The 110,448-nt window shown below is 62.4% G+C and carries 117 protein-coding genes and 2 pseudogenes (2 of these 119 only partly in view); 23 read left to right on the forward strand and 96 right to left on the reverse strand.

Annotated elements, in window-relative coordinates; translation table 11 throughout:
* The 6 genes and pseudogenes from ACWGS8_RS14015 to ACWGS8_RS14040 all read right to left on the reverse strand — a co-directional run.
* Positions 1-290: the 5' portion of a hypothetical protein gene (locus ACWGS8_RS14015; RefSeq protein ID WP_454581509.1), read on the reverse strand. The gene continues 277 nt to the left of window position 1, outside the view; 290 of the gene's 567 nt are visible here — the first part of the coding sequence; the start codon lies at positions 288-290; its stop codon lies beyond the left edge, outside the window.
* A 319-nt stretch (positions 291-609) separates the two neighbouring features.
* On the reverse strand, positions 610-1,485 hold the full coding sequence (locus ACWGS8_RS14020; RefSeq protein WP_454581510.1) for an aldose 1-epimerase family protein: 876 nt from the start codon (positions 1,483-1,485) through the stop codon (positions 610-612).
* A 163-nt stretch (positions 1,486-1,648) separates the two neighbouring features.
* Entirely contained in the window at positions 1,649-2,365 is a 717-nt protein-coding gene (locus ACWGS8_RS14025) for a Bax inhibitor-1/YccA family protein (RefSeq protein ID WP_454581511.1), read from the reverse strand.
* Between the two features lie 41 nt (positions 2,366-2,406).
* Positions 2,407-3,180 carry an anti-sigma factor family protein gene (locus tag ACWGS8_RS14030; protein ID WP_454581512.1) on the reverse strand — a complete coding sequence of 258 codons (774 nt, stop codon included), beginning with the start codon at positions 3,178-3,180 and terminating at the stop codon, positions 2,407-2,409.
* Complete coding sequence (locus tag ACWGS8_RS14035; RefSeq protein WP_454581513.1) at positions 3,177-3,728, reverse strand: sigma-70 family RNA polymerase sigma factor; 552 nt, start codon at positions 3,726-3,728, stop codon at positions 3,177-3,179. Before ACWGS8_RS14035 ends, ACWGS8_RS14030 begins: the two co-directional genes overlap by 4 nt.
* 132 nt (positions 3,729-3,860) lie before the next feature.
* Positions 3,861-4,406: pseudogene (locus ACWGS8_RS14040) on the reverse strand (histidine phosphatase family protein); the annotation flags it as partial.
* Positions 4,407-4,586: 180 nt separating this feature from the next.
* On the opposite strand from ACWGS8_RS14040, the gene ACWGS8_RS14045 reads away from it, so the two are divergent.
* Together ACWGS8_RS14045 and mazG are read left to right on the forward strand one after the other, a co-directional pair.
* The gene (locus tag ACWGS8_RS14045; RefSeq protein WP_454581514.1) at positions 4,587-5,771 is read left to right on the forward strand and encodes an amino acid aminotransferase; all 1,185 of its coding nucleotides are present in this window, start codon (positions 4,587-4,589) and stop codon (positions 5,769-5,771) included.
* 79 nt (positions 5,772-5,850) lie between these two features.
* Positions 5,851-6,675: a nucleoside triphosphate pyrophosphohydrolase gene (gene mazG, locus ACWGS8_RS14050; RefSeq protein ID WP_454581515.1), complete on the forward strand. Its 825-nt coding sequence runs from the start codon at positions 5,851-5,853 to the stop codon at positions 6,673-6,675.
* Between the two features lie 60 nt (positions 6,676-6,735).
* On the opposite strand, the gene hflX is transcribed toward mazG, so the two are convergent.
* The 8 genes from hflX to dusB all read right to left on the reverse strand — a co-directional run bounded on the left by hflX (position 6,736) and on the right by dusB (position 16,869).
* Entirely contained in the window at positions 6,736-8,127 is a 1,392-nt protein-coding gene (gene hflX / locus ACWGS8_RS14055) for a GTPase HflX (RefSeq protein ID WP_454581516.1), read from the reverse strand.
* Positions 8,128-8,373 carry an RNA chaperone Hfq gene (hfq, locus tag ACWGS8_RS14060; protein ID WP_006202172.1) on the reverse strand — a complete coding sequence of 82 codons (246 nt, stop codon included), beginning with the start codon at positions 8,371-8,373 and terminating at the stop codon, positions 8,128-8,130.
* Positions 8,374-8,518: 145 nt separating this feature from the next.
* Positions 8,519-9,382 (reverse strand): D-amino-acid transaminase, encoded by an 864-nt coding sequence (locus ACWGS8_RS14065; RefSeq protein WP_454581517.1) that lies wholly within the window; start codon positions 9,380-9,382, stop codon positions 8,519-8,521.
* Between the two features lie 97 nt (positions 9,383-9,479).
* Entirely contained in the window at positions 9,480-10,841 is a 1,362-nt protein-coding gene (gene ntrX, locus ACWGS8_RS14070; protein ID WP_010909346.1) for a nitrogen assimilation response regulator NtrX, read from the reverse strand.
* Complete coding sequence (locus ACWGS8_RS14075) at positions 10,831-13,116, reverse strand: ATP-binding protein (protein ID WP_454581518.1); 2,286 nt, start codon at positions 13,114-13,116, stop codon at positions 10,831-10,833. The genes ntrX and ACWGS8_RS14075 overlap by 11 nt, the downstream gene beginning before the upstream one ends.
* Positions 13,117-13,244: 128 nt before the next feature.
* Positions 13,245-14,705 carry a nitrogen regulation protein NR(I) gene (gene ntrC, locus ACWGS8_RS14080; protein ID WP_454581519.1) on the reverse strand — a complete coding sequence of 487 codons (1,461 nt, stop codon included), beginning with the start codon at positions 14,703-14,705 and terminating at the stop codon, positions 13,245-13,247.
* Positions 14,702-15,844: a two-component system sensor histidine kinase NtrB gene (locus ACWGS8_RS14085; RefSeq protein WP_454581520.1), complete on the reverse strand. Its 1,143-nt coding sequence runs from the start codon at positions 15,842-15,844 to the stop codon at positions 14,702-14,704. Before ACWGS8_RS14085 ends, ntrC begins: the two co-directional genes overlap by 4 nt.
* Positions 15,841-16,869 (reverse strand): tRNA dihydrouridine synthase DusB, encoded by a 1,029-nt coding sequence (dusB, locus tag ACWGS8_RS14090; protein WP_454581521.1) that lies wholly within the window; start codon positions 16,867-16,869, stop codon positions 15,841-15,843. The genes ACWGS8_RS14085 and dusB overlap by 4 nt, the downstream gene beginning before the upstream one ends.
* Positions 16,870-17,112: 243 nt before the next feature.
* Here dusB and ACWGS8_RS14095 point away from each other — a divergent pair, with 243 nt between their 5' ends.
* Entirely contained in the window at positions 17,113-18,336 is a 1,224-nt protein-coding gene (locus ACWGS8_RS14095; RefSeq protein ID WP_454581522.1) for a bifunctional 2-C-methyl-D-erythritol 4-phosphate cytidylyltransferase/2-C-methyl-D-erythritol 2,4-cyclodiphosphate synthase, read from the forward strand.
* On the forward strand, positions 18,333-18,815 hold the full coding sequence (locus tag ACWGS8_RS14100) for a CinA family protein (protein WP_454581523.1): 483 nt from the start codon (positions 18,333-18,335) through the stop codon (positions 18,813-18,815). Before ACWGS8_RS14095 ends, ACWGS8_RS14100 begins: the two co-directional genes overlap by 4 nt.
* A gap of 23 nt (positions 18,816-18,838) precedes the next feature.
* Here the strand turns inward: ACWGS8_RS14100 and ACWGS8_RS14105 are convergent, their stop codons facing one another.
* The 10 genes from ACWGS8_RS14105 to ACWGS8_RS14150 all read right to left on the reverse strand — a co-directional run bounded on the left by ACWGS8_RS14105 (position 18,839) and on the right by ACWGS8_RS14150 (position 27,645).
* Positions 18,839-19,294, reverse strand: a complete 456-nt coding sequence (locus ACWGS8_RS14105; RefSeq protein ID WP_454581524.1) for a type II toxin-antitoxin system RatA family toxin — start codon at positions 19,292-19,294, stop codon at positions 18,839-18,841.
* A gap of 10 nt (positions 19,295-19,304) precedes the next feature.
* Positions 19,305-20,270 carry a lipoyl synthase gene (gene lipA / locus ACWGS8_RS14110; protein ID WP_454581525.1) on the reverse strand — a complete coding sequence of 322 codons (966 nt, stop codon included), beginning with the start codon at positions 20,268-20,270 and terminating at the stop codon, positions 19,305-19,307.
* Positions 20,271-20,406: 136 nt separating this feature from the next.
* Complete coding sequence (locus tag ACWGS8_RS14115) at positions 20,407-20,664, reverse strand: GlsB/YeaQ/YmgE family stress response membrane protein (protein ID WP_454581526.1); 258 nt, start codon at positions 20,662-20,664, stop codon at positions 20,407-20,409.
* 99 nt (positions 20,665-20,763) lie between these two features.
* On the reverse strand, positions 20,764-22,209 hold the full coding sequence (gene lpdA, locus ACWGS8_RS14120) for a dihydrolipoyl dehydrogenase (protein WP_454581527.1): 1,446 nt from the start codon (positions 22,207-22,209) through the stop codon (positions 20,764-20,766).
* Between the two features lie 16 nt (positions 22,210-22,225).
* Positions 22,226-22,861: an SGNH/GDSL hydrolase family protein gene (locus tag ACWGS8_RS14125; RefSeq protein WP_454581528.1), complete on the reverse strand. Its 636-nt coding sequence runs from the start codon at positions 22,859-22,861 to the stop codon at positions 22,226-22,228.
* The gene (locus ACWGS8_RS14130; protein WP_454581529.1) at positions 22,858-23,274 is read right to left on the reverse strand and encodes a hypothetical protein; all 417 of its coding nucleotides are present in this window, start codon (positions 23,272-23,274) and stop codon (positions 22,858-22,860) included. Before ACWGS8_RS14130 ends, ACWGS8_RS14125 begins: the two co-directional genes overlap by 4 nt.
* Before the next feature lie 15 nt (positions 23,275-23,289).
* A complete protein-coding gene (locus tag ACWGS8_RS14135; protein WP_454581530.1) occupies positions 23,290-24,672 on the reverse strand; it encodes a pyruvate dehydrogenase complex dihydrolipoamide acetyltransferase in 1,383 nt (460 codons plus the stop codon).
* A gap of 18 nt (positions 24,673-24,690) precedes the next feature.
* Complete coding sequence (locus ACWGS8_RS14140; protein WP_454581531.1) at positions 24,691-26,076, reverse strand: pyruvate dehydrogenase complex E1 component subunit beta; 1,386 nt, start codon at positions 26,074-26,076, stop codon at positions 24,691-24,693.
* Between the two features lie 14 nt (positions 26,077-26,090).
* Positions 26,091-27,128, reverse strand: coding sequence for a pyruvate dehydrogenase (acetyl-transferring) E1 component subunit alpha (gene pdhA, locus ACWGS8_RS14145; RefSeq protein WP_454581532.1), 1,038 nt, complete (start codon positions 27,126-27,128; stop codon positions 26,091-26,093).
* A 193-nt stretch (positions 27,129-27,321) separates the two neighbouring features.
* Positions 27,322-27,645, reverse strand: coding sequence for an FtsB family cell division protein (locus tag ACWGS8_RS14150; RefSeq protein WP_044550389.1), 324 nt, complete (start codon positions 27,643-27,645; stop codon positions 27,322-27,324).
* A 218-nt stretch (positions 27,646-27,863) separates the two neighbouring features.
* Here ACWGS8_RS14150 and ACWGS8_RS14155 point away from each other — a divergent pair, with 218 nt between their 5' ends.
* Positions 27,864-28,382 (forward strand): MarR family winged helix-turn-helix transcriptional regulator, encoded by a 519-nt coding sequence (locus ACWGS8_RS14155; RefSeq protein WP_454581533.1) that lies wholly within the window; start codon positions 27,864-27,866, stop codon positions 28,380-28,382.
* Positions 28,379-28,975: a gamma carbonic anhydrase family protein gene (locus tag ACWGS8_RS14160; protein WP_454581534.1), complete on the forward strand. Its 597-nt coding sequence runs from the start codon at positions 28,379-28,381 to the stop codon at positions 28,973-28,975. Before ACWGS8_RS14155 ends, ACWGS8_RS14160 begins: the two co-directional genes overlap by 4 nt.
* Before the next feature lie 173 nt (positions 28,976-29,148).
* Here ACWGS8_RS14160 and eno read toward each other — a convergent pair whose 3' ends face one another.
* On the reverse strand, positions 29,149-30,423 hold the full coding sequence (gene eno / locus ACWGS8_RS14165; protein ID WP_454581535.1) for a phosphopyruvate hydratase: 1,275 nt from the start codon (positions 30,421-30,423) through the stop codon (positions 29,149-29,151).
* 199 nt (positions 30,424-30,622) lie between these two features.
* On the opposite strand from eno, the gene ACWGS8_RS14170 reads away from it, so the two are divergent.
* Positions 30,623-30,748: a hypothetical protein gene (locus ACWGS8_RS14170; RefSeq protein WP_454581536.1), complete on the forward strand. Its 126-nt coding sequence runs from the start codon at positions 30,623-30,625 to the stop codon at positions 30,746-30,748.
* A gap of 57 nt (positions 30,749-30,805) precedes the next feature.
* Here the strand turns inward: ACWGS8_RS14170 and ACWGS8_RS14175 are convergent, their stop codons facing one another.
* From ACWGS8_RS14175 to ACWGS8_RS14200, 6 genes are all read right to left on the reverse strand, one after another.
* Positions 30,806-31,171 carry a PRC-barrel domain-containing protein gene (locus tag ACWGS8_RS14175; protein ID WP_032933411.1) on the reverse strand — a complete coding sequence of 122 codons (366 nt, stop codon included), beginning with the start codon at positions 31,169-31,171 and terminating at the stop codon, positions 30,806-30,808.
* 83 nt (positions 31,172-31,254) lie between these two features.
* Positions 31,255-31,458 carry a dodecin family protein gene (locus tag ACWGS8_RS14180; RefSeq protein WP_032930211.1) on the reverse strand — a complete coding sequence of 68 codons (204 nt, stop codon included), beginning with the start codon at positions 31,456-31,458 and terminating at the stop codon, positions 31,255-31,257.
* Between the two features lie 84 nt (positions 31,459-31,542).
* The gene (kdsA, locus tag ACWGS8_RS14185; protein ID WP_454581537.1) at positions 31,543-32,388 is read right to left on the reverse strand and encodes a 3-deoxy-8-phosphooctulonate synthase; all 846 of its coding nucleotides are present in this window, start codon (positions 32,386-32,388) and stop codon (positions 31,543-31,545) included.
* Positions 32,385-33,272 carry a VOC family protein gene (locus tag ACWGS8_RS14190; protein ID WP_454581538.1) on the reverse strand — a complete coding sequence of 296 codons (888 nt, stop codon included), beginning with the start codon at positions 33,270-33,272 and terminating at the stop codon, positions 32,385-32,387. Before ACWGS8_RS14190 ends, kdsA begins: the two co-directional genes overlap by 4 nt.
* Before the next feature lie 82 nt (positions 33,273-33,354).
* The gene (locus ACWGS8_RS14195; RefSeq protein ID WP_454581539.1) at positions 33,355-33,645 is read right to left on the reverse strand and encodes a Dabb family protein; all 291 of its coding nucleotides are present in this window, start codon (positions 33,643-33,645) and stop codon (positions 33,355-33,357) included.
* Between the two features lie 169 nt (positions 33,646-33,814).
* Positions 33,815-33,949 carry a hypothetical protein gene (locus tag ACWGS8_RS14200; protein WP_257784390.1) on the reverse strand — a complete coding sequence of 45 codons (135 nt, stop codon included), beginning with the start codon at positions 33,947-33,949 and terminating at the stop codon, positions 33,815-33,817.
* Positions 33,950-34,230: 281 nt separating this feature from the next.
* On the opposite strand from ACWGS8_RS14200, the gene ACWGS8_RS14205 reads away from it, so the two are divergent.
* Positions 34,231-35,487 (forward strand): class I SAM-dependent methyltransferase, encoded by a 1,257-nt coding sequence (locus ACWGS8_RS14205; RefSeq protein ID WP_454581540.1) that lies wholly within the window; start codon positions 34,231-34,233, stop codon positions 35,485-35,487.
* A 138-nt stretch (positions 35,488-35,625) separates the two neighbouring features.
* Here the strand turns inward: ACWGS8_RS14205 and ACWGS8_RS14210 are convergent, their stop codons facing one another.
* A complete protein-coding gene (locus tag ACWGS8_RS14210; RefSeq protein ID WP_454581541.1) occupies positions 35,626-37,605 on the reverse strand; it encodes a bifunctional 2',3'-cyclic-nucleotide 2'-phosphodiesterase/3'-nucleotidase in 1,980 nt (659 codons plus the stop codon).
* 150 nt (positions 37,606-37,755) lie between these two features.
* On the reverse strand, positions 37,756-39,021 hold the full coding sequence (locus ACWGS8_RS14215; RefSeq protein WP_454581542.1) for an NAD(P)/FAD-dependent oxidoreductase: 1,266 nt from the start codon (positions 39,019-39,021) through the stop codon (positions 37,756-37,758).
* Positions 39,022-39,183: 162 nt separating this feature from the next.
* On the opposite strand from ACWGS8_RS14215, the gene ACWGS8_RS14220 reads away from it, so the two are divergent.
* Positions 39,184-39,834, forward strand: a complete 651-nt coding sequence (locus ACWGS8_RS14220) for a 5-formyltetrahydrofolate cyclo-ligase (protein ID WP_454581543.1) — start codon at positions 39,184-39,186, stop codon at positions 39,832-39,834.
* A 32-nt stretch (positions 39,835-39,866) separates the two neighbouring features.
* On the opposite strand, the gene ACWGS8_RS14225 is transcribed toward ACWGS8_RS14220, so the two are convergent.
* Positions 39,867-40,340, reverse strand: coding sequence for an Lrp/AsnC family transcriptional regulator (locus tag ACWGS8_RS14225; protein ID WP_010909317.1), 474 nt, complete (start codon positions 40,338-40,340; stop codon positions 39,867-39,869).
* A 158-nt stretch (positions 40,341-40,498) separates the two neighbouring features.
* On the opposite strand from ACWGS8_RS14225, the gene ald reads away from it, so the two are divergent.
* Positions 40,499-41,614, forward strand: coding sequence for an alanine dehydrogenase (gene ald, locus ACWGS8_RS14230; protein WP_454581544.1), 1,116 nt, complete (start codon positions 40,499-40,501; stop codon positions 41,612-41,614).
* A gap of 211 nt (positions 41,615-41,825) precedes the next feature.
* Positions 41,826-43,118, forward strand: a complete 1,293-nt coding sequence (locus ACWGS8_RS14235; RefSeq protein ID WP_454581545.1) for an outer membrane protein — start codon at positions 41,826-41,828, stop codon at positions 43,116-43,118.
* A gap of 233 nt (positions 43,119-43,351) precedes the next feature.
* Here the strand turns inward: ACWGS8_RS14235 and ACWGS8_RS14240 are convergent, their stop codons facing one another.
* The 6 genes and pseudogenes from ACWGS8_RS14240 to ACWGS8_RS14265 form a co-directional block, all read right to left on the reverse strand.
* On the reverse strand, positions 43,352-43,819 hold the full coding sequence (locus ACWGS8_RS14240; protein ID WP_454581546.1) for a DUF1203 domain-containing protein: 468 nt from the start codon (positions 43,817-43,819) through the stop codon (positions 43,352-43,354).
* A gap of 162 nt (positions 43,820-43,981) precedes the next feature.
* A pseudogene (locus ACWGS8_RS14245) lies at positions 43,982-44,238 on the reverse strand (OmpA family protein); the annotation flags it as partial.
* A 28-nt stretch (positions 44,239-44,266) separates the two neighbouring features.
* Entirely contained in the window at positions 44,267-44,830 is a 564-nt protein-coding gene (locus ACWGS8_RS14250) for a GNAT family N-acetyltransferase (protein ID WP_454581547.1), read from the reverse strand.
* Positions 44,831-44,835: 5 nt separating this feature from the next.
* The gene (gene sseA / locus ACWGS8_RS14255; protein ID WP_454581548.1) at positions 44,836-45,717 is read right to left on the reverse strand and encodes a 3-mercaptopyruvate sulfurtransferase; all 882 of its coding nucleotides are present in this window, start codon (positions 45,715-45,717) and stop codon (positions 44,836-44,838) included.
* A 39-nt stretch (positions 45,718-45,756) separates the two neighbouring features.
* Positions 45,757-46,500: an alanyl-tRNA editing protein gene (locus ACWGS8_RS14260; protein WP_454581762.1), complete on the reverse strand. Its 744-nt coding sequence runs from the start codon at positions 46,498-46,500 to the stop codon at positions 45,757-45,759.
* Entirely contained in the window at positions 46,500-47,534 is a 1,035-nt protein-coding gene (locus ACWGS8_RS14265) for a cysteine synthase A (protein ID WP_454581549.1), read from the reverse strand. The genes ACWGS8_RS14260 and ACWGS8_RS14265 overlap by 1 nt, the downstream gene beginning before the upstream one ends.
* Positions 47,535-47,758: 224 nt before the next feature.
* Here ACWGS8_RS14265 and ACWGS8_RS14270 point away from each other — a divergent pair, with 224 nt between their 5' ends.
* A complete protein-coding gene (locus ACWGS8_RS14270) occupies positions 47,759-48,580 on the forward strand; it encodes an SDR family oxidoreductase (protein ID WP_454581550.1) in 822 nt (273 codons plus the stop codon).
* A gap of 93 nt (positions 48,581-48,673) precedes the next feature.
* Positions 48,674-49,648, forward strand: a complete 975-nt coding sequence (locus ACWGS8_RS14275; RefSeq protein ID WP_454581551.1) for an alpha/beta hydrolase — start codon at positions 48,674-48,676, stop codon at positions 49,646-49,648.
* Between the two features lie 109 nt (positions 49,649-49,757).
* Here the strand turns inward: ACWGS8_RS14275 and ACWGS8_RS14280 are convergent, their stop codons facing one another.
* A complete protein-coding gene (locus ACWGS8_RS14280; protein ID WP_454581552.1) occupies positions 49,758-51,179 on the reverse strand; it encodes a DEAD/DEAH box helicase in 1,422 nt (473 codons plus the stop codon).
* A gap of 390 nt (positions 51,180-51,569) precedes the next feature.
* On the opposite strand from ACWGS8_RS14280, the gene ACWGS8_RS14285 reads away from it, so the two are divergent.
* On the forward strand, positions 51,570-53,102 hold the full coding sequence (locus ACWGS8_RS14285; protein ID WP_454581553.1) for an acyl-CoA carboxylase subunit beta: 1,533 nt from the start codon (positions 51,570-51,572) through the stop codon (positions 53,100-53,102).
* Between the two features lie 40 nt (positions 53,103-53,142).
* Here the strand turns inward: ACWGS8_RS14285 and ACWGS8_RS14290 are convergent, their stop codons facing one another.
* From ACWGS8_RS14290 to ACWGS8_RS14300, 3 genes are read right to left on the reverse strand one after another with little or no spacing between them, the layout of a single operon-like run.
* The gene (locus tag ACWGS8_RS14290) at positions 53,143-53,709 is read right to left on the reverse strand and encodes a hypothetical protein (protein WP_454581554.1); all 567 of its coding nucleotides are present in this window, start codon (positions 53,707-53,709) and stop codon (positions 53,143-53,145) included.
* The gene (locus ACWGS8_RS14295; RefSeq protein ID WP_454581555.1) at positions 53,693-54,526 is read right to left on the reverse strand and encodes a hypothetical protein; all 834 of its coding nucleotides are present in this window, start codon (positions 54,524-54,526) and stop codon (positions 53,693-53,695) included. Before ACWGS8_RS14295 ends, ACWGS8_RS14290 begins: the two co-directional genes overlap by 17 nt.
* Positions 54,523-56,061 carry an NAD(P)H-hydrate dehydratase gene (locus ACWGS8_RS14300; RefSeq protein ID WP_454581556.1) on the reverse strand — a complete coding sequence of 513 codons (1,539 nt, stop codon included), beginning with the start codon at positions 56,059-56,061 and terminating at the stop codon, positions 54,523-54,525. Before ACWGS8_RS14300 ends, ACWGS8_RS14295 begins: the two co-directional genes overlap by 4 nt.
* Positions 56,062-56,417: 356 nt before the next feature.
* Here ACWGS8_RS14300 and ACWGS8_RS14305 point away from each other — a divergent pair, with 356 nt between their 5' ends.
* The gene (locus ACWGS8_RS14305; RefSeq protein WP_006205430.1) at positions 56,418-56,756 is read left to right on the forward strand and encodes a P-II family nitrogen regulator; all 339 of its coding nucleotides are present in this window, start codon (positions 56,418-56,420) and stop codon (positions 56,754-56,756) included.
* 61 nt (positions 56,757-56,817) lie between these two features.
* Positions 56,818-58,227, forward strand: coding sequence for a type I glutamate--ammonia ligase (glnA, locus tag ACWGS8_RS14310; RefSeq protein ID WP_454581557.1), 1,410 nt, complete (start codon positions 56,818-56,820; stop codon positions 58,225-58,227).
* 690 nt (positions 58,228-58,917) lie between these two features.
* Here glnA and ACWGS8_RS14315 read toward each other — a convergent pair.
* Complete coding sequence (locus ACWGS8_RS14315) at positions 58,918-60,339, reverse strand: APC family permease (RefSeq protein WP_454581558.1); 1,422 nt, start codon at positions 60,337-60,339, stop codon at positions 58,918-58,920.
* A 147-nt stretch (positions 60,340-60,486) separates the two neighbouring features.
* Between ACWGS8_RS14315 and ACWGS8_RS14320 the strand changes: the two genes are divergently transcribed.
* Entirely contained in the window at positions 60,487-61,089 is a 603-nt protein-coding gene (locus tag ACWGS8_RS14320; RefSeq protein ID WP_454581559.1) for a TetR/AcrR family transcriptional regulator, read from the forward strand.
* Positions 61,090-61,121: 32 nt separating this feature from the next.
* Positions 61,122-62,288: a DmpA family aminopeptidase gene (locus ACWGS8_RS14325; RefSeq protein WP_454581560.1), complete on the forward strand. Its 1,167-nt coding sequence runs from the start codon at positions 61,122-61,124 to the stop codon at positions 62,286-62,288.
* 114 nt (positions 62,289-62,402) lie between these two features.
* Here ACWGS8_RS14325 and ACWGS8_RS14330 read toward each other — a convergent pair whose 3' ends face one another.
* Positions 62,403-63,443: a glutamine synthetase beta-grasp domain-containing protein gene (locus tag ACWGS8_RS14330; protein ID WP_095775794.1), complete on the reverse strand. Its 1,041-nt coding sequence runs from the start codon at positions 63,441-63,443 to the stop codon at positions 62,403-62,405.
* Between the two features lie 316 nt (positions 63,444-63,759).
* Here ACWGS8_RS14330 and ACWGS8_RS14335 point away from each other — a divergent pair, with 316 nt between their 5' ends.
* Complete coding sequence (locus ACWGS8_RS14335; protein ID WP_454581561.1) at positions 63,760-63,951, forward strand: DUF2735 domain-containing protein; 192 nt, start codon at positions 63,760-63,762, stop codon at positions 63,949-63,951.
* An 81-nt stretch (positions 63,952-64,032) separates the two neighbouring features.
* Here the strand turns inward: ACWGS8_RS14335 and ACWGS8_RS14340 are convergent, their stop codons facing one another.
* The 41 genes from ACWGS8_RS14340 to rpsL form a co-directional block, all read right to left on the reverse strand.
* Positions 64,033-65,922 carry an MFS transporter gene (locus tag ACWGS8_RS14340; RefSeq protein ID WP_454581562.1) on the reverse strand — a complete coding sequence of 630 codons (1,890 nt, stop codon included), beginning with the start codon at positions 65,920-65,922 and terminating at the stop codon, positions 64,033-64,035.
* Between the two features lie 183 nt (positions 65,923-66,105).
* Positions 66,106-66,897 (reverse strand): ATP12 family chaperone protein, encoded by a 792-nt coding sequence (locus ACWGS8_RS14345; RefSeq protein ID WP_454581563.1) that lies wholly within the window; start codon positions 66,895-66,897, stop codon positions 66,106-66,108.
* 12 nt (positions 66,898-66,909) lie between these two features.
* Positions 66,910-67,782, reverse strand: a complete 873-nt coding sequence (locus ACWGS8_RS14350) for a DMT family transporter (RefSeq protein ID WP_454581763.1) — start codon at positions 67,780-67,782, stop codon at positions 66,910-66,912.
* 47 nt (positions 67,783-67,829) lie between these two features.
* Complete coding sequence (locus tag ACWGS8_RS14355; protein WP_019857981.1) at positions 67,830-68,810, reverse strand: RluA family pseudouridine synthase; 981 nt, start codon at positions 68,808-68,810, stop codon at positions 67,830-67,832.
* Positions 68,811-68,871: 61 nt separating this feature from the next.
* Entirely contained in the window at positions 68,872-69,246 is a 375-nt protein-coding gene (gene crcB, locus ACWGS8_RS14360) for a fluoride efflux transporter CrcB (RefSeq protein ID WP_454581564.1), read from the reverse strand.
* A gap of 47 nt (positions 69,247-69,293) precedes the next feature.
* Complete coding sequence (locus ACWGS8_RS14365) at positions 69,294-70,949, reverse strand: hypothetical protein (RefSeq protein WP_454581565.1); 1,656 nt, start codon at positions 70,947-70,949, stop codon at positions 69,294-69,296.
* A gap of 246 nt (positions 70,950-71,195) precedes the next feature.
* Entirely contained in the window at positions 71,196-72,026 is an 831-nt protein-coding gene (locus ACWGS8_RS14370; RefSeq protein ID WP_454581566.1) for an aspartyl/asparaginyl beta-hydroxylase domain-containing protein, read from the reverse strand.
* Between the two features lie 159 nt (positions 72,027-72,185).
* The gene (locus ACWGS8_RS14375) at positions 72,186-72,854 is read right to left on the reverse strand and encodes a DUF930 domain-containing protein (protein ID WP_454581567.1); all 669 of its coding nucleotides are present in this window, start codon (positions 72,852-72,854) and stop codon (positions 72,186-72,188) included.
* 5 nt (positions 72,855-72,859) lie between these two features.
* The gene (locus ACWGS8_RS14380; protein WP_454581568.1) at positions 72,860-74,167 is read right to left on the reverse strand and encodes a replication-associated recombination protein A; all 1,308 of its coding nucleotides are present in this window, start codon (positions 74,165-74,167) and stop codon (positions 72,860-72,862) included.
* A 41-nt stretch (positions 74,168-74,208) separates the two neighbouring features.
* The gene (locus ACWGS8_RS14385; RefSeq protein ID WP_454581569.1) at positions 74,209-75,702 is read right to left on the reverse strand and encodes a DegQ family serine endoprotease; all 1,494 of its coding nucleotides are present in this window, start codon (positions 75,700-75,702) and stop codon (positions 74,209-74,211) included.
* Between the two features lie 178 nt (positions 75,703-75,880).
* Positions 75,881-76,312, reverse strand: a complete 432-nt coding sequence (gene rplQ / locus ACWGS8_RS14390) for a 50S ribosomal protein L17 (protein WP_095775804.1) — start codon at positions 76,310-76,312, stop codon at positions 75,881-75,883.
* A gap of 104 nt (positions 76,313-76,416) precedes the next feature.
* The gene (locus ACWGS8_RS14395) at positions 76,417-77,427 is read right to left on the reverse strand and encodes a DNA-directed RNA polymerase subunit alpha (RefSeq protein ID WP_006205443.1); all 1,011 of its coding nucleotides are present in this window, start codon (positions 77,425-77,427) and stop codon (positions 76,417-76,419) included.
* Positions 77,428-77,531: 104 nt separating this feature from the next.
* Positions 77,532-77,921 (reverse strand): 30S ribosomal protein S11, encoded by a 390-nt coding sequence (rpsK, locus tag ACWGS8_RS14400; RefSeq protein WP_006205444.1) that lies wholly within the window; start codon positions 77,919-77,921, stop codon positions 77,532-77,534.
* 126 nt (positions 77,922-78,047) lie between these two features.
* Complete coding sequence (rpsM, locus tag ACWGS8_RS14405; protein WP_006205445.1) at positions 78,048-78,416, reverse strand: 30S ribosomal protein S13; 369 nt, start codon at positions 78,414-78,416, stop codon at positions 78,048-78,050.
* 217 nt (positions 78,417-78,633) lie between these two features.
* Positions 78,634-79,230 (reverse strand): adenylate kinase, encoded by a 597-nt coding sequence (locus ACWGS8_RS14410; protein WP_454581570.1) that lies wholly within the window; start codon positions 79,228-79,230, stop codon positions 78,634-78,636.
* Positions 79,227-80,567, reverse strand: a complete 1,341-nt coding sequence (gene secY, locus ACWGS8_RS14415) for a preprotein translocase subunit SecY (RefSeq protein WP_454581571.1) — start codon at positions 80,565-80,567, stop codon at positions 79,227-79,229. Before secY ends, ACWGS8_RS14410 begins: the two co-directional genes overlap by 4 nt.
* A 192-nt stretch (positions 80,568-80,759) precedes the next feature.
* Positions 80,760-81,233: a 50S ribosomal protein L15 gene (rplO, locus tag ACWGS8_RS14420; RefSeq protein WP_027051778.1), complete on the reverse strand. Its 474-nt coding sequence runs from the start codon at positions 81,231-81,233 to the stop codon at positions 80,760-80,762.
* A gap of 22 nt (positions 81,234-81,255) precedes the next feature.
* The gene (gene rpmD / locus ACWGS8_RS14425) at positions 81,256-81,453 is read right to left on the reverse strand and encodes a 50S ribosomal protein L30 (protein ID WP_006205449.1); all 198 of its coding nucleotides are present in this window, start codon (positions 81,451-81,453) and stop codon (positions 81,256-81,258) included.
* 24 nt (positions 81,454-81,477) lie between these two features.
* Positions 81,478-82,047 carry a 30S ribosomal protein S5 gene (rpsE, locus tag ACWGS8_RS14430; protein WP_027046810.1) on the reverse strand — a complete coding sequence of 190 codons (570 nt, stop codon included), beginning with the start codon at positions 82,045-82,047 and terminating at the stop codon, positions 81,478-81,480.
* A 76-nt stretch (positions 82,048-82,123) separates the two neighbouring features.
* Complete coding sequence (gene rplR, locus ACWGS8_RS14435; protein WP_454581572.1) at positions 82,124-82,483, reverse strand: 50S ribosomal protein L18; 360 nt, start codon at positions 82,481-82,483, stop codon at positions 82,124-82,126.
* 141 nt (positions 82,484-82,624) lie between these two features.
* Complete coding sequence (gene rplF, locus ACWGS8_RS14440; RefSeq protein WP_010909283.1) at positions 82,625-83,158, reverse strand: 50S ribosomal protein L6; 534 nt, start codon at positions 83,156-83,158, stop codon at positions 82,625-82,627.
* A gap of 88 nt (positions 83,159-83,246) precedes the next feature.
* On the reverse strand, positions 83,247-83,645 hold the full coding sequence (gene rpsH, locus ACWGS8_RS14445; protein WP_006205453.1) for a 30S ribosomal protein S8: 399 nt from the start codon (positions 83,643-83,645) through the stop codon (positions 83,247-83,249).
* A gap of 12 nt (positions 83,646-83,657) precedes the next feature.
* Entirely contained in the window at positions 83,658-83,963 is a 306-nt protein-coding gene (gene rpsN, locus ACWGS8_RS14450; RefSeq protein ID WP_010909282.1) for a 30S ribosomal protein S14, read from the reverse strand.
* A 27-nt stretch (positions 83,964-83,990) separates the two neighbouring features.
* A complete protein-coding gene (rplE, locus tag ACWGS8_RS14455) occupies positions 83,991-84,569 on the reverse strand; it encodes a 50S ribosomal protein L5 (RefSeq protein ID WP_454581573.1) in 579 nt (192 codons plus the stop codon).
* The gene (gene rplX, locus ACWGS8_RS14460; protein WP_019857966.1) at positions 84,562-84,876 is read right to left on the reverse strand and encodes a 50S ribosomal protein L24; all 315 of its coding nucleotides are present in this window, start codon (positions 84,874-84,876) and stop codon (positions 84,562-84,564) included. The genes rplE and rplX overlap by 8 nt, the downstream gene beginning before the upstream one ends.
* Before the next feature lie 12 nt (positions 84,877-84,888).
* Complete coding sequence (rplN, locus tag ACWGS8_RS14465; RefSeq protein ID WP_006205457.1) at positions 84,889-85,257, reverse strand: 50S ribosomal protein L14; 369 nt, start codon at positions 85,255-85,257, stop codon at positions 84,889-84,891.
* An 83-nt stretch (positions 85,258-85,340) separates the two neighbouring features.
* Positions 85,341-85,580, reverse strand: coding sequence for a 30S ribosomal protein S17 (rpsQ, locus tag ACWGS8_RS14470; protein WP_010909280.1), 240 nt, complete (start codon positions 85,578-85,580; stop codon positions 85,341-85,343).
* A gap of 11 nt (positions 85,581-85,591) precedes the next feature.
* A complete protein-coding gene (gene rpmC / locus ACWGS8_RS14475) occupies positions 85,592-85,792 on the reverse strand; it encodes a 50S ribosomal protein L29 (RefSeq protein ID WP_006205459.1) in 201 nt (66 codons plus the stop codon).
* Positions 85,793-85,805: 13 nt separating this feature from the next.
* A complete protein-coding gene (rplP, locus tag ACWGS8_RS14480; RefSeq protein WP_010909279.1) occupies positions 85,806-86,219 on the reverse strand; it encodes a 50S ribosomal protein L16 in 414 nt (137 codons plus the stop codon).
* A gap of 27 nt (positions 86,220-86,246) precedes the next feature.
* Entirely contained in the window at positions 86,247-86,972 is a 726-nt protein-coding gene (gene rpsC, locus ACWGS8_RS14485; RefSeq protein ID WP_010909278.1) for a 30S ribosomal protein S3, read from the reverse strand.
* Positions 86,972-87,361 (reverse strand): 50S ribosomal protein L22, encoded by a 390-nt coding sequence (rplV, locus tag ACWGS8_RS14490; RefSeq protein ID WP_010909277.1) that lies wholly within the window; start codon positions 87,359-87,361, stop codon positions 86,972-86,974. The genes rpsC and rplV overlap by 1 nt, the downstream gene beginning before the upstream one ends.
* Before the next feature lie 2 nt (positions 87,362-87,363).
* Complete coding sequence (rpsS, locus tag ACWGS8_RS14495) at positions 87,364-87,642, reverse strand: 30S ribosomal protein S19 (protein WP_006205463.1); 279 nt, start codon at positions 87,640-87,642, stop codon at positions 87,364-87,366.
* Between the two features lie 16 nt (positions 87,643-87,658).
* Positions 87,659-88,492 (reverse strand): 50S ribosomal protein L2, encoded by an 834-nt coding sequence (gene rplB, locus ACWGS8_RS14500; protein ID WP_010909276.1) that lies wholly within the window; start codon positions 88,490-88,492, stop codon positions 87,659-87,661.
* Positions 88,493-88,515: 23 nt separating this feature from the next.
* Positions 88,516-88,809, reverse strand: coding sequence for a 50S ribosomal protein L23 (locus ACWGS8_RS14505; RefSeq protein WP_010909275.1), 294 nt, complete (start codon positions 88,807-88,809; stop codon positions 88,516-88,518).
* The gene (rplD, locus tag ACWGS8_RS14510; RefSeq protein ID WP_454581574.1) at positions 88,806-89,426 is read right to left on the reverse strand and encodes a 50S ribosomal protein L4; all 621 of its coding nucleotides are present in this window, start codon (positions 89,424-89,426) and stop codon (positions 88,806-88,808) included. Before rplD ends, ACWGS8_RS14505 begins: the two co-directional genes overlap by 4 nt.
* Entirely contained in the window at positions 89,426-90,139 is a 714-nt protein-coding gene (gene rplC / locus ACWGS8_RS14515; protein ID WP_010909273.1) for a 50S ribosomal protein L3, read from the reverse strand. The genes rplD and rplC overlap by 1 nt, the downstream gene beginning before the upstream one ends.
* A 61-nt stretch (positions 90,140-90,200) precedes the next feature.
* Positions 90,201-90,509, reverse strand: coding sequence for a 30S ribosomal protein S10 (rpsJ, locus tag ACWGS8_RS14520; RefSeq protein WP_010909272.1), 309 nt, complete (start codon positions 90,507-90,509; stop codon positions 90,201-90,203).
* Positions 90,510-90,578: 69 nt separating this feature from the next.
* Positions 90,579-91,754, reverse strand: a complete 1,176-nt coding sequence (gene tuf / locus ACWGS8_RS14525) for an elongation factor Tu (protein WP_010909256.1) — start codon at positions 91,752-91,754, stop codon at positions 90,579-90,581.
* Positions 91,755-91,821: 67 nt separating this feature from the next.
* Positions 91,822-93,912 carry an elongation factor G gene (gene fusA / locus ACWGS8_RS14530; protein WP_454581575.1) on the reverse strand — a complete coding sequence of 697 codons (2,091 nt, stop codon included), beginning with the start codon at positions 93,910-93,912 and terminating at the stop codon, positions 91,822-91,824.
* 29 nt (positions 93,913-93,941) lie between these two features.
* Positions 93,942-94,412 (reverse strand): 30S ribosomal protein S7, encoded by a 471-nt coding sequence (gene rpsG / locus ACWGS8_RS14535; protein ID WP_454581576.1) that lies wholly within the window; start codon positions 94,410-94,412, stop codon positions 93,942-93,944.
* A gap of 60 nt (positions 94,413-94,472) precedes the next feature.
* On the reverse strand, positions 94,473-94,844 hold the full coding sequence (rpsL, locus tag ACWGS8_RS14540) for a 30S ribosomal protein S12 (protein ID WP_006333356.1): 372 nt from the start codon (positions 94,842-94,844) through the stop codon (positions 94,473-94,475).
* A gap of 492 nt (positions 94,845-95,336) precedes the next feature.
* Between rpsL and ACWGS8_RS14545 the strand changes: the two genes are divergently transcribed.
* The gene (locus ACWGS8_RS14545) at positions 95,337-95,618 is read left to right on the forward strand and encodes a hypothetical protein (RefSeq protein WP_010909270.1); all 282 of its coding nucleotides are present in this window, start codon (positions 95,337-95,339) and stop codon (positions 95,616-95,618) included.
* Positions 95,619-95,729: 111 nt separating this feature from the next.
* Positions 95,730-96,665, forward strand: coding sequence for a Gfo/Idh/MocA family protein (locus tag ACWGS8_RS14550; protein ID WP_454581577.1), 936 nt, complete (start codon positions 95,730-95,732; stop codon positions 96,663-96,665).
* A gap of 3 nt (positions 96,666-96,668) precedes the next feature.
* Here ACWGS8_RS14550 and ACWGS8_RS14555 read toward each other — a convergent pair whose 3' ends face one another.
* Together ACWGS8_RS14555 and ACWGS8_RS14560 are read right to left on the reverse strand one after the other, a co-directional pair.
* Complete coding sequence (locus ACWGS8_RS14555; RefSeq protein ID WP_454581578.1) at positions 96,669-97,334, reverse strand: O-methyltransferase; 666 nt, start codon at positions 97,332-97,334, stop codon at positions 96,669-96,671.
* A gap of 224 nt (positions 97,335-97,558) precedes the next feature.
* Entirely contained in the window at positions 97,559-97,828 is a 270-nt protein-coding gene (locus ACWGS8_RS14560; protein ID WP_454581579.1) for a hypothetical protein, read from the reverse strand.
* Here ACWGS8_RS14560 and ACWGS8_RS14565 point away from each other — a divergent pair.
* Positions 97,818-98,342 carry a DUF2975 domain-containing protein gene (locus ACWGS8_RS14565; RefSeq protein WP_454581580.1) on the forward strand — a complete coding sequence of 175 codons (525 nt, stop codon included), beginning with the start codon at positions 97,818-97,820 and terminating at the stop codon, positions 98,340-98,342. The two genes, ACWGS8_RS14560 and ACWGS8_RS14565, sit on opposite strands and share 11 nt — an antisense overlap.
* Positions 98,343-98,352: 10 nt before the next feature.
* Complete coding sequence (locus ACWGS8_RS14570) at positions 98,353-98,565, forward strand: helix-turn-helix domain-containing protein (RefSeq protein WP_454581581.1); 213 nt, start codon at positions 98,353-98,355, stop codon at positions 98,563-98,565.
* 155 nt (positions 98,566-98,720) lie between these two features.
* On the opposite strand, the gene rpoC is transcribed toward ACWGS8_RS14570, so the two are convergent.
* The 7 genes from rpoC to nusG all read right to left on the reverse strand — a co-directional run.
* Positions 98,721-102,917 carry a DNA-directed RNA polymerase subunit beta' gene (rpoC, locus tag ACWGS8_RS14575; RefSeq protein ID WP_454581582.1) on the reverse strand — a complete coding sequence of 1,399 codons (4,197 nt, stop codon included), beginning with the start codon at positions 102,915-102,917 and terminating at the stop codon, positions 98,721-98,723.
* Positions 102,918-103,048: 131 nt separating this feature from the next.
* Positions 103,049-107,185, reverse strand: coding sequence for a DNA-directed RNA polymerase subunit beta (gene rpoB, locus ACWGS8_RS14580; RefSeq protein ID WP_454581583.1), 4,137 nt, complete (start codon positions 107,183-107,185; stop codon positions 103,049-103,051).
* A 250-nt stretch (positions 107,186-107,435) separates the two neighbouring features.
* The gene (rplL, locus tag ACWGS8_RS14585; RefSeq protein ID WP_010909265.1) at positions 107,436-107,813 is read right to left on the reverse strand and encodes a 50S ribosomal protein L7/L12; all 378 of its coding nucleotides are present in this window, start codon (positions 107,811-107,813) and stop codon (positions 107,436-107,438) included.
* Positions 107,814-107,867: 54 nt separating this feature from the next.
* Entirely contained in the window at positions 107,868-108,386 is a 519-nt protein-coding gene (rplJ, locus tag ACWGS8_RS14590) for a 50S ribosomal protein L10 (RefSeq protein ID WP_010909264.1), read from the reverse strand.
* Between the two features lie 391 nt (positions 108,387-108,777).
* On the reverse strand, positions 108,778-109,476 hold the full coding sequence (rplA, locus tag ACWGS8_RS14595; protein WP_010909263.1) for a 50S ribosomal protein L1: 699 nt from the start codon (positions 109,474-109,476) through the stop codon (positions 108,778-108,780).
* 4 nt (positions 109,477-109,480) lie between these two features.
* Positions 109,481-109,909, reverse strand: a complete 429-nt coding sequence (rplK, locus tag ACWGS8_RS14600; RefSeq protein WP_010909262.1) for a 50S ribosomal protein L11 — start codon at positions 109,907-109,909, stop codon at positions 109,481-109,483.
* Between the two features lie 188 nt (positions 109,910-110,097).
* On the reverse strand, positions 110,098-110,448 hold the 3' portion of the coding sequence (gene nusG / locus ACWGS8_RS14605; RefSeq protein ID WP_010909261.1) for a transcription termination/antitermination protein NusG. It continues 177 nt past the right edge of the window; only the last 351 of its 528 coding nucleotides appear in the window; the start codon falls outside the window, past its right edge; its stop codon occupies positions 110,098-110,100.

Consider the following 110,448-nt stretch of genomic DNA (forward strand, 5'->3'; position numbering starts at 1 on the left):
AGCAGGCTGAAGATCGCAAAAAATATCGACAATATAGAACTTATTGAAAACAAGTTGCACTCGTCGTTGACCGCACCCTGCCATTGAGTAAGCTGGTCGTAAATTGTCTGATTTCCTGGCCACAACCGCCGTAGCGCCGGGATATCGCGAAATGCACAGGTGTAGGTTGCGGGAAGATGGGGGATGACAAGCCATACTGTTGCTGATGCTGTGGCCAAAATGCAGATAGCGGCGAATATCTTTCGCGCACTCACGGGCAGTTTCTGCAAGCGTCCTTCGGTATGCGACATGACAAGGCTCCGCTATACGACCTTGATGGTGCGTGAGCGGCCTATCAGTATTTTTGGTTGTCTCGCTGAGCAAGAGGCCTGTCCACCGGCGTTGTTGCCTGTTTTGATAGAGTCAGGCTTTCGATGATCAGGAAGAACGGTCGTGGCAGACCGTAATCCGCCTTCTCCAGCCGGCAGATCGACGCCCCTAGCAAGAACGACGAAAGCCGAACCAGGCCCTCATAGTCACGGGCTGCAAAAAGGCGGTCCAAAAACGATCAGCTTATCACCGGCTTCTGGAGACGTCCCCGCGATCACCCCCGTCGGCACGATTGTGCCGCTAGCGATTCACATGAATCCAGTAGCTCAGCGAACGCTTCGCCCCGGGTTCGATCAGCATCACGCCAGGCTTGTCGCTTACCTCGCCGTCGAAATCGGCCGGGCTTGCAATCCCATGCCAGGGTTCGATGCACAGGAAGGGCGCACCGCCCGGCTTGGACCAGATGCCCAGTTCCTCGGCTCCCTGCCATGACATTTCGATCGCCGGGCCGTGGTCGGCGGCGTAGCGCACGCTGGTGCTGGCGGGCCGATCCAGGATGACGGCGTCGTCATCGAACAGCCGTTCGGACAGAGCAAGCGTCCTGCCTTCGACAGGTGTCGGCCGCCGGTCGGGGAGCAAAAGGCCGTCCTTCAGGCGACGAACAGGCGCCGGCTCACGCTCGGCAAAGGTCAGCCGATAGGCCTCCTTGGGCAATTCCGGCAGCAACGGCCAGTTGAATGCGGGATGTGCTCCAACCGAGGCCGGCAACAGCTCCTCGCCTGTGTTTGTGACCTCCAGGACCACACCAAGCTGCCGGCGGTCGAGCGTATAGGTCACGGCAAGGCGAAAGGCGAAGGGGAAGTGCGCACGCGTGTCGGCGTCGTCGGTGAGGACCAGCGTGCAGGAGCGGGGTCCCCTCTCCTCCCAGGTGAACGGCTTGTCGCGGGCGAAGCCGTGCTGCGTCATCGGATAGGTCTGGCCGCGATGGCGCAGTTGGTCGCCCTTCAGCCGGCCGACGATCGGGAAAAGCACCGGAGAATGGCGCCTCCACTCTGGCCCGGCCTGCCACAGGAACTCAGATCCTTGCGCATCCCGCAGCGAAACCAATTCGGCGCCCTGCCCGACTATTATAGCCGAGATGCCGTCGCCCTGAAGCGTTTGGCTGTCCTGTGCCACATGTCCCCTCGGGCCGGTGTGAATCTGGCGGCAGACTAGCAAAAGCTCCTGGGGACTCAAGGCATGGGCGGGTCTTGCCGGAACGAATTGTGGCCGGAGGATCTCTCCTCCGGCCACCGCATCAAGGGCGAGGACCCCTGCCCTTGCCCATGGCGGACAGTCGTTACTCGCGCTCGCCCGTGAAATTCAGCAGCAGCTGGAAGATGTTGATGAAGTTCAGGTACAGCGAGAACGCACCGAAGACGGCCAGTTTCTGGCGCGATTCCGCGTCGAAATTCTCGGCATATTGTTCCTTGATCGTCTGCGTGTCCCAAGCGGTCAGGCCGATGAAGACGGCGATGCCGATCACCGAAATGGCGAATTGCAGCGCGGTCGAGCCGAGGAAGATGTTGACGATGCTGGCGATCACCACGCCGATCAGGCCCATGATCAGGAAGGACGAGAATTGCGTCAGGTCGCGCCTGGTCGTATAGCCGTAGAGGCTGGTGGCGCCGAACATGGTGGCGGCGATGAAGAAGGTGCGCGCGATGCTGGCGCCGGTAAAGACCAGGAACACGGAGGCGAGCGACAGGCCCATCACCGCGCAGAAGGCCCAGAACATCGCCTGGGCGCTGGCCGCCGACATGGTCTGCATCTTGAACGAAAACAGCATGACGAAGGCGAGCGGCGCCAGCATCACCACCCATTTCAGCGGGCTGGAGAAGATCGGCACGTAGAGCGCCGGCGTCGAGGACACCAGGAAGGCGACCAGGCCGGTGACCACGAGGCCAAGGCCCATATAGTTGTAGACGCGCAGCATGTGCTGGCGCAGGCCCTCGTCAAAGACGGCTCCGGCCTGGGCGCCGGTGCCGACGCGATATCCCAGATTGGGCGTGTTCATTTGCAGTCTCCTTGTGGATCGGTCAGTAAAGCGTGGGTCGCTCAGTAAAGCGTTTTGGCGAGCGTCTCGGCGGCGCGGTCGAGGTCATGAACCCCGCTCTTGGCGACCACCGCATAGGCGACCTCGCCGATCTGGAAATAGGCCGAGGAAATATCGCCCGAGGGCGCGACGGTCGGCTTGACCACGTCGAAGGTTCCCGGCCGGATCGCAAACAGCGAGACCAGGCCCATATCGCTGGTGTCGACCGCCATCTCGACGCTCGGGCCGAAGCGCGACGGATAGATCTGCACGTCGCGCACCTTCCAGTCCTTTGGCAGCGACGGCATGACGATCGCGGTCGCGGCGCGGATCTCGCCGGCACTGTAGTTGGGTGCTTCCGGCTGCGAGGGCATGGTCTCGCGCACCAGCGTCGTCCTGTGTGCCCGCACCGCCTCGTCGACATAGGCGGGCGGCTGCGGCGACGCGACGACCTTGGTCACCGACATCGGCCCGATGATGCCGTTCGCCAGCCAGCCGGCGGCAACGAAGGCGGCAACGGCAGCGGCGCGCTGCATCACGCCGAAGATGCGGCCACGGGCAAGCCCCCTCTCCAGCCGCCGCGCCGCGTCGGCGGTCGCCGGCCGCGCCATGTCCTTGGAACCGGCAAGCGCCACGCGCAGTTCATCGCGGGTCCGCAGATCCGACATGACGCGCGCGGCGGCCTCCGGGCGTGTCGACAGGAAGGCTTCGACCTCGATGCGGCGGGTGACATCCACCTGGTCGTCGACATAGGCGTCGAGGTCGGTGTCCGTCACAGGGTCGACAAGAGCGCTCATGGCTCACCTCCCACGATCCTGAGATGATTTTTTCCGCGCACCGGGGCGGCGTCTTCCATCTGACGCAGTGCGGCGCGCGCCCTGCCGATGCGCGACATCAGCGTGCCCAGCGGAACGCCGGTGGCATTGGCCGCCTGCTGATAGGAAAGCCCTTCGATGGCGACTAGATGCAGCGCCGAGCGCTGCTCTTCCGGCAAATTGAAAAAGGCGTCCCGCACCTGCGCTAGGCGCACCGAATGTTCCTGCGGCGCCGGCGTGGCGGCATCAGCGAGGTATCCGGCCTGTTCGATGCGCACGGCTTCGGAGCGGCGCGAACGCACGCGATCAATAAACGCATTGTGGACGATGGACAGCAGCCAGGCCCGCAAATTTCCACCGGCGCGGAAGGTGCCGCGCCGCTCATAGGCGCGCACCAGCGCATCATGAACGAGATCCTCGGCGTCCGCGCTGTCGCGCGTCAGCGACTGCGCGTAGCGCCGCAGCGATCCGAGCTGTCCTATGATGTCAAAGCGTGGCATCGACCGTTTCATGCCCTGTTTACGGAGCATGCGGGGACTTTAATCCCGGCCCGTGCCAATTTCTTTGTCCGGTTTCGTCGAGGATCGCGTTTTCGGCCTCTCGCCCGACTGGCTCTCAGGGCGAAGTGGTTTTGCCGATTTGGGCATAGTCACACCGCAAGCGCGCAACACCCATCTGCGGCCGTCGCTGCGAAAATCGGCGATGCTCAGCGGCTCGATGTCGATCTTCCAGCAAGCGGCAAGCGGCGCACCCAGAACATGCACGATCGCGGTGCGAATGACGCTGGCATGGGTCAGCGCGATGGTGTGGCCAGGCTCGGCCAGCAACCCGTCCATCAGCTCGGAAGCCCGGCGGGCAACGTCGGCCAGCGACTCGCCGCTATGCGGCGCTGCGTTCGGGTCGGAGAGCCAGGCAGCGATGTCGCCGGGCTGCCTCGCCTGCACGTCCTCAAAACTCTTGCCGGCCCAGCTTCCATGATCCTGGTCCGCCAGGAGCGGTTCGACCGATGCGTCCAGCGACAGCGCCTCGGCGGTCTGGCGGGCGCGAAGCGCGGGCGCCGTCCACACGCGGTCGGCGCGGCGAAGCGTTCCGCGCAACGCCGTCGCCAGCCCCAATGAGTGCGGCTCCAGCGGCTCATCGAGCGGAAACGAAGCCCGCCGGGTCGCGGCCGTGGCGCCGCTGCAGATCATCGTCAGCCTTACGAGCATGAAGCCGTCATTCCCTTGAGCCCTTTCGAAGCGACGCATACGCTGCAATTAGAATAGCGACTATCGTTTCGATCGAAAGGCCGCGTCCCTGGGGGCCGCCCTTTGTTTCGCGCAACTAAAACCGCTGGCGAAGCGCGCTCGATTTGCGTATCACTCCGCCGCGCCAACGGAACCATTGCGATGTTCGAAGACCTGCAGCCAGCTCCCGCCGACAAGATCCTGGCCCTGATCGGCCTCTATCGTGCCGATCCGCGGCCCAACAAGGTCGACCTCGGCGTCGGCGTCTACAAGGACCGCGACGGCAAGACGCCCGTCATGCGTGCCGTGCGTGAGGCTGAAAAGCGGCTCATGAACAGCCAGGACACAAAGACCTATCTCGGGCTCGCCGGCGACACCGGCTTCAACGCGGTGATGGCCAAGCTCGCCTTCGGCCCTGGCGCGGATATGACGCGCATCCGGGCCGCACAGGCGCCTGGCGGCTCCGGTGCGCTTCGCCTGGCGGCGGAGCTGCTCAAGCGGACGCGTTCGGACGCCACGGTCTGGCTGTCGGACCCGACCTGGCCGAACCATATGCCGGTGATGCGCGCCGCCGGCTTGCAGATCCGTGAGTATCCTTATTTCGATGCGGCCTCCGGTGCTGTTCGTTTCGACGACATGCTGGCGGCGTTGCGGACGGCCAAGAGCGGCGATGTGGTGCTGCTGCATGGCTGCTGCCACAACCCGACCGGCGCCAACCTCGACGCGGCGCAGTGGCAGGCCGTTACCGATCTGGTCGTCGAGCGCGGCCTGCTGCCATTCGTCGACATCGCCTATCAGGGTTTTGGCGACGGCCTCGAGGCCGACGCCCTCGGCCTGCGCCTGTTGGCGGCGAAAGTGCCGGAGATGGTCGTTGCCTCGAGCTGCTCCAAGAATTTCGCCGTCTACCGCGACCGTGTCGGCGCGGCGATGATCCTGGCCAGGGACGGGGCGCAAGCCGATGTGGCGATGAGCCAGATGCTGTCGGCGGCGCGTGCCATGTATTCTATGCCGCCGGACCATGGTGCCGCGGCGGTGCGCATCGTGCTGGAAGACGCAAGCCTGCGCGCCGACTGGGAAGCCGAGCTGGAAGAGATGCGCCTGCGCATGCTGAGGCTTCGCGTGGCTTTCGCCGAGGCGCTGCGCCGGCAGTCCAACTCCGACCGCTTCGACTTCGTCGCCAGCCACCGCGGCATGTTCTCGCGGCTTGGCCTGACGGAAGCGCAGGTCGAGCGGCTGCGTGACGAGCACGGCGTCTACATGGTCGGCGACAGCCGCATCAATGTCGCCGGTTTGCCTGAGGACGGCATGGATGACCTCGCAAAGGCGATCGTTTCCGTACTTGACTGAAGCGGTTCAGCTGTGGACAAGGCTCCCTCGCCGGCTGACAGCGTTGGCCGCGCGCCGGGCCGCAGGATAGCATCGCCACATGACGCCATCCAAAGACATTTCGCGCCTGATCGAGATCATGGCGGCGTTGCGTGCGCCGAAGACCGGCTGCCCCTGGGACATCGAGCAGGATTTCTCGACCATCGCGCCCTATACGATCGAGGAAGCCTATGAGGTGGCGGACGCCATCGCGCGCGGTGATCTCGGTGATCTGCGCGATGAACTTGGCGACCTCCTGCTGCAGGTCGTCTACCACGCGCAAATGGCCGAGGAAGCGGGTGAATTCGCCTTCCCGGATGTCGTCCAGGCCATCACCACCAAGATGATCCGGCGCCACCCGCATGTCTTCGGCGACGAAGAAGCCCGCGGCGCCGGCATGGCCAAGGGCATGTGGGGAAAGATCAAGGCGCAGGAGAAGGCGGAGAAGCGGCAAGCCCGTCTCGCGCGCGGCCTCGACCCCGAAGACAATGGCAAGGGGTTTCTGGACAGCGTTCCGGTCGCCCTGCCCGCTTTGACGCGGGCGCTAAAGCTTCAGGAGAAGGCTGCCCGTGTCGGCTTCGACTGGAGCGAGGCAGCCCCCATCCTCGACAAGATCGAGGAGGAAATCGGCGAGTTGCGGGAGGCGCTGGCGAAGGGCGAGACGGCCTCGATCAAGGACGAGTTCGGCGACATGCTGTTCGCCGTCGTCAATCTCGGCCGTCACCTCAAGCTCGATTCGGAAGCCGCGTTGAGCGGCACCAACGAAAAATTCCGGTCGCGCTTCCACTATGTCGAGCAGGCCCTCGAGAAGTCCGGCAACACGCTGGAACAGGCCACTCTGGACGAGATGGAAGCGCTCTGGCAGGAAGCGAAGGGCGCGAAGTAGGCCTATCGACCGACAATTCCGGACGGAAGACGTTTACACTTTTCCTGTAATTTCTCCGGCCTAGCCGTTGTTTTTACGACGCAATCGGCTTTCGATCTCTTCGCGGGCGCTTTGCGTGGCCTTCAGCGAGATGGTGGCGCTGCCGTCTTCATTGTCGGTACGCGAAACGATATCGCCATTGCGATACAGCCAGTCGACGAGACCAAACTGTGCCGGCTCGATCGTCACCGTCAGGTCTTCGAGCTCGCCTGCCATGCGTGTCTCAATGAGCGCCTTCAGGGCATCAATGCCCTCGCCGGTCACCGCCGATATCGCGATCGGCGGACCCTTGCTGCCGTCGGCGGCATCGGCAAGCAGCCGGCTCCTGTTGCCTTCGTCCAGCAGATCGACCTTGTTCCAGACTTCGATCACACGCTTGGTGTCACCGGCGTCGACACCGAGGTCGGCCAGGATGCGCTCGACGTCCTCGGCCTGGGCCGCCGTGTCGGGATCGGAAATGTCGCGCAGATGGATGACGAGATCGGCCTCGACCACCTCTTCCAGCGTGGCGCGAAAAGCCGCGATCAAATGCGTCGGCAGGTCGGAGATGAAACCGACCGTGTCCGACAGGATGATCGGCGTGCCATGCGGCAGGCGCACGCGGCGCAGCGTCGGGTCGAGCGTGGCGAACAGCATGTCCTGCGCCAGCACGTCCGCTCCGGTCAGCCGGTTGAACAGCGTCGACTTACCGGCATTGGTGTAGCCGACGATCGCCACCACCGGGAACGGCACTTTCTTGCGCTTGGCGCGGTGCAGGTCGCGGGTGCGACGCACCGTTTCCAGCTCGTGCTTCAGCTTGATGATCTTTTCCTGCAACTGCCGCCGATCGGATTCGATCTGGGTTTCGCCGGGGCCGCCGAGGAAGCCGGCGCCACCGCGCTGGCGTTCAAGGTGGGTCCAGCTGCGGACCAGGCGGCCCTTCTGATAGTTGAGATGGGCCAGCTCGACCTGCAGCGTGCCTTCCTTGGTGCGGGCGCGCTCGCCAAAGATTTCGAGGATCAGCCCGGTTCGGTCCAGAACCTTGGCATGCAGTTCTTTTTCGAGATTGCGCTGCTGCACCGGGGTCAGCGGATGGTCGACGATGACCAGCTCGGCGTCGTTTTCCTTGACGATCTCGGCGAACTCTTCGACCTTGCCGCTGCCGAGCAGGGTTGCAGGACGCGGATCGTTGACCGTCACGACAGCCGTATGGACGGGGTCGAGATTGATGGCGCGGGCGAGGCCGACCGCCTCGTCATGGCGAGCATCGGCCGAGCGCGTCAACCGAGGGCGGTTCGTGTCGTCGTCGCCGCGCGGCTGGCGGGTAAGCACGGGCACAATGACGACAGCCCGGGTCGGCCCCTTGGCTTCCGTCCCGGGATGATGCGCTGGTTTTCCGCGAACCGTGGCGTCCGCGTCCTTATCACGTGCCAATCAGGCGCCCTGGCTTTCCTCGCCATCGAACATCTGAACCGGCTGGCTCGGCATGATCGTGGAAATGGCGTGCTTGTAGACGAGCTGGGAGTGACCGTCGCGGCGCAGCAGCACACAGAAATTGTCGAACGAAGTGACCACGCCGGTCAGCTTCACGCCGTTAATGAGGAAGATGGTGAGCGGGTTCTTGCTCTTGCGAACTGAATTCAGGAACAGGTCCTGAAGGTTTTGCGATCGTTCCGCCATTGTTCTTGTCTTTCGCCGATCCCCTTCGGTTTGCAGGCCAATGCGCCAAATTAACGGGCACATGTCAAGCGCGCAAACACCGTCTTGTCGTCAGTAACGACAAGCAGAACGAGATATATTGATGTTCATTCCACCTGTGCGGTTATCAGGCTGGACTTTTTTCCGCAATGTCAAAAAAGGCCTGCCGTAACGAAAGTGTCACTGAACCGGGGTGCCCGTTGGCCACCGGATTGCCGTCAATGGCCACGACCGGCATGGCAATCGTCGTGGCGGAACTGATGAACGCCTCGCGCGCCGCCTTGGCCTCGGCAACGGAAAAACCGCGCTCTTCGATCTTCAGGCCGAGCTTTGCCGCGACTTCGAACATGGTCGTGCGAGTGATGCCGCGCAGGATGCCGTGATCGGCTGGCCTGGTGACCAGGACGCCGTCTCGGGTGACGATCCAGGCGTTCGACGAGCCGCCTTCCTTGACGTTGCCGTCGGTATCGACGAACCATGCTTCCTGCGCACCGGCTTCCTTGGCTTTTTGCTTGGCCAATACATTGGGCAGCAGTCCGACGGTCTTGATATCGACCCGGTCCCAGCGATTCTCTGGCACGGTGATGACCGCGATCCCGGTTTCGGCTCGCTTTGCTCCAGCCGCCGGATCGGCCTTTCTGGCTGTGACCACCAATGACGGCTTGGTGTCCGCCGACGGGAAAACAAACTCGCGGCTGGCGACACCGCGCGTTACCTGCACATAGACCAGGCCGTTGACGACATGGTTGCGGTTGACCACCTCGCGCAGGATGAGCGGCAGCACGTTGCGCGCGACCGGCCATGCGATCGACAGTTCGTTCAGCGAGCGGTTGAGCCGGGCAAGATGGCGCGGCATGTCGACAATGAAGCCGCGCGCCACTTCGCAGACCTCATAGACGCCATCGGCGAATTGATAGCCGCGATCCTCGATATGCACGGAAGCGTCCGCATGGGCGACGTAGCGCCCGTTGACATAGGCAATGCGCGGCATTGGCGACCCCTGGAAAAATCTCGGGCTTTCTTATGCGATTCCGCCGCCGCCGTAACCGGCAAATGCTTGGACCACGCGGCCGAACGGACCGCGCGCGTCAGACGCCCAGCGACTTCAGCTTGCGGTGCAGGGCAGAACGTTCCATGCCGATGAACTCGGCGGTTTTCGAGATGTTGCCGCCGAAGCGGTTGATCTGGGCGATCAGATAGTCCTTCTCGAACTGTTCACGCGCCTCGCGCAAGGGCAGCGCCATGATGTGCTGGTCGGACTGATTCGGCGTCCGCGGCATGACATCGCCGATCTCGGACGGCAGAAGGTCCGCGGTGATCGGCGCATCGACGTCGTCGCCGCGCGCCAGGATCATCAGGCGCTCGACATTGTTGCGCAGCTGACGCACGTTGCCCGGCCAATTATGCGCCTGCAGCACGGCAAGCGCGTCGTCGCCGATGCGGCGCGGCTTGATGCCGGCCTGGCGGGCGATCTGCTTCATGAAATTGTCGACGAGATAGGGGATATCCTCGCGCCGCTCGGCCAGCCCCGGCACCATCACCGGAACCACCGCCAGGCGATGATAGAGATCCTCGCGGAAACGGCCGTCGGCAATCATGGCTTCCAGGTTCTGCGAGGTCGAGGAGATGATCCGGACATCGACCTTGACCCGCTTGGTGCCCCCTACCCGCTCGAACTGCTGCTCGACCAGCACGCGCAGGATCTTGTTCTGCGTCTCGCGCGGCATGTCTGCCACTTCGTCGATGTAGAGGATGCCGCGATGGGCCTCCTCGAGCGCGCCGACCTTGCGCTCGACGCCGTTCGATTCGGTGCCGAACAGTTCGATCTCCATGCGCTCGGGCGTGATGTTGGCAGCACTCAGCGTCACGAATGGCGCGCCCTTGCGGGCCGACAGCGTGTGAATGGCGCGCGCCGCCAGTTCCTTGCCCGATCCGGACGGGCCGATGATCATGACACGGCTGTTGGTCGGCGCGACGCGCTCGATGGTCTGGCGCAGCTGACTCATCGCCGACGACATGCCGATCAGGTCGAAGGTCTCGCCGCTGCGCTGCTTGAGGTCGGAAACCTCGCGCCGCAACTTCGAGGTTTCCAACGCACGTTCGGCAATGAGAATCAGCCTGTCGGCCTTGAACGGCTTCTCGATGAAATCATAGGCGCCACGGCGGATGGCGGAGACCGCGGTTTCGATGTTGCCGTGGCCGGAGATCATCACCACCGGCAGAGTGGGATGCATTGTCTTGATCTCGTCGAGCAGCGCCAGGCCGTCCAGGCGCGAGCCCTGCAGCCAGATGTCGAGGAAAATCAACCTCGGCGCCCGGTCAGCAATGGCCGCCAAGGCGCTGTCGGCGTCAAATGCCGTACGGGTTTCGTGACCTTCGTCGCTCAGTATGCCTGCGACGAGCTCGCGGATGTCTTCCTCGTCATCGACGATGAGAATATCAGACGCCATTACCGACCTTTTCAGTTTCTCTTTCGTGTTCCGTCTTGCCTTCGCCGCGCAACGGCGTGACGGCCGCAGGCGGCAGGATGATGCTGATCATCGCCCCGCGGCCGCCGTGGAAGTCCGCAGGCGCATCATGAAGTTCCAGCCTGCCGCCATGGTCCTCCACGATCTTCTTGACGATAGCGAGACCAAGCCCGGTGCCCTTCTCACGCGTGGTCATATAGGGCTCGAGCAGCCGTTGGCGATTCTCGCGCGGCAGGCCTTTGCCATTGTCGATGACGTCAATTCGAATCGCGCCATTCTGACGGCCGGCTTGAATCCGGATTATGCCGTGCGAACCGTCCTTTTGTTCCAGTCCGTCGATCGCCTCGGCGGCGTTCTTGATCACATTGCCGAAAGCCTGTGCCAAAAGGCGGCTGTCGAACGTGCCCTTGAGCGGTTCGTTGCCGAAAATCCGCTCGAAGGTGATGTCGGCGCGACTGACTTCGACCAGGAAGGACGCCTCACGCAGCGATTCGCGCAGATCGATGACCTTCATCTCGGGCTTGGGCATGCGCGCGAAGGCGGAGAATTCGTCGACCATGCGGCCGATGTCCTCGACCTGGCGGATGATTGTGTCGGTGCATTGGTCGAAAACCTCGCGGTCTTCGGTAATGACCTTGCCGTACCGGCGCTTGATGCGCTCAGCCGAAAGCTGGATCGGCGTCAGCGGGTTCTTGATCTCGTGGGCGATACGACGCGCCACATCGGCCCAGGCGGAAGAACGCTGCGCCTGGACCAGGTCGGTGATGTCGTCGACGGTCACGACATAGGATTTCTCCTCCGAACCGTCGTCGCCCGCCTCGATGGTGATCTGCACGTTGAAGGTACGCTCGGTGCCGGCGCGGAAAAACGTCACCTGCTCGCGGTACACAGGCTTGCCCGATTGGCGGCCGATTTCGAAGACGCGGCCGACATGCGGCAGAATGGCGGAAAGGTTCTGCCCGAGTGCGGCACTGGCGGAGATGGCCAGCATCGATTCGGCCGAACGGTTGACGATGGTGATGATGCCGTAGGGATCGACGCCGATGACGCCGGCGGTAACACCGGCAAGCACGGCTTCGGAAAAGCGCCGCCGCTCGTCGATCAAGTCCTTCGCCGACAGGATCTCGTTGCGTTGAGATTTGAGCTCCAGCAGCATCTTGTTGAAGGTGTCGCCCAGCGAGGCGACGTCGCCGTCGGAAGGCCTGACCGGAACCGCGACGTCGAGATTGCCTGTCGCCACCTCGTCGGCGGCGCCGATGAGCTGGCGAATCGGCCGCACGAGACGGTCGGCGACCGCGATGCCGGTCCAGATTGCCGACAGGATGATGATCAGCGTCAGCGACAGATAGGGCAGCGCGAAGGCCACTTGCGAGGTGCGCCTGTTGTCTTCGAGGTTGCGATACTCGTCGGTGTTGGACCTTACGATCTGCCGCGCCTTGATCACCTCGGGATCCACAAGGCGGATGGTGTAGAGGTAGAGGCCCTCGATCTCGTGCAGCTTGACGATGGCGCCCATGATGTTGCGGGTGCGCGGCTCGATCAGCACCGGTTTGCCCTCGGCGGCGCTGCTGACTGAACCTTCCGGCGGTTCCGGCATGGCGAAATCGGCATCGGTCTGCGCGCTCATGACAAACGAGCCGTCGGGCTTGATCAGCGCCGCGTGGGCCAGCGACCGGCCCACTGCCTCCTTGTTGAGAAGGTCGAGAAAGCCTGTGCGATCAAGGCCGTAGAGGGTTCGCGACGCATCGAGATCATAAGCCATCGACAGCGTCGTGCCCTGCAAATTGCGGGCATTCTCCTGGACATAGGCATCGGCGATCGACAGCGAGGAATTGACGATCGTCTTGGTGCGAATCTCGAACCAGCGGTCGAGGCCGATATCGAGCGTGATCGAGGCGATGATGGCCACCATGATGGCGGGAATGGCGGCAACCAGCGCGAACATGGCTACAATGCGCACATGCAGCCGCGAGGCCGCCTTGCCATGCCGTCGCGCCATGACAATCCGGTGCACTTCGCGCCCGACCAGCGCCATAAGGAACAGCACGAAGGCGGCGTTGAGTGCGATCAGCGCCCAGGTCGTCCTGGCGTCAGGCGCGATCGGAGTCGCGCCGACCAGGATGGTGAACGAGATGGCCGCCATGACCAGTGCGCCGACGACCGCCACCACACCGGGCAGTGCCAGCAAGCGGCGCCCGTCGCGCGCGCCGGGTTCGCTGAATAGCGGTTGCTTGAGTACAGGTACCTGCGGAGCCATGTCGCCGTCTGGGAGCCAATGATTGCGTCCGATCTATGCAACGCATTGTGGCGATTATGCAACAAGTGTGACAATGGCGGAAATCTTTCGCCGCTCAGTCCCCTGAAAAGAGTGCGTCAGATCAGCGGTCAGCCGGGCCGCGACGATTTATAGACGTTGACGCCCAGTTCGCGAATCTTCTTGCGCAGCGTGTTGCGGTTCAGCCCCAGCAGTTCCGCGGCCTTGATCTGGTTGCCACGGGTTGCCGTCATCGAGGCGAGGACCAGCGGATATTCGACTTCGGACAGGATGCGCTGGTAGAGCCCGGCCGGCGGCAATTCACCGGCAAACGAGGCGAAATAGCGCTGCAGGAAATGCTCCACCGCCTGGCCGATGGACAGATCGTCGGGAATGAGGTTGCCGCCGCCGGGCACCACGGGGCGCTCGCCGGTCTTCAGCTCCGCCTCGATGACCTCGGCGGAGATCTCGTCCTGTGAATAGAGCGCGGCCAGCCGGCGAACCAGGTTTTCCAGTTCGCGCACGTTGCCGGGCCATGGGTAGCGCTTCATCAGCTCTATGCCGCCGGACGAGATGCGCTTGGTCTGCAGACCTTCCATCTCGCCGAGCTTGAAGAAATGACGCACGAGATCGGGCACGTCCTCGGAACGCTCGCGCAATGCCGGCAGCCTCAGCGGCACGACATTAAGGCGATAGAACAGATCCTCACGGAACAGTCCCTGGTTGATCAGCGTGCGCAGATCCTTGTTGGTGGCGGCGACGATGCGCACATCGGTCTTGATCGGCGTGCGGCCGCCGACCGTCGTGTATTCGCCCTGCTGCAGGACACGCAGCAGGCGCGTCTGTGCCTCCATCGGCATGTCGCCGATCTCGTCGAGGAACAGCGTGCCGCCCTCGGCCTGCTCGAAACGGCCGGTGGAGCGGTTCTGGGCGCCGGTGAAGGCACCCTTCTCGTGGCCGAACAGCTCCGATTCGATCAGGTCACGCGGGATCGCCGCCATGTTGATGGCGACGAACGGCCCGCCGCGGCGACGGCCATATTCGTGCAGCGCGCGCGCCACCAGCTCCTTGCCGGTGCCGGATTCGCCCGAGATCATCACCGTCAGGTCGGTTTGCATCATGCGCGCCAGCATGCGGTAGATGTCCTGCATGGCCGCCGAGCGGCCGACCAGAGGCATCGTTTCGGGCTGCTCATCGGGGCGCGCATCGATCTTCGGCCGGCGGGGCTCCGACAGCGCGCGGTTGACGATGTTGAGCAGCTCGGTCAGGTCGAATGGTTTCGGCAGATATTCATAGGCGCCGGTCTCGGATGCACGAATCGCCGTCATGAACGTATTCTGGGCGCTCATGACGATGACGGGCAGCTCCGGCCGCGCCTTCTTGATGCGCGGCAGCATGTCGAAGGCGTTTTCATCCGGCATGACGACGTCGGTGATGACAAGGTCGCCCTCGCCCGCGGCCACCCAGCGCCACAAGGTCGAGGCGTTGGAGGTGACGCGCACCTCGTGGCCGACGCGCGAGAGAGCCTGGTTGAGCACGGTGCGGATCGCCGCATCGTCATCGGCGACGAGAATATTGCCGCGAGCGGTCATTTGCGGTCTCCTTCACCGTCTTCTTCAGCGCCGAACGGCGTTTCCTTCCAGGCCGGCATCAGGATGCGGAAGGTGGTTCCGCGCGGGGTCGATTCGCATTCGATGATGCCGCCATGCTCGCCGACGATCTTGGCGACGAGCGCCAGCCCCAGCCCGGAGCCATTCGGCTTGGTGGTGATGAAGGGGTCGAACAGGATCGGCAGGATATCCTCCGAGACACCGGAACCATTGTCGCGCACGCAGAATTCCAGCGGCAGCGACACCCGGTCCTGCGTTCCGGGAACCGAAACGCGAATGCCCGGACGGAAAGCGGTCGACAGCAGGATCTCGCCTTGCGGGTCGCTGCCGATCGCCTCGGCGGCGTTCTTGACCAGATTCAGGAACACCTGGATCAGTTGGTCGCGATTGGCGAATACTGGAGGCAATGATGGATCATAGTCCTCCAATATCCTGATTTTCTTGGCAAAACCGTTCTTTGCGATCGCCTTCACATGGTCGAGTACGACATGGATGTTGACGGGATAGCGATCGATCGGCCGCTCGTCGGAAAACACCTCCATGCGATCGACAAGCGAGACGATGCGGTCGGTCTCGTCGGTGATCAGCCGGGTCAGCGCGCGGTCCTCGTCGGAGGCCGACAGTTCGAGCAGTTGGGCTGCGCCGCGAATGCCGGAGAGCGGGTTCTTGATCTCATGAGCGAGCATCGCCGCCAGGCCGGTCACCGAGCGCGCGGCACCGCGATGCGTCATCTGCCGGTCGATCTTGTCGGCCATCGACCGTTCCTGGAACATGACCACGACGGAGCCTGGGAATTCCGGTACCGGCGCGACATAGAGATCGACGACCTTTTCGATGCCGAGGCGTGGCGACGACACATCGACCCGATACTCGTTGACCGGAGCCCGGCGCTCGCGCACCTGATCGACCAGGGTCAGCAGCGGACTGCCGAAGGGGACGAGCTTGGACAGGGTGTTGCGCGCCAGCATGGTCGCGCTCGAGCGAAAGAAGTCCTCGGCATCGGCATTGGCGAAGGTGATGAAGCCTTCATCGCTGATCATGATCACCGGGCGGCGGATGGTGTTGAGGACGATCTGGGCGGCGTCCACCATTTCAGTTCCCTGACCAGCGGCGGCGTTCATGCGGCGCTCCGCAGGCTCAAGGGTTGCGGATCGCGTGAAAACACATTGCGCAGCAAGGCAATGACGCGGGCCGGATCGAATGCCGTCAGGATCGCCTTTCGGTCGTCGTCGACGACGCCAACGGCATGGCGATCGAGATACCAGCCCAGATGTTTGCGTGCCTGGCGCAAACCGCTCTCGACGCCGTAAAGCGCCAGCATGTCCTCGTAGTGACCAATGACATAGTCTGCCAGAGTCGCGGGCGTCTGCGGCACGTTGGCCGCCGCTTCGCCTGCCGCCGCGGCTGCGATGCCACCGGCGATCCAGGGCGCACCGTAATGCGCGCGACCGACCATCACCGCATCAGCGCCCGATTGGTCGAGAATAGCGGCTGCCTCGACCGGGGAACAGACATCGCCATTGGCAACGACCGGAATGGACACGGCTTCCTTGACGCGAGCGATGGCGCGCCAGTCGGCCTTGCCCTGGTAGAACTGGCAGCGCGTGCGGCCATGCACCGTCACCATCTTGACGCCCGCCTGCTCGGCACGGCGCGCAAGGATAGGCGCATTGAGCGCGCCCTCGTCCCAGCCGAGCCGCATCTTGACCGTCACCGGCACCGTGACCGCGCCGACCACGGCCTCGATCAGCGACAGCGCATGGTCTAGATCCAGCATCAATGCCGAGCCGGCGTAACCGCCAGTGACCTTCTTGGCCGGGCAGCCCATGTTGATGTCGATGATGTCGGCGCCCTCGCCCGCGGCGATCCGCGCGCCTTCGGCCATGTGGATCGCTTCGCGGCCAGCTAGCTGCACCATATGGACGGGCAGTCCGGAATGCCGTATGCGCAGGTCGAAGCCAGCCCGACCCTTGGCGAGTTCGCCGCTCGCCACCATCTCGGACACGACCAGGCCCGCGCCATGCGCATAAGCGCGCCGCCGGAACGGCTCGTCGGTGATGCCCGACATCGGCGCGAGGAAGACGCGGTTGCGGATTTCCACGCCACCGACGTTCAAAGGCGCGGCCAATCTGGTTGAGTTAACCATGCACAAAAACCAAGCATGTCCATTCGTTGCACATTCTCTAGCCATATCGGCCACAATGTGCAACGCGGAATGACGTCACATTGAGGCGCAATTGGGAAAATTCCCGACCTTAGGCATTTGCCTCAATCAGGACGCCGCGCGTCTTTCAAGACGCGCAAGGGATGCTTTGGAATTCATATTTGGCGCACGATCTTTTCGGAAAACCAATTACACTTTTGAGGATCGTGCGCTAAGCCAATCGCCATGACTGAGGCAAGTGAAAACGCGAGCGCGACAAATGGGGTTGCGGTGGTGATCGTCGCCGCCGGCCGCGGCGCTCGTGCCGGGCAGGCCAACGGACCCAAGCAATACCAGAACATTGGCGGCCGCGCCGTCATTGCGCACACGCTGGAGATGTTTCTGGCCCATCCGCGAACCGGCCGGATCGTCGTCGCCATCCACGCCGACGACCACGAATTGTTCCGGCAAGCGGCAGGCAGCCAAGCTGACCGCGTCACCGCCATCATTGGCGGACCGACCCGGCAGGAATCCGTCCGGCTCGGGCTGCTGGCGCTGAAGGACCATGCGCCGGGCCAGGTTCTGATTCACGACGCCGTTCGCCCGTTCGTCGATGCGGAGTTGATCGACCGCACCATCGCCGCCATCGGCGAGAACGAGGGGGCGTTGCCCGCCCTGCCCGTGGCCGACACGCTGAAGCGCGAGTCGGCCGCCGGCGTGGTCGCGGAAACCGTTTCCCGCGGCGGGCTGCACGCGGCGCAAACACCGCAAGGCTTTCCCTACGGGCCGATCCTTGCCGCACACGACAAGGCCTTTCGACTGGGCAGACTGGACTTCACCGATGACGCGGCCATCGCCGAATGGGCGCATATTCCGGTCAAGCTCGTTCCGGGTTCGCCGGACAATGTCAAACTCACCTGGGCACGGGACATCGCCATGGCGCACCAGCGGCTTTCCAGCGAACGCACACACTTCCCCGACATCCGCACCGGCAATGGCTACGACGTCCACGCCTTCGAACCCGGCGATCACGTCACCCTGTGCGGCGTCGCCATTCCGCATGACAAGAAACTGTCCGGCCATTCCGATGCCGATGTCGGCCTGCACGCTCTGACCGACGCGCTACTGGCGACCTGCGGCGCCGGCGACATCGGCACCCATTTTCCGCCGTCCGATCCGCAGTGGAAAGGTGCGGCGTCGCGGATCTTCGTCGAACACGCGGCGAAAGTGGTGCGTGAGCGCGGCGGACGCATCGCCAACGCCGACATCACGCTGATCTGCGAGGCGCCGCGCGTCGGCCCACATCGCGAAGCGATGACGGCGGCCCTGTCGCAAATGCTGGGCATTTCCGCCGACCGCATCTCGATCAAGGCGACAACCAATGAAAAACTCGGCTTTGTCGGCCGCGAGGAAGGCATTGCGGCGATCGCCACCGCCAGCGTGGTGTTCCCCGGCGAGGTGCCGGCATGAGCAACGCCGAACTCGCAAACTCCCTACTGCTGGCCTGCCAGCAACGTGGCATCATGCTGGCGACGGCCGAAAGCTGCACCGGCGGCCTGATCATCGCCGCGCTTACCGACATTGCAGGGTCCTCGGCGGTGGTCGACCGCGGCTTCATCACCTATTCCAACGAAGCCAAGATGGACATGCTTGGTGTTTCCGCCGCCACGCTCGACGCGCACGGAGCCGTTTCGCGCGAAACGGTCCTGGAAATGGCGGCTGGCGCGCTGGCGCATTCGCGTGCGAGCCTTTCTCTTGCCGTTACCGGCATTGCCGGCCCAAGCGGAGGTTCGGCTGACAAGCCGGTCGGCCTCGTCTGGTTCGGCCTTGCCCTGGCCGGCCAGCCGATTGTCGCCGAGCGCCAGCTGTTTGGCCACAAGGGCCGCGAATTCATCCGCCACGAGACGGTGAGACACGCGCTGCAACTCGGGCTGCGCGCGCTTGGATAAGGCGTGGATTCACCACGAGAGCGTCATGCCGGCGCAACCCCATAGATGACGTCGGCGCGCTTTTCGAAAGCCTCGGCGAACATGCGGAAGGCGCGGTCGAACATGGTGCCCATAAGTGCGCCCAGGATACGGCTCTTGAACTCATAGTCGATGAAGAAGCGGACGGCACAGCCGCCGCCATCGGGCTCGAAACGCCAGACATTGCTCAGATATTTGAACGGGCCATCGATATATTTCACGTCGATGGCGCTCTCGTCGGGCTTCAAAAGCACCTGCGTCGTGAAGGTCTCGCGGATCGCCTTGTAACCGATGCTCATGTCGGCCGTGAGGACGGTGCGTCCGTCACGCTCCTTGCGCGAGCGCACCGTCAGCGCTTCGCAGAGCGGCAGGAATTGCGGATAGGCCTCGACATCGGCAACCAATGCAAACATCTGCTGCGGCGAATGGGCAACGCGGCGGGTGGCTTCGAATTTCGGCATGCAACCAGCGCTAGACCGATTTCTGGAGCTGCGCTTCCCGCGCCGCGCGCAGCCGGGCGAAATCGTCGCCGGCATGGTGCGATGAACGTGTCAGCGGGCTCGACGCCACGAGCAGGAAACCCTTGGTCCGGCCGATCGTCTCGAAGGACTTGAACTCTTCGGGCGTGACGAAGCGGATCACCGGATGGTGCTTTTTCGACGGCTGAAGATATTGGCCGATGGTCATGAAGTCGACATTGGCCGAGCGCAGATCGTCCATCAGCTGCAGGATTTCATTCCGCTCCTCGCCCAGGCCGACCATGATGCCGGACTTGGTGAAGATCGACGGATCGAGTTCCTTGACGCGCTGCAACAGCCGGATCGAGTGGAAATAGCGCGCGCCTGGCCGCACCGTCAGATAGTTCGACGGCACGGTTTCGAGATTGTGGTTGAAGACGTCGGGCTTGGCCGCCACGACGATCTCCAGCGCGCCGTCCTTGCGCAGGAAATCGGGCGTAAGGATTTCGATCGTGGTCGAAGGCGTTGCCGCGCGGATCGCCCGGATGACATCGGCGAAGTGCTGCGCACCGCCATCGGCGAGATCGTCGCGGTCGACCGAGGTGATGACGACGTGGCTGAGTCCCATCTGCTTGACGGCATGCGCGACGCGCGCCGGCTCGTCGGGATCGAGTGCCGTCGGAATGCCGGTGGCGACGTTGCAGAAGGCGCAGGCGCGCGTGCATATCTCGCCCATGATCATGAAGGTGGCGTGCTTCTTTTCCCAGCACTCGCCGATGTTGGGGCAACCAGCCTCTTCGCAGACCGTCACCAGCTTGTGCGACTTCACGATCTCGCGCGTCTCGGCATAGCCCCTCGAGACCGGCGCCTTGACGCGGATCCAGTCCGGCTTGCGCAACACCTCCTGGTCGGGCTTGTGCGCCTTCTCGGGATGCCGCAACCGCGGCGCGTTGGCGATCGTGTCGAGGACAGTAACCATCTGAACCCTGGCTTTTCTCGCGACCGCCCGTCGGCGATCGTCACCTATCGTCATCTAGGACTTTTCAGCACAAAGAAAAAGGCTGCAGCGGCGCATGCCGCTACAACCGTTTTCGCATAGCCGGGACCAATATCGGCTAGCGGCGCACCAGGCGACCGACCCAGATCAGCAGGCAGGCACCGATGAAGCCGGTAATCAGATAGGCGGTCCAGCCGACGCCGAACACGCCGATGTTGAGAGCTTGCAGTATGGCGTTCAACACGATCGCGCCAACGATGCCCATGATAATGTTCATGAAAATGCCGGTGTTGCTCTTCATGACCATTTCGGCGAGCCAGCCTGCCAGGCCGCCGATGATGATGGCTGCGATCCAGCCCACGCCGTTCAAGTGCATATGCCTTCTCCTTGCGCGCGTAAAAATGCATGCGGAAACGAACTGCCTTGCCGTCGAGCTCCCAGGGCTTTCGCGGCTGAGTCTCTTGCGGCGAATCTATCATGCGTTCAGTGCGCGACCATAGGCGTCGAGCACGCTTTCCTTCATCATCTCCGACAGCGTCGGATGCGGGAAGATGGTGTGCATCAGCTCTTCCTCGGTCGTCTCGAGGTTCATCGCCACGACAAAGCCCTGGATCAGTTCGGTCACCTCGGCGCCGACCATATGGGCGCCGAGCAACTGGCCGGTCTTCTTGTCGAAGATGGTCTTGATGAAGCCCTGGTCCTCGCCAAGCGCGATCGCCTTGCCGTTGGCGGCGAACTGGAAGCGGCCGACGCGGATATCCTTGCCCTCGGCTTTGGCCTTGGCTTCCGTCAGGCCGACGGAGGCGACCTGCGGATTGCAGTAGGTGCAGCCCGGGATCTTGAGCTTGTCGATGGCATGCACGCCGGGGAAATTGGCGATCTTCTCGACGCACACGACGCCCTCATGCTCGGCCTTGTGGGCAAGCATGGGCGGGCCGGCGACATCGCCGATGGCATAGATGCCCGGCACATTGGTCTTGCCGTAACCGTCAACGACGACGCAGCCGCGGTCGGTCTTCACGCCGAGCGCTTCAAGTCCGAGATTCTCGATGTTGCCCTGGACACCGACGGCCGAGATCATGCGGTCGGCGGTGATCTTCTCGACCTTGCCGTCCTTCATCTCGACATGCGCGGTGACCGAGTTGGCACCCTTCTCGACCTTGGTTACCTTGGCTTCGAGAATGATCTTCATGCCTTGCTTCTCGAACTGCTTTTGCGCGAATTTCGAGACTTCGGCATCCTCGACCGGCATCACCGCCGGCAGCAGCTCGACCACCGTCACCTCGGCGCCCATGGTGCGATAGAAGGAGGCAAATTCGATGCCGATGGCGCCCGAGCCCATCACCAGCAGCGACTTCGGCATTTCCTTCGGCACCATGGCCTCGAAATAGGTCCAGATGAGCTTGCCGTCCGGCTCGATGCCGGGCAGTGCACGCGGCCGCGCACCGGTCGCCAGGATGATGTGCTTGGCGGTGTAGGTACCCTCGCCCTTCACGCCCTTCGGCACGGGCGGCTGCGGCTCCATCGGCTTCTTGGCCGTCTTGGAGACGACGATCTCACCGGGCTTCGACAGCTTGGCCTCGCCCCAGATGACGTCGACCTTGTTCTTCTTCATCAGGAAGGCGACGCCGCCATTGAGCCGCAGCGAGACCTTGCGCGAGCGGTCGACCACGGCCGACGTGTCGGCGCTGACCTTGCCGTCGAGCTTCAGGCCATAGTCCTTCAGATGGTCGGAATAGTGCATGATCTCGGCCGAGCGCAGCAGCGCCTTGGTGGGGATGCAGCCCCAGTTGAGACAGATGCCGCCGAGATGCTCGCGCTCGACGATCGCGGTCTTGAAGCCGAGCTGGGCGGAACGCACCGCCGTGACATAGCCGCCGGGGCCTGAGCCGATGATGATGACGTCGTAGTTCTCAGCCACGGATTTTCTCCTTCAATCACAATTCCAGCATGACGCGCACGACCGATGTCAGCGCCTTGCCGATGTTTCGCGTATTTTCGGCATCGAGATGGACGCCGTCGAGCGGTGTGGTCTGCGCCACCGTGCCGGCATCGAAGAAGCCGCAGCCGACTTCGTCGGCGAGTGCGGCATATTGCGGGGCGAGCTGCTTCGATGCCTCTTCGCCGCCGGCAAACATTTCCCTGAAGTCGGCATTTTCGGTGCGGCTTACAACGGGCGGCGACACAATGAGTACCTGTGGTGCCGGCCAGTCGAATGGATAGTCATGGCCACTCACGATGTCGATCAACCGCTGGATGCCTTGCTTGGCCGCGACCGGATTGCCGTGGATCCACGGTTTCATGTCGTTGGCGCCGAGCATGATGACGATCAGGTCGATCGGTGCATGCGTCGTCAGCGCCGTCGGCAACAGCCGCGCACCGTTGCGATCGGCACCTGCCAAATGGTCGTCAAAGGCCGTGGTGCGACCATTGAGGCCGTCGGCGATAACCTGGACGCCTTTGCCAAGCCCGGTCTGCAGGACAGTAGGCCAGCGGTCTTCCAGCGCATGGCGGCCGCCCTCGGCGTTGTACCCCCAGGTCAGCGAGTCGCCGTAGCAAAGCACCGTCTTCATGCGTTCACCTGTACATTGATCAAACCGCGTCCCACCCGCCAGCGTACGAACAGCCAGTGAACCAGCACCGTGGCCAGGTTTGGCAAGACCAGGCCGGCGACGATTGGAAGGTCACTTCCCCACTGACGCTTGTCGATCGGCTGCGAGAGCGTCCAGCCGATCAGTCCGAGTCCGACCAGCACGAACAGGACAATGGCGCAAAGGGCCAGCCAGTTGATGATCGTGGGTGCATTCGAAAAGAACTGCGCAACGAAGAACACGATCGTCACGACAATGGTGGCAAGCGCGGACGCCATGAACACCAGAATGTACTCTTCCTGCGCGTCGGTTGCGATGGCCAGTCCCAGCGCGACCAGGCTGCCGGTAAAACCGGAAATGAAAAAGGCGAAAAGGCTGGTGAAGAATCTCCGCACGAGCCTTTTCCTTTCCTAGACCAGCATGCCCATCGGGTTCTCGATCAGCCGCTTGAAGGCGACCAGCAATTCGGCGCCAAGGGCCCCATCGACGGCGCGATGGTCGGTCGACAGCGTCACCGACATCACGGTGGCGATCTTGATCTCGCCATTCTTGACCACAGCCCGCTCCTCACCGGCGCCGACGGCCAGGATGGTCGCGTGCGGCGGATTGATGACGGCGGCGAAGTCCTTGATGCCGAACATGCCGAGGTTGGAAACGGCCGTCGTGCCGCCCTGATATTCTTCCGGCTTCAGCTTGCGGCTGCGGGCACGGCTGGCCAGATCCTTCATCTCGTTGGAAATGGTCGACAGCGTCTTTTCATCCGCATGCCGAATGATCGGCGTGATCAGGCCGCCGGGGATCGACACGGCAACGCCGACATCGGCATGCTTGTGCTTGACCATGGCGCTGTCGGTCCACGAGGCATTGGCATCCGGCACCGCCTTCAGCGCCAGCGCCATCGCCTTGATGACCATGTCGTTGACCGACAGCTTGTAGGCCGGAGCCTCGCCCTTCTCGGTCTTCTTCATCGGGGCGGCGGCATTGATCTGCGTGCGCAGCGCCAGGAGCGCATCGAGCTCGCAGTCGAGCGTGAGATAAAAATGCGGGATGGTGGACTTGGCCTCGACCAGCCGGCGCGCGATGGTCTTGCGCATATTGTCATGCGGGACGAGTTCGTAGGAGCCTTGCTCGAACAGCTTCAGCACTTGGTCGTCCGACATCGGCCTCACAGCCGGCGCGGAAGCAGCAGCCGGCGCGCCGGCAGGCGCCTTGGCGGCGGGCGCTGCCTTGGCATCACCGCCGCCGATCGCGGCATCGACATCGGCCTTCACCACACGGCCATGCGGGCCGGTGCCGGTCACAGCCGATACATCGACGCCGGCCTCCTTGGCGATACGGCGCGCGAGCGGCGACGCAAAGGTGCGCTCGCCAGTCGCATGGCCATTGGCGACCGGGGCGGATTCAGCCTTGGCTGGTGCGGGCGCGGCAGCGGCGGCTGCCGGCTTCGGTGCGTCCTTAGGCGCTTCAGCCTTCGGGGCTTCCGCTTTCGGCGCCTCAGCCTTTGGCGCGGCTGCATCGCCACCGCCCTTTGCCGCGGCGCCGGCATCCTCGCCTTCGCCGGCCAGAATGGCGATCAGGGCGTTGACCTTGACGCCTTCGGTGCCGGCGGGAACGACCAGCTTGGCGACCGTGCCCTCATCGACGGCTTCGACTTCCATCGTTGCCTTGTCGGTCTCGATCTCGGCGATGACATCGCCCGGCGAAACCTTATCGCCTTCCTTGACCAGCCACTTCGACAGATTGCCCTCTTCCATCGTGGGCGAGAGCGCCGGCATGGTGATGTTGATTGGCATTTTGTCCTCCCGGCCGGTTCAGCGATATGTGACGGCTTTGACCGCCTCGATGACCTCGCCGACATTCGGCAAAGCCAGCTTTTCGAGGTTGGCCGCATAAGGCATCGGCACATCCTTGCCGGCAATGGTGATGACCGGCGCGTCGAGGAAATCGAAGGCGCGCTGCGACACCTGGTTCGCTATGTAGTCGCCGACCGAGCTCTGCGGGAACCCTTCCTCGACCACGACCAGCCGGTTGGTCTTCTTGACCGAGGCGATGATGGTGTCGAGGTCGAGCGGGCGGATGGTGCGCAGATCGATGATTTCGGCGTCGATGCCCAGCCCGCGCAGTTCGGCTTCCGCCTTGACCGCGTAGGTCATGCCGATGCCGAAGGAGACGATGGTGACGTCCTTGCCTTGCTTGTGGATGCGCGCCTTGCCGATCGGCAGCACGAAATCATCAAGCTTCGGCACGTCGAAGGATTGGCCGTATAGGATTTCGTTCTCGAGGAAGATGACCGGGTTCGGGTCGCGGATCGCCGCCTTGAGCAGACCCTTGGCGTCAGCGGCCGTATACGGCATCACCACCTTCAGGCCAGGAATATGGCTGTACCAGGCGGCGTAGCACTGCGAGTGCTGGGCGGCGACGCGGGCAGCGGCCCCGTTCGGTCCGCGAAACACGATCGGCGCACCCATCTGGCCGCCTGACATGTAAAGCGTCTTGGCGGCCGAATTGATGATCTGGTCGATCGCCTGCATGGCGAAATTGAAGGTCATGAACTCGACGATCGGCTTCAGCCCGGCCATCGCCGCACCGACGCCGACGCCGGCAAAACCATGCTCGGTGATCGGCGTGTCGACGACGCGGCGCGGTCCGAATTCCTGCAGCAACCCTTGGGTGATCTTGTAGGCGCCTTGGTATTCGGCGACCTCCTCGCCCATGACGAAGACATCGCTGTCGCGGCGCATCTCTTCGGCCATGGCATCGCGCAGTGCTTCGCGCACCGTGGTCGAGATCATTTCGGTACCTGCAGGGATGTCAGGATCGGCGGCGATCTCGGTCTTCGGCGCCGCCGCGACTGGTGCGGCGGCCTCGCTCTTTGCCGCAACTGGTGCCGGTGCGGCCGTTTCAGCCTTTGCGGGCTCTTCGCCGATACCTTCGCCGGCCTTGTCGGTGTCTTCGCCTTCAACCGCAAGCACGGCGATCACCGCGTTGACCTTGACGCCTTCGGTGCCGGCGGGAACCACGATCTTGGCCAGCGTGCCTTCATCGACGGCTTCGACTTCCATCGTCGCCTTGTCGGTTTCGATCTCGGCGATGACGTCGCCGGCGACGACCTTGTCGCCCTCGTTCTTCAACCATTTGGAAAGATTGCCCTCTTCCATGGTCGGCGAGAGAGCGGGCATGAGAATTTCGATCGGCATGTCCTGGCCCTCCCTTACAATACGATATCGGTCCAGAGCTCGGACGGATCCGGCTCCGCATCGTTCTGGGCAAATTCGGCGGCGTCGGCGACGATGTCGCGAACCTCCTTGTCGATAGTCTTGAGCTCGTCCTCCGTCGCCCACTTCTTCTCGGTCAACCGCGCCTTGACCTGTTCGATCGGGTCATGCTCGGAGCGCATCTTCTGCACTTCTTCCTTCGAGCGGTATTTCGCCGGGTCAGACATCGAGTGACCGCGATAGCGGTAGGTCTGCATTTCGAGAATGATCGGCCCGTTGCCGGCGCGGCACCATTCGGTCGCCTGATCGCCGGCGGATTTGACCGCCCGCACATCCATGCCGTCGACCTGGATGCCCGGAATCTTGAACGAGGCGCCGCGATGCGCAAAATTGGTTTCGGCCGACGAGCGCGACACCGAAGTGCCCATGGCGTAGCGGTTGTTCTCAATGATGTAGATCACCGGCAGCTTCCACAGCGAGGCCATGTTGAAGCTTTCATAGACCTGGCCCTGGTTGGCGGCGCCATCACCGAAATAAGTCAGCGACACGTTGTTGTTGTCGCGGTAGCGATTGGCGAAGGCCAGGCCCGTGCCGAGCGACACCTGCGCGCCGACAATGCCGTGGCCGCCGTAAAAATGCTTCTCCTTGGAGAACATATGCATGGAGCCGCCCTTGCCCCTGGACAGGCCGCCACTGCGCCCGGTCAGCTCGGCCATGACGCCGCGCGGCGAAAGCTCCATCGCCAGCATGTGGCCGTGGTCGCGATAGGCCGTGATCATCTGGTCGCCATCGATCAGCGCCATCTTCATGCCGGTGACGACAGCTTCCTGGCCGATGTAGAGGTGGCAGAAGCCGCCGATGAAGCCCATGCCGTAGAGCTGGCCAGCCTTTTCCTCGAAGCGGCGGATGAGCAGCATATGCCGATAGGCGGCGAGCTCTTCGTCCTTGGTGAATTCAGCAGGCTTGGGCGCGGAAAGCCCTGATTTGCCTTCGGATTTCGATTTGGCAGGCGCTTTTCTGGCTGCGGTGGCCATGCATCACTCCCTGTTGGCGTCTCTTTGCGGACATTAGGGCAGGATGAAATCCGCCCTGGGAAGATCAGCTCTCCCCACCGATTTATGCAAGGCTAACACGCGTCACAGCGTTACGCCATGACGAATTTGCATAGCTGGCATGCGCCTAAGCGATTAAAATCATTGAAAATATTGCCGATTAACTGAAATTCAGTTATTTCGACGAGGCGGGCAGCATGATGGTGATTTCATCGGCCTGGGACAGATTGAGCGCCCTGCGCGCCTGTTCGTCAAGCATGTCCTTCTCCAGCGTGCCGTCATGCATGAGCCGAACGCGCCGTTCGAGTTCCATCCGACGGGCCTTGATCGCATCGAGCTGAGCCTGCAGCGCAACCGTCTGGGCTTCCAGCTGATATTTCGAATTGATGCCGAATTCACCGTGATAGGCGTGGAAGCCGAAATAGGCCAGGAACACCACGCAAAGCGAAGGAATGATCAGCCGGCCGGTATTTCTTTGCTTGTGCTGACGCGTCCACATGACCGATTCCCCGTGGCCGCGAACTCATGCGGCTCCATCTTTTTCGCTCGATTGTGCTTAACGGACGGTTACGGACCATGGGATTTGGCGAGCGAACATGGCCCTGATCCGGCACGTTGCATCCGGCTGTCGGTTTTTTCTTCTCAATCCTTTGCGGTCGCGCGGCTTGCATGCGGGAAAGTGGTTGACGTTCTGCTGAAATAACATATGCATATGCTATGCAATTATTGGACGCTAACAAACTTGGCGCGCTCGGCGCCATGATTCGCGACAGGATGGAAGCCTCGTTGGGAGAGCTTTCACCTAGTGCGGCGGCGGTGCTGTCGATGCTGCACTTCAAACCGGGGTTGACGACGACGGAACTCGCCGAGGTCGTCGGTGTCAGTCAACCGACTGCCGTGCGTTTGATCGACGGCCTGGAACGGCAGGCGCTGATAGTGCGTGGCAAACCGGAGGGGCGCGTCACTCCGCTGACGCTGACGGAGACTGGCCACGCCCAGGTAAGGGAAATGCAAGCTCTTAGGCTCGCAGCGCTCGACGGATTGCTGTCTGCGCTGCAGCCGGACAAGCGGCGGGACTTTGTTTCCATGCTGGACGAGATTCTAGCCGGGGCGACGACTTCCCGCGCTTTCGCGAGAACAACGTGTCGCCTGTGCGAGCATGATCTTTGCGGGCATGAGATTTGCCCGATCGGCTGCCGCGCGGCTGAGATCGAGAGAGAGGAGAACGAGCGATGATCGTTTCATATGCAGGGCATTCGCCTGCGATCGACACCGATGCTTGGGTCGCCCCGGATGCCACAGTATGTGGCGATGTCGTCATTGGCGCTGGCAGCCGGATCATGCACGGTGCCCGACTTGTGGCGGAGGCAGGCGGCTCGATCCGCATTGGCCGCGACTGTATCGTGCTGGAAAATGCGGTGATCCGGGCCACGGCAAGTCATCCTTGCACCATGGGGAATCATTGCCTTGTAGGCCCCAACAGCCACGTGGTTGGTGCGGAAATCGGCGATGAGGTTTTTATCGCCACAGGTGCGGCAGTGTTCCATGGTGCGCACGTAGGCCGCGGATCGGAAGTCCGCATCAATGGCATCGTTCACCTGCGTACCCGCCTCGAACCTGGTACGGTCGTACCGATCGGCTGGATTGCCGTCGGCGATCCGGCCCAAATTCTGCCCCCGGACCAGCATGAGGCGATCTGGTCTCACCAGAAACCGCTCGATTTCCCAGGCTTCGTCTACGGTGTCGAGCGAGATTCGCCGGATATAATGCGGAAAATCACTGCAAACCTCTCGGTGGCACTAGGCGCGCATCGCACGGAAAGCGCTTGAGCGCTTTCTGCCACAGCGAAAGCGTTCCATTTCAAGCTCGGCGGTGGATGTCGCTCCAAGCTTGCTCAAGGGCAAGGACCGAGGATGCGCAGCGCGTCACATGAGGCCGTGTGACGCACGTTGGCGGCGGGCGAATAACCCGCCCTGCACATTCCCCGGAAATTTGCTCCGGATCAGCCCTTGATCACCGACTTGCCGGCGTAAAGCGCCTGCTTGCCAAGCTCTTCCTCGATGCGGATCAGCTGGTTGTATTTGGCCATGCGGTCGGAGCGCGACAGCGAACCGGTCTTGATCTGCCCGCAATTGGTGGCAACGGAGAGATCGGCGATGGTCGAATCCTCGGTCTCGCCCGAGCGGTGCGACATGACCGCGGTGTAGCCGGCCTTGTGCGCGGTCTCGACGGCATCGAGCGTTTCCGTCAGCGAGCCGATCTGGTTGACCTTGACCAGGATCGAATTGGCAACGCCCATGCGGATACCGTCGCGCAGGCGCGCCGTGTTGGTGACGAAGAGGTCGTCGCCGACCAGTTGCGTCTTCTTGCCGATCAGGTCGGTCAGGTATTTCCAGCCTTCCCAGTCGTCCTCGGCAAGGCCGTCCTCGATCGAGATGATCGGATAGTCGGCGGCGAGCTTGGCGAGGTACTTGGCCTGGGCCCTGGGATCGCGCGTCTTCTTCTCGCCTTCGTAGACGTAGTTGCCGTCCTTGAAGAACTCGGTCGCGGCGCAATCGAGGCCGAGCGCGATTTCCTCGCCCGGCTTGAAGCCTGCCTTTTCGATCGATTCCATGATGAAATCGAGCGCCACAGGCGCGCTCTTCAGGTTCGGCGCAAAGCCGCCCTCGTCGCCGACATTGGTGTTGTGGCCGGCATCCTTCAGCTTCTTGCGCAGGGTGTGGAAGATTTCCGAGCCCCAGCGCACGCCTTCGCGCAAAGTCGGCGCGCCGACCGGCAGGATCATGAACTCCTGGAAGTCGATCGGGTTGTCGGCGTGGGCGCCGCCATTGATGATGTTCATCATCGGCACAGGCAGGATGTGCGCCTTGGTGCCGCCGACATAGCGATAGAGCGGCAGGCCGGCAGCGTCGGCCGCGGCCTTGGCCACCGCCAGAGAAACGCCGAGAATGGCATTGGCGCCGAGCCGGCTCTTGTTGGGCGTGCCATCAAGCTCGATCATGGTCTGGTCGATATGGATCTGGTTTTCGGCTTCCATGCCGCCGATCGCCTCGAACAGCTCGCCATTGACCGCCTCCACGGCCTTGAGGACGCCCTTGCCGAGATAGCGGGCGCCGCCGTCGCGAAGCTCGACGGCTTCGTGGGCGCCGGTCGAGGCGCCCGACGGCACCGCGGCGCGGCCCATCGAACCGTCTTCGAGTACAACATCGACCTCGACGGTCGGGTTTCCACGGCTGTCCAGGATTTCACGTCCGACAATGTCGATGATGGCGGTCATTGCGATGTCCCCGATTGATCTGACGAAAGGTCGCGCCCGTCTTAGCCAAAGCGACGCAAAAGGCAATCCGGCCATGGCCGAATAGTGCCGCCGCCCCGATTCACGAAGCGCAAATTTCTGTCATCATAAGTCATGCGTCCGAACATCCGTTTCGGGTTATGGCTGTTGTCGCGTGGGGCGAAACAGGAGGAGTTTCGCCATGTCCGAGTTGAGCGGTATTGTCAGTTTGTTCCTGATCGCGGCGGCGTTGCTGACGTCGTGCGACAGCAAGCAATCGCCACCGAAGGCTTCCGAGCCCTTGCCAGCGTTGCGCCTCAGCGAATAGCGTTGTTGAAATAAAAAGGGCCCCATCGAGACGGGGCCCTTTTTGATCGTGGCTGCATCAATGCCAGTAAGGCGTGACCTTATAATACTCATAGGATGCGTCGCGCGCCGCCTCTCCATCCGCGCCGGCCAGTTCGTTGATCGAATAGGCGGGTGCTGCTTTCAGCTGCTCCTTTGAGAAGGGCACGACATAACCGCCCCTGTTCTCGTCGTAGTCGAGACTGGCCCAGGGAATGGCGTGGTACTTCTCGCCGATGCCGAGAAAGCCGCCAAAGCCGATCACAGCGAACATGATGCCGTTCGACGTCTTGTCGAGCATGATGTCCTCGATGCTGCCGATGCTCCTGCCTTCGGTATTGTAGACCGACGTGCCGATGACGCGCGAAGCGGCAATGGCTTCGGTGTGGCCTGTCTGGGTTGTCATGATCTGCTCCTCCTTGTCGTTGAACTCTGCTTCGACAATGAGGAGGACGGGCGAAAGTTCCCGACTTTTTCGGCGGCGTCCAATCACTCCGCGAGGATGAAAGTCACCTTCATGTTGACGCGATAGGCAGCGATCTTGCCGTCCTCGACGACGACCTTCTGATCCTGGATCCAGGCACCTTCGACGTTCTTCAGGGTTTTCGACGCGCGGGCGATTCCCTTCTCGATGGCGTCCTGAAAGCTCTTCTTCGACGATGAGGTGATTTCGGTGACGCGGGCGACGGACATGGCTTCCTCCTGCCAAAACGCTCATTTGCCGGCCAAGCGTACAACTGGCCCCTCTTGACCACAAGCAGGGGCAGGAAGCGCCGGTCAGCGGCCCTTCGCGATCCGGTCGAAAGCCATCAGCCTTTCCAGGAGAGCCGGCATATCCTTCAGCGGCAGCATGTTGGGCCCATCGGAAGACGTCGAATTGTCGGGATCCTGGTGGGTCTCGATGAAGACGCCGGCGACACCGACGGCGACGGCCGCACGAGCCAGCGTCTCGACAAAGCGACGCTCGCCACCGGACGAGCCGCCCTGCCCGCCCGGCTGCTGGACCGAATGCGTGGCGTCGAAGATCACCGGCGCGCCGATCTCGGCCATGACAGGCAGCGCGCGCATGTCGGACACCAGCGTGTTGTAGCCGAAGGACGCGCCGCGCTCGGTGGTGAGAACGTTGGCGTTGCCTGAACCGGTGATCTTGGCGACCACGTTCTTCATGTCCCAAGGGGCGAGGAACTGCCCCTTCTTGACGTTGATGACCTTGCCCGTTTTCGCGGCGGCGACCAGCATGTCGGTCTGGCGCGACAGGAAGGCCGGTATCTGCAGCACATCGACATGCGGCGCAACGATCGCGCACTGTTCCTCGGTGTGGACATCGGTCAGCACAGGCAGCGAAAATTCCTTGCGCAACTCGTCGAAGACCGGAAGAGCAGCGTCCATGCCGGCGCCGCGGGTTGCCGACAGCGAGGTGCGGTTGGCCTTGTCGTAGCTGGTCTTGTAGACAAGGCCGATGCCGAGCTTGGCCGTCAGTTCCTTCAGCGCGCCGGCCATGTCGAAGGCATGCTGGCGCGACTCGAACTGGCACGGGCCGGCGATCAGCGCCAAGGCCGCATTGTTATCGAACACGACATTGCCGACCGTTACCGACGAATTGGGCACTTGGGGCTTGTTCATTGTATCTCCCGGAAGATGAAAGCCGCGCCCTGTCCGGATGCCGGCCGCACGACAATATCGGTGCCTGCTATATCGTACTGGATAGCATTGGCTGCAAGCAGGCTCGACGCGGCGTCGATGCTGCGGACCGCAAAGACGATCGCGGCGAAGCGGAGCTTCGTGGATGAACCCGCCGGAATGCCAAAGCGAGCGGTAAAAGATTTGAGGTCAAGCACGCTCAAGGTTGCATTCGGCAGGAGAAACGCGCCGTCCTCAGCGTCGGCAGGATTGTTCACCGCCAAAGAGATCAGCCTGGTCTGTTGGGCAGGCTGATCGCTGACCGCCACCACCTCGAGGATTCCGCTGGCGCCGTTGGCATGAGCCTGCAAGGCCGCACGGTCCACCTTTGGCGCATTGATCCGCTGGCAGGCGAACAGGAACGCGTCGGACGCTCCGCGGGTCGCAGCAAAAGCGAGCTTGAACGACGCGGTATCGCTTTTGCCCGACGTGTCGGTGAAAGCGCGCGAAAAGCTCAGCGTGTCTCCCGCCGACAGGCCGGCGTCGACAAAGCGTGCATGGTCGGCATCGGCATTGTCGGTCCCCAGGACCACAGCCGAAAACCCCTCATCGCCGCGGCTTTCGCGATAGAGGCGGTCGCGCGCGACGAAGACGTTGCCCGCGCCCGCCGCGTCGATCGCTGCCTGTTCAGTGCCGATCGCGAGCGGCTCCAGATAGGTGCCGTCGGCGAGGAAAACGCAGCAGTTTTCCGTTCCAAAGGGATGGATACCGGTCGGCGCGACGACGAAGCCCAGCGAAGTGAGCCGGGCTCGCGCCACCTCGAGGCTCCCGGTCGGCAGAACGAGATGGTCAAGCGGATGCGTGCCGGTGGTTGGTCTGTCGGTCATCGGGCGCGGTGTGCATCATTCCGGACCGCGGTTCAAGGCCGTTTCCCGCGGGACTTGTCGAGATCCGGAACCGCGCCCGGGATCAGTTGCCGGCCACGACATCGGCGGAATAGCGCAGTTCGCGCAATGGTTTGACCTTGGCTGTGGTCTGCGCATAGAGCGGATGCGCCTTGTAGGCGGCCAGCGCCGCGTCATCCGCGAACTCAGCGTAGACGACGACATCAACTTCGTCCGAGAGCGGGTCGACCTTGGTGTTCAAAGTGACCTCGAAGAGACTGGAATGAGGAATGTTGCCGAGCGCCAGCAGTCCGGTGCGCACCGCCTCCACATCCTCCTTGCGCCGCGCGCTGAAGAAAACGATATGCCGGATCAATCCCGCCTCCTCGATCTGAATGCCGAGGTCTTTTGTGACGGCGGTTTCCTCGCGTCAACCGTTCATGGCGCCACGCGTCCTTGCGACGCGCCCAAACGGGTCGGGACCCAATCACGCGGCGACGGGCACGTCGCGCCACGCGCCAGGTTGCGCTCCTTGGGAGGGGAATTCAGGCCTTGCCAGTGACGTAACGCACGACGTGGTTGAGCTCCCTGACCGAGATGTCGAGATACCGGCCTTGATTGTAGAGACCGTCCCAGATCAGGAAGAACGCGATTGCCGCAATGACGATTACATAACGCATGGCTAACGCTATCGCACATGCGCTGCGCCGGCCATAGACGTTTTGATTGTGGACCGCAGCAACTTGACGCAAGGCGCAAATGCCAGGCGCCACGTGGCACAGCCCAGCCAGTGGCCTGCCTCTTGAAGTCCCCCCTAATCACGTGGAAGATTGTGGCAGGCATTCACTGGGAAGCACTGGGAGCTAACGGGACCAGGCAAGGCACTCAATCCTGGCGAATGATCCAAGAGAACCGTGACCCGGCAATTTGCGCCGGCACCACGGAAATCCAGGGGCATGAAATGGCAGACGGGGACCATCATAACGTAGCGCCGGGCGAAGCGGTCAGGCTCGACGAGTTCAATTTCGCCGAGATCGTCAAGGGCCTGCCGGCCAAGGCGCGCATGGTGCTGTCGGCGGCGATGAACCTGCCGCGCGGTTCGCTCAAGGTCAGGATGCCGGATGGCCGCGCCGTTTTGGTTGGCGGCAAGGGGCCTGGCCCGGACGCCGAGCTGGTGCTCAAGAACTGGCGCCTGCCAGGCCGCGCCTTTTCCGGCGGCACGATCGGCGTTGCCGAATCCTATATGGACGGCGATTGGGAAAGCCCCGACGTCACCAGCTTCCTGGAATTGTTCGTGGTCAATTCGGCGATCGGCGAACGCGTCGCCGGCGGCGCCAGCTGGCTCATCAACACCGTCCAGCGCATCCGTCACTGGTTCAACGAGAACACGCGGACCGGTTCGAAGCGCAACATCTCGGCGCATTACGATCTCGGCAACGCCTTCTACAAGGAGTGGCTCGACCCGAGCATGACCTATTCCTCGGCGCTCTACGCGAACGGCGCCAACGACCTTGAAAGCGCCCAGGCCGCCAAATATCGGGCACTGGCCAGGGATACGGGTATCGGCGGAAAAGACCATGTGCTGGAGATCGGCTGCGGCTGGGGCGGTTTTGCCGAATTCGCGGCACGCGAAATCGGCTGCCGCGTGACGGCGCTGACGATCAGCCGCGAACAGCACGATTTCGCCAAGGCACGCATCGCCAAGGCTGGGCTTGCTGACAAGGTCGACATCAAGCTACAGGATTACCGCGACGAAACGGGGACTTACGACCGGATCGCCTCGATCGAGATGTTCGAAGCGGTCGGCGAGAAATACTGGCCGGTGTTCTTCTCGAAGATGAAGTCCTGCCTAAGACCCGGCGGCACTGCGGGCCTGCAGATCATCACAATCAACGAGGCCGCCTACGACACCTATCGCGCCAGGCCGGATTTCATCCAGCGCTATGTTTTCCCAGGCGGCATGCTGCCGACACCGTCAATCCTGAAGACGCTCGGCAAGGATCATGGCCTCGCGCACCTGCGTGAGCGCGTGTTTCCCGACGATTATGCGCGCACGCTTGCCGAATGGCGTCAGCGCTTCTGGGGATCCTGGGAGAAGATCGTGCCGCTCGGCTTCGACGATCGCTTCAAGAAGCTCTGGGAGTTCTACCTGCACTATTGCGAAGCCGGTTTCCGCGCCAGCTACATCGATGTGCGGCAAGTGGTCTACAAGGCCTAAGCCGGCTACTCATCGATCTCGCCGCCGGCGGCAGCCCTGAGCGGGACCGCCTGGAGATGCAATGATGCCATCGCACAGGCGGCGAGGTCATCTCCCGCGCGGGGGAAGCAGACAAAGACGGATCCTTGTGCGGTCGGATCAGAGAAAGATGCGATACTTTGCGAACCCCGCTTCGCCCTCGCCCGCCGGTTCGATCTTCAGCGACTTCATATCGGCGATGAAGTCCTTTGCCTTGACGCCTGTCTCGAACACGACGCTGGTTCCAGGCAGCGGCGCGAATGACCAGTTGCCGTCGGCTGACGGGTTGATCGTGCCCTGGCTCACAATGTATCGAACGATGACGTCGCGGTTGGTGTCCGGCGCCTCATAGATGATCTTCGAGGCATTGATGTCGGGGAAATTGCCGCCGCCGCCGGCCCGGTAGTTGTTGGTCGCGACGACGAATTTCTGATTGGGATCAATCGGCTTGCCATCGAACATCAAGTCGATGATGCGATTGGCACCGGCATTCGCCACCCCGCCCTTGGCATCATATTTCGGCGGCTGCGACAGATCTATCTTGTACGAGACGCCGTCGATGACATCGAAATTATAGGACGGGAAATCGGTGTTGATGAGCGCCTGGTTGGCCTTCCCCGCCTCGATCCTGTTGAAGATGCCGGCCGACATTTCCAGCCATTCCTTGACCTGCGCTCCGGTGATTTCGACGGCACGCACGGTGTTGGGATAGAGATAAAGGTCGGCGACGTTCTTGATGGCGATGTCGCCGACCGGCACGTCGGTGTAGTAGTCGGCGCCGTTGCGCCCACCGGCCTTGAAGGGAGCGGCCGCCGACAGCAGCGGCACGTCCTTCCATTTCGTGCTTTTGAGAATATCCTTCAAGTACCAGGTTTGTGCCTGGCTAACGACCTGCACCGACGGATCGTCGGCGACCAGCGCGAAATAGGAATAGAGCGGCGCGGAGGTCTTGCCGACCGGACGGCGCACATAGGTCAGGGTCGCCTGATGGTCCTGCTCGAGCGCCGCGATGATGCGCTTGTCGTCGGGAACAGTCGGCTTGTTCTTGTTGTCGGAGCGCTCGAAGATCGGCCGCGCCTCGGAGGTCGCGGAGACGACCTTCCATTTAGACCCGTCACGCTCCAGCATGAGGTCGATCAGACCCATATGCGAGCCCCAGAAACCGCCCATGACGGCAGGCTTGCCCTGCAGCGTGCCTTTCTGCGTGTCGACGCCTTCGAGGGACTGGAAGTCCTTCTTGCCGGGAAATACCAGATGCTGGTGGCCGGTGAACACCGCATCGATGCCATCGACGCCGGCGACGAAGAACGAGGCGTTCTCCATCATGTCGCCCTGCTTCACATCGATGCCGGAATGCGAGAGCGCGATGACGATGTCGGCGCCCTCTTCCTTCATCTGTGGCACCCAGGCCTTGGCCGCCTCGACGATGTCGCGCGTGTTGACGTTGCCTTCGAGATTCTTGAGGTCCCAGACCATGATCTGCGGCGGCACGAAGCCGATAATGCCGATCCGGATCGGCTGCTCGGCACCCGAGCCGTCCTTGATCTTCCTGTCGAGGATCACATAGGGCTTGAGATAGAGCTTGTCGTCACGCGGGTTGGTGGCAACCCCGGTGCCGCGGACCAGATTGGCGCAGACGAAGGGGAAATTGGCGCCGGCCAGCACCTTGTCCAGGAAGGAGAGGCCATAATTGAACTCGTGGTTGCCGAGTGTGGAGCACTCGTAGCCCAGCAGGTTCATGCCTTTCATGATCGGATGCAGATCACCGTCCTTCAGGCCTTTCTCGTAGGCGATGTAGTCGCCCATCGGGTTGCCTTGCAGCAGGTCGCCATTGTCGATCAGCATCGAATTGACGGCTTCCTTGCGCACCGCGTCGATCAGCGACGCCGTGCGCGACAGGCCCATCGTGTCGTTGGCTTTGTCGGCGTAGTAGTCATAAGGCAGCACGTTCACATGGATGTCGGTGGTTTCCATGATCCGAAGATGCGCCTGGTTGGCCTGCGCCCGGGCGGAGAAGGGATGAAGCACGATCAGCGCCCCTGTGGCTGCGGCGCCGGCGAGGAAACCGCGGCGGGAGACGGGATGGAGCAGCTGCGACATGTTTTCTCCTCATTGACAATGTGACACGCCCTGCCCCGAAGCGAACTTCGCGCCGAAATCGGCTCAAGTCCACTCAAGAAGTCGCGCGCATCCGCACATCAGTCCATCAGCTAGAGATGACGGGCGGATGAATGGGACAGTGAAGAAAAGTCAGGTCTTGTCGTCGTCGCCCTGCGTGATCAGCCGGGCGCTGCGCTGGCCGGTGACGTAGATCCATAGCCAGCTCAGGGAAACCGCGAGCCGGTTGCGGAAACCGATCAGGAAATAGATGTGCGCGATGCCCCATAGCCACCAGGCGAGCCAGCCCGTGAGCTTGATCCAGCCGAAATCGATCGCGGCGGCGCGTTTACCGATCGTCGCCAGGTCGCCGGCATGTTTGTAGTGAAATGGCCGCGCGGCGTTGTCACCGCCAAGCCTGGCCTCGATGGTCGCGGCAACGTGGCGGCCCTCCTGCTTGGCGGAAGGCGCCACGCCGGGGACCGGCCGTCCGTCGGGCCGCAGCACAAGGGCGGCGTCGCCGATGACAAAAATCTCCGGGCTGCCGGGCACGCTGAGGTCAGGTTCGACGAGCACCCTGCCCGCGCGATCCGCCTTCGCGGCCAGCCATTCGGCGGCGGGCGAAGCGGCAACGCCGGCTGCCCACAGGATCGTTCGGGCTGCCAGCTGTTTGTCGCCAAACACAACACCTTCGGCGTCGCAGCGCGTGACGGCGCGGCCGAGCTCGACCGTCACGCCGAGCCGCTCGAGCGCCTTGCTGGCGTAGTCGGAGAGTTCTGGCGCGAAATTGGCCAGGATGCGGTCACCGGCCTCGATCAGCACCACGCGTGTTTGCCGCGTGTCGATGTTGCGGAACTCGCCGCGCAGCGTGTCGTGCGCCAGCTCGACGATGGTGCCGGCCAGTTCAACGCCGGTCGGCCCGCCGCCGACGATCGCAATGGTCAGCAGCGCCTGACGCTTGGCGGGATCGGTTTCCCGCTCCGCCTGCTCGAAGGCCAGGAGAATGCGCCGCCGAATGGTGGTGGCATCCTCCAGCGTCTTGAGGCCCGGCGCGAAAGGCTCCCATTCGTCGTGGCCGAAATAGGCGTGACGGGCGCCGGTGGCGAGCACCAGCGTGTCGTAGGCGACGGTGCTGCCGTCATCGAGCAGCACGCGTTTGCCGGCCCGGTCTACGCCGGTGACGTTGGCCAGCAGCGTGGTCACATCCTTGCGCTTGCGCAGCAGATGGCGGATCGGCCAGGCAACCTCGGAGGTCGCCAGTGCGGTTGTCGCCACCTGGTAGAGCAGCGGCTGGAAAAGATGGTGGTTGCGCTTGTCGATCATGGTGATGCGCACCGGCTGTCCAGCCAGCGCGTGGGTGAGTTCGAGACCGCCGAACCCCGCGCCGACGACGACAACATGATGGCTGGCCTGGTTCATCTCTTTCACCCTGATGGCACGATGCCTATCCCGGATGTAGGTATTTTTGTGCAATGCAACAACAGAAGGATAGTGCCCGGGACTCGCCGTCCCATGTCGTGAATGCACAAGTTGTATCGTGTCGCGAGGTATAGCGTCACCGAACACGTTATGAGGTGACGCATGGCCAACGATCATGAAGACCAGGGTCCGGCAAAGTATGCCTCGCCTCCCTGCTTCATGCACGAACTCGATCCGGAATTCCGGGCGCCGCTGTCCGACTGGGCCGATGTGCGGCGCTGGCGCAAGGCCGAACGCGAGCGGCTGATCGCCGCCCGCCTTGCGACTTCAGCCGACGCGCGCGCGGCAATGTCCCTGCGCATCGCCGAAGGGCTCGACGCGTTCATCGGCGAGATCCGCGGCCGCATGGTCAGCCTTTACTGGCCGTTTCGCGGCGAACCGGATTTGCGACCATGGATGGCGTCCGTCAACGAGCGCGGCGGCCGCACGGCGTTGCCTATCGTTGTGGAGAAAGGGCACCCCCTGATCTTCCGTGCCTACAAACCTGGCGACCGGCTGGAAAAAGGCGTCTGGAACATCCCGATCCCGCCCGAGGGCGATCCGGTGCTGCCGGACATCGTCATCTCGCCGATCGTCGGCATTGACCCGGCAAATTATCGCCTGGGCTATGGCGGCGGCTTCTTCGACCGCACGCTGGCCGCCATGCCGTTCAAGCCGCTGGTCATCGGCGTCGGCTACGAACTGCAGCGCATCGCCACCATCTATCCGCAGCCGCACGACATTCCGATGGATCGGCTCGTCACTGAATCCTGAAGCCTGTCGGGAGCAAGGTCAGGCCGGAAAGCTCAAGCCATTTCCGGCTTCATGCCCATGGCCGTGCGGTCGACGATTTCGCGCAAGGCAAAGGACGAGTTGATCTTGGTCACATGCGGCATGGCCGACAGCCATTCCTTGTGGATGCGCTCATAATCGACCAGGTCTTTCGCCGCGATACGCAAGATGTAGTCGTATTCGCCAGACATCAGGTGGCAGGACAGGACATTGGGGCAGCGCTTGATCGCCGCTTCGAAATCCGACAGCGTCTTCTCGAATTGGCCCGACAGCGATATATGCACGATCGCCGTCATCTGATGACCGAGCGCGGCATTGGACAGCCGGGCGTGGTAGCCGCGAATGGTTCCGGATTTTTCCAGATTATCGAGTCGGCGCGAACAGGCCGACTGCGACAGGCCAACCTTCTCGGCGAGTGCGGCATTGGGTATCCTGCCATCCTTCTGCAAAGTCTCGAGAATGGCGATATCGATCCTGTCGAGCGGCATTTTCCGTGAATCCTGCGAATATCCTGCTATTTTACGCAAGGATTATCGAAACCGACCTGCCCGCGCAAGCGCATTCGCAAACACTTGCGAGCCGATTCATGGTTCACTCCGACAATACAGGGAGTGAGCCCAAAAAGGGCCTGGATCAGGAGAAGAAAATGCGCGTCGGCTGCCCCAAGGAAATCAAGAACCACGAATATCGTGTCGGCCTCACGCCAGGCTCGGTCCGCGAATATGTGGCGCACGGCCACGAAGTGCTGGTCGAGGCCGGCGCGGGCGCCGGCATCGGCGCCGATGACAACGCCTATCGCGCCGCCGGCGCCACCATCGCCAAGACCGCCGCCGACGTGTTCACCAAGTCGGACATGATCGTCAAGGTCAAGGAGCCGCAGCCCAATGAGTGGGTTCAACTGCGCGACGGCCAGATCCTGTACACCTATCTTCACCTGGCTCCGGATCCGGAGCAGACCAAGGGCCTGCTCGCTTCGGGCGTGACCGCAATCGCCTACGAAACCGTCACCGACGACCGTGGCGGCCTGCCGCTGCTCGCACCGATGTCGGAAGTCGCCGGCCGCCTGTCGATCCAGGCCGGCGCCACGGCGCTGCAGAAGGCCAATGGCGGCCGCGGCGTGCTGCTCGGCGGCGTGCCCGGCGTGCTGCCCGGCAAGGTCACCGTGCTCGGCGGCGGCGTCGTCGGCTTGCACGCGGCCCGCATGGCCGCCGGCCTAGGCGCCGATGTCACCATCATCGACCGCTCGATCCCGCGCCTGCGCCAGCTCGACGACCTTTTCGCCGGCCGTGTGCACACCCGCTACTCCACCGTCGAGGCGCTTGAGGAAGAATGCTTCTCGGCCGACATCGTCGTCGGCGCCGTGCTGATTCCCGGTGCCGCGGCACCCAAGCTCGTCACCCGCGAAATGCTGTCGGGCATGAAGAAGGGCTCGGTGCTTGTCGACGTCGCCATCGACCAGGGCGGCTGCTTCGAGACCTCGCATGCTACGACCCACGCCGAGCCGACCTACGAGGTCGACGGCGTCATCCACTATTGCGTCGCCAACATGCCGGGTGCCGTGCCGGTCACCTCGGCGCACGCCCTCAACAACGCAACGTTGCACTACGGCCTGCAGCTCGCCGACAAGGGGCTGAAGGCGCTGGTCGACGACCATCATTTGCGCAACGGCCTCAATGTCCACAAGGGCAAGATCACCAACCGGGCGGTCGCCGAAGCGCTCGGCTACGAGCTGGTCGAGCCGAAAGCGGTTCTGGCCGCCTGATACACCCAGAAAAAGTCAACTTGCTATTGTTGCCCGCCGGTCCACTCCGGCGGGCTTTTTATTGGCCTATCTAGGCGATCAGCCTGGTTACTCGGCAGATCGGTGTCAGCTGCAGAGGTAGGTTGCCCAAGACTGTTGCATATTTGTCATTCCTGATCTGGCCGACTCCCTGTTAGAGACATGATGGGCTTATTGATTAGGGGTTTGGGCTATGTTTCTTCGCGTTTCCGCGAAATCTTTTCTTTTGGGTGCTGTTTCTGCTGTGGCTTTGATGTCTGCAGCGCATGCGGCTGACGTTGTGCAGCCTGTCGAAGCATCCGGTTTCAACTGGAGTGGCGCTTATGTCGGCATTGGTGGCGGATTTGGCGCCAGTGTGCACAAGTTCAGCGTAGCGCCGATTGTCGACTTCAACGGCATCGGCGGCAACGGCGTATTCGGCGAACTGACCGCCGGCTACGACTATATGGTCTCCGGGCGTTTCCTCCTGGGCGGGTTCATTGACGCCAACGGCGGAAACATCGGCCCGTCGATCAGCATTCCAGGAGCCGATATCGACCTGACCAATTCTTACGGTTTCGATGTCGGCCTGCGCGCTGGCTATCTCCTTAACCCCGACACGCTCGGCTATGTGCTCGGCGGTTACAGCTGGCAGCATTTCAAGCTCGATGGATCGGGCTTTGCCGAAGGCTTGAATTTCACCCAGAATCGCAGCGGCTATATGCTCGGCGTCGGCATGGAAACGGTGCTGCGTGGCGACTGGACATTGAAGACCGAGTACCGTTACGCGAACTATGGTGACAAGTCGGTTATTGATTTTGGCGGCGGTTCTCTGAACGTCGAGCCATCCACCCACACCTTCCATATCGCCGCCAACTATCGCTTCGGCGCTCAGAACGGTGGCGGCGCATCATTTGCGGCCGCCACCTACAACTGGACGGGCTTCTATGTTGGTGGCGCGCTTGGCGCCGGCACGGCGGTTCACGACCTTGGCGTCGACCTTGGTGGCGGCGCCCTCGATCTCAATGGCATTGGCAGCGAAGGCGTGCTCGGCGAAGCCAGCATTGGTTATGATTACGATTTCGGCAGCTGGGTTGCCGGTGTTCAGCTCGATGGCAGCTATTCTGGAATTCGCTCCAAACTCGACATCCTTGGCGGCTCGATCAAGCTCGACAACGACTATGGCTTCGATGCTTTGGCCCGCGTTGGTGCCAAGGTCAACGAATCGACCCTTGCCTATGTCATCGGCGGCTACAGCTACCAGCATTTCGATCTGCACGCTTCGGACCCGGTTGGTGATATCATCGATTGGAACAAGAGTGGCTTCACCGTGGGTGGCGGCCTCGAAACGGCGGTATCCAGCAACATGACCGTCGGTCTTGAATATCGCTATTCGCAGTTCGGCAAGAAGGACTTCTCGTCCGAATTCGGCGCGCCGGACGGTACGTTGACAGACAAGGCCTCGTTCCAGACCGTGCGCATCGGCGCGAAGTACAAGTTCAACTAAGGAGCCCTCCAGGCAAAAGTTGCGACCCGTCGGCCCAGCCGGCGGGCTTTTTTCTTTGCGCGGCAGCACTCTCGCGAAAATGCGGGCAACAAAAAAGCGGAGCCAAAGCCCCGCTTCCTCGATATCGAGATTGCCGCCGGTTCATCCGCGGTCGGCCAATCGATCGACACTCGCTTTCTATCGTATCTATGCGACGGGAGTACGACAGACTTTCTGCCGGCAATCCTTGCGGCTCATGCCCGCTCGATACGGCACTGATAGCAGTTGTTGCGCGCCGAGCGGACATGCACATAGGCAATGTCGTCGTGTTCGAACAAGCTCTCAGCCCGCGCAGCGATTGCCCGGGTTGGAATGACCCCACCGCTGCCGTAGACGATGCGGTCATCCCTGCCATAGCCGCGCACGATATAGTCGGGGCTTTCGAGAATCTCGGGAAGCGCTTCCGACGCGGTGGCAGGCACGCATTCTTGCGCATGCAGGAAGATCGGCCCGGTTTCGGCATAGGGCTGAAGCTCCGGAAAGGGGCGGTAGGCAAGAATGAGATAGGCATCGCCGGCGGCGATATTCTTCAGGCAATGCCGGCAAGGCATGCCATCACCGTCGGAAATCCTGCGCTCTGGCGTCTGGCCGTATGCATCGGGACCACCACGCTGCAGTGCTCTGACATGGTCGGTGGGTAGCGCTTTGAACTGAATGGTCATCGTGAATATCTCCGGCTTGTCGACCGGAAATTAGGCGCTCGGGCCAATGCTTCCCACCCGATTCTTGCCAAGGGATCGAGGGACCGATCCGATGTTGGTGATCGGTTCCCTCGGATCGACACGAGGCACCAGCGATAGCGCCAAATCGATGAAATAAGCCGACTAACTAGATTGGAGATCGTCGAAGCGTCGCAATGTCACCCTGCGATTCTGCCGTTTTCGTTCTGCGTTGGCACGAGCAGGAACTCCTCGCCGTAGCCAACGGTTTCCAGGGCATAGCCGCGTACGCCGAATTCGCGCACCGGCGTTGGTTTCAACGAAGCGGCCCGTTGTTCGGATAGGATCTGGTTCGGCTGGAAGGAGCCGACGGTATCGGTGTGTCCTTCGACCAGCACGCGCACGCTGGGATAGCGGCGCAGGAACGGCCGGTTCAGGTTCCGGCTGATGTCACGGCCGCATGACGCTGGCCGAGCGCTCGGCGAAAGGCAGCGGATGCACGACCTCTTTCTTCTGCGCGACCGGCTTGAAGCCGAGCTTCTGGTAGAGCGGCAGAGCCGCCGGATGGTCCAGCGTGCAGGTCTGCACTGTCACCCGTTTCGGCCCATGCGACCAGGCGGCTGAAATCGCAGAGCCCAGGAACCAGCGGCCAATGCCTTGCCCGGTGGCATGTTCCATCATGCCGAAATAGGCGAGTTCGACTTCATCGGGCAGATGCGGCTTGAGGTCAAAGAAGCCGGCTGGCGCACCGTCGAGGTAGAGCACCCTGATGTCGCGATCCTCGCGGTGGATGCCGGCCGAAAGCTCCTCATCGTCCAGCCTGAGAACATTCACCCAATGCCATTTGCGCCCGACTCGATCCATCAAATAGCGGTAGAAATGCAAGGGGATGTCCCTGGTCTTCAGCAGCGCGACCTGGCGGTTGTAGGGCACCGGCGGCGAAACCGCGGGAGGGGCATGCATTTCGAGAAAAGTCACCGTGACTTCAATGTCCTGCAGCACACCGTTTTCCATCGCGTTCATTCCTTGCCGGTCTTGGCGGGGCCGGTCGTCGCGGGGCCAGTCACGACAGGCGTGTCGGAGAGCCCGCCCCATTCCGTCCATGAGCCGTCATAAAGCCTGTTGTCGGTGTGGCCAAGCGTCTCCAGCGCAAGCGTAATCACTGCGGCAGTGACACCGGAGCCGCAAGATGTGACGACGGGCTTCGACAGGTCGATGCCGGCCTCCTCGATCACCTTGCGCAAACGGTCCTTCGACAGCAGCATGCCGTTTTCCGACAGTGCGGAGTACGGCACATTGCGCGCTCCCGGCATATGGCCGGAGCGGATCCCCGCGCGTGGCTCGGGCTCAGCGCCGGTGAAGCGCCCGGATCCACGGGCATCGGCAATCTGGCTGGCGCCGGTCTCGACGATCCGGCGCATCTCGGCGAGGCCGGCGACGCGGCCGGCGTCGAAATCGGCATGGAACACGCTCGGCGCGATCTTCGTCGGCTCGGCCGTCACCGGCCGGCCGGCCGCTTTCCAGCCGTCGAGCCCGCCATCCAGGATATAGGTCTGGAAAACACCCATGATGCGGAACATCCACCATGCCCGAGGTGCCGAGAAAAAGCCGGGACCATCATAGACGACAATGGTGTCGTCGGCGGACACGCCCATCGAACCAACATATTGCGCGAAATGCTGAGGCGAAGGTAGCGTATGTGGCAAAGCAGCGTCGGGATCCGACACCGCGTCCTGATCCAGGAAACGGGCGCCTGGAATGTGCGCTGCATTATATTCGGCGCGCGCGTCGCGCTCTTGCGCCGGCAGGTACCAGGATGCGTCGATGATGGTCAAACCGGGCTCGCCCAGGCGCGCCTGCAGCCAGTCCGCATCGACGGTGAAAGGACTGTCCTGGGCCATTCTGGTTCTCTGTATCCCGGGTAAGGCAAAGGTTGCGTGTCAGTTCGCCGGCATTGGGCCGAAGCGGATGCGGAAGCGCCTGTTCTCACGGCCCTTCTTTTCGATCTTGCCAATGTGGATTTCACCGATTTCGCCGGTGCTTTTCACATGTGTGCCGCCACAGGGCTGGCTGTCGACCGCGCCGTTCTCACCAATGCAGACCAGGCGGATCTTACCGGTGCCGACCGGCGGCCGGACGTTCTTCGACTTGACCAGGCCAGGGTTCGCTGCGAGTTCCTCGTCGCTGATCAGCCTGGTGAAAATCGGATGATCGGCGCGCACCAGATCCATCAGGCTTGCGGTTACCTCTTCCTTCGAGAAGCTGGCGTCCGGAATGTCGAAATCGACACGGCTATCATCCTCGGAAACCGCCGCACCGGTGATTGGAAACGGACAAACGACGGTGAGCAGATGGCAAGCCGCGTGCATGCGCATCAACAGGTGCCGACGTTCCCAGTCGATGGCGAGTTTGACCTTCTCGCCAACCGCCAGGGCCGCCTGCTCCGGCGCCGGTACGTGGATGATCTCGTCCTTGGTCTCACCTGTGATGGTGGCGGCAATGGCGATGCGGCTGCCATCGGCACGTTCGAGATGGCCGGTATCGCCCGGCTGGCCACCCGAGGTGGCGTAGAAGATCGTCCGGTCGAAAATGATGCCGCCACGATCATTGACGGCAGCAACCGTCGCATCCGCCGTAGCGAGATAGGCATCGTCGCGAAACAGCGCTTCCGTCTTGTGCGCCATCATGCGACCTTTTCGAAGGGCACCGAAATCTTGCTCTGCAGTTCCATCCAGCCCGGCACCGGGAGATTCTTCTCACGCAGGAATTCCGGATTGAACAGCTTCGACTGGTAGCGCGAGCCGTAGTCGCAAAGAATGGTCACGATGGTGTGGCCGGGGCCCAATTCCCTGGCGAGCCGGATGGCGCCCGCAATGTTGATGCCGGTCGAGCCGCCGACGCACAGGCCTTCTTCCTGGATCAGGTCGAAGACGATCGGCAGCGCGTCCTCGTCCTTGATCTGGAACGAGAAATCCGGCGTGAACCCTTCGAGATTGGCGGTGATGCGCCCCTGCCCGATGCCTTCGGTGATCGAACTGCCCTCGGACTTCAACTCGCCGCTGGTGTAGAAACTGTAGAGCGCGGCGCCTAGCGGGTCAGCGAGCGCGATTTTCACGTCCTTGCTCTTGGCCTTCAGCCCGAAAGCGACGCCGGCCAGCGTGCCGCCTGAACCCACCGCCGAGACGAAACCGTCAACCTTGCCGCCGGTCTGGGTCCAGATTTCCTCCGCCGTGGTGCGGATATGCCCATCGCGGTTGGCGACATTGTCGAACTGGTTGGCCCAGATGGCGCCGTTGGGCTCGGTCCTCGCCATCTGCTCGGCCAGCCGTCCCGACAATTTCACGTAATTGTTGGGATTCTTGTAAGGCACGGCCGGCACCTCGATCAGCTCGGCGCCGAGCAACCGGATCGTGTCCTTCTTTTCCTGGCTCTGCGTGTCGGGAATGACGATGACCGTGCGATAACCCAGCGCCTTGGCGACCAGCGTCAGCCCGATGCCCGTATTGCCTGCCGTTCCCTCGACGATGACGCCGCCCGGCTTCAACAGGCCGCGCTGTTCGGCGTCGCGGATGATGAAAAGGCCGGCGCGATCCTTGACCGATTGCCCCGGATTCATGAATTCGGCCTTGCCCAGGATCTCGCAGCCGGTTTCTTCGGACGCTTTGTTAAGGCGGATCAGGGGCGTGTTGCCGATCGCGTCGATCACAGAACGGGGCATTCAGGATTCCTTGTGTGCGTGCGCCGAACCCTAGAAACCCGAAGCTTCGGTTTCAAGGCAAGAATTCGCCTGGTCCAGTCGCATTTCCGGCACTGCTGTGCTTCCACCCCTCAGCGTGGGCTCGATATCCCACAGTTCATTTGCACCTATGGCCGAAAAGCACTCTTTTCATTCGATTTCCTGACCGCTAGAGCAAGGCACCAACAAACTCGGCAGGGCGCAGCATGACACTCTATCGGGCCGATCCGAAACACGGCGTCGCCTGGGTCACGGGCGGCAGCAGCGGCATTGGCCGCTCGCTGGCCAGGGACCTGGCGTCCCAGGGCTATGCGGTGGCGGTAACGGCACTGGACGATGATCCGATCGACACGCTGATCGTCGAGACCGCGCAGATGCCGGGCAGCGTCACGGCTTTTCCCTGCGACGTCACGGACGAGCCGCGCATGGCAAGAACGGTGGCCGCGATCGAGAAGGAGCTCGGCCCGATCGTGCTCGCCGTCTTCAACGCCGGAAACTACATTTCGACGCCTGGAGAGGCCCTCGTCGTCAAGGACTTTCGCCGGTCCTTCGAGGTCAATTATTTCGGCATCATCAACGGCTTGGTGCCGGTCGTCGAGTATATGCGCGTGCGGTCCCGCGGCCACGTCGTTCTGGTCGGATCGGTCACCGCCTATTTCGGCTGGCCAACCACTGCCGCCTATGGCGGCACCAAGGCGGCGATCAACATTCTGGCCGAGTCGCTGAAGTATGATTTCGACAAGATGAACATCCGCGTCCAGGTGGTAAACCCGGGTTTTGTCGACACGCCGCTGACCGAAAAGAACATGCTGCCAATGCCGGGCCTGATGCCGGTCAGCCGGGCAACACGCCGCATGGTCAAGGCAATCAAATCCGGCGGCTTCGAAGTCACGTTTCCTTACCGCACGAGCTGGCCGCTGAAATTTCTCGCCATGTTGCCGAGGCCGATAAGCCGATGGGTGATCAGCTTGATGACCAGCTGGAAGGCAAGGCCGCTGCATTACGAGCGCAAGCCACCCAACGAATAGGATGCCCACAGGATTGGTGGTGTGGCTGCCCGAACGGCCGTTGCCTGTTCATGGTCACCACCATAGGCTCGGTGTTGTTGCGTGGAGTCTGCGATGGGGCGACGGATCGTGCTTGCTGTGCTGGCCCTGGTCGCCGTCCTTGCATTGGCCTTCGTCTTCGGTCCACGCGTTCCCGTCGACACCACGATCCGTTTCGATCCTTCCGTCATCGGTGACGATCCGCAGGCCTATGTGGCAAAGGTGGAGGCCGCCGTGCCCGGTATCCGCGACGGGCTGGAGAAGGAGATCGTCTGGGCGAATCCCATGGTGCATGCCAAGACGCCGCTGTCGATCGTCTACATCCACGGTTTCTCGGCTTCGAAGGGCGAGGTCCGCCCCCTGCCCGACGACGTGGCCGGCCTGCTCGACGCCAATCTCTTCTACACCCGCCTCACTGGTCACGGGCAGGACGGGCGGGCGATGGCGCAAGGCAGCGTCAATGCCTGGATCAACGACTATGAGGAAGCGCTCGCCATCGGCCGGGCGATCGGCGACAAGGTGATCGTCATCTCGACCTCGACCGGCGGCTCGCTGGCGGCATGGGCGGCAACGCAGCCCGGCGCATCCAATGGGGTGGCTGCCATTGCATTCATCTCGCCCAATTTCGGCGTGAAGGCATCCGGCGCCGAGATCCTGACCATGCCCTGGGGCAAGCAGATCGCCGAACTGGTGATCGGCGAGGAGCGCAGTTTCGTGGCGCGCAACGCGCTGCACCAGAAATTCTGGACCACCAAATATCCGGTTGCCGCGACGCTGCCGATGCAGGCGTTGACGGAACTCGCCTATACCGCGCCGGTGGACAAGGCTGATATCCCTGCTTTGTTCATCTTCTCGGATTCGGACAAAGTGGTGCGGCCAGACCGCACCCGCGAAATCGCCGGCCGCTGGGGCGCAGCGCACGAACTGGTGCCGGTCGACGACACCGGCGACCCGGACAACCATGTCATTGCCGGCGATGTGCTGTCGCCATCGACCACGGCATTTCTCGCGCAACGGATTGCCGTTTGGGTCGAGGCGGTGACGAAGTAGGGTGCAGAGACGAGAAGGGCGGCTGAAGCATCGCTTCAGCCGCCCTTTTCTCTGTCAGTCAGGCAACCAGCCAAGCGCCAAGGCTTGGCCGACCGGCGCCGAGGCTTGGTTAAGCAGCCCGCGCTGCCGGACGCTTGCCGCCGAAACGGCGCTTGTTGTTGCCCTTGAAGGGCTTGGCGCCTTCCGGCTTGCGCTCACCGGCAAAAGCCGGCTTGTCGCCGAAGCGCTTCTTGCCGAAGCCGTTGCCCTTGTTCTCGCCGCCAGGCCGCCTGCCGTCGCGACGGCCATTGCGGTCGTTGCGATCATTGGCGGGCTCGAAGCGATCGTTCTTTTCAGCCGGATTGCGCTGCGGATCGGGGCTGCCGAGATGGTCGGCAACGATCGGCAGCTTGGTGCGGATGATGCGCTCGACCTGGCGCAGCTTGCTGTTCTCAGAAGGATCGCAAAGCGTGATCGCGATGCCGTCCATGCCATTGCGGCCGGTGCGGCCGATGCGGTGGACGTAGCTTTCGGCCTCGTCCGGCAGGTCGAAATTCACGACATGGCTGATGCCGGGCACGTCGATACCACGCGCCGCGATGTCGGTTGCGACCAGAATGCGTACCGATCCATCGCGAAAATCGTTCAGCGCCTTCTGACGGGCATTCTGCGACTTGTTGCCATGGATGACGGCGGCCTTGAAGCCATCGCGCTCGAGGTCCTTGGTCACCCGGTCGGCGCCATGCTTGGTGCGCGAAAAGATGATGACGGACTTCATCGCCTCGTCGGCGAGCATCGTCGACAGCACCTGGCGCTTCTGCTTGGTGCGGGCGAAGACGACGCCCTGGACGATCTCGGCCGCCGCTGTGCTTTGCGGCGAGACTTCGATGCGGACCGGGTTCTTCAGAAGACCCTTGGCCAGTTCGGCGATCTCGTCCGGCATGGTGGCCGAGAACAACGCCGTCTGGCGATCAGGCGCGGTCGCCTTGGCAATGCGCTTGACGTCGTTGATGAAGCCCATGTCGAGCATGCGGTCGCCCTCATCCAGCACCAGCCATTTGGTGTCGGAGAGGATGAGGTCGCCCTCGCGTACCAGATCGGTCAATCGGCCGGGCGTGGCAATGAGGATGTCGACGCCGGGAGCAACCTTCTTCACCTGGCTGAAGCGCGAGACGCCGCCCAGCACGAGTGCCGTCGAGACATGCGCGCCCTTGGCGAGGATCTTGATGGTGTCCTCGATCTGCACGGCGAGCTCGCGGGTCGGCGCCAGGATGAGGGCACGGGTCGTCTTGGCGCGCCGCTTGGTGCCGAGCGCGATGATCTTCGACAGGATGGGCAGCGCAAAGGCCGCCGTCTTGCCCGAGCCCGTCTGCGCAATGCCGAAAATGTCACGGCCTTCCAGCTGTGGCGGGATGGCCTGCATCTGGATCGGCTTCGGGTCGGTGAAGCCGGCATTGTGAGTGGCCTTGAGCAGCGCACCCGTGATCCCCAGCGCTGCGAAACCGGAGAGTTCCGCGGTGACGTTGCCGGGCAATGTGTTTTCGTTGGTCAAAATAATCTTCTTTCACGCGGCCTCTCGGCCGCAAACATCAATGGCGGCGGGCGCAACCTGCCGTCGAAAAATTTGATATGAAACGACAAGGCGGGCGGACGTATGCGTCCACTCGGCTGCGCTGTCGTGCCCGCAGGCATCATGCCACGGGGCTTTTTCGCCGCCTTGCCGATTTGCCGGAAAGAGGGAAAACAGACGCAACCAGTCTCATTCGTCGAGAAGGCCGGAATCTCCCGGCCCAAGCGCCTATGGGCTGCATATGGCTGAGTTCGCCCCGGAATGCAAGGGGCGTCATGCTGCAGCGCAGCAAAAGCCGGCCAAAAGCCGACGCTTGCGCTCCCCGACGGGCATCATTACCACAAATGCAGCTTCTATTTTGGGGACCGAGCGATGAAGGACGTGCTGAAGGAACTCGAGCGCCGGCGCGAGATCGCCCGCATGGGCGGCGGCCAGGCGCGCATCGACGCCCAGCACAAGAAGGGCAAGCTCACCGCCCGCGAACGCATCGAGGTGTTCCTCGACGAGGGTTCGTTCGAAGAGTTCGACATGTATGTCGAACATCGCTCGACCGATTTCGGCATGGAGAAGACCAAGATCGCCGGCGATGGCGTCGTCACCGGCTGGGGCACGGTCAACGGTCGTCCGGTCTACCTCTTCGCCAAGGATTTCACCGTGTTCGGCGGGTCGCTGTCGGAAGCGCATGCCGAAAAGGTCATCAAGGTGCAGGAGATGGCGCTGCGCAACCGCGCGCCGATCATCGGACTCTACGACGCCGGCGGCGCGCGCATCCAGGAAGGTGTTGCGGCCCTTGGCGGCTATGCCGAGATCTTCCAGCGCAATGTGCTGGCCTCCGGCGTCATTCCGCAGATTTCGGTGATCATGGGCCCGTGCGCCGGCGGCGACGTCTATTCGCCCGCCATGACCGACTTTATCTTCATGGTGCGCGAAACCTCCTACATGTTTGTCACCGGCCCGGATGTGGTGAAGACCGTCACCAACGAGACGGTGACCGCCGAAAGCCTTGGCGGCGCTTCGGTGCACACGACCAAATCCTCGATCGCCGACGGCGCCTATGACAATGACGTCGAGGCGCTTTTGCAGATGCGCCGGCTGGTCGATCTGCTGCCTGCCTCGAACACATCGGAGATTCCCGAGATCGAATGCTACCAGTCGGTCACCGACCACGATTTGTCGCTCGACCGGCTGATCCCCGACAATGCCAACAAGCCCTACGACATCAAGGAGCTGATCCTGAAGGTCGCCGACGAGGGCGACTTCTTCGAGATCCAGCAGAGCTTCGCCAAAAACATCGTCACCGGCTTCGGTCGCGTCGAGGGCCGCACCGTCGGCTTCGTCGCCAACCAGCCGATGGTGCTCGCCGGCGTGCTCGATTCCGACGCCAGCCGCAAGGCGGCGCGCTTCGTCCGTTTCTGCGACTGTTTTTCGATCCCGATCGTCACCTTCGTCGATGTTCCAGGCTTCCTGCCCGGCACCGCGCAGGAATATGGCGGGCTGATCAAGCACGGTGCCAAGCTGCTCTTCGCCTATGCCGAGGCGACCGTGCCGAAGATCACCGTCATCACCAGAAAGGCCTATGGCGGGGCCTATGACGTGATGGCGTCAAAGCATCTGCGCGGCGACATGAACTATGCCTGGCCGACAGCGCAGATCGCCGTCATGGGCGCCAGGGGCGCGGTCGAGATCATCTACCGCAAGGACATTGGCGACGCGGAAAAGATCGCAGCCCATACAAAGACTTACGAGGATCGGTTCCTGTCGCCCTTCGTCGCCGCCGAACGCGGCTATGTCGATGAGGTGATCATGCCGCACTCGACCCGCCGCCGTGTCGCCCGGGCGCTGCGGATGCTGCGCAACAAGGACATGCAGAACCCCTGGAAGAAGCACGACAACATTCCGCTGTGAGGCGACCGATGGGTCTCTGCCAGCGATAGCCGCCGAACGCTCATTCCTCCCCGGCCGCGCCGAACCCCGCGTCGTTGGGCTCGCTGGTAGCGCTCGTCCACGGTGTCGCGTGGTTGTCGATGCGCATCTGGAAGATGAAATAGGTCGGCGAGCAGAAGCCGATACCTTTCACCTTGGCGGCGCCCGGCATGTCCGGCGGCAGCGACTGGCACATATAGTCCTCGCGACAGAAATGATCGGCCGAGCAGGCCGGTCGGTTGCCGCGATTGACCGCGCCGCCGAGGCACTGGTCGAAATTGTTGGTCGCTACGCAAGTGTCGAATTTCTTGCCGCCGACCAGCCCGCAGATTTCATTCGGTATCGGCTTGCCCTTGTTGAAGGCAGCAAAGTTGCGATCCTTGTCGTCGCAGGCGCGATAGGCGATGCCCGCCGGTACGCCGATCTTCGGTGGCCGGCAGGTATAGCCGGTCCGCGAAATCCCCGGCGCGAAGGCGGCGAACTGGCCTGATATCTTGTAGCGATCGTTGAAAGGCTGCGATGGGTTGCTGGCGATCGACCTGGTCAGGCAGGGATGGCCGGAAAACATCTTTTCACTGTCCTTGGGCAACAGACACTGCGCCAGAGTGGTGCGCACGCCTGATGCGGTCGCCAGCGGCGTGCAGACCGTGCCGCCACCGCATTGCCAGGTCGCGCCGAAGCGTGAAGCATCCTCCGGCATTAGGCACGGCATCGCCATTTCGGCTGGCGCGTAGTCGATTTCGCCGGCATCGCTCCATGTGGCAGGCGGTGCGAAGGACGGCCCGCTCCAGCGGCCCGCCGGTCAGCCAGCCGGCATCGACGCTCTCATCCAACTGCGGCATCCAACGTCCGGCAACACCTACGCAGCCGCCATCGGCATCGGGTGCCGCACGATAGACGGCGTTGAAGTTGAACGGCAGCCGCGAGGCCAGGACCTTGCCGTCCTTCTTGAAACTGTAGGCCAGGCGATAGATGAAGCGCACCTCGCCGCAGCTCTTGTCACCTTCCAAGGCAGCGAAATCACGCCGGTCGAGCCGGTTGACGATGCCGACCAGGTGGAAGTGCGCCGCCTCCGTCGTCAGCCAGCGCATATCCATGATGCGGCCGACATTGGCGTCGGTCACCTCGTAAAGCGTACGCCCGCCGGTCTTCATCTCAGCGCGCAGCGTGGCAATGTCTGATGCCACCGTATCGACGATCGCATGGTAGGCCGGCGCCTTGTCATAGAGCGTCTTCAGGTTGCCCTCGCCATCGGCGCTGAAAATGCCGGCGAAGCCAAAACCCTTGGCATCGAGGGCGGCGAGAACCGCCGGATCGTCGACGATGGTCACCGGCTGCTCGGCGCGCACGCCATGCGATGCAAACAGTGCAATGACGGCGGCGACGGCGAGCGCGAAACGCTTCATTCGCCGGGCACCTTGCGACGTGCTTCGACCAGTTCGCTCAACACGGGCACCAGCGCCAGCGGCAGATCCTCGGCAATCAGCCCCGCACCGAACCGGCTGCCGGCCTCGGCATGGATCCACACCGCCGCGCAGGCCGCTTCGAACGGCGGCATGGCTTGCGCCAGCAGTCCGGCGGTGATGCCCGACAGCACGTCGCCCGAACCGGCAGTGGCAAGCCAGGCCGCGCCACTGGAATTGATCGCCGCCCGGACGTCGGGCGCGGCGATCACCGTGTCGGCGCCCTTGTAGACGATAACGGCATTGGCACGTGCGGCCGCCGCGCGCGCCTTGTCGAGCTTGGACGAGGCGTCGTCACCAGCAATGTCGGGAAACAGTCTCGCGAACTCCCCTTCGTGCGGGGTCATCACCAGGGCCGGTGCATTCGGCCTGCCCGCCGCTTCGAACAAGATTTCCGGCGCATCGCGAAACGTGGTGATCGCGTCGGCATCGAAAACAAGGCCATCGACCTGTGTGGCAGTATCTTGAGGTTGTCCGGAGGCGAGGAGTGTGAGCCCAAAGGTCCGTGTTTTTTCGCCGACGCCAAAGCCGGGGCCAAGAACGAAGGCCGAAGGCCGGCGTTCGCCGACAAATTCCCTGATGTCCGCGACATCATCGGTCTTGCGCAGCATGATCGAGGTCAGATGGCCGGCGTTGATCTGCATGGCGTTGCCCGGCGACAGCACGGTCACCGCCCCTGCCCCGCTTCGGGCCGCGGCAAGCGCCGACAGCCGCGCCGCGCCGGTGGCGCTCGGCCCGCCGGAAAAGACGCCGACATGGCCGCGCTTGTACTTGTGTGCGTCGACAGCCGGAACCGGGAAATCGCGCAGCCAATTTGCCGGCCTGTTCTCGAATGTCCGGGGCTGGAGCCCTGCGATGATGTCGTCGCCAATGCCGATATCGGCGAGTACGATCTCGCCGCATCGCTCCCGGCCCGGCAGGAGCAGATGGCCTGGCTTCTTGCGTGCGAAGGTCACGGTGACGGCTGCGGTAAATGCCACGCCCAAAACTCTGCCGCTGTCGCCGGAAACACCTGAGGGCAGATCGACCGCGACAACCGGCAAACGCCCGTTGGTGGTGATATCGACCGCCCTGGCGGCGTCGCCCAACAGCGGCTTGGACAGCCCTGCCCCGTAGAGCGCGTCGACCACGATCGAGCCGCGCTCGGCTTCGAAACCCGGCAGCGGCCGGGGCACGATCGGGCATTCAGCCGCGGCGAGTGCCGCGTCGCTTTGCGGCCTCGGCGCACCGGCCGCCCAGACCGTAGTGGCGACGCCGCTGCCGGCCAGGATGCGGGCAACGACATAGCCGTCGCCACCATTGTTGCCGGGACCACACAGCACATGGACATGTGTCGCTGAGGGGTAACGCCTGAGAACTTCGGCCGCGACCGCCTCGCCGGCGCGGCGCATCAGGCCGATGCCATCGACCGGGCCCGCGGCAATCGCCAGCCGATCCGCCTCGCCCATTTCGGCGGAGGTAAGAAGTTCATCGCTCATGGATTGCCGATCCGCATTCGATCAAGCATTGTCCAGTTTTCGAGCCGAAGCAAACGGGAGGAGTTCATCATCGGCTGCGGCCATGTCGCTGGGAGGGGTATCAAGGCGCGAAGATGCCCATTCAATGGGCGATCTGCTTAATTATTATGCTAACGCGAGAGCTGGCACTGTGTAAGCTTCGGCAACTCATGCCGCATCCGATGCATCGAATGACGCGAATTTGCACCTCGGCGTGACGTGACTTGGAAATCGTATGAAACCGCTTCGAATCCCGCTATCTGGCACAGTTCGTGCTTGATGGAGGCGCAAGCGGGGGCTCACAACCCGTTTTTTTGGCAGTGGAGGCCACTTTTTACATGAAAAAGATCGAAGCGATCATCAAGCCATTCAAGCTGGACGAAGTGAAGGAAGCGCTTCAGGAGGCCGGACTGCAAGGCATCACCGTGACCGAGGCCAAGGGCTTCGGACGTCAGAAAGGCCATACCGAACTCTACCGCGGCGCCGAATATGTCGTCGATTTTCTGCCCAAGGTAAAGATCGAGGTCGTGCTCGGCGACGATGCGGTCGAAGGTGCCATCGAGGCCATCCGCAAAGCGGCCCAGACCGGCCGTATCGGCGACGGCAAGATCTTCGTCTCCAACATCGAGGAAGTCGTGCGCATCCGCACCGGTGAGACCGGAATGGACGCGGTCTAACGCGGCCATCCTCCAAAAAACGTCATCCATCAAAAAACGTCATCAAACAGGGATACATGACATGACGACAGCCAAAGACATCATGAAGCAGATCAAGGACAACGACGTGAAATTCGTCGACCTGCGCTTCACCGACCCGAAGGGCAAGCTGCAGCACGTAACGATGGATGTCGTCGAGGTCGAGGAAGACATGTTCGCCGACGGCGTCATGTTCGACGGTTCCTCGATTGCCGGCTGGAAGGCCATCAACGAGTCCGACATGGTGCTGATGCCCGACCCGGACACGGTCCACATGGACCCGTTCTTCGCGCAGTCGACCATGGTCATCCTGTGCGACATCCTCGATCCGGTTTCGGGCGAATCCTACAACCGCGATCCGCGCGGCACGGCCAAGAAGGCCGAGGCCTACATGAAGTCGGAAGGCATCGGCGACCAGATCTTCGTCGGCCCGGAAGCCGAGTTCTTCGTGTTCGATGACGTCAAGTACAAGGCCGACCCCTACAACACCGGCTTCAGGCTCGACTCCACCGAACTGCCGTCCAACGACGACACCGACTACGAGACCGGCAATCTCGGCCACCGCCCGCGCATCAAGGGCGGCTATTTCCCGGTGCCGCCGATCGACAGCGCGCAGGACATGCGCTCCGAGATGCTGACCGTGCTCGCAGAAATGGGCGTGCGCGTCGAAAAGCACCACCACGAAGTCGCCGCCGCGCAACACGAACTCGGCATCAAGTTCGACACGCTGGTCCGCAACGCCGACAAGATGCTGATCTACAAGTATGTCGTGCACCAGGTCGCCAACGCCTATGGCAAGACGGCCACCTTCATGCCGAAGCCCGTCTTCGGTGACAATGGCTCGGGCATGCACGTCCACCAGTCGATCTGGAAGGGCGGGAAGCCGACCTTCGCCGGCAATGAATATGCCGGCCTGTCGGAAAGCTGCCTGTTCTACATCGGCGGCATCATCAAGCATGCCAAGGCGATCAACGCGTTCACCAACCCGCTGACCAACTCGTACAAGCGCCTGGTGCCCGGCTATGAAGCGCCGGTGCTGCTCGCCTACTCGGCGCGCAACCGTTCGGCCTCCTGCCGCATCCCGTTCGGCTCGTCGCCGAAGGCCAAGCGCGTCGAGGTCCGCTTCCCCGATCCGGGCGCGAACCCCTACCTCGCCTTCGCCGCCATGCTGATGGCCGGCCTCGACGGCATCAAGAACAAGATCCACCCGGGACAGCCGATGGACAAAGACCTCTACGACCTGCCGCCGAAGGAGCTGAAGAAGATCCCGACCGTCTGCGGCTCGCTGCGTGAAGCCCTCCAGAGCCTCGACAAGGATCGCGGCTTCCTGAAGGCCGGCGGCGTCTTCGACGACGACCAGATCGACAGCTACATCGAACTAAAGATGGCCGAGGTGATGCGCTTCGAAATGACCCCGCATCCGGTCGAATACGACATGTACTATTCGGTATAAGAACCCGTACAGAGAGCGTTGAAAAAGCCCTTGAAGGATTTCCGCCTTCAAGGGCTTTTTGCTGTCGTCAAATGCGCATCGATGAGCCCGCGTGTGGTTAGCCACGCAAGCGCGAGCATTCTCTATTCGGTTCTAAAGGATCGTTTGATGGCGCGGCTTGCCAGACTCTGTGGCCGCCGGCGGAAACCGCAAATGAAGGCTGGTGGGTGGCCGTTTCGAGCGCGCAATCGAACGCCAGGAGCGAGCGGCGCACTGCCTCAGGCTGCAATGCCCGCTCGTCCGGCGCCCCCGCCAATGCCGTCGTTCAAGAAACCCCGCCCCGTTCGAACAGCATCGCTTTGGCGTAACCCCATGGCCACGAATACGCATGCCGTGACGTGATCTGTCAACGTCGACGGACGAGAGCATGAATCGCGGATTTCGATGTATGAACAGAGGCTTATAGAGAGGATCGTTGGAGTACGGATAAGCTGAAACAGGCCGTTTTCCGGGCTTTTTCGACGAAGTCGAGAGTACATGACACCAGTGGCGGCAAGTAGCGTCAGCCAAAAGCCTCTCCATCCCGCGAATTTGCCCGGTCCTTTTCAACCTGACTTTTTTTGGGGGTATTTCGCTCCGCCGGTCGGCACGGCAAAAAGGAACCCCGGCGAAGGCCGGGGTTCTCGCAAGGACAGGGCGTCGGAGTGACACCTATCCGGCAAGTTCGTCGGGGCCGTGAAGGTTCCAGTCCGTTCGCCTGGCGAGCACCAGCACATAATAGATCGCCGCCACGACCATGATCAGCAGCGTCGCGATCAGGCTCGGACGCCCGAAGGCGACGTCGAGCAGATTCTGGTAGGCAACATAGACCAGCGCCACGAAGGCAAGGATGGCCGGCACCGGAAACAAGGGCATGCGATAATGTCCTCCGGCCGTGGTGCCGTTGCGGCGCCCGGCAAACACCGCCACGCACAGAAGCGCGTAGATCACCACCAGCGACGTGCCGCTGACCACCAGCAAGAGGTTGATGTCGATGAAGCAGGCGACCGCCGCCAGCACCGACACGACGATGGTGGCGATCCAGGGCGACGCGTAGCTGCCATGGACGGAGGCGACCGCGGCATTGATCGGACCGAACCAGGTCTTGTCGCGGCCGGAGCTGAACAGCAGCCGCGCCGCCTGCAGGATGATGGCGATGACGGCGTTGAAGATGGCGACGGCGATGGCGAGACTGATCAGCACCGTCAGCGCATGGCCGCCGCGCGCCTCGAGGAAGTACTCGATCTTCTGCGGCGCGGCGAGCAGGCCGGCCAGATCCGGCGAGCCGAGCAGCACTGCGGTCAGCGGAATGAGCTCCGCGGCGACCGTGATCAGCAGCGCCCAAACCACGACCTTGCCGATGTTGTGTTTGGCGTCCTGCGTCTCCTCGCCGAAATAGGCGGCCGCGCCATAGCCATTATAGGCAAAGAGCGAAACGGCGGTGGCCGCGAGGATGATTCCAGCCGACGCCGGGACCAGCGTGTTGGTGGCATCGAGCAATTGCGGTGAGGTGAACAGGCTCGACAGCGGCCGCTCGACATGAGCGAAGCCAAGACCGGTCAGGATCAGCAGCGCCAGCATTTCGATGCCGAGGAAGATGCCGGTGACGAAAGCGTTGAGCTTGATGCGCATGGCCGCGACCGTGCCGGCCAGCGCGATCGTCACCACGCCGACCCATTGCGGGCTGAGATTGGGGATGAGAACCCCGAGATAGGTGCCGACGCCGAGCGCGATGACGGCGACGATCAGGACGATCGAGACGAACACCAGCACCAGCGTGACGAAGCCCCAGAAGCGGCCAAGCGTGCGGCCGATCATGGTGTATTCGCCACCGGCCATCGGGTAGGCCGACGACAATTCGGCATAGACGAAGGCCATGAACAGCCCGATGACCGCGGCAATGACGAAACTGAGGAATGAGCCAGTGCCGGCGAGCGCAATGACGCCCGGCACAATGATGAACACCGATGATGCCGGCGTCACCGCTGAGAGCACGATCATCAGCGTGCCCAGCGCATTGAGCGCCCGGTCCAGTCCCTTGGCGGCTGGCGCGGCCTTGTCGACCGCCCCTGTTGTTGCTTCGTTTGTAGACATCGTCCTCCCCTTTTTTTAATATGATAAAAATTATCCTCCGCTGCGGAACCTATCGATGGAGTCAGATATCGTCAATGAATATGACACTATGGTGCTTGCAAAATTTTGCATGCCAGTTTTAAACTGAATCAAATTCAGGAAACAGAAATGGGACGACCCAAAACCCAGACCGATCGCCGCCTCACCCTCGTCGCGGCGGCGGAATCGATGATCGCCAAGCGCGGCCTTGCCGACGTCACGTTGCGCGACGTCGCCAATGAGGCAGGGATGAGTTCGAGCGCCCTGCTCTACTACTATCCCGGCCTCAAGGACCTGCTGGACGATGTGCAGCGCAAGGCCGTCGAGCGGTTCTGCACGATACGCGCGGCGTCGGTCGCCGAGATCGCCGATCCGCGGCTGCGGCTGAAAACGATGATCGAGAGCGGGCTGCCGACCGACGCCGACGACCAGCTCTGCCGGCTGCTGCTCGAGCTCGGCGCCTATTCGCGCTCGGATGCGAGCTATGCCGCCCGCCACATCACTTTGTTCGAGCGGCAGGTGTCGATCTATGTCGGCATCCTGGAAGCGGGTGCGGCCACCGGCATCTTCAAGCTGCAGGCGACCAGCGAGACGATCGCGCGCAGCCTGGTGGTGCTCGAGGACGGGCTGGGGCTGCATCTCGTCAACGTCGTGCCCGCCGTCGATCAGGTTTCGGCGCTAGCCATCCTGACCAGCTATGCCGAGCTTGCGACCGGCTGCAGCCTTCGCTGAGCCGGCTTACATCAACGGAGCAAACCCCAAGCATGGACCAAATGCCGACCCACACCACCACGCCAGCCGGCAAGGCGCGAGCGCGCGCGCTCGCCATTCCCCTGCAAGGCACGCCCGGTCCCGCCAATGCCATCACCGATGTCGACGGTGTCGTGGTCGGCTATTCCACGATCATCAAGGGCGAAGGCGCACTTAGCCTTGGACAGGGGCCGGTGCGCACCGGCGTGACGGCCATCCTGCCATTCGGCCGTGACGGTGTCGGGATTGCCTGCGCGGCCGGCTATCATTCCTTCAACGGCAATGGCGAGATGACCGGCGCGTCGTGGATCGAGGAGGCCGGCAGCATCAGCCTGCCAATACTTATCACCAACACCCATGCGGTCGGTCCCTGTCATCGCGGCGTCATCGACTGGGTGGCGCGCCACAAGCCCGATGTCGCCAACCAGTGGCTGCTGCCGGTAGTGGCCGAAACCTGGGATGGCTATCTCAACGACATCAACGGCTCGCATGTCACGGTCGACCACGCCATCGCCGCGATCGACAATGCGGCGAGCGGACGCATCGAGGAAGGCTCGGTAGGCGGTGGCACCGGCATGAACTGCTATGCCTTCAAGGGCGGCTCCGGCACGGCCTCGCGGATCGTCGATTACGGCCATCGCTCCTATACGGTCGGCGTCTTCCTTCAGGCCAATTTCGGTTCGCGCCGCGAACTCACCATCGCCGGCGTGCCGCTCGGCGAGCACCTGGCAGACGACAACCCGATGGAAGCGTACTTCAGCGGCGGCCCAACCGGCGCCGGCTCCTGCATCGGCATCGTCGCCACCGATGCACCGCTACTGCCCGGCCAATGCAAGGCGTTGGCCCGGCGCATGCCGCTCGGCCTGGCACGAACGGGCACCACTGGCTCGCATTTCTCCGGTGACATTTTTCTCAGCTTCTCCACCGCCAACCGCGATGCGCTCAACGGCCGCTTTCCCCAAGGATCGGCCTGCGAAGAGAGCTACAGCCACATGAACTTCATCCCATGGGGACGCATGGACGATTTCTATGCAGCCGTCGTGCAGGCGACCGAGGAGGCGGTGCTCAACGCGCTGATCGCCAACGATGACATGACCGGCCGCGACGGCAACCGCAGCCCTGCTTTGCCGCGTGCCCAGATGCTGGCAGCGCTCAAGGCGCGTGGAGCTGTCGCCGGCTGAGAACGACCGACCCACCTCCCAAAAACAAAAAAGCCCTGGCGTTTTTCCGCCAGGGCTTTTTTGTTGCACAGCCTGGTCGCAGCGAAGACCTTGCGATCCACGCCGCGAACAGAATCAGGCAGCCGCCGAGACCTTCGCGTCGGTTGCAACCTGCGAGATCGTCTTCAGCACCTGCGAAGCGATCTGGTAGGGGTCGCCCTGCGAGTTCGGACGACGGTCTTCGAGATAGCCCTTGTAGTCGTTTTTGACGAAGGAATGCGGCACGCGGATCGAGGCGCCACGGTCGGCGACGCCGTAGCTGAACTTGTTCCACGGCGCGGTCTCGTGCTTGCCGGTCAGGCGCTTGTCGTTGTCCGGGCCGTAGACGGCGATGTGGTCCATCAGGTTCTTGTCGAACTGCGCCATCAGGGCCTCGAAATAGGCCTTGCCGCCGACTTCGCGCATGAACTTGGTCGAGAAGTTGCAGTGCATGCCCGAGCCGTTCCAGTCGGTGTCGCCGAGCGGCTTGCAGTGGAACTCGATGTCGATGCCGTATGCCTCGGTCAGACGCAGGAGCAGGTAGCGCGCCATCCAGATCTGGTCGGCGGCCTTCTTGGAGCCCTTGCCGAAAATCTGGAATTCCCACTGGCCCTTGGCCACTTCGGCGTTGATGCCTTCATGGTTGATGCCGGCCGCGAGGCACTGGTCGAGATGCTCTTCGACGATCTTGCGCGCGACGTCGCCGACGTTCTTGTAGCCGACGCCGGTGTAGTACGGGCCCTGCGGCGCGGGATAACCGCTCTCCGGGAAGCCGAGCGGACGACCGTCCTTGTAGAAGAAATACTCCTGCTCGAAGCCGAACCAGGCGTCCTCGTCGTCGAGGATAGTCGCGCGGCTGTTCGATTCATGCGGGGTGACGCCGTCGGGCATCATGACCTCGCACATGACGAGAATGCCGTTAGTGCGGGCCGGATCCGGGTAAAGCGCCACCGGCTTCAACACGCAATCGGAGCTGCGACCTTCGGCCTGCATGGTCGAGGAACCGTCGAAGCCCCACAGCGGTAGCTGTTCGAGCGTCGGGAATTCGGCGAACTCCTTGATCTGCGTCTTGCCGCGAAGGTTGGGGACCGGGGTGTAACCATCGAGCCAAATGTACTCGAGCTTGTATTTCGTCATTCTAGCCTCTCGTTGCTTGTTCACCGAACACCAAACGGCGTCGACACGCGTCTGCCGTCGGCAGCCGGCGCTGCCGATCCCTAAAATGCAATTCGTGTGCCACTCCGACTTCGGCGGGTGCGGCAAAATGGCAGAGATATCGCCTTGAATTTTCTGAGCCGCCTCATCACTGGGCCCATATCGGTCAAACCAGAATTATGCATAAATATTAGGCAAGTAATGATCTTTTCGTAGGCATATTGCCTAAATGACTCGCAAGACCTATGTTGTAGGAAAGCTGAATCGACAAGCTCCTGAAAAAGAAAGGAGACCGCCCATGGAAGTCGTCCCCTCCCGTCCGTCGGCAAAAATTCTGATGTTCCCCCTGGCAGCGCGCAAATCTGCCTCAAATTTAGGCGCTAAGGCGAAATTCGCGGCAGAGATCGCCTCGTTGCGTTACACGCACGCCGATTTTGACGGCTGGTATCACGAGGCGGCCATCGAAGAAGAAACACAGCCGAAGGGCTGATCCACTTCTTCAAGTCCCAGACACGGAAAAGCCCGGCGTGAGCGATCACGCCGGGCTTTCTGTTGGCCAATGAGGGCTAGGCTAATCCTTGGCGTGCAGATCGGTGCCAAGCGTATCCTTGACGAAGATCATGCCGATGATCAGCGACATTGCCGCGATCACCACCGGATACCAAAGGCCAAAATAGATGTCGCCCCTGTAGGCGCTGAGCGCGAAGACTGTTGCCGGCAACAGACCACCGAACCAGCCATTGCCGATATGATAGGGCAGCGACATGCCGGTGTAGCGAATGCGGGTCGGGAACATCTCGACCAGGATCGCCGCGATCGGCCCGTAAACCATGGTCACGAACAGCACCAGGATGAACAGGATGCCGATCGTCATCGGCCAGTTCACGGCGGCCGGATCGGCAAACATGGCGAAGGCACCGCCGCCTGGTATGTTGTAGGCGGTGATCTCTGGCGCGCCAGCGGCCTCCTCTGACGTCACCAACTTGTCCTTGACGGCCTGATCGGTCGGCACCGCGATTTTTTCGCCGCCGCGAATTGCAGCCGCGTCGAGCTTGAGTTCAGGATTGGCGGCGATGAAGGCGTCGAGCTTCTGGTCCGCCACCTTGATCGCCGCACGCTTCAGCGGATACCCGCCATCCTTAAGCGACATGTTGACGGCCTTGACGAAGGCGGCGTCCTTGGCCTTGGCCTGATCGCCAGCGGCGACCGCATCGTAGGACGCCACCGTCTCGTTGCCGATCTTGACCGACGCAGCCGTTCCGGCCGCGGCGGTCGACACCACGTCAAAGGGAACCGAGTTCTTGGTCAGGAACGAAGTGGCGATGTCGCATGACGTCGTGAACTTGGCGGTGCCGACCGGGTTGAACTGGAACTTGCAGTCGCCGGGTGCGGCAGTGACCGTCGCCCTTGTATTCTGCTGCGCGGTGGCGAGCGCCGGATTGGCGGCCCAGGTCAACGCCTTGAACAGCGGGAAGGTGCAGACGATGGCCAATGCAAGGCCTGCCATGATGATCGGCTTGCGGCCGATCTTGTCGGAGAGCCAGCCGAACACGACGAAGAAGATCGAGCCGAGTGCCAGCGCGATGGCGATCATGATGTTGACCGACTGCGCGTCGACCTTCAGCACGTTCTGCAGGAAGAACAGCGCATAGAACTGGCCATTGTACCAGACCACGGCCTGGCCGGCAGTGAGGCCAAGCAGTGCCAGCAGTGCGATCTTGGCATTCTTCCACTGGCCGAAGGCTTCCGAAAGCGGTGCCTTCGAGCCCTTCCCTTCGTCTTTCATCTTCTGGAAGGTCGGAGACTCCGAGAGAGACAGTCGAATCCAGATCGAGACGGCGAGCAGCACGAAGGAGACGATAAAAGGAATGCGCCAGCCCCAAGAGGCGTAGGTTTCCTTGCTCAGGGAGGCCTGAACAATCAGAATGACGATCAGCGACAGGAACAGGCCAAGTGTCGCCGTCGTCTGGATCCACGACGTGTAGAAGCCCCGACGGTCGTCAGGCGCGTGCTCCGCGACATAGGTCGCCGCACCGCCATATTCGCCGCCGAGGGCCAGGCCCTGCAACATGCGCAGGCCGATCAGGATCACTGGAGCCGCGATACCCAAGGTCGCATAACCGGGCAGCAAACCGACGAGGAAGGTCGACAGACCCATGATCGTCATGGTGACGAGGAAAGTATATTTGCGACCGACGAGATCACCGATACGGCCAAACACCAGGGCGCCGAACGGGCGGACGAGAAAACCAGCGGCGAAGGCCAGCAGCGCGAAGATGTTGCGCGTCGCCTCCGGAATGGTCGGACTGAAAAAGGTCGAGCCAATGAAGGCCGCCAATGAACCGTAGAGATAGAAATCGTACCATTCGAAAACGGTGCCGAGCGAGGAAGCGAAGATGACCTTCTTCTCTTCCCGCGTCATGCCGCGGCTCGTTCCGCCGGCTGTTGATGCCATTGCCATTGAGTTGTCCTCCCGTGAGACCCTGTCCTCGATGCCGGGCGCCAATGTTCGCGCTCTCCTCCGAACGCGGACTCGGAAATGCCCGGCTATCACGGGAAAAATGACAGAAAGCGCCCGCCGACGGCAGAGCGACGATGGGATTATGACTTTGGTATTAGGTGCGGTGCGGCAATAGCTTTGGGGTCAGACCTTGAGCGCTTCGAGAAGGCCGACAGCGGACATCATGTCGCGCTTGCGGGCGGCGCGTCGGGCGACCGCTTCGGCGTCCTGCCCCCAATGTTCGATCTGCCAGTCCTCGTCGACATGGCCGGCGGCCCAGGCAGCCTCGGCATCGAGCTCGCCGAAATCGACCGCCAGCGCGAGCAGCGCCGAACCGGTCAGCGAGGTCATGAGGTGGATGGCGGCCAGCCGCAGCGGCTCGGCGCGCTGATTGAGATGGCTGCCCAGAACGGCGATCGTCTCGCGCGGTTGCTCGACATGGATGATCCCCTCGGCAAGGTTGAAGCGAGCCCCCAATGCAGTGCGCGCCCAGTCGATGACCGGATCCCACTGCTCGTTCTGCCGCTCGACCAGCCCTTGGGGGGCGTCGGCGCGGTAACAGAGCAAATCGGACGAAGCAAAACGCAGTATGTCTTCGAGCACCGCCTGCGGATCGCTGGCAACGCCGTCGATGGCGGTGTTGACCAGGCGCATCACCGGCATCGTCACCGGATTGATCGTCTCGCCCTGTTCCGCGAATTCGTCGGCAACCAGCACTGCCGCCGCCTCGGTCGGCAGCGCCAGCAGCGCCTTGCCCGGCGTGCGCACCGGCTTGCCGTCGAGATGCACGGCGAAACCTCCCTCCATCGGCGCAACCGAAGCGGTTTTGTAGAAGCGCTTGGGCAGCGGTGTCTTCATCTGGATCTGGGCGCGACGCACCGGATCCGGATCGGAAAGATACTTGCCCGCTTCGAGGTCATTGAGGATGTCACGCATGAAAAATCTCCCTCACACCGGGGTCAGCTTGCGCGCCGGCCGGTTGACGATGATCAGGCCCGCAGCAATCAAGCCAAGTGCCAGAAAAATGCGAATGGTCAGCGGCTCGTTCAAGATGATCGCGCCGCACAAGACACCGAAAACCGGCGACAGGAAGGTGAAGCTGGACAGGCCGGAGGCCGGATAGCGGCGCAGCAGCCAGAACCACAGGACATAGGTGAAGGCGACGATATAGATCGCCTGGAAAAGCAGCGCCAATGTCGGCAACAAGGACGGATCACGCACTGGCGAGCCGGCAAGAGGCAGCACCAATATGCCGACGATCGCCGCGCCGGCGAGTTGATAGAGCAGCAGCTTCTCGGCGCTCGCCTCGACCAGTTTCGACCGTTTGATGAGGATGTTGGTCAAGGCCCAGAAAAACCCGGAGCCGAGACTGAGCAGATCGCCGAACAGCATGTCCCCACCGCCGCCAAGCTTGTCGGAAAAGACCGCGGCAAGGCCGGCGAAGGCCAGCAGCAGGCCGAGGAACTTGCGCATGGTGATCTGTTCACCGAGCAGGAAGTGACCGCCAATCAGCATCCAGAACGGCATTGAATTGACCAGCAGCGTGTTGCGGGCAACGGTCGTATGCTCCAGGCCGACATAGAGGCAGAGGAATTCGATGCCGAAAAGCACGCCCACGGCAATGCCGGCGAGCAATGTGCCATCGCGCGTAAACAGCGCGATGCCGCGCCAGCGGCACCAGAGGAAGACGCAGAAGCCGCCAATGATCGAGCGCGCGATCGACAGGAAGACGGGGTCGTAGCCGGCATAGGAGATTTTGGCGGCGACGTAGTTCAGGCCCCAGGAAAAGGTCAGGCCGACCATGATGGCGGCGGCGGCCATGTCGACTGCGTCGCGCCGATCGAGCGCGTCGGTGGCGCCGCTCAAGATCAATCCTCCGCGCTGGCGTCGTCGAAGCCGATCAGGTTCCAGCTCTGGCGCATATGCGGCGGCATCGGCGCGGTGACGTCGATGACGCCCTTGTCGGGATGCGGAATGATGATGCGGCGCGCATGCAGATGCAGGCGGTTCTGGATGCCGCCGGGAAAATCCCAGTTGGTATCGGCCTCGAAATATTTCGGGTCGCCGATGATGGGGCAGCCGATATAGGCGGCATGCACGCGAAGCTGGTGGGTGCGGCCCGTATAGGGTTCCATTTCCAGCCACGTCATGGTCTGCGCCGCCTGCTCGATGATACGGTAGTAGGACACGGCGTGGTCGGCGCCTTTTTCGCCATGCGCGGCGACCCGCACACGGTCGCCGTCCTCGGTCGGCTCCTTGATCAGCCAGGTCGAGATCTTGTCCTCGCGCTTCGGCGGCACGCCCTTGACCAGGGCCCAGTAGGTCTTCTTCGTTTCGCGGGCACGGAACGCTTCAGACAGCTTCATTGCGGCCAGTCTCGTGCGGGCAACGACCAGCACACCCGACGTGTCGCGGTCGAGCCGGTGGACCAGCCGCGGCTTCTCGCCCTTCTGGTTGCGCCAGGCTTCCAGCATGTCGTCGACATTGCGGGTGACGCCCGAGCCACCCTGCACCGCAAGGCCCGCCGGTTTGTTGAAGACGAAAACCTTTGGGTCCTCGTGGATCAGCATTTTGGCCAGGACGTCGGCATCGCCCTGGTTGCGGATCGAATGGCCAGTCAGCGCGCTCTCGCCCTTCTTGTCGACCTCGAGTGGCGGGATACGCACCACCTGGCCAGGCTCGACGCGGCTGTCGGCCTTGACGCGACCGCCATCGACGCGGATCTGGCCGGAGCGTAGCAGCTTCTGCAGATGGCCGAAACCAAGGCCCGGGAAATGGGTCTTGAACCAGCGATCGAGCCGCATGCCCGCCTCGCCGGCCTCCACCGTGATCTGTTCAACGCCTGCCATTTTTTCTTCGCTTACCCGTTTCCAAAGCAGGGCTCAGCCTGCGCTTGGCGCGGCAATAGCATTAAGGCAGGCTTCTTGCGAGCCAAAGACCCAAAAACAGGGCGATGATCGCGCCAATGACGCTGGCCAGCGCATATCCGAAAGCCGGCAGCGTGGCCCCGCGCTCCCACAGCGTCGCGAAATCGAGCGAAAAGGCGGAAAAAGTCGTGAAGCCGCCAAAGATGCCGGTGGCGACGAACAGCCTGACTTCGTTCGACCCGCCGCGGCGCGCCAGGACGGCGATGAACAGGCCCATGGCAAAGGAGCCGACGATGTTGATCGCCATCGTACCCCAGGGATAATTGGGGCCGACGAGACGCAGCGCACCCATATTGGCGAGATGGCGGATGCCGGCGCCGATGCCGCCACCGACGACCACGAGAAGCAGATTGAACATCGTCGTCTACTGCCCGTGTTGAGGCGGTGGCGTCAATCCCGTCGCCGTCACCATTCAGGCACCGCCCAGTCTGGATACTTCTTCCTGAATTCAACATAAAGGGCATCGACCTCGGCCTTGCTGACCGGGCGTACCTGTTCGTAGAGATAGCCGGCGACACCGCCGGACAATCGGTACTGCGCAATGCGCCGGTATGCGGCACCGATGCCCTTGCCGTCAAGAATATACTGGTTCGGGATCGTGACGCAGATCTGCGCGCCCGGTTGCAGATGAGTAACCGGCCGGTCGGTCACGACAACATATCTGGATTTCAAGGCGTCCGGTCGGAACCGGTCACGACTGTCCACCTGGCAAATCCATCCGACATGGGCAACAAGGTCCCGCTTCATGCCGAACAACAGGGCGTCGCTCATCACAGGACCCGACGCAAATACCGAAAAACGGTCCTCCGGTCTCATTCTGGCGACGAGGTCATCGATCAGGCGCCTGTATTCGGGAAGATTGTCGAGGCGAAGTGGAAGCGTGGCTTCCCCGGCGAAGACGAAGCCCACCGGAGACAACACCTGACGGCCAGCTGGAAAAAACGTGCCCAAAAAAGCAAATCCGGCCACAACCGCCATGGCGGCGGTCAACCATCGTGATTTCAGTCCCGGCACGGCGACCATTGAAACGATCGCCTGGGCATAGGCGGGAAACAGCCAAAGAAACATCGGCAAGGAATGATGACGTTCCGGGTCCTGCGTCCGGATGAAAGCCAGGAAGGTAAGCACAGAGGCCATGGCACAGAACACGGCAAATCTGTTGCGGCGCACGACCGAGACGTAGAGGCCCACTACAATCAGCGCCCAGTTCAGATAGCTGAGCCGGGATCCGACGTCGCCGAGCTGGGTGACAAAGGTGGTCTTGTATCCGCTGTAAAGGTCGGCGTAACTGGTTTGCAGAATCTTGGCGATCAACGGCAGCTGGAAGTTCAACGCCGTCGCGGCAATAAGGAAAATCGCACACGCGCCCCCCAGAACCGCGCTGCGCAAGGCCGGCAAATCCCGCTCCCTTGCGATCTGCAGCAAACCCAGGAATGCCGCTGAAACGGTGATCCCTACGGCGGCATAGGCGTACCAGCGGCGCAGCATGAACGCCAACCACAGGCAGGCGCCGACGGATATTCCGCTTATCACCGGTTCGCGGGTCAGGAACCTGGACTTCCAGAGAAAAGAGGTTGCCGCGGTCAGGGCAAGGCAGCCGGCAATGTCAGGCATTCCCCGAAGCGTCGGCGCCCAGAATGGTGTGTACAGGAAGGCCGCGATCCAGACGGCGATCCAACTCCGGGACGATGTCTCGGAGACCGCCTCCCGATAGCTTATTCTGCCTATCAAGAGAACCGTCGGGACCAGGTAGACCGCGACTATTCCGGCAACGAAGGAAAGCCTTGAACCGCCAAAAACAAGGTGAAACGGCATCAGCGGCACCAGGATCGCCACGCCGTAATCTTCCGTCGCGATGGAGGTGCTCAACTGGCTCAGCCATTCGAAAGGGCTCTCGACCAACAGCGCGCCCTGCTGGTTGAACATGTTGAAATAGGCCGCGAAGTCCCAATAGTAGACGGACTCTTCGAGACTTATGTACGCAGCGCTAAGGGCAATCCCAAGCAACAAGGTGCACAGGTAGGTGCCCGTCCAGAATCCGAAGATTTTGTTCTTTGTCACTTGAAGCCGCCAAGGAAGGAAGAGACAGAACTACGGGACCAAAGCCGGAGCCGTCCCCTGACGCCCGCCAGGAGCCGCTCCGGCGAATCTTGTGACAAGATTCATATAATGAATTGTTGAGAGCCCAAACGGGCGTTGCTTGAAGGCGCACCTCGCAAGCATGAAATGCCTTAAAAGGAGCGTCCAAAGAAGCAGCCGGTGGAGGTGCTTGCTTGCAACCGCCGGCAGCGCTGACGGATTCTCAGTTCAGGTGGTCTCGACCTTCTTCGGCTTGGTCGAGCCGATCATCTTCCAGTTCTTGTAGAACATCGAATTGATGCGCTCGACGCTGACCGAGACAACGGCGAGCATGCCAGCAATGAGCCTCGGGAACGGGGACGGCCTGATGATGTCCATGAACACGCAGTAGCGGCGGCCGTCATATTCGTTGACCGAACGGTGCAGCAGCGTGTCGTCGAAAATGAACTGCGGATTGTCGTACCAGTAGTTCTTGACGTTGCCGCATTCGACGAAGATTTCCGCTTTCACCGGGATCAGATTGTAGAGGATGCGCAGGCTGAGCCGCAGCGGGCCGAAGTGCCAGGAGGTCGATTCGCGCTTGCTGAAGACCGAAACGGCGATGGTCTTGATGTATTTGAAATCCTTGTTGAACTCGGCAACGTTGTCGATCCGGTGCTTGCCGTACCACTGGTAGACATACATGCCGCGCCGGCCGGCGCCGAAATTGGCGTCGATGTCGGCGATGATCTCGTCCTTGCGCGCCTTGAAGATGTCCAGGACCTCATTGACCTCGCGCTGATAATCCGGCGGAAACTGCTCCAGCTTCCACACGCCGGGGTTCCGGTAGCAGAGCAGATCGACCAGTAAGTTGAACGGCGACAAGAGCCAGGTGAACAGGCCGTTGCCGAGGAAATAGCCCGAAAACAGCGCCAGATCCTTCCTGTCGTTGCGCAGCACGTCGATCAGGCCGCAGACGATGAAGATCGTCGTCAGAATGGGGATGAAGTAGAAGCCAAGAGCGAGGAGCGGGATGGCGATGGCGAATTTGCGAAGGGTTTTGCGAAGGGTTTTTGTCATTTTTCCACGCGCGGAGCGCGATCCTGTTGCGAATGAGTGTGCCAAATCTCGGCAACGACCACCGCCCGGCCGTGCGCCTTGATAAGGTTTTTTGGGTCGCCGCACAACGCCACGACATCGTGGCCTGGCAGTTGCCTGGTGGAATTTGACAGCCTTAGGTCAATGCACCTCTGGCAAGCCGAACTCGTCCCATTTGTCCCTGGCCACGGGATCGCCGACCAGGAACTCAAAGCCGATGACGCTTTCGCCGTCCCGTGCGAGCTGGCATTTGAACTTCAGATTATACCAGTTTTTGCGACTGCGGAAAGCCGCGCCATCGGCGGCAATCGTGGTGCCGCTGACCTTCTCCTCGGCCGTTGCGTAAGGCACGACACGTTCCGGCTGAAAGTCCGCGCTCCATCGCCGGATCTGGTCCATAGCCTCGAGATTGCACAATTGCACCATGCGTTCGTCGGAAGCGAAGGTCGCGAGATCGGCGCGCGCCTGCCGGCTGCGCGGATCGGCGAGCGTCTTGGCCGACAGCATTTCGGTCGGCCGAATCATGGTCGGCGCGGCGGGTGGTGTAGATCGAGGGGCGCTCGGTATTGGTGTTGGTGTTGGTGTTGGTGTTGGTGCCGGCGCTGCCGCCGGCGGTGGCTTTGTCGAGGCCTCGAACTGCTGCGGCGTCAGAATGTCGACCGACACCCGTTCCTCGTCCAGACGCTTCGGCCGCTTTGGCAACGGCATGAGCGCCAGCATCGCGGCCAGCAGCGCGTGGAGAGCAACCGAGGTTGAGATGCCCCATGGCGAGGCCTCGCCCCGAAGCGTGACGACCACGGGGCCGCGCAAGTCAGCTATTCCCGTTCCTTGCGCAGCTTCGCCCAATAGTCGAGCCGCTTCCTGATGTCGCGCTCGAAACCACGCTCAGGCGGATCGTAGAAGGTCTGGCGGCCCATCTTCTCCGGAAAATAGTCCTGGCCCGAAAAGGCGTCCGGCTCATCATGATCGTAGCGATAGCCGGCGCCGTAATCCTCTTCCTTCATCAGCTTGGTCGGCGCGTTGAGGATATGCTTTGGCGGCAGCAGCGAGCCATGCTGCTTGGCTGCCTGCGTGGCCGCCTTGAAGGCGGTGTAGACGGCATTGGATTTGGGCGCTGTGGCGAGATAGACGGTGGCCTCGGCAAAGGCGAGCTCGCCTTCCGGAGAGCCCAGATAGTCGTAGGCGTCCTTGGCGGCATTGGCGACGACCAGTGCCTGCGGATCGGCAAGGCCGATGTCTTCCATCGCCATGCGCACCAGCCGGCGGCCGAGATAGAGCGGATCCTCGCCGGCGTCGAACATGCGCGCGAGATAGTAGAGCGCTGCATCGGGATCGGAACCGCGCACCGATTTGTGCAGCGCCGAGATCAGATTGTAGTGGCCGTCCTGGCCCTTGTCGTAGATCGGCGCGCGACGCTGGACGATGCGCTGCAACCCTTCGGGATCGAAGATCTCGCCGGGCTTGGCGGCCCGCCAGACTTCCTCGGCGAGCGTCAGCGACGCGCGGCCGTCGCCGTCGCTCATGCGGATCAGCATGGCGCGGGCCTCGTCGTCAAGCGGCAGCGCCCTGCCCTCCGTCTCCTCCGCCCGCACCATCAGCTTGGCGATGCTCTCCTCGCCGAGCGAATGGAAAACCATGACGCGCGCGCGCGACAACAATGCCGCGTTGAGCTCGAAGGACGGGTTTTCGGTCGTGGCGCCGACCAGGACGACCGTTCCATCCTCCATGACGGGAAGAAAGGAGTCCTGCTGGGCGCGGTTGAAGCGATGGATCTCGTCGACGAAAAGCAGGGTCTGGCGGCCGTTGGCGCGGCGCAGCTTGGCCGTCTCGAACACTTTCTTGAGGTCGGCGACGCCGGAAAACACCGCCGAGATCTGCTCGAAGGCAAGGCTGGTCTCACCGGCGAGCAGCCTTGCCACCGTGGTCTTGCCGGTGCCTGGCGGCCCCCAGAAAATCATCGAGCCGAGTGAGCCCGAGCCGATCAGCCGGGTCAGGGCGCCATCGGGGCCGGTCAGATGCTCCTGGCCGACGACCTCGCCAAGATTTTTCGGCCGCAGCCTGTCGGCCAGCGGCCGCCCGGGCGGCGCCTTCTCCGGTTCATCGACACTGAACAGATCGGCCATGCACTTCTTTTGGTTTGGAGCGCGATCCCTTCAGATCGAACTCAGTAACGCAACACCTGGCGCAGTATCTGCCCGCCGCGCTCGACGGTAAAGCGCCACCAGCGTGTATCCTGCTGGGCTACCTGCGCCAGCGTCGCGGCGGTATCGATTGTGGTGCCGTTGACCTCGCGCACGATGTCGCCCGGCAGGAAGCCGAAATCGGCGGCCGGCGAATCGCGGTTGATGTCGATCACCGTCACGCCCTTGAGGTCGGTGCGCAGGCCAAGCTTCTGGGCAAGCCGCGGTGACAGTTCCGCGACCTTGGCGCCCGAGAACGGGCTGCGGCCATGCAGCGTCACTTCCGAGGCTTTCGCACCTTCCGGCGCGCGCTCCAGCGCGATGTCCATGGCTGCTTTCTGGCCCTTGGTCAGGATCGCGAAATTCGCCTTGGTGCCGATCGACAACGTCGCCATGCGATAGTCCAGCGCCTCGATGCTCTCGACCGGCTTGCCGTTGACCTGCAGCACGACATCGCCCGCCTTCAACCCGGCCTTGCCGGCTGGCCCGGTCGCGTCGACCGAAGAGACCAGCGCGCCGGTCGGCTTTTCCATGCCGAGCGATTCGGCGATCTGCGGCGTCACCGCTTCGAACTCGGCGCCGATATAGGGACGTTCGAAGAAGTCGAGGCCGGCCTTGGCGGCATCGGCGAAAGCCCGCACCATGTTCGCGGGAATGGCAAAGCCGATACCGATCGAGCCGCCGCTGCGGCTGTAGATGGCGGTGTTGATGCCGACCAGCTGACCGCCCATGTTGATCAGCGCGCCGCCGGAATTGCCGGGATTGATGGCCGCGTCGGTCTGGATGAAATAGCCCGAATCCGAGACGCCGATATGGCTGCGGGCAAGTGCCGAAACAATGCCGCTGGTGGTGGTCTGGCCGACGCCGAAGGGATTGCCGATGGCCAGCACAAGGTCGCCGACCTCAAGCGCGTCGGAATCGCCAATGGCGATAACCGGAAACGGCTTGTCGGATTCGATCTTGAGCACGGCAAGATCGAGCGTCTCGTCCTTGAGCATCACCTTCGAGGTGAATTCACGGCCGTCGGCGGTCGCCACCTTGACCTCGTCGGCATCCTTGATGACATGGAAATTGGTGACGATGACGCCACTCGGATCGACAAGCACACCTGAGCCGAGCGAGGACTGGGCGCGCGGCCGGGCACGGCCGAAAAACTCCTCGAAGAACGGATCGCCTTCAAAAGGCGACGTGACCTTGGCGGTCTGCGAGGCATAGACGTTGACCACGGCCGGCGCCGTCTGCTTGACCAGCGGCGCGAACGAAAGCTGTACCTCCTCGCGGCCGAACGGCACGCGCTTGTCTGGCCCCGAGGTGGCATTCTCGCCTTCGACGCCATGCAACAGATCAGTCAGCACGTCAGACAGGCCCGGATCGGCAGGCTTTGCGGCGTCTTCGGCGAACGCCTGCCGGACTGCCGGTGCGGCTGCGAACACCATGAAGGCGCAGAGCAGGACAAGGGACAGTCTTTTGGCGCGCATTCGCGAATCCTCCGAGGCAAGTTCGGGCGCATTGTCCCGACGATTGTGCAAAATGAAAGGCTAAGCCGCTGAAATCCGATTATTTCGCGCCCGCAGATCGTTTAGGGCACGCCTGGCGCGCGCAGAACATGAAAAAGGGGCCCGCGGGCCCCTTCAATTCATTCCGGAAAGTCGAGCCTTATGCGGCCGCGGCTTCCGTGTCGGTGCCTTCGGCTTCGAGGCGGGCGCGGTCGGCGGCGCCCTTGGCATCCGTGTCGCGATCGACGAACTCGATGACGGCCATCGCGGCATTGTCGCCGTGACGGAAGCCCGCCTTCATGATGCGCAGATAGCCGCCATTGCGGTTGGCGTAGCGCGGAGCGATGGTGTCGAACAGGCGCTTGACGACGCCTTCATTGCCGATCTGCGCGATCACCTGGCGACGGGCGTGCAGGTCGCCGCGCTTGCCGAGCGTCACCAGCTTCTCGACGATCGGACGCAGGTCCTTCGCCTTCGGCAAGGTGGTGACGATCTGTTCGTGCTCGAGCAGCGACACGGCGAGGTTGGCGAACATCGACTTGCGGTGGCTAATGCTTCGGGCGAAGCGACGGCCTTTGAAACCGTGGCGCATGGCTCATTTCCTTCTTCAGTTGTTCAAGAGGCCACGGCCTCTGATGGTTTTCCGCATGACCGTCGGATCGAGCGGCCCACGCCGCCGATCCTTGGAATTCATGCTCAATATTGATCTTCGTAACGCTTGGCGAGGTCTTCGATGTTTTCAGGCGGCCAGTCCGGCACTTCCATGCCGAGGTGCAGGCCCATCGCCGCGAGCACTTCCTTGATCTCGTTCAGCGACTTGCGGCCGAAGTTCGGGGTGCGCAGCATCTCCGCTTCGGTCTTCTGGATGAGATCGCCGATGTAAACGATGTTGTCGTTCTTCAGGCAATTGGCTGAACGAACCGAAAGCTCGAGCTCGTCGACCTTCTTGAGCAGCGCCGGGTTGAAGGCGAGCTCGGTGACGGCTTCGGCGGCGACTTCCTTCTGCGGCTCGTCGAAGTTGACGAACAGGCCAAGCTGGTCTTGTAGGATGCGGGCGGCGAAAGCCACCGCGTCCTCGCCCGAGATCGAACCGTCGGTCTCGATGGTCATGGTCAGCTTGTCATAGTCGAGAACCTGGCCCTCGCGGGTGTTCTCGACCTTGTAGGAGACCTTCTTGACCGGCGAATAGAGGCTGTCGACCGGGATCAGGCCGATGGGCGCGTCCTCGGCGCGGTTGCGCTCGGCCGGCACGTAACCCTTGCCGGTGTCGACGGTGAATTCCATACGGATTTCAGCGCCTTCGTCCAGCGTGCAGATGACGTGGTCGGGGTTGAGGATCTCGACGTCACCAACCGTCTGGATGTCGCCGGCGAGAACCGCACCCGGTCCCTGCTTGCGCACGACCATGCGCTTGGGGCCATCGCCTTCCATGCGGATGGCGATTTCCTTGATGTTCAAGACGATGTCGGTCACATCCTCGCGCACGCCGGCGATGGACGAGAATTCATGCAGAACGCCGTCGATCTGCACGGCGGTCACGGCCGCGCCGCGCAGCGAAGACAGAAGCACGCGGCGCAGCGCGTTGCCCAGCGTGAGGCCAAAGCCGCGCTCGAGCGGCTCTGCCACCAGCGTGGTCAGCGTCTTCTTCTTCGACGAGAACTCGATCTTGTTCGGCTTGATCAGTTCCTGCCAATTTTTCTGGATCATGATGCTTTCCTTCCGTTGACCCGCCACCATCCAATCGTGGCGGGCGACCTGGAATACCGCGGAGGAACGCCCCTGTGAGCGTTCGCGCGGCGTTCGGTAATTTCTTAGACGCGGCGCTTCTTGCGCGGGCGGCAGCCATTGTGCGGGATCGGCGTCACATCACGGATCGAGGTGATGGTGAAGCCGGCCGCCTGCAGGGCGCGCAGCGCCGATTCACGGCCCGAGCCAGGTCCGCAGACCTCGACTTCGAGCATGCGCATGCCGTGTTCCTGGGCCTTCTTGGCGACGTCCTCGGCGGCCATCTGGGCGGCGAACGGGGTCGACTTGCGCGAACCCTTGAAGCCCTGGGCACCGGCCGACGACCAGGCAATCGAATTGCCCTGCGCGTCGGTGATGGTGATCATCGTGTTGTTGAAGGTCGAATTGACGTGGGCAACGCCCGACGAGATATTCTTGCGTTCGCGACGGCGAACACGAGCGGCTTCCTTGGCCATGGTATTCCTTTCAGTTGATCTCTACACCGCCGTAATGCCAGCGGCTCCACCTTTGAAAGCGAGTAGTGAGTAGGGAATAGCGAATAGAGAACCCTACTCGCTAATGGCCACTCGCTATTCGCTCACTTACTTCTTCTTGCCGGCGATCGACTTGGCCGGGCCCTTGCGGGTGCGTGCATTGGTGTGCGTGCGCTGGCCGCGGACCGGCAGCGAGCGACGGTGACGCAGGCCGCGGTAGCAGCCGAGGTCCATGAGACGCTTGATGTTCATCGACACTTCGCGGCGCAGGTCGCCCTCGACCTGGTAGTCGCGGTCGATGGTCTCGCGGATCTGCAAGACTTCCGCGTCGGTCAGCTGGTTGACGCGGCGCTCGGCCGGGATGCCGACCTTGTCGACGATCTCCTGGGCGAACTTCTTGCCAATGCCGTGAATGTACTGAAGCGCGATGACGACGCGCTTGTTGGTCGGAATGTTGACGCCGGCTATACGAGCCATGTTCTTTCCTTCTCCATGTAGGCCGGCCAACCTTCGAAACAAGGCAGGCCCGGCGTTGTCAAAGTTGCCCGCGTCCGGTGGAGGCCGGCCCTTGCGGGAGTTTCCAGTTCAAAGCGACTGCCTTGCCCTTGCGGACAAGCAAAGTTCGCACCTGATAGGAAGACGGGCCGCCATACCGCAGCGGGCCGCTCCCGTCAAGCCTAATCTTTAAATTCCCTTACCGCACCTTGGCGGCCGCCTTGAGCACGGCTTCGATCTCGGCCGTCACCGCGTCGATGCTGGCCATGCCGTCGACCGTCTTGAGCTTGCCCTTGGCGTAATAGTAGCCGGTCAGCGGAGCGGTCTTCTTGTAGTACTCGCGCAGGCGCTCTTCGAACACCGCGGGATTGTCGTCCTTGCGCACCGGCTGGCCGGCGGCCTTGGCGTCCTCGGCACGCTTGACGATGCGGCCGACGAGGGCCCTGTCGTCGACGACCAGCTCGATAACCGTGTCGAGGCCGATGCCACGCTCGGAAAGCATCGATTCAACCGCATCGGCCTGCACCAGCGTGCGCGGGTAGCCGTCGAGGATGAATCCCCTGGCGCAGTCGGCCTGGTCGATCCGTTCGGCAACGATGGCGTTGACAATGGCGTCCGACACCAACTCGCCGGCATCCATCACCGCCTTGGCACGTTTGCCGACTTCGGAACCGGCCTGAACGGCGGCACGCAGCATGTCTCCCGTCGAGAGTTGGGGTATGCCGTGTTTTTCTACCAGTCTTTGTGCTTGTGTCCCCTTGCCCGCCCCTGGCGGCCCAAGCAAAATCAACCTCATCTGGCTTTCTTCCCCCCGCGCAGCTTCGACTTCTTGATCAGGCCTTCATACTGGTGCGCGATCAGGTGGCCCTGAATCTGCGCAACCGTATCGAGCGTGACACTGACCACGATCAGAAGCGATGTGCCACCAAGGTAGAATGGTACGCCAGTCGCCGAGATCAGGAACTCCGGCAGCAGGCACACCAGCACCAGATAGATGGCGCCGACGACGGTGATGCGGGTGAGAACGTAATCGATGTAATCGGCGGTGCGCTCGCCCGGACGATAGCCCGGGATGAAGCCCGAATGCTTCTTGAGCTGATCGGCGGTGTCCTTCGGGTTGAAGACAATCGCTGTGTAGAAGAAGGCGAAGAACACAATCATCGCCGCGTAGAACGCCATGTAGAGCGGCTGGCCGTGGCCGAGCGAGGCCAGGATGGTGCTCGCCCAGGCGGGCATGTTGGTGGTCTGCGAGAAGCCGGCGACGGTGGCCGGCAGCAAGAGCAGCGATGATGCAAAGATCGGCGGGATGACGCCCGACGTGTTGAGCTTCAGCGGCAGATGCGAGGTGTCGCCCTGGAACATGCGGTTGCCGACCTGGCGCTTCGGATATTGGATCAGCAGGCGGCGCTGGGCGCGCTCGAAGAACACGATGAGCGCGATGACGACGATGGCCAGGACGATGATCGCCAGGATCAGGCCGGTCGACAGGGCGCCGGTGCGGCCGAGCTCCAGCGTGCCGGAAATGGCGTGCGGCAGGCCGGCGACGATGCCGGAGAAGATGATCAGCGAAATGCCGTTGCCGATGCCGCGCGCGGTGATCTGCTCGCCGAGCCACATCAGGAACATGGTGCCGCCGACCAGCGTGACGACGGTGGAGATGCGGAAGAACATGCCGGGATCGCTGACGATGCCGTTGCCGTTCTCCAGCCCGACCGAAATGCCATAGGCCTGCACCAACGCCAGAAGCACGGTGCCGTAGCGTGTGTACTGGTTGATGACCTTGCGGCCCTGTTCGCCTTCCTTCTTCAGCGCTTCCAGCGACGGAATGACCGAGGTCATCAGCTGCATGATGATAGAGGCGGAGATATAAGGCATGATGCCGAGCGCGAAGATCGCCATGCGCTGCACGGCGCCGCCGGCAAACATGTTGAACATGCCGAGCACGCCCTTGCTCTGCGAGGAGAAGGCGTGGGCGAAGGCGTCGGGATTGATTCCGGGAAGCGGAATGTAGGTGCCGAGGCGGTAGACGAGCAGCGCGCCAATGGTGAACCAGATGCGTTTCTTCAGGTCCTCCGCCTTGGCGAAGGCCGAGAAATTCAGATTCGAGGCTAGTTGTTCAGCAGCCGAAGCCATGCCTGATTCTCCGCTTGGTAACGCTTGATGGCCCGTGAGGTCAGGCGGTGCGTTTCACCGAAGCTCACGAGATAAGCTTCGGGCTCTTAACATGCAAGCGGCCGCGTTGACGCGGCCGCTTAATTGAGCAGATCAAAGCGCAATCGCGAGCAAAAAGGATCCTCCTCTTGCCGATCGCGCTTCAAATTGCCGTTACTCGGCAGCTGCCTTTTCCGGCAACTTGACCGAGCCGCCGGCCTTTTCGATCTTCTCGATCGCGGCCTTGGAGGCACCGGCGACGTCGAAGGCAAGCTTGGCCTTGAGTTCGCCATCGGACAGCACGCGAACGCCATCCTTGACGCGGCGGATCACGCCGGCAGCGACAAGCGCCTCGGCCGTCACGGTCGCCTTGGCGTCGAGTTTCTTGGCGTCGACGGCCTCCTGGATGCGGGCCAGCGACACGACAACGAAGCTCTTGGCGAAGAGGTTGTTGAAGCCGCGCTTCGGCAGACGCCTGTAGAGCGGCATCTGGCCACCCTCGAAGCCGTTGATGGCGACGCCGGAGCGTGCCTTCTGACCCTTGACGCCGCGACCGGCGGTCTTGCCCGAGCCGGAACCGATGCCGCGGCCGAGACGCTTCTTGGAGTGCGTCGCGCCGTCCTTGTCACGCAGATCGTTGAGTTTCATCTGAGTTCTCCTGCGCTTTGGCTCAGCCCTCGTCCACGACGCGGACGAGATGCTGAACGGCGGCGATCATGCCACGCACGGAAGGCGTATCTTCCAGGGTGCGCTGCTTGTGCATCTTGTTGAGGCCGAGGCCGACCAGCGTCGCGCGCTGTTCCTTCGGACGGCGGATCGGCGAACCGATCTGCTCAACGGTGATGGTCTTGGTTGCCTTCTTGGCCATGGTCAAAATCCCTGGTCAGATCGACTATTCTTCAGCCGCAACGGCGGTGCCGCGACGGGCCTGAAGGGTCGAATACTTGATGCCGCGCGCGGCAGCTACATCCTTGGGATGCATCTGGCTCTTCAGCGCGTCGAAGGTGGCGCGAACCATGTTGTAGGGGTTCGACGAACCCATCGACTTGGCGACCACGTCATGCATGCCGAGCGTCTCGAAGACGGCGCGCATCGGGCCGCCGGCGATGATACCGGTACCCTGCTTGGCGGCGCGCAGCAGAACGCGTCCAGCGCCCCAACGTCCCTCGACGTCGTGATGCAGCGTACGGCCCGAGCGCAGCGGCACGAAAATCATGTCGCGCTTTGCCGATTCGGTTGCCTTGCGGATGGCTTCCGGCACTTCGCGTGCCTTGCCGTGACCGAAGCCGACGCGGCCCTTCTGGTCGCCGACGACGACGAGTGCGGCGAAGCCGAAGCGACGGCCACCCTTGACGACCTTGGCGACGCGATTGATGTGGACCAGCTTGTCCACCATGCCGTCGTCGCGCTCTTCGCGCTCACGCTCGCGGCCGCGGCCGCCTTCCCTACGTTCCTGTGCCATATCCTGTTCCTTGTTCTTTTCCGGAAGCACGGGTTGCTCATTGCCGGCGCCACTTTGGGTCGCCGGCGGCGAAAAATTAGAAGCTCAAGCCGCCTTCCCGGGCAGCCTCAGCCAGGGCCTTGACGCGGCCGTGATAGATGTACGGGCCACGGTCGAAGACGACTTCCTTGACGCCGGCCTTGGTGGCGCGCTCGGCGATCAGCTTGCCGATCGCGGCGGCGGCCGCTGTGTCGGCGCCGGTCTTGAGCGAACCCTTGAGGTCCTTCTCGAGCGTCGAGGCGGCAGCGATGGTGCGTCCCTTGGCGTCGTCGATCACCTGGACATAGATGTTCTTCGAGGTGCGGTGAACCGACAGACGCGGACGCTCGCCGGCGACCTTCCTGATCTGGCGGCGAACGCGCTGCGCACGGCGCTGCGTGGATTCCTTGGTACCCATGATGGTCTTCCTTGCCTTCAAAAAAACGGGGGCCGCCATGTGCGGTAGGCGAAAGCGCCTCCCGCGACCGCTCCCCGCGGCGTTACACTTCTTTGGTTCGGTCCTTTCCGAAAAGTCTGCAACTTTTCGGGGCCAAGCCCACTACTTCTTCTTGCCTTCCTTGCGGACGATCTTCTCGCCAGCGTAGCGGACACCCTTGCCCTTGTAGGGCTCCGGACCGCGATATTCGCGGATCTCGGCGGCGACCTGGCCGACCTGCTGCTTGTCGATGCCGGTCACGGTGATTTCCGTCGGCTTCGGCACAGCGATGGTGACACCGGCCGGCGTCTCATAGACGACGTCGTGGCTGAAGCCAAGAGCCAGCTGCAGGTTCTTGCCCTGCATGGCGGCACGATAGCCGACGCCGGTGATCTCGAGCTTCTTCTCGAAACCGTCCTTGACGCCGTGCAGGATGTTGACGATCTGCGTGCGCGACATGCCCCACTTGGAGCGGGCGGTCTTGGTCTGGTCGCGCGGCTGGACAGCGATCTCGCTGCCTTCCATCTTGACCAGGACTTCGTCGTTCACCACGAACTTCAGCTCGCCCTTGGGGCCCTTCGCCGTCACGGTCTGGCCGTTAACGGTCGCGGTCACGCCCTGCGGCAGCGAAACGGGTTTCTTTCCAATACGAGACATTTTGTTGTCCTCGTCACTTCTCTTGTTTCAGGTCTCTGTCTTCGGAACGATCCGAAGACCGGATTCCAATTTGCGGTCAGCTGCCAGATCAGAAGATCTGGCAGAGGATCTCGCCGCCGACGTTCTGTTCGCGGGCTTCGTGATCGGCCATCACGCCCTTCGGCGTCGAAAGGATGGCGATGCCGAGGCCGTTGGCGACGTGCGGGATCGACTTGGCCGAGACGTAAACGCGGCGGCCCGGCTTCGAGACGCGGGCGATTTCGCGCACGACTGGCGCACCGTCGAAATACTTCAGCTCGATTTCGATTTCGGACTTGCCGTTGTCGAAGTCGGTCTGGCTGTAGTCGCGAATATAGCCTTCAGCCTTCAGCACGTCGAGGACGCGGGTGCGCAGACGCGAGGCCGGCGTCGAGACACTCGACTTCTTACGGCCGTAGGCGTTGCGGATGCGGGTCAGCATATCGCCGAGAGGATCGCTCAATGACATGTTATGTCCTCCTTACCAGCTCGACTTGACCAGGCCCGGGATCTGGCCGTTGTTGCCGAGATCACGAAGCGCGATGCGCGATACTTTGAGCTTGCGATAGTAGGCGCGCGGACGGCCGGTGACTTCGCAGCGGTTGCGGATGCGGATCTTGGCCGAGTTGCGCGGCAGGGCAGCAAGCTTGAGCTGAGCGCGGAAGCGCTCCTCCATCGGCTTGGACTGATCCATGATGATCGCCTTCAGGGCAGCGCGCTTGGGACCGTACTGGTCGGCAAGCTTGCGGCGCCTGTTGTTCTTCTCGACTGAGCTGGTCTTTGCCATTTCAGATTTTTCCTTTTCTCGCTGCCGTTACTGGCGGAAGGGGAAGTTGAAAGCCTTGAGCAATGCCCGGGCTTCGTCGTCCGTCTTCGCAGTCGTACAAACGATGACGTCCATGCCCCAGATCTGATCAACCTTGTCGTAGTTGATCTCCGGGAACACGATGTGCTCCTTGATGCCCATGGCATAATTGCCACGGCCATCGAAGCTCTTGGGGTTCAGTCCGCGGAAGTCGCGGACGCGCGGCAGCGCGATGTTCACGAGGCGGTCGAGGAACTCGTACATACGTTCCTTGCGCAGCGTGACCTTGGCGCCGATCGGCATGTTCTCGCGGACCTTGAAGCCGGCGATCGAATTGCGGGCGCGGGTGACGACGGCCTTCTGGCCGGCGATCAGCGCCAGGTCTTCGGCCGCAACCGAAGGCTTCTTCGAATCGGCGGTCGCTTCGCCGACACCCATGTTCAGCACGATCTTGTCGAGCCGCGGAACCTGCATGTCGTTGTCGTAGCCGAACTGCTCCTGCAGCGCCTTGCGGATGGTCTCGTTATAGACCTGCTTCAGACGCGGCGTGTTGGTGGCGGCCGCCTGCTTGCTTTGAGCCTTAGCCATTGATGACTTCTCCCGAGCGCTTGGCGACGCGCACCTTCTTGCCGTCCTTCTGGAAGATGAAACCGACGCGGGTCGGCTTGCCATCCTTGGGGTCGGCCAGCGCGATGTTCGACAGCTGGATCGGCGCTTCCTTGGTGATGATCCCGCCCTCTTGGGACTGGGTCTGCTTCTGGTGACGACGGATCATGTTGACGCCGCGCACCAGCGCGGTGTCATCCTTCGGCTGAACCGAGAGGACTTCGCCCGAACGGCCCTTGTCCTTGCCGGCAAGCACGACGACCTTGTCGCCTTTTCTAATCTTTTGCATTGGTCCGGCTCCTTACAGCACTTCAGGCGCGAGCGAGATGATCTTCATGTGGTTCTTGGCGCGGAGTTCGCGCGGAACCGGTCCGAAGATACGCGTGCCGATCGGCTCTTTCTTGTTGTCGACGAGAACGGCCGCGTTCTTGTCGAAACGGATCACGCTGCCGTCCGGGCGGCGGATGTCCTTGGCCGTGCGAACCACGACCGCCTTCATCACATCGCCCTTCTTAACGCGGCCGCGCGGAATGGCTTCCTTGATGGACACCACGATGATGTCGCCCACGGAAGCGTATTTCCGCTTCGAGCCGCCCAGCACCTTGATGCACATGACACGACGCGCGCCGGAATTATCCGCCACGTCGAGGTTTGTTTGCATCTGAATCATGACTGGCCGCCTTCTTCTTTTCTAACGGGACGGGCTCAAAGCCCCTCCCCGGTCTGTCCAAAATTCGTTGTTTACGCCCGGGGTCAGGCTTGGTCCGAAGACACGACGATCCAGCGCTTATCCTTGGAAATCGGCTTCGATTCCTGGATGAACACCTGATCGCCAACCTTGTGGGCGTTGTTCTCGTCGTGCGCCTTGTACTTCTTGGTCATGCGCACGGTCTTCTTCATCACGGGATGCGTGAAGCGCCGTTCGACCTTGACGACAACCGTCTTCTCGTTCTTGTCGCTGACGACGGTGCCCTGCAGAATGCGCTTTGGCATGGTTTTCGTCCTTAAGCCTTCTTGGCCGCGGACTTTTCCGCAGCGATGGTCTTGATACGCGCAATGTCCTTACGGACCTGCCTCACGCGCGCGGTCTTCTCGAGCTGGCCGGTGGCCTTCTGGAAGCGCAGGTTGAACTGCTCCTTCTTCAGGCTGGCCAAATCGTCGGTCAGTTGGTCCTGGGTCTTGGTCCGGATGTCTTCGGCTTTCATGATCAGCCCGTCCTTATTCTGCGATGCGCTGTACGAAGCGCGTCCTGACCGAGAGCTTGGCAGCGCCGAGACGCAGCGCCTCACGGGCGGTTTCTTCACTGACGCCGTCGATCTCGAACATGATGCGGCCCGGCTTGACGCGCGCCGCCCAATAGTCGACGGCACCCTTGCCCTTGCCCATGCGGACTTCGGTCGGCTTCGACGTGACCGGCAGATCCGGGAAAATACGGATCCAGACGCGGCCAGCGCGCTTCATTTCGCGAGTGATCGCGCGGCGGGCCGCCTCGATCTCACGCGCGGTGACGCGGTTCGGCTCAAGCGCCTTCAGCCCGAAACCACCGAAATCCAGGTTGGTGCCGCCCTTTGCGGTACCATGGATACGGCCCTTGAACTGCTTGCGGAACTTTGTGCGCTTTGGCTGCAGCATCGTTCTAACTCCAAATTCCTAAATGTCTCAGGCGTTTTCGCGACGACGACCGCGTTCGCGATCACCACCACCGCCATGCGCAGCATCACCCTCGGTCGCGCGACGTTCCGAAGCCATTGGATCGTGCTCGAGGATCTCGCCCTTGAATACCCAGACCTTGACGCCGCAGATGCCGTACGCCGTATTCGCCTCGGCCGTGCCGTAGTCGACATCGGCGCGCAGCGTGTGCAGCGGTACGCGGCCCTCGCGGTACCATTCCATGCGGGCGATTTCGGCGCCGCCCAGACGGCCCGAGCAATTGATGCGGATGCCTTCGGCACCGAGGCGCATCGCCGATTGCACGGCGCGCTTCATGGCGCGGCGGAACGCGATGCGGCGCTCGAGCTGCTGGGCGATCGACTGGGCGACCAGGGTCGCGTCGATTTCCGGCTTGCGCACTTCGACGATGTTGAGGTGCGTCTCGGACTTCGTCATCTCCATCAGCTTCTTGCGAAGCTTCTCGATGTCGGCGCCCTTCTTGCCGATGATCAGACCCGGGCGCGCGGCATGGATGGTGACGCGGCACTTCTTGTGCGGGCGCTCGATCACGACCTTGGAGATCGCGGCCTGCTTGAGTTCCTTCTCAAGATACTTGCGGATCTTGATGTCCTCATGCAGCAGCTTGCCGTACTCGCCGGTGTTCGCGAACCAGCGCGAATCCCAGGTGCGGTTGATGCCGAGGCGAAGACCGATCGGATTGACTTTCTGGCCCATTATGCGGCCTCCCCTTTTTCTTCGACTTCACGAACGACGATCGTGAGGTGCGAGAACGGCTTCTCGATACGGCTGGCGCGACCACGGCCACGAGCGTGGAACCGCTTCATGACGATCGACTTGCCGACATAGGCTTCCGCCACCACCAGCGCATCGACATCGAGGTCGTGGTTGTTTTCCGCGTTGGCGATCGCCGATTCCAGCGTCTTCTTGACCGTGCCGGAAATCCGCTTGGCCGAGAATTCGAGATCGGAAAGCGCTGTCGCGACCTTCTTGCCGCGGATCAGCGCGGCAACGAGGTTCAGCTTCTGCGGGCTGATACGGATCGTGCGCAATACGGCGCGCGCTTCGTTGTCAGCAAGCCTGCGCGGAGCTTTGGCCTTGCCCATGATTATTTCCTCTTCGCCTTCTTATCCGCGCCGTGACCGTAATAGGTCCGCGTCGGAGCGAATTCACCGAACTTATGACCGACCATGTCCTCGTTCACCGAGACGGGAACATGCTTCTGGCCGTTGTAGACACCGAAGGTGAAGCCGACGAACTGCGGCAGGATGGTGGAGCGACGGCTCCACATCTTGATCACCTCATTGCGACCACCTTCACGAACCTTGTCCACCTTCTTGAGAAGGTAGCCGTCGATGAAGGGGCCTTTCCAAATAGAACGAGTCACTTGGCGTTACCTCTTCTTAGCTCTTGCGCTGATGGCGCGAGCGCAGGATGAACTTGTCGGTCGCCTTGTTGGACCGCGTCTTCTTGCCCTTGGTCGGCTTGCCCCACGGGCTGACCGGATGACGGCCACCGGAGGTGCGACCTTCACCACCGCCGTGCGGATGGTCGACCGGGTTCATGGTCACGCCACGATTGTGCGGACGCTTGCCGCGCCAAACCGTGCGGCCGGCCTTGCCGTCGTTGATGTTGCCGTGGTCGGGGTTCGACACGGCACCGACGGTGGCCATGCAGGAGCCGTGAACGACACGCTGCTCGCCCGAGTTGAGGCGCAAGATCGCCATGCCCTGGTCGCGACCGACGAGCTGGGCGTAACCGCCGGCGGAACGGGCGACCTGGCCACCCTTGCCCGGCTTCAGCTCGATGTTGTGGACGATCGTGCCGACAGGCATCGAGGCCAGCGGCATCGCATTGCCCGGCTTCACGTCGACCGCTTCGCCAGCCACGATCTTGTCGCCGGCGGCAAGGCGCTGCGGGGCGATGATGTAGGACAGCTCACCATCGTCGTACTTGATCAGCGCGATGAAGGCGGTGCGGTTCGGATCGTATTCAATGCGCTCGACCGTGCCGACGACGTCGAACTTGCGGCGCTTGAAGTCGATGATGCGGTACGAACGCTTGTGACCACCGCCGATGAAGCGGGCCGTGATGCGGCCGTAATTGTTGCGGCCGCCCGACTTGGTCAGGCCCTCGGTCAGACCCTTGACGGGCTTGCCCTTGTAGAGGCCCGAGCGGTCGACGATGACCAGCTGGCGGGTGCTCGGCGTTACCGGGTTGAATTTTTTCAGTGCCATTGTTGTTGTCCTCGCGGCCTTGCTCAGAGACCCGTCGCGACGTCGATCGACTGGCCGTCGGCCAGCGTCACGATCGCCTTCTTGACGTCGCTCTGGCGGCCGATCGTGCCGCGGAAGCGCTTGATCTTGCCCTTGCGGACAAGCGTGTTCACGGCCATCACCTTGACGCCGAACAGCGCTTCGACGGCGGCCTTGATTTCCGGCTTCGACGCCTTCTTGGCGACGTTGAAGACGACCTGGTTCTGCTCGGAAGCCATGGTCGACTTTTCGGTGATCGCCGGGCTGACGATCACGTCGTAGTGACGAAGGTCGGTCATTTAAAGCGCTCCTCGAGAGCCTCGACGGCGGCCTTGGAAAGGACCAGCGTGCCGCGGCGCAGAATGTCGTAGACGTTGATGCCCTGGATGGGCAGCACGTCGATGTTGGGGATGTTGGTCGCGGCCAGCTTGAAGTTCTGGTCAAGCTCGGCGCCACCAATCACCAAGGCGTTGCTCAGGCCCAGAGTCGCGAAATTCGCGACCAGCGCCTTGGTCTTTGCCTCGGTCAGCTTCAGCTCGTCGATGACGATGATCGACGCGCTCTTGGCCTTGGCCGAGAGAGCATGCTTCAAGCCCAGAGCGCGCACCTTCTTCGGCAGGTCGTGCTCGTGGCTGCGAACGACCGGCCCGTGGGCCTTGCCGCCGCCGCGGAACTGCGGAGCGCGTGCCGAATGGTGGCGGGCGCGGCCCGTACCCTTCTGCTTGTACATCTTGGCGCCGGTGCGCGCGATTTCGGCGCGGCCCTTGGCCTTGTGCGTGCCCTGCTGCTTCTTGGCAAGCTGCCAGCGCACGACGCGCTGCAGGATGTCCTCGCGCGGATCAAGGCCGAAAATCTCCTCGGAGAGTTTCACCTTGCCGGCGTCCTTGCCGCCAAGCGTTGTGATCTTGAGATCCATTATTCCGCTCCCTCTGTGGCCGGAGCCTCGTTCTTAACAGCGGCGCGGATCGCGGCGGGCTTCGGCGCATTGGCCGGCAGTGCCACCTTGGCCGCATCGCGGACCAGGATCCAGGCGCCCTTCGATCCGGGAACCGCTCCGCGGATCAGGATCAGGCCGCGGTCGGCATCGGTCGAGACGATCTCGACATTCTGCGTCGTCACGCGGGTGTCGCCCATGTGGCCGGCCATCTTCTTGCCCTTGAACACCTTGCCGGGGTCCTGGCGCTGGCCGGTCGAACCGTGCGTACGGTGCGAGACCGAGTTACCGTGCGTCGCGCGGCCACCACCCATGTGGTGACGCTTGATGACGCCCTGGAAACCCTTGCCGATCGTCGTGCCCGTCACATCGACCTTCTGGCCGGCGACGAAGTGCTCGACGGTGATCTCGGCGCCGACATCGATCATGTTGTCGGCCGAGACGCGGAACTCGGCAACCTTCGCCTTCGGCTCGACGGAAGCGGTCGCGAAATGGCCGCGCATCGCCTTCGACGTGTTCTTCACCTTGGCGAGGCCAACGCCGAGCTGAACGGCGGTGTAGCCATTCTTCTCCTGCGTGCGCTGCGCCACGACCTGGCAGTTCTCCATCTGGAGAACGGTGACGGGAACATGTTCCCCGGCATCGTTATAGATGCGGGTCATTCCCACCTTCTTTGCAATCACACCTGAACGCATCGGTTCAATTCCTTTAGAGTTCCGGGCCAGGGGCACCGCCCCTTACCACGCTCTCATTCCCTTAGAGCTTGATCTCGACGTCGACGCCGGCGGCCAGATCGAGCTTCATCAAAGCATCGACGGTCTGCGGGGTCGGATCGACGATGTCGAGCAGACGCTTGTGCGTGCGCATCTCGAACTGCTCGCGGCTCTTCTTGTCGACATGGGGCGACCGGTTCACCGTGAACTTTTCGATCCGCGTCGGCAGCGGAATGGGGCCGCGGACGTTTGCGCCGGTGCGCTTGGCCGTCGACACGATTTCCTTCGTCGAGGCGTCGAGCACGCGGTGATCAAACGCCTTCAGGCGGATGCGGATATTCTGTCCGTTCATGCGTCACTTCCTTGTTCTGGCGCGGCGCGGGCAACTTCCGCGCCCGCGACAGATCGGTTTAAGTCCAAATTACTCTTTGATGGTGACGACGATGCCGGCACCGACGGTGCGGCCGCCTTCACGGATGGCGAAGCGCAGCTTCTCTTCCATGGCGATCGGCACGATCAGCTCGACATCGACGGTGATGTTGTCGCCAGGCATGACCATCTCGGTGCCAGCCGGCAGCGACACGATGCCGGTCACGTCCGTCGTGCGGAAGTAGAACTGCGGACGGTAGTTGGTGAAGAACGGCGTGTGACGGCCACCTTCGTCCTTGGTCAGGATGTAGGCTTCGGCCACGAACTTCTTGTGCGGCTTCACCGTGCCGGGCTTGGCCAGAACCTGGCCGCGCTCGACGCCTTCACGGTCAACACCACGCAGCAGCGCGCCGATGTTGTCGCCAGCCTGGCCCTGATCAAGCAGCTTGCGGAACATTTCCACGCCCGTGCAGGTCGTCTTGGTCGTCGGACGGATGCCGATGATCTCCAGCTCCTCGCCGACCTTGACCACGCCGCGCTCGACGCGGCCGGTGACGACCGTGCCGCGGCCCGAGATCGAGAACACGTCTTCGATCGGCATCAGGAACGGCTTGTCGAGCGGACGAACCGGCGTCGGGATGTAGGCGTCGACCTGAGCCATCAGCTCGCGGATCGCGTCCTCGCCGATCGTCTTGTTGGAATCCTCAAGCGCGGCCAGCGCCGAACCCTTGACGATCGGAATGTCGTCGCCGGGGAACTCGTTCTTCGACAGCAGCTCGCGAACCTCGAGCTCGACCAGTTCGAGCAGCTCGGCGTCGTCGACCTGGTCGACCTTGTTCAAGAACACAACGATCGACGGCACGCCGACCTGACGGGCAAGCAGGATGTGCTCGCGGGTCTGCGGCATCGGGCCGTCGGCGGCCGACACGACCAGGATCGCGCCGTCCATCTGCGCGGCGCCGGTGATCATGTTCTTCACATAGTCGGCGTGGCCGGGGCAGTCGACGTGGGCGTAGTGGCGGTTGGCCGTCTCGTATTCGACGTGAGCCGTCGAGATGGTGATGCCGCGTGCCTTCTCTTCCGGAGCCGCATCGATCTGGTCGTAGCGCTTGTACTCGCCAAAATACTTCGTGATCGCCGCCGTCAGCGACGTCTTGCCATGGTCAACGTGACCAATCGTGCCGATGTTCACATGAGGCTTAGTGCGCTCGAATTTACCTTTTGCCATGTGATGTCTCCATTTCCTGCTCGCCCATGCGGGCTTTGAATTGCGTTACCGCGACGGCTCTTTCGAGTTACGCGTACTTTTTCTGGACTTCCTGGGCGACCGCGGTCGGGACCGGCTCGTAGTGGTCGAACTGCATCGTGTAGGCCGCGCGGCCCTGGCTCATCGAGCGCAGGTTGTCGACGTACTTGAACATGTTGGCGAGCGGCACCATCGCGTTGATGACGACGGCCACGCCGCGTGCTTCCTGGCCCTGGATCTGACCCCGGCGGCCGTTCAGGTCGCCGATAACGCTGCCGACATAGTCTTCCGGCGTCACGACTTCGACCTTCATGATCGGCTCGAGCAGTTGCACGCCAAGCTTGGGCGCGGCTTCACGGAAGCAGGCGCGGGAAGCAATTTCGAAGGCCAGGACCGAGGAGTCGACGTCGTGGTAGGCGCCGTCGATCAGCGTCGCCCGGACGCCGATCATCGGGAAGCCCGCGAACGGACCGGCGCCCATGACGCTCTGGATGCCCTTTTCGACACCCGGAATGTATTCCTTCGGCACCGCGCCGCCGACGATCTTGGACTCGAAGACGAACTCTTCGCTCTCCGTGTTCGGCTCGAAGATAACCTTGACACGGGCGAACTGGCCGGTACCGCCGGTCTGCTTCTTGTGCGTGTAGTCCTGCTCGTGCTTGCGGGTGATCGTCTCGCGATAGGCCACCTGCGGAGCGCCGACATTGGCTTCGACCTTGAACTCGCGACGCATGCGGTCGACGATGATGTCGAGGTGCAGTTCGCCCATGCCGGAGATGATGGTCTGGCCGCTTTCCTCGTCGGTCTTGACGCGGAAGGACGGATCCTCGGCAGCCAGGCGGTGAAGGGCGAGGCCCATCTTTTCCTGGTCGTTCTTGGTCTTCGGCTCGATGGCGATCTGGATGACCGGATCGGGGAATTCCATGCGCTCGAGGATCACCGGATGCAGCGGATCGCACAGCGTATCGCCGGTGGTCGTGTCCTTGAGGCCAGCCAGAGCGACGATGTCGCCGGCGAAAGCTTCTTCAACGTCGGCGCGCGAATTCGCATGCATCTGCAGCATGCGGCCGATGCGTTCCTTCTTGCCCTTGACGGTGTTGTCGACCGAGATGCCCTTGGTGAGCTTGCCCGAATAGATGCGGGCAAAGGTCAGCGAACCGACGAACGGGTCGTTCATGATCTTGAAGGCGAGCATCGAGAGCGGCTCGTCATCGACCGCATGACGCTCGATCTCGGCGTCGGTCTTGGCATCGACGCCCTTGATGGCGGGAACGTCGGCCGGCGACGGCAGGTATTCGACAACGGCGTCGAGCAGCGGCTGCACGCCCTTGTTCTTGAAGGCCGAACCGCAGAACATCGGGAAGAACTTGACCGCAATCGTGCCCTTGCGGATCAGCGAACGGATCTCGTCATTCGACGGCATCTTGCCTTCGAGGTAGTTTTCAAGCGCCGTCTCGTCCATTTCGACGGCGGCTTCGATCATCTTTTCGCGGTATTCCACGGCACGAGCCTGAAGGTCGGCCGGGATTTCGACGATGTCCCAGGCGGCGCCCAACGTTTCGTCGCGCCAGACAAGCGCGTTCATCTCGACGAGGTCGACGACACCCTTGAATTCCGTCTCGGCGCCGATCGGCAGCTGCATGACGACAGCCTGCGCACCGAGACGCGAGCCGATCATCTCGACCGAGCGGTAGAAGTCGGCGCCGATCTTGTCCATCTTGTTGCAGAAGATCATGCGCGGCACGCGATACTTGTCGGCCTGGCGCCAAACGGTTTCCGTCTGCGGTTCGACACCGGCATTGGCGTCGAGCAGCGCGATGGCGCCGTCGAGCACGCGCAGCGAACGCTCGACTTCGATGGTGAAGTCGACGTGTCCGGGGGTGTCGATGATGTTGAAGCGGCGCATCTTGCCGTCACGGCCCTTCCAGAAGGTCGTGGTGGCGGCGGACGTGATGGTGATGCCGCGTTCCTGCTCCTGCTCCATCCAGTCCATGGTGGCAGCGCCGTCGTGCACTTCGCCGATCTTGTGCGACTTGCCCGTATAATAGAGGACGCGCTCGGTGGTCGTCGTCTTGCCGGCGTCAATATGCGCCATGATACCGAAATTGCGGTAGTCTTCGATTTTGTATTCGCGGGCCATCGTAGCTGCCTCTCAGTCCTGTTCGCGCTTTACCAGCGGTAGTGCGCGAAAGCGCGGTTGGCTTCAGCCATCTTGTGGGTGTCTTCACGCTTCTTGACGGCCGTGCCGCGGTTGTTGGCCGCATCCATCAGCTCGCCCGAGAGGCGGTCGATCATGGTGGTCTCGTTGCGGTTGCGGGCAGCCGCGATCAGCCAACGGATGGCCAATGCCTGGCGGCGCTCGGAACGCACGTCGACCGGAACCTGGTAGGTGGCGCCGCCGACGCGACGCGAACGCACTTCCACATGCGGCGCGACATTGTCGAGCGCCTGATGGAAGACGGTGACCGGCTCCTGCTTGGTCTTCGACTGGACCTGGTCGAGCGCGCCATAGACGATGGTCTCGGCGACCGACTTCTTGCCGTCATACATGACGGCGTTCATGAACTTGGTAACGATCAGATCACCGAACTTCGGATCCGGGTTGATCTCACGCTTTTCTGCACTGTGACGACGCGACATGGCTTTTGTCTCTCAATCTCGTAGCCCGACGCATTCAAGCAGCGCCAGGGCCGGAAAATCTTACTTCGGACGCTTGGCGCCGTACTTCGAACGGCGCTGCTTGCGGTTCTTCACGCCCTGCGTGTCGAGCACGCCGCGGATGATGTGGTAGCGAACGCCCGGAAGATCCTTGACGCGGCCGCCGCGGATCATGACCACGGAGTGCTCCTGAAGGTTGTGACCTTCGCCGGGGATGTAACCGATCACTTCAAAACCATTGGTCAGGCGGATCTTAGCCACCTTGCGCAGCGCCGAGTTCGGCTTCTTCGGCGTCGTTGTGTAGACGCGCGTGCAGACGCCCCGCTTCTGCGGGTTCTGCTGCATGGCCGGGACCTTGTTGCGCTTCACCGGCGCAATGCGCGGCTTGCGGATCAGCTGGTTGACGGTAGGCATTAAACCCTCTTGTCTCTCAATTCCGTGTCTCGCCCGGTCAGGGCCGCTCAAAGCGTCAATTCCATACGCAAATTCGGGCCGTAAACCGCGCCTCGCGGTCCTGCCCGAACAAAATGCAGAGGAAGCGGAAACCGCTTCATGCGCGCCGGAAATGTCTTTTCGCTCGTAAAACGAACCCTGTTTGAGGCAAACTCCAAAGCGTGTCGCTTCGGAAGGGAGAGCCTCACATCGGTTCTGACTGGGCGGCTTCTACTCGTAAGCCCGCGAACCGTCAACCCCGCAGCGGCAAATATTGCATTGATGCCGGGGCTTGGCAGCCATGCGAAAGGCGCATGTAATTTTCTTTCGCCAATTTGCAAGGACGGGGAAGAAAGTGCCAAGCCTTTAGCAAAGTGAATGGCTTTTGGCTGTCGCACGGCCCCACTTCATGCGAAAAGGCCGCCTGAGCACTCAAAATCCCCTCGCCCGCGCTTTGCCAGGAGGAATCAGCACGTGAACGACAATGAAGAACGCCCGGTCACCATCATCACCGGCCGGGTGTGGAAGCGCAAAGGCGGCAAAGCGGAAGGCGTGCATGTCATGCTGGTCGCTCCCGACGACGATTCGGCGGTGCGCCGCGCCCTCGAATCGCTTGCGGCGGAAGGTTATGCCGAGGCCGAGCTCGACCAGATCGGCGATATGGACGGCGTGCCCGATGACGAGCCGCATCTGTCGGCCTATCAGGGCGCGCTCGAAGGCGAAGTGTCGATCGTCACATTCGACGCGCCGATCTGAGAATCAGGTCAGGACGCGGCCGATGCCGGCCGGACCGCCGCTCCATGAGCACACCTTGCCCGGCTGTCTTTTCGCACCTAGAAAAACCTGTCCTTCCCAACCGGAGCCCTCATGTCCGCGAACAACAATCCCATCAACATAGGCATCGTCGGCGTCGGCAAGATCGTCCGCGACCAGCACCTGCCGGCGCTGGCCAAAGACCAGAACTATCGCCTCATCGCGGCCGCCAGCCGGCATGGCAAGGTCGACGGCATCCCGAACTTTCCGACCATCGAGGCGATGCTCGACGCGGTGCCGGAGCTTGAGGCCGTCTCGCTCTGCATGCCGCCGCAATTCCGCTACGATGCCGCGCGCACCGCGATCGAGGCGAAGAAGCATGTCTTCCTGGAAAAGCCCCCCGGCGCCACGGTCAGCGAGGTCGAGGACCTGAAGGTGCTGGCCGCGAAGAACGGCGTCTCGCTGTTTGCCAGCTGGCATTCGCGCTATGCGCCGGCGGTGGAGGCCGCGCGCGGCTTTCTCACATCGGCCCGGCTCCGCTCGGCGGCGATCGTCTGGAAGGAAGATGTGCGCCGCTGGCATCCGAACCAGGAGTGGATCTGGGCGCCGGGCGGCTTCGGGGTCTTCGATCCCGGCATCAACGCACTGTCGATCGCAACCCACATCCTGCCGGCGATGTTCATCAATTCGGCCGTACTCGACTTTCCTGAGAACCGCGCCGCCCCGGTCGCGGCGCAAGTCACCTTCCGCACCTCGAACGGATTGCCAGTGACGATGGACCTCGACTGGCTGCAGACCGGCCCGCAAAGCTGGGACATCCTGGCCGACACGGATGCGGGCAAGATGGTGCTTTCCGGTGGCGGCGCGAAGCTCGCCATCGACGGCCGTATGGTGCATGAGGAGCCGGAAGCGGAATACCCCATGCTCTACAAACGTTTCGCCGAGATCGTGCGCGCCGGCACCTCGGACGTCGATCTGGCGCCGCTGCAGCATGTCGCCGATGCCTTCATGCTCGGCAAACGCAATGTGGTCGAGGCGTTTTTCGATTGACCTTCAACTGACGATCGCAATGGCAAAGCCGTCATAGCCCTTGGCGCCGACCGTCTGGATGGCGGTGCCATCAAGGCGCTTGTCGCCGCCAATGAATGAGAACGCCGCCCGGGCTCCCACGACATTGGCGTCATGGCCATCCCTGTCGAGCACAGCGCCGTCGCGGATGACGTTGTCGCAGATGATCACCGTCCCGGGCCGCGAAAGCCGCATGGCCCAGGACAGGTAGTTCGGGTTGTTCGGCTTGTCGGCGTCGATGAAGATCAGATCGAACGGCCCGGCATTTTCAGCGCTCAACGCGGCAAGTGATTCCAACGCTGGTCCGACGCGCAGTTCTACCCGTTCCGACACGCCTGCCCGCTCAAAATTCGAGCGCGCGACCCTGGCGTGGTGCGAATCAAGTTCAAGCGTCACGATCTTGCCATCGGCGGGCAGGCCCCGCGCCAGCCAGATGGTCGAATAACCGCCCAGCGTGCCGATTTCGAGCACCGTCCTGGCTCCCTGCATTCGCGCCAGAAGCGAGAGCAGCTTGCCTTGCGCCGGCGAGACGTCGATCGGTGGCAGGCCTTGGTCACGGTTGGTCGCCAGAACGGCATCCATGACGGGATCTGCTTCGAATAGGGAACCAACGATGTAATCGTCGACAGCCGTCCAGGTCTTCCTGCTCATTGCTTTTTCTCCGGTTTGAAATGTGCCGCCAAAACGCAAAAGGGGCCGCTTAGGGTTGCGGAGCGGAAACGCGCGGCGTTTTGCCGACTCCTTTGACCTGCATGCTGCCATGAGTACCAACGGCGACAGGTTTCCGTAAACGAAAAGCCGCCGGGTTGCCCCGACAGCTTCGATCGGCGTCAATGAGCTATCGATTACAATCCGATCCCACGGATCGCTTGGAATCAATCCTTCATCCGGCAACCGGCGCGTTTGACCATATCGGCAACGATCAGCGGCGTTGCCGGCGTCTGCGACCAACTGCCCTGACGAGGTGCGCCCGCCTTGAGGGCGGAACGAACCGATCCCGTATCCAGGCTGAAGGACTTGCTGCAGGAAACGGTGTGTGAGCTGCCGATCGTCTCGACGATCGCGCCGGCGAAACCTCCAATGATTGAAACTGTCATCGCGGCTCCAGCGCTTGATCCCGCTCGCCAGGCAAGGTTGAAACGCATCCGTCTTTTCAGCCTGGTGCTGGCGAGGTGTTTTGTTGCCCTGGCCATACTGCTGACCATCGGCCTGCTGTTCTACTGGCTCACCGTCTCCGCCAGTTCGATCGCGACCGACGCCCAAATCCCTCAGGAATGGCTGAGCGAATTTGGCCTCGGTCGAAGACTGGCCGGGTTCGCGATCTCGTTCGTGCCGCTTGCCTGTCTCGTCACCGCGCTGATGTCCGCCCGGCGATGCTTCAGCGCATTTGCGGCCGGAGACTTCTTCGGTCAGGGCGCCATCGGCAATCTGCGGTATTTTGGCCTTGGCCTGCTGGCGTCAGCCTTGCTGAAACCGGTTTCGGCGGCCGCCTTGTCCGTTCTGCTGAGCTGGGACGCGCCTGCCGGCCAGCACCGGCTGACGCTTGGGCTCGACAGCGACACGATCCTGGCCTTGCTGGCGGCGGGCATCATCGCTGTCATCACCTGGGTCATGGCCGAGGCATCCGCGCTCGCCGATGAAAACGCACAGTTCATCTGAGGATCGGTTCATGCCGATAAGGGTCAGGCTCAACGTCGTCCTAGCCGAACGAAACGTGAAGTCGAAGGATCTCGCCGAATTTGTCGGCATCACCGAAGCCAACCTTTCCCTTCTGAAACAGGGAAAGGTCAAAGGCGTTCGGTTCGATACGCTGGAACGCATCTGCGAATACCTCGACTGCGAGCCAGGGGATCTGCTTCGCTTCGAGAAACCGTCTGAATAGAACAAACAAAAAGGCCGCCGAGTTGCCCCGACGGCCCAGTTGCCTGAGATTTCAAAGCGGTCGTTTCCAGGAAACGACCGCTTCATTTTCTTCTGGCGCAATTGCCGACGGAAAACCGTTTCACGCTTTTCCTGGAATTGCTCCGGCCGCCGCGCTTACTGCGCGGCGGTTGTCATATCGGCCAGCATCGGCTCGGCGATTTCCACACCGGAGGCCTTGCGGCGCTCGTCGATGATGAGTTCGTCGCGCGAGGTGGCGATGCGCCGGATCTGGCTCATTGTGCCGCCCGTACCGGCCGGGATCAGCCGGCCGACGATGACGTTTTCCTTCAAGCCCTGCAGCATGTCGGTCTTGCCGGCAACCGCGGCTTCCGTCAGCACCCTGGTCGTCTCCTGGAAGGAGGCGGCCGAGATGAAGGACGGCGTCTGCAGCGAGGCCTTGGTGATGCCGAGCAGCACCGGCTGACCTTCGGCCGGCTTCTTGCCGTCCTCGATCAGGCGTTCGTTGACCTCTTCCAGTTCGATCACGTCGACGTGGTCACCCGGAATGTAGGTCGAGTCGCCCTGCGTGGTGATCTCGACCTTCTGCAGCATCTGGCGAACGATCACCTCGATGTGCTTGTCGTTGATCGACACGCCCTGCAGGCGGTAGACCTCCTGGATCTCGTTGACGAGGTAGGAAGCAAGTGCCTCCACGCCTTTGATCGCCAGGATGTCGTGCGGCGCCGGATTGCCGTCGAGGATGTAGTCGCCCTTCTCGATGACGTCGCCGTCCTGGAGATGGAACGGCTTGCCCTTCGGGATCAGGTATTCGACCGGCTCGAGCGTCGAGTCATGCGGCTCGATGATGATGCGGCGCTTGTTCTTGTAGTCGCGGCCGAAGCGGATCGTGCCATCGATCTCGGCGATGATGGCGTGATCCTTCGGACGACGTGCCTCGAACAGTTCGGCAACACGCGGCAGACCGCCGGTGATGTCCTTGGTCTTGGCGCTTTCCATCGGGATACGCGCCAGCACGTCGCCGGGACGAACCTGCGCACCCGGCTCGACCGAGAGAATGGCCTCGACCGAGAGCAGGAAGCGGGCATCGCCACCCTTCGACAGCTTGCCGACCTTGCCCTTGGCGTCCTGAACGACGATCGCCGGCTTCAGATCGTTGCCGCGCGGCGTCGAACGCCAGTCGATGACCTCACGCTTGGTGATGCCGGTCGACTCGTCGGCCGTTTCCTGGACGGAAATGCCGTCGACCAGATCCTCGAACGCAACCCTGCCCTCGATTTCGGTGAGGATCGGGCGGGTGTAGGGATCCCACTCGGCAATACGCTGGCCGCGCTTCACCTTGTCGCCATCGTCCACGAAGATGCGCGAACCATAGGTGACACGGTGCGTGGCGCGCTCCTTGCCGGCTTCGTCGAGGATCAGCACCGCCATGTTGCGGCCCATGACCATCTGCTGGCCGTCCGAGTTGCGCACCACGTTGCGGTTGCGGATCTCGACCTTGCCCTCATAGGAGGCTTCAAGGAACGAGCTATCCACCACCTGCGCTGTACCGCCCATGTGGAAGGTACGCATGGTGAGCTGGGTGCCCGGCTCGCCGATCGACTGCGCCGCGATGACGCCGACGGCTTCACCCTGGTTGACCGGGGTGCCGCGCGCCAGATCGCGTCCGTAGCAGACCGCGCACACGCCGACCCTGACCTCGCAGGTCAGTGCCGAGCGGATGCGGACCGACTGGACGCCGGCCTTTTCGATCTGCTCCACGTCGCGCTCGTCCATCAGCGTTCCGGCCTTGACCAGCAGGTCGCCGGTCACCGGATGGTTGATGTCGTCGAGCGCGGTGCGGCCCAGCACGCGCTGGCCGACCGAAGCGACGACCTGGCCGGCATCGACGATCGGCTGCATGGTGAGGCCCTTGTCGGTGCCGCAATCCACGGAGTTGACGATGCAGTCCTGCGCCACGTCGACCAGACGGCGGGTGAGGTAGCCCGAGTTCGCCGTCTTCAAGGCGGTGTCGGCCAGACCCTTGCGGGCGCCGTGGGTCGAGTTGAAGTACTCGAGCACGGTCAGGCCTTCCTTGAAGTTCGAGATGATCGGCGTCTCGATGATTTCACCCGAAGGCTTGGCCATCAGGCCGCGCATGCCGGCCAGCTGACGCATCTGGGTGGGCGAGCCACGCGCACCGGAGTGCGACATCATGTAGATCGAGTTCATCGGCTTCTGACGGCCATTGTCCTCGAACTCGACCGCCTTGATGCGGGCCATCATCTCGTCGGCGACCTTTTCCGAGCACTTGGCCCAGGCGTCAACGACCTTGTTGTACTTCTCGCCCTGCGTGATCAGGCCGTCATTGTACTGCTGCTCGTATTCCTTGGCCAAAGCCTCGGTGTCGGAGACCAGCTTGATCTTGGTGTCCGGGATCAGCATGTCGTCCTTGCCGAACGAAATGCCGGCACGGCACGCGTGAGCGAAACCGAGCGCCATGATGCGGTCGCAGAAAATGACCGTCTCCTTCTGACCGCAGTGGCGGTAGACGGTGTCGATCATCTTGGAGATGTTCTTCTTGGTCATCTCCTGGTTGGCGGTCTCGTAGGGTACGTTGACGTTCTTTGGCAGAAGCTCACCGATGATCATGCGGCCAGGTGTGGTGTCGTAGATCTTCGACACGACCTTGCCTTCGGCGTCGACCGTGCGGAAGCGGCCCTTGATCTTGGCGTGCAGGGTCACCGCCTTGGTCTCGAGCGCGTGCTGGAGTTCGCCCATGTCGGCAAACACCATGCCCTCGCCCGGCTCGTTCTGATTGACGATCGAGAGATAGTAGAGACCAAGCACCATGTCCTGCGACGGCACGATGATCGGCGCGCCGGAAGCCGGGTGCAGGATGTTGTTGGTCGACATCATCAGCACGCGGGCTTCAAGCTGCGCTTCCAGGGACAGTGGCACGTGGACCGCCATCTGGTCGCCGTCGAAGTCGGCGTTGAAGGCCGTGCAGACCAGCGGATGCAGCTGGATCGCCTTGCCTTCGATCAGGATCGGCTCGAACGCCTGGATGCCAAGGCGGTGCAGCGTCGGCGCGCGGTTCAACAGAACCGGGTGCTCGCGGATGACCTCGTCGAGAATATCCCAGACTTCCGGACGCTCCTTCTCAACCAGCTTCTTGGCCTGCTTGACGGTCGAGGAGTAACCCTTGGCGTCGAGACGGGCGTAGATGAAGGGCTTGAACAGTTCGAGCGCCATCTTCTTCGGCAGGCCGCACTGGTGCAGCTTGAGCTCCGGACCGGTGACGATGACCGAACGGCCGGAATAGTCGACGCGCTTGCCGAGCAGGTTCTGGCGGAACCGGCCCTGCTTGCCCTTGAGCATGTCGGACAGCGACTTCAGCGGACGCTTGTTGGCGCCGGTGATGACGCGGCCGCGACGACCGTTGTCGAACAGCGCGTCGACGGCTTCCTGCAGCATGCGCTTTTCATTGCGCACGATGATGCCGGGAGCGCGCAGTTCGATCAGCCGCTTCAGACGGTTGTTGCGGTTGATGACGCGGCGATAGAGATCGTTCAGGTCGGACGTCGCGAAACGTCCACCATCCAGTGGAACCAGCGGGCGCAGGTCCGGCGGGATCACCGGGACCACCTTCATGATCATCCATTCCGGACGGTTGCCGGATTCCATGAAGTTCTCGACGACCTTGAGCCGCTTTAGATACTTCTTCTGCTTCAGCTCGGAAGTGGTCGAAGCCAGTTCCGAACGCAGGTCGCCGGCGATCTTCTCCAGATCCATGCCGGCCAGAAGGTCATGAATGGCCTCGGCGCCGATCATGGCGGTGAAAGAATCCTCGCCATACTCGTCGACGGCGATCATGTACTCTTCCTCGCTGAGCAGCTGGTGCTCCTTCAGCGCGGTGAGGCCAGGCTCGGTGACAATGTAGTTCTCGAAGTAAAGGACGCGCTCGATGTCCTTCAGGGTCATGTCGAGCAGCGTGCCGATGCGCGAGGGCAGCGACTTCAGGAACCAGATGTGAGCGACGGGAGCGGCGAGCTCGATATGGCCCATGCGCTCGCGGCGGACGCGCGACAGCGTGACTTCGACGCCGCACTTCTCGCAGATGACGCCCTTGTACTTCATGCGCTTGTACTTGCCGCACAGGCACTCATAGTCCTTGATCGGGCCAAAAATGCGCGCGCAGAACAGACCGTCACGCTCCGGCTTGAAGGTGCGGTAGTTGATGGTCTCCGGCTTCTTGATCTCGCCGAACGACCAGGACAGAATCTTCTCAGGGCTGGCCAGTGAGATCCGGATGGAATCGAACACCTGCGCAGGCGCCTGCGGATTGAAGAGATTCATGACCTCTTGGTTCATGCCGTTCTCCTTTTCGGGGTCCTCGAAAACCCCTTGCATCTAGTCGCGGGCCAAACGCCCGCCGTCTTTGTCGGCCACCGGCCGTCGAATTCCTTTGGCGCGCCGCAACGTCGTGCGGCGCGCTCTAGCCTTTACTCGGCCGCGTCGGGCAGCCGAACCGGGGCGTCGTCGAGCTTGGTGTTCTCCAGCTCGACATTGAGGCCGAGAGACCGCATTTCCTTGACGAGCACGTTGAAGCTCTCGGGAATGCCGGCTTCGAACGTGTCGTCGCCGCGCACGATCGCCTCGTAGACCTTGGTGCGGCCGGCGACGTCGTCCGACTTCACCGTCAGCATTTCCTGCAGCGTATAGGCGGCGCCATAGGCTTCCAGCGCCCAGACCTCCATTTCGCCGAAGCGCTGGCCGCCGAACTGCGCCTTGCCGCCCAGCGGCTGCTGGGTGACGAGCGAGTACGGACCGATCGAACGCGCGTGGATCTTGTCGTCCACCAGGTGGTGAAGCTTGAGCATGTAGATATAGCCCATCGTCACCTTGCGATCGAACGGCTCGCCCGTGCGTCCGTCATAGAGCTGCGACTGACCGCTGGTGTGCAGGCCTGCCTGCTCCAGCATGATGTTGATGTCAGCCTCATGCGCACCGTCGAACACCGGGGTCGCGATCGAGACGCCGCGGCGCATCTGTTCACTGAGGCGAACAATGCTCTCGTCGTCATACTCGCGAACCGGCTCGTTGCGGTCATTGGCCGGCATGAAGCTTTCCAGCGTCTTGCGCAGCGGCTTGATGTCGCCGGCGGCCTTGTAGGTGTCGATCAGCTCGCCGATCTTCTTGCCCATGCCCGCGCAGGCCCAGCCCAGATGCGTTTCCAGGATCTGGCCGACATTCATGCGGCTCGGCACACCCAGCGGGTTGAGCACGATATCGGCATGCGTGCCGTCCTCGAGGAAAGGCATGTCCTCGACCGGAACGATGCGCGACACGACACCCTTGTTGCCGTGACGGCCGGCCATCTTGTCGCCCGGCTGCATCTTGCGCTTCACCGCCACGAAGACCTTGACCATCTTCATGACGCCCGGAGGCATTTCGTCGCCGCGCTGCACCTTCTCGACCTTGTCCATGAAGCGCTGTTCGAGCGCCTTCTTGGAATCGTCGTACTGGCCACGCAGGGCTTCCAGTTCGCTTTGGAGCTTTTCATTCTCCACGGCGAACTGCCACCACTGCGAACGCGGATACTCGTCCAGCGTATCCTTGGACAGCGTCGAGCCCTTCTTGAAGCCCTTCGGTCCAGCGATCGCTTCCTTGCCGACGAGCACGTCGGAAAGACGCGCGTAGACGTTGCGGTCCAGGATGGCCTGCTCGTCGTCACGGTCCTTGGCGAGGCGTTCGATCTCCTCGCGCTCGATCGCCATGGCGCGCTCGTCCTTCTCCACACCGTGGCGATTGAACACGCGCACCTCGACGACGGTGCCGAAAGTGCCCGGAGGCATGCGCATCGAGGTGTCGCGCACGTCGGAAGCCTTTTCACCGAAGATGGCGCGCAGAAGCTTCTCTTCCGGCGTCATCGGGCTCTCACCCTTCGGCGTGATCTTTCCGACCAGGATGTCGCCCGGCTGCACTTCCGCACCGATATAGACAATGCCGGCTTCATCGAGGTTCTTCAGCGCTTCTTCCGAAACGTTCGGAATGTCGCGCGTGATTTCCTCCGGACCAAGCTTGGTATCGCGCGCCATGACCTCGAACTCCTCGATGTGGATCGAGGTGAAGACGTCGTCGGCGACGATGCGCTCGGAGAGCAGGATCGAGTCCTCGTAGTTGTAGCCGTTCCAGGGCATGAACGCGACCAGCACGTTGCGGCCGAGCGCCAGATCACCGAGCTCGGTCGACGGGCCGTCGGCGATGATGTCGCCCTTGTTGACCCGGTCACCCATGCGCACCAGCGGACGCTGGTTGATGCAGGTGTTCTGGTTCGAACGCTGGAACTTCATGAGACGGTAGATGTCGACGCCGGACTTGCCCGGATCGAGATCTTCCGTCGCGCGGATAACGATACGCGTCGCGTCCACCTGGTCGACGATGCCGCCGCGGCGGGCGCCGATGGCGGCGCCTGAGTCACGGGCAACGATCGGCTCCATGCCGGTGCCGACGAACGGCGCCTCGGCGCGCACCAGCGGCACGGCCTGACGCTGCATGTTCGAGCCCATCAGCGCGCGGTTGGCGTCGTCGTTTTCCAGGAACGGGATCAGGGCCGCGGCCACCGACACCATCTGCTTGGGCGACACGTCCATCAGGTCGACGTTTTCGCGCGGCGCCATCATCACTTCGCCGGCACTGCGGCAAATGACGAACTCGTCGACGAAGCCGCCATTCTTGTCGAGCTCGGCGTTGGCCTGCGCGACATGGTGCTTGGCTTCTTCCATCGCCGAGAGATAGACGACGTCATTGGTCAGCTTGCCGTCGACGATCTTGCGGTACGGGCTCTCGATGAAGCCGTACTTGTTGACGCGCGCGAAGGTCGCCAGCGAGTTGATCAGACCGATATTCGGGCCTTCCGGCGTCTCGATCGGGCAGATACGGCCGTAATGCGTCGGGTGCACGTCGCGCACCTCGAAGCCGGCGCGCTCGCGGGTCAGACCGCCCGGTCCAAGCGCCGACAGGCGGCGCTTGTGGGTGATCTCCGACAGCGGGTTGGTCTGGTCCATGAACTGCGACAGCTGCGAGGAACCGAAGAACTCGCGCACGGCGGCGGCCGCCGGCTTGGCGTTGATCAGGTCCTGCGGCATCACCGTGTCGATCTCGATCGAGGACATACGCTCCTTGATCGCGCGCTCCATGCGCAGCAGGCCGACGCGGTACTGGTTCTCCATCAGCTCGCCGACGGAACGCACGCGGCGGTTGCCGAGATTGTCGATGTCGTCGATCTCGCCCTTGCCGTCGCGCAGTTCGACCAGCGTCTTGACCACGGCCAGGATGTCTTCCTTGCGCAGCACGCGCACGGTGTCCTCGGCCTTGAGTTCGAGGCGCATGTTCATCTTGACGCGGCCGACAGCCGACAGGTCATAGCGCTCTGAGTCGAAGAACAGCGAGTTGAACATGGCTTCGGCGGTCTCGAGCGTCGGCGGCTCGCCCGGGCGCATGACGCGATAGATGTCGAACAGCGCGTCCTGGCGGCTCTCGTTCTTGTCGACGTTGAGCGTGTTTCTGATGTAGGCGCCGACATTGACGTGGTCGATGTCGAGAACCTTGATCTCCTGCTCGCCGGTGCCAAGCAGCACCTTCAAGGTCTTCTCGTCGATCTCGTCACCGGCTTCGAGGAAGATCTCACCGGTGGCGTAGTTGACGATGTCCTCGGCCAGGTAGTTGCCGAGCAGATCCTCGTCGGTCGCCTTGATCGCCTTCAGGCCCTTTTCGCCGAGCTGGCGCGCCTGGCGGGCGGTGATCTTCTTGCCGGCCTCGACCACGATCTCGCCCGTATCGGCGTCGACCAGGTCGCCGACGGCCTTGAGGCCGCGGAAACGCTCGACGTTGAACGGAATGCGCCAGTGGTCGCCGGCCCGCACATAGGTGATCTTGTTGTAGAACGTCGACAGGATCTCTTCGCCATCCATGCCGAGCGCCATCAACAGCGACGTCACCGGAATCTTGCGGCGCCGGTCGATGCGGGCGTGCACGACGTCCTTGGAATCGAACTCGATGTCGAGCCACGAGCCGCGATAGGGAATGACACGCGCGGCAAACAGAAGCTTGCCCGACGAGTGCGACTTGCCCTTGTCGTGGTCGAAGAAGACGCCGGGCGAACGGTGCATCTGCGAGACGATGACACGCTCGGTGCCGTTGACGATGAAGGTGCCGTTCAAGGTCATGAGCGGCATGTCGCCCATGTAGACGTCCTGCTCCTTGATGTCCTTGATCGACTTGGCGCCGGTATCCTCGTCGATATCGAACACGATGAGGCGCAGCGTCACCTTCAGCGGCGCGGCATAGGTCAGGTCGCGCTGACGGCATTCGTCAACGTCGAATTTCGGTCCTTCGAACTCGTACTTCACGAACTCCAGCATCGAGGAGCCGGAAAAATCGGAGATCGGGAAGACCGACTTGAAAACAGCCTGCAGTCCCTCGTCCGGACGGCCGCCCTTGGGCTCGTCCACCATCAGGAACTGGTCATAGGATGCCTTCTGAACCTCGATCAGGTTCGGCATCTCCGCAACTTCCGGAATCTTTCCGAAGAACTTGCGTACGCGTCTGCGGCCATTGAAAGTCTGGGTCTGGGCCATCGTCGCTCCTTAGCTCTAAACTCGGGACGGACCTCGCCGCGGTCCGCCTTGCATACCGAGCCGCCTGGGCGGCGGCTCTCTGTCTGTTCTCCGTTCGCCTTTCGGCGGCCGGCTAAAACGGGAGAAAACCCGTTTCCTGAAGGCCGGTTGGGGCCCTCAGGAAAGAGGTTCTCGTACATCTCGCGCTACGCGTCCTCCCTCCAGGCGAAGGGAGTGGCGGGCGGCGCGAGGCCGCCCGCCGCTTTTACGCTTACTTCAGGTCGACCTTGGCGCCGGCTGCTTCCAGCTGGGCCTTGAACTTGTCAGCGTCGGCCTTGGAAACGCCTTCCTTGACCGGCTTCGGAGCCGCTTCGACCAGGTCCTTGGCTTCCTTGAGGCCAAGACCGGTGATGGCGCGGACTTCCTTGATGACGTTGATCTTCTGAGCGCCAGCGTCGGTGAGGACGACGTCGAATTCCGTCTTTTCCTCGGCCGGAGCAGCAGCAGCGGCAGCGCCACCAGCAGCGGCAACCGCCACCGGAGCAGCAGCCGAAACGCCCCACTTTTCTTCCAGAAGCTTCGACAGCTCGGCCGCCTCGAGGACGGTCAGCTTCGAAAGGTCGTCTACGATCTTTGCGAGATCAGCCATTGTTGTATTCCTTCGTTAGGTTCGAACGTGTGTTTTTGATAGCGAGGAACGGCCTCATGCCGCCTCGTCCTTCCGGGCGTAAGCGCCGATGACGCGCGCGACCGAGGCCGCTGGCGCATTGACGATCTGGGCGATCCGGGTTGCCGGCGTGGCGATCATGCCAACCAGCTTGGCGCGCAGCTCATCGAGCGACGGAAGTGTGGCGAGTGCCTTCACACCGTCGGCATTGAGCGAGGTGGTGCCCATTGCGCCGCCGAGAATGACGAGCTTGTCATTTCCCTTGGCGAAATCGGACGCGACCTTCGGCGCCGCAATCGGATCCTCCGAATAAGCAATCAGCGTCTGTCCCTTGAACAGATCGATGATCGATGCGGAGTCCGTGCCCTGAAGAGCGATTTTGGCGAGACGGTTCTTCGCGACTTTAACGGTGCCACCGGCGGCGCGCATTTTCGACCGAAGGTCGTTCATTTGCGCGACGGTGATACCGGCATAGTGGGCCACGACCACTGAACCTGCGTTTCCGAACGCTTCGTTCAGGCCCGTGACGAGTTCGCGTTTTTCCGCTCTGTCCACTGCCTATCTCCAGTTGACCCCAATCCCGTCAATGAGAACATCTCATTTTCGAGGACAGGCGTCGGGTTGCCTTTGCCGGCCGGGCCATCCAGTACCGGATCTCCCGAACGACGCTCGAGGATCCTGCCCCCTTTCGCCACACCGACGGCAAGCCGGCGATGCGCAGACAAAAGGCAAACACGGTTCGAACCTTTCATTGGAGCATTCGCTCCGTTGTCGGGTCTTCACCCGTCTCATGCAGGCCCACATGAATTAAGGCTTTTGGGCCGCCTGCAATCTCGGACAGGATGTCCGGAAGCCTTTCGGCTTCCGGTACCGGGCCCAGGATAAATCCGAGGCCCGGAATTCAGTCACGGAACGGCCTTCCGGCGGCCGATCCAAATGGTCTTAATCAGGACGCTGCGAGCGTCGAGACGTCGAGCTTGAGGCCCGGGCCCATCGTCGAGGTGACCGACACCTTCTTGACGTAGTTGCCCTTGGCGCCAGCCGGCTTTGCCTTGGTCACCGCATCGGCGAAGGCGCGGATGTTCTCTTCCAGCGCCTTGACGTCGAACGAGACCTTGCCGACGCCGGCATGAACGATGCCGGCCTTCTCGACGCGGAACTCGACCGCGCCGCCCTTCGATGCCTTGACGGCGGCGGCGACGTCGGTGGTGACGGTGCCGACCTTCGGGTTCGGCATCATGCCGCGCGGGCCGAGCACCTTGCCGAGACGGCCGACCAGCGGCATCATGTCCGGCGTTGCGATGCAGCGATCGAAATCGATCGTGCCCTTCTGGACGATGTCGACCAGGTCTTCCGCACCGACGATGTCGGCGCCGGCGGCCTTGGCTTCCTCGGCCTTGTCGCCGCGGGCGAACACGGCGACGCGAACCGAGCGGCCGGTGCCGTTCGGCAGGTTGACCACGCCGCGGACCATCTGGTCGGCATGGCGCGGGTCGACGCCGAGGTTCATGGCGACTTCGACGGTCTCGTCGAACTTGACCGAGGAACGGTCCTTGAGCAGCTTCAGCGCTTCACCCAGGGCATAAGCCTTGTTGGGATCGATGCCTTCGCGGGTCTTCGATACACGCTTTGCAATCTTTGCCATGATCTCAGCCCACCACTTCCAGACCCATCGAGCGGGCGGAGCCCTCGACCATGCGCATGGCCGCCTCGACGTCGTTTGCGTTCAGATCCTTCATCTTGGCGGTCGCGATTTCACGCACCTTGTCGCGTGAAACGGTACCAGCCTTGACCTTGCCCGGCTCCTTCGAGCCCGACTTCAGGTTCGCGGCCTTCTTCAGGAAATAGCTCACCGGCGGCGTCTTCATGACGAAGGTGAACGACTTGTCCTGATAGTAGGTGATGACGACCGGAACCGGGGATCCCTTTTCCATTTCCTGGGTCTGCGCGTTGAACGCCTTGCAGAACTCCATGATGTTGATGCCGCGCTGACCAAGCGCCGGGCCGATCGGGGGCGACGGCGTAGCCGAACCCGCGGAGACCTGAAGCTTGAGCTGGCCTGCAATTTTCTTAGCCATCTCTTTTCCTGCCTTTGTCTATGCCGGCCCCCATCGTCAGGGAAACACCGGCGGTTGCAGTCTGGTGGTGCGGTTCGCGCGGCCGGCTAAAGCCACATTCGCCTCCCACCGTTCTCGGCCATGCGTTTCCGCACCGCCTCCCCTGATCGCCAGACCGGCGTCGCCGGCCCAACATCAGGGATTTCGGATCAGCCCTTTTCGACCTGTCCGAATTCCAGATCGACAGGCACGGCGCGCCCGAAGATCGAAACTTCCACCTTGAGCCGCGCCCGCTCCTCGTCCACTTCCTGGACGAAACCGTTGAACGACGCGAAAGGACCGTCCGAAACGCGGATCGCCTCGCCGATCTCGAACGTGACCGAGGGCTTCGGCCGCTCGACGCCTTCCTGCACCTGATTCAGAATGCGCTGCGCTTCCGCCTCGGTGATCGGCACCGGCTTGGAGTCACCGAGAAAGCCGGTGACCTTCGGCGTGTTCTTCACCAGCGAGAACACGGCGTCGGTCAAATTGGCCTTCAGGAGCACATAGCCCGGGAAGAA

The organism is Mesorhizobium sp. 43Arga, from assembly GCF_053714255.1.

What these genes read in the sequence shown, in the direction of transcription:
- rplR (WP_454581572.1), bottom strand. Translation starts at nt 82,483, where the DNA reads ATGGGTACCAAGGAATCCACGCAGCGCCGTGCGCAGCGCGTTCGCCGC.
- ACWGS8_RS14150 (WP_044550389.1), bottom strand. Translation starts at nt 27,645, where the DNA reads ATGTGGACGCGTCAGCACAAGCAAAGAAATACCGGCCGGCTGATCATT.
- rpsL (WP_006333356.1), bottom strand. Translation starts at nt 94,844, where the DNA reads ATGCCTACCGTCAACCAGCTGATCCGCAAGCCGCGCATTGCGCCGGTG.
- ntrX (WP_010909346.1), bottom strand. Translation starts at nt 10,841, where the DNA reads ATGGCGTCTGATATTCTCATCGTCGATGACGAGGAAGACATCCGCGAG.
- ACWGS8_RS14285 (WP_454581553.1), top strand. Translation starts at nt 51,570, where the DNA reads ATGAAGGACGTGCTGAAGGAACTCGAGCGCCGGCGCGAGATCGCCCGC.
- rpsK (WP_006205444.1), bottom strand. Translation starts at nt 77,921, where the DNA reads ATGGCCAAGGAAGCCGCTCGTGTTCGCCGTCGCGAACGCAAGAATATC.
- ACWGS8_RS14550 (WP_454581577.1), top strand. Translation starts at nt 95,730, where the DNA reads ATGTCCGCGAACAACAATCCCATCAACATAGGCATCGTCGGCGTCGGC.
- ACWGS8_RS14345 (WP_454581563.1), bottom strand. Translation starts at nt 66,897, where the DNA reads ATGCGTGACATCCTCAATGACCTCGAAGCGGGCAAGTATCTTTCCGAT.
- dusB (WP_454581521.1), bottom strand. Translation starts at nt 16,869, where the DNA reads ATGGTTAACTCAACCAGATTGGCCGCGCCTTTGAACGTCGGTGGCGTG.
- tuf (WP_010909256.1), bottom strand. Translation starts at nt 91,754, where the DNA reads ATGGCAAAAGGTAAATTCGAGCGCACTAAGCCTCATGTGAACATCGGC.
- ACWGS8_RS14220 (WP_454581543.1), top strand. Translation starts at nt 39,184, where the DNA reads ATGGCCAACGATCATGAAGACCAGGGTCCGGCAAAGTATGCCTCGCCT.
- ACWGS8_RS14190 (WP_454581538.1), bottom strand. Translation starts at nt 33,272, where the DNA reads ATGACCGACAGACCAACCACCGGCACGCATCCGCTTGACCATCTCGTT.
- ACWGS8_RS14025 (WP_454581511.1), bottom strand. Translation starts at nt 2,365, where the DNA reads ATGAACACGCCCAATCTGGGATATCGCGTCGGCACCGGCGCCCAGGCC.
- eno (WP_454581535.1), bottom strand. Translation starts at nt 30,423, where the DNA reads ATGACCGCCATCATCGACATTGTCGGACGTGAAATCCTGGACAGCCGT.
- rplK (WP_010909262.1), bottom strand. Translation starts at nt 109,909, where the DNA reads ATGGCTAAGAAAATTGCAGGCCAGCTCAAGCTTCAGGTCTCCGCGGGT.
- ACWGS8_RS14555 (WP_454581578.1), bottom strand. Translation starts at nt 97,334, where the DNA reads ATGAGCAGGAAGACCTGGACGGCTGTCGACGATTACATCGTTGGTTCC.
- glnA (WP_454581557.1), top strand. Translation starts at nt 56,818, where the DNA reads ATGACGACAGCCAAAGACATCATGAAGCAGATCAAGGACAACGACGTG.
- ACWGS8_RS14075 (WP_454581518.1), bottom strand. Translation starts at nt 13,116, where the DNA reads ATGGCTCCGCAGGTACCTGTACTCAAGCAACCGCTATTCAGCGAACCC.
- ACWGS8_RS14105 (WP_454581524.1), bottom strand. Translation starts at nt 19,294, where the DNA reads ATGCCGAAATTCGAAGCCACCCGCCGCGTTGCCCATTCGCCGCAGCAG.
- ACWGS8_RS14340 (WP_454581562.1), bottom strand. Translation starts at nt 65,922, where the DNA reads ATGGCAATGGCATCAACAGCCGGCGGAACGAGCCGCGGCATGACGCGG.
- ACWGS8_RS14325 (WP_454581560.1), top strand. Translation starts at nt 61,122, where the DNA reads ATGGACCAAATGCCGACCCACACCACCACGCCAGCCGGCAAGGCGCGA.
- secY (WP_454581571.1), bottom strand. Translation starts at nt 80,567, where the DNA reads ATGGCTTCGGCTGCTGAACAACTAGCCTCGAATCTGAATTTCTCGGCC.
- ald (WP_454581544.1), top strand. Translation starts at nt 40,499, where the DNA reads ATGCGCGTCGGCTGCCCCAAGGAAATCAAGAACCACGAATATCGTGTC.
- rplA (WP_010909263.1), bottom strand. Translation starts at nt 109,476, where the DNA reads ATGGCAAAGATTGCAAAGCGTGTATCGAAGACCCGCGAAGGCATCGAT.
- rpsM (WP_006205445.1), bottom strand. Translation starts at nt 78,416, where the DNA reads ATGGCTCGTATAGCCGGCGTCAACATTCCGACCAACAAGCGCGTCGTC.
- ACWGS8_RS14175 (WP_032933411.1), bottom strand. Translation starts at nt 31,171, where the DNA reads ATGACAACCCAGACAGGCCACACCGAAGCCATTGCCGCTTCGCGCGTC.
- rplN (WP_006205457.1), bottom strand. Translation starts at nt 85,257, where the DNA reads ATGATTCAGATGCAAACAAACCTCGACGTGGCGGATAATTCCGGCGCG.
- rpmD (WP_006205449.1), bottom strand. Translation starts at nt 81,453, where the DNA reads ATGGCCAAGAAGGCAACCAAGACCATCACCGTTGAGCAGATCGGTTCG.
- pdhA (WP_454581532.1), bottom strand. Translation starts at nt 27,128, where the DNA reads ATGGCCACCGCAGCCAGAAAAGCGCCTGCCAAATCGAAATCCGAAGGC.
- ACWGS8_RS14410 (WP_454581570.1), bottom strand. Translation starts at nt 79,230, where the DNA reads ATGAGGTTGATTTTGCTTGGGCCGCCAGGGGCGGGCAAGGGGACACAA.
- ACWGS8_RS14065 (WP_454581517.1), bottom strand. Translation starts at nt 9,382, where the DNA reads ATGCCGCGCATTGCCTATGTCAACGGGCGCTACGTCGCCCATGCGGAC.
- hfq (WP_006202172.1), bottom strand. Translation starts at nt 8,373, where the DNA reads ATGGCGGAACGATCGCAAAACCTTCAGGACCTGTTCCTGAATTCAGTT.
- ACWGS8_RS14265 (WP_454581549.1), bottom strand. Translation starts at nt 47,534, where the DNA reads ATGCCCCGTTCTGTGATCGACGCGATCGGCAACACGCCCCTGATCCGC.
- ACWGS8_RS14260 (WP_454581762.1), bottom strand. Translation starts at nt 46,500, where the DNA reads ATGGCGCACAAGACGGAAGCGCTGTTTCGCGACGATGCCTATCTCGCT.
- rpsJ (WP_010909272.1), bottom strand. Translation starts at nt 90,509, where the DNA reads ATGAACGGACAGAATATCCGCATCCGCCTGAAGGCGTTTGATCACCGC.
- ACWGS8_RS14215 (WP_454581542.1), bottom strand. Translation starts at nt 39,021, where the DNA reads ATGAACCAGGCCAGCCATCATGTTGTCGTCGTCGGCGCGGGGTTCGGC.
- rplP (WP_010909279.1), bottom strand. Translation starts at nt 86,219, where the DNA reads ATGCTGCAGCCAAAGCGCACAAAGTTCCGCAAGCAGTTCAAGGGCCGT.
- rpoC (WP_454581582.1), bottom strand. Translation starts at nt 102,917, where the DNA reads ATGAACCAAGAGGTCATGAATCTCTTCAATCCGCAGGCGCCTGCGCAG.
- ACWGS8_RS14115 (WP_454581526.1), bottom strand. Translation starts at nt 20,664, where the DNA reads ATGCACTTGAACGGCGTGGGCTGGATCGCAGCCATCATCATCGGCGGC.
- ACWGS8_RS14095 (WP_454581522.1), top strand. Translation starts at nt 17,113, where the DNA reads ATGACTGAGGCAAGTGAAAACGCGAGCGCGACAAATGGGGTTGCGGTG.
- rpsQ (WP_010909280.1), bottom strand. Translation starts at nt 85,580, where the DNA reads ATGCCAAAGCGCATTCTGCAGGGCACCGTCGTCAGCGACAAGAACGAG.
- ACWGS8_RS14505 (WP_010909275.1), bottom strand. Translation starts at nt 88,809, where the DNA reads ATGACCGACCTTCGTCACTACGACGTGATCGTCAGCCCGGCGATCACC.
- ACWGS8_RS14160 (WP_454581534.1), top strand. Translation starts at nt 28,379, where the DNA reads ATGATCGTTTCATATGCAGGGCATTCGCCTGCGATCGACACCGATGCT.
- rplL (WP_010909265.1), bottom strand. Translation starts at nt 107,813, where the DNA reads ATGGCTGATCTCGCAAAGATCGTAGACGACCTTTCGAAGCTGACCGTC.
- ACWGS8_RS14570 (WP_454581581.1), top strand. Translation starts at nt 98,353, where the DNA reads ATGCCGATAAGGGTCAGGCTCAACGTCGTCCTAGCCGAACGAAACGTG.
- ACWGS8_RS14305 (WP_006205430.1), top strand. Translation starts at nt 56,418, where the DNA reads ATGAAAAAGATCGAAGCGATCATCAAGCCATTCAAGCTGGACGAAGTG.
- rplE (WP_454581573.1), bottom strand. Translation starts at nt 84,569, where the DNA reads ATGGCTAAGGCTCAAAGCAAGCAGGCGGCCGCCACCAACACGCCGCGT.
- mazG (WP_454581515.1), top strand. Translation starts at nt 5,851, where the DNA reads ATGACGCCATCCAAAGACATTTCGCGCCTGATCGAGATCATGGCGGCG.
- ACWGS8_RS14210 (WP_454581541.1), bottom strand. Translation starts at nt 37,605, where the DNA reads ATGTCGCAGCTGCTCCATCCCGTCTCCCGCCGCGGTTTCCTCGCCGGC.
- ACWGS8_RS14350 (WP_454581763.1), bottom strand. Translation starts at nt 67,782, where the DNA reads ATGGCCGCCGCCGCCATCATGGTCGGCCTGACCTTTTCCTGGGGCCTG.
- rpsH (WP_006205453.1), bottom strand. Translation starts at nt 83,645, where the DNA reads ATGTCATTGAGCGATCCTCTCGGCGATATGCTGACCCGCATCCGCAAC.
- ACWGS8_RS14300 (WP_454581556.1), bottom strand. Translation starts at nt 56,061, where the DNA reads ATGAGCGATGAACTTCTTACCTCCGCCGAAATGGGCGAGGCGGATCGG.
- rpsG (WP_454581576.1), bottom strand. Translation starts at nt 94,412, where the DNA reads ATGTCGCGTCGTCACAGTGCAGAAAAGCGTGAGATCAACCCGGATCCG.
- ACWGS8_RS14355 (WP_019857981.1), bottom strand. Translation starts at nt 68,810, where the DNA reads ATGGCAGGCGTTGAACAGATCACGGTGGAGGCCGGCGAGGCGGGCATG.
- ACWGS8_RS14335 (WP_454581561.1), top strand. Translation starts at nt 63,760, where the DNA reads ATGGAAGTCGTCCCCTCCCGTCCGTCGGCAAAAATTCTGATGTTCCCC.
- ACWGS8_RS14370 (WP_454581566.1), bottom strand. Translation starts at nt 72,026, where the DNA reads ATGACAAAAACCCTTCGCAAAACCCTTCGCAAATTCGCCATCGCCATC.
- rplD (WP_454581574.1), bottom strand. Translation starts at nt 89,426, where the DNA reads ATGGATCTCAAGATCACAACGCTTGGCGGCAAGGACGCCGGCAAGGTG.
- ACWGS8_RS14100 (WP_454581523.1), top strand. Translation starts at nt 18,333, where the DNA reads ATGAGCAACGCCGAACTCGCAAACTCCCTACTGCTGGCCTGCCAGCAA.
- rplX (WP_019857966.1), bottom strand. Translation starts at nt 84,876, where the DNA reads ATGCAAAAGATTAGAAAAGGCGACAAGGTCGTCGTGCTTGCCGGCAAG.
- rplO (WP_027051778.1), bottom strand. Translation starts at nt 81,233, where the DNA reads ATGAAACTCAACGATCTGCGTGACAAGGACGGCGCGACGCACTCCAAG.
- ACWGS8_RS14035 (WP_454581513.1), bottom strand. Translation starts at nt 3,728, where the DNA reads ATGCTCCGTAAACAGGGCATGAAACGGTCGATGCCACGCTTTGACATC.
- lipA (WP_454581525.1), bottom strand. Translation starts at nt 20,270, where the DNA reads ATGGTTACTGTCCTCGACACGATCGCCAACGCGCCGCGGTTGCGGCAT.
- rpsN (WP_010909282.1), bottom strand. Translation starts at nt 83,963, where the DNA reads ATGGCAAAGACCAGCTCAGTCGAGAAGAACAACAGGCGCCGCAAGCTT.
- ACWGS8_RS14135 (WP_454581530.1), bottom strand. Translation starts at nt 24,672, where the DNA reads ATGCCAATCAACATCACCATGCCGGCGCTCTCGCCCACGATGGAAGAG.
- ACWGS8_RS14235 (WP_454581545.1), top strand. Translation starts at nt 41,826, where the DNA reads ATGTTTCTTCGCGTTTCCGCGAAATCTTTTCTTTTGGGTGCTGTTTCT.
- rplF (WP_010909283.1), bottom strand. Translation starts at nt 83,158, where the DNA reads ATGTCTCGTATTGGAAAGAAACCCGTTTCGCTGCCGCAGGGCGTGACC.
- ACWGS8_RS14315 (WP_454581558.1), bottom strand. Translation starts at nt 60,339, where the DNA reads ATGTCTACAAACGAAGCAACAACAGGGGCGGTCGACAAGGCCGCGCCA.
- ACWGS8_RS14560 (WP_454581579.1), bottom strand. Translation starts at nt 97,828, where the DNA reads ATGCGTTTCAACCTTGCCTGGCGAGCGGGATCAAGCGCTGGAGCCGCG.
- ACWGS8_RS14180 (WP_032930211.1), bottom strand. Translation starts at nt 31,458, where the DNA reads ATGTCCGTCGCCCGCGTCACCGAAATCACCTCATCGTCGAAGAAGAGC.
- ACWGS8_RS14240 (WP_454581546.1), bottom strand. Translation starts at nt 43,819, where the DNA reads ATGACCATTCAGTTCAAAGCGCTACCCACCGACCATGTCAGAGCACTG.
- rpmC (WP_006205459.1), bottom strand. Translation starts at nt 85,792, where the DNA reads ATGAAAGCCGAAGACATCCGGACCAAGACCCAGGACCAACTGACCGAC.
- ACWGS8_RS14295 (WP_454581555.1), bottom strand. Translation starts at nt 54,526, where the DNA reads ATGAAGCGTTTCGCGCTCGCCGTCGCCGCCGTCATTGCACTGTTTGCA.
- fusA (WP_454581575.1), bottom strand. Translation starts at nt 93,912, where the DNA reads ATGGCCCGCGAATACAAAATCGAAGACTACCGCAATTTCGGTATCATG.
- ntrC (WP_454581519.1), bottom strand. Translation starts at nt 14,705, where the DNA reads ATGACCGCTCGCGGCAATATTCTCGTCGCCGATGACGATGCGGCGATC.
- ACWGS8_RS14045 (WP_454581514.1), top strand. Translation starts at nt 4,587, where the DNA reads ATGTTCGAAGACCTGCAGCCAGCTCCCGCCGACAAGATCCTGGCCCTG.
- ACWGS8_RS14395 (WP_006205443.1), bottom strand. Translation starts at nt 77,427, where the DNA reads ATGATCCAGAAAAATTGGCAGGAACTGATCAAGCCGAACAAGATCGAG.
- ACWGS8_RS14320 (WP_454581559.1), top strand. Translation starts at nt 60,487, where the DNA reads ATGGGACGACCCAAAACCCAGACCGATCGCCGCCTCACCCTCGTCGCG.
- ACWGS8_RS14380 (WP_454581568.1), bottom strand. Translation starts at nt 74,167, where the DNA reads ATGGCCGATCTGTTCAGTGTCGATGAACCGGAGAAGGCGCCGCCCGGG.
- ACWGS8_RS14030 (WP_454581512.1), bottom strand. Translation starts at nt 3,180, where the DNA reads ATGAGCGCTCTTGTCGACCCTGTGACGGACACCGACCTCGACGCCTAT.
- rplQ (WP_095775804.1), bottom strand. Translation starts at nt 76,312, where the DNA reads ATGCGCCACGGTTTCAAAGGCCGTCGCTTCGCCCGAAGCATTAGCCAC.
- ACWGS8_RS14225 (WP_010909317.1), bottom strand. Translation starts at nt 40,340, where the DNA reads ATGCCGCTCGACAGGATCGATATCGCCATTCTCGAGACTTTGCAGAAG.
- ACWGS8_RS14250 (WP_454581547.1), bottom strand. Translation starts at nt 44,830, where the DNA reads ATGGAAAACGGTGTGCTGCAGGACATTGAAGTCACGGTGACTTTTCTC.
- rplV (WP_010909277.1), bottom strand. Translation starts at nt 87,361, where the DNA reads ATGGGCAAGGCCAAAGCTCCGCGCAGGCTTGCTGACAACGAAGCGCGC.
- rpoB (WP_454581583.1), bottom strand. Translation starts at nt 107,185, where the DNA reads ATGGCCCAGACCCAGACTTTCAATGGCCGCAGACGCGTACGCAAGTTC.
- ACWGS8_RS14155 (WP_454581533.1), top strand. Translation starts at nt 27,864, where the DNA reads ATGCAATTATTGGACGCTAACAAACTTGGCGCGCTCGGCGCCATGATT.
- sseA (WP_454581548.1), bottom strand. Translation starts at nt 45,717, where the DNA reads ATGGCCCAGGACAGTCCTTTCACCGTCGATGCGGACTGGCTGCAGGCG.
- ACWGS8_RS14170 (WP_454581536.1), top strand. Translation starts at nt 30,623, where the DNA reads ATGTCCGAGTTGAGCGGTATTGTCAGTTTGTTCCTGATCGCGGCGGCG.
- ACWGS8_RS14275 (WP_454581551.1), top strand. Translation starts at nt 48,674, where the DNA reads ATGGGGCGACGGATCGTGCTTGCTGTGCTGGCCCTGGTCGCCGTCCTT.
- rplB (WP_010909276.1), bottom strand. Translation starts at nt 88,492, where the DNA reads ATGGCACTGAAAAAATTCAACCCGGTAACGCCGAGCACCCGCCAGCTG.
- rpsE (WP_027046810.1), bottom strand. Translation starts at nt 82,047, where the DNA reads ATGGCACAGGAACGTAGGGAAGGCGGCCGCGGCCGCGAGCGTGAGCGC.
- ACWGS8_RS14200 (WP_257784390.1), bottom strand. Translation starts at nt 33,949, where the DNA reads ATGCGTTATGTAATCGTCATTGCGGCAATCGCGTTCTTCCTGATCTGG.
- rpsC (WP_010909278.1), bottom strand. Translation starts at nt 86,972, where the DNA reads ATGGGCCAGAAAGTCAATCCGATCGGTCTTCGCCTCGGCATCAACCGC.
- ACWGS8_RS14330 (WP_095775794.1), bottom strand. Translation starts at nt 63,443, where the DNA reads ATGACGAAATACAAGCTCGAGTACATTTGGCTCGATGGTTACACCCCG.
- ACWGS8_RS14270 (WP_454581550.1), top strand. Translation starts at nt 47,759, where the DNA reads ATGACACTCTATCGGGCCGATCCGAAACACGGCGTCGCCTGGGTCACG.
- ACWGS8_RS14085 (WP_454581520.1), bottom strand. Translation starts at nt 15,844, where the DNA reads ATGAACGCCGCCGCTGGTCAGGGAACTGAAATGGTGGACGCCGCCCAG.
- ACWGS8_RS14125 (WP_454581528.1), bottom strand. Translation starts at nt 22,861, where the DNA reads ATGAAGACGGTGCTTTGCTACGGCGACTCGCTGACCTGGGGGTACAAC.
- kdsA (WP_454581537.1), bottom strand. Translation starts at nt 32,388, where the DNA reads ATGAACAAGCCCCAAGTGCCCAATTCGTCGGTAACGGTCGGCAATGTC.
- crcB (WP_454581564.1), bottom strand. Translation starts at nt 69,246, where the DNA reads ATGTTCAATCTGCTTCTCGTGGTCGTCGGTGGCGGCATCGGCGCCGGC.
- ACWGS8_RS14385 (WP_454581569.1), bottom strand. Translation starts at nt 75,702, where the DNA reads ATGCGCGCCAAAAGACTGTCCCTTGTCCTGCTCTGCGCCTTCATGGTG.
- ACWGS8_RS14140 (WP_454581531.1), bottom strand. Translation starts at nt 26,076, where the DNA reads ATGCCGATCGAAATTCTCATGCCCGCTCTCTCGCCGACCATGGAAGAG.
- ACWGS8_RS14205 (WP_454581540.1), top strand. Translation starts at nt 34,231, where the DNA reads ATGGCAGACGGGGACCATCATAACGTAGCGCCGGGCGAAGCGGTCAGG.
- rplC (WP_010909273.1), bottom strand. Translation starts at nt 90,139, where the DNA reads ATGCGTTCAGGTGTGATTGCAAAGAAGGTGGGAATGACCCGCATCTAT.